The following is a 108,384-nucleotide window of genomic DNA, read 5'->3' as shown; positions in this document are numbered from 1 at the left end:
CCCTTGTCGTCTTTCTTCAGGTCCTTGACCCCGGTGTATCCCGCCTCTTCGATGCGTTCCCTGGCCTGCGCCTCGGTGAAGCTGTTGGCGCCTTCCACCGGCGCTGTGGGGTTCTTGCTATCCGGTGTCGCGACAGCCGGCGTGTCTCCGCCGGGATTGGCGGCCGGAGCCTGCTGGGCAAAGGCCGAAAGCGCACTGGCTCCAACAAATGCCGCAACGAGAATAATCGTTTTCATCTGGTTTTTCCTCCGCTTGGTATCCTTGCCCGTCTGTGGGGCCAATCGACTTTTCGTTCCGGGTTCCCTTCCATCCGACGGGAACCCGTTTGCAGATCGGTATCACCGGTCGTTCTTGTGACTTTGCTTGCCGCCCTTCACATGCTGCTCATGCGTGCCGCTCTGCTTGGTGTCATCCTTGGCGGAGGATTGGCGTGTGTCGTTGCCGTTCTTGCTGCCGCTGCTTTTCTGGTCCTGATGGGTACCGCCTTGATTTGTCACGACTCGTCTCCTCCATATGACGATTTCGAAAGGTCCGAAATTGGACGCCTCCCGAACCGCACGACATACGGAGAGTTCCGAAAAATAATTGCTGGCATATAAAAACGTGCGTTTTCGTGAGATGAAGCCTGGTCATACAGAAGAATATGACGACCACCGACGTCGACGTGCGGCAGCTAACCTCAACTATTGGAGAAGCGGTTAAACCCGCTCGCTGGACCCGGCTGCTAGGCGTTGCGCCCTGGATACGCAGTGGTTTTTAAAGCAGCAGCCAGATGCACGGTGTTACGCACAGACATGCTTATCATGGTTTCTCCACCGCTCCCGGCGTTTCATTGGCTTCCATTGCCGCGGAATCCTTATCTGGAAGTCCTGCACGAAAAATCATGAGGGAGGTGACAATGGTGGTGGCCGTATTGATGATTAGTTGCCAGACCTCCAAGACCCCAAACAGTAAATTTGGGGCTGAAGGCGATAAAATAACGCTGCCAACTCGACGATAAGCGAAATCTATAGATCAGAATTCAAAGACTCCGAACAAGAAGGCAAGGACGTCCAAACATGTTGAGCGACCGTTGCATTTGAGGCCTCGCAATATCTCTCTTGCACGGGCGCCTTTGTTTTGTGCATGGATCGGGATCCCGTGCTGGAAAAGGCATTAGCGCTTACACGATAGACCAAAACCCCTACCGGCTTCTGGGAGAATGAGGAGCAATCGGCGGGGCGACGAACACTGCGCAGCTTTAGTGTCACCCGTCCTCGGTCGCACGGCGCAACCTAGCTTCGGTTTGCCTTTTACGGTCAGTGTGCGAGCACGTCGACCAGACCACGCCCGGCCCCACTATCTTCATCAAGGAGTGGATTATAGATGGTGATCTCGATACCGACTGCCTTGCCACTCGCCAAGCAACCCGAAGCACGGTTCCCAGTTCACCCCACGACAACCCGCCCGGCATACGGAAATCCACTGCCGGCATGGGGCGTCGTCGAGGTAATCGGCATCAAGATGGATGAAAAATCGCAAGACCGAGGCTCAAGAATCGGTCGGGCTGCACCGTCGGTGGCCAGGCCCAACGTCGAGGGAGCTTAGACAATTGCATAAGGACGGGTTCGCATACGTGCCTCCGTTAGCGGCTATTTCGCGGAATAGGTCACGGCCTCGATCTTGTGACCATCCGGATCGCGGACGAACGCCGCATAATAATTGACATCGTAATCCGGCTGAGCCCCATCGTCGCTACCGCCATATTTTAATGCCGCAGCATAAAATCGATCGACCATCGAACGACCCTCGACAACAAAGGCTATATGAGTGCCATTGCCCACCGTTGCTGGTTTTCCGTCAATGGGAACCTGGACGCTGAAGTGAAACGTGCCGCTACACGTGGGCTGCGACCGCCGCTGTGTTGGAGATACAGCCTGGAAACGAAACCGACCGGCTGCGCTATTCAGGCGCACGACACAAAAGGGATACGACCATGGCAACACCCAGACGACCGTCCAATCCGAAAGACGCAGCCGAGGCGCTGTTCAAACCGGCAAAGAAGGTCGCAGCGCCGGCCGTTGAACGGCCTGCAATCCCTAACACCAAGGAGCTTGTATCATTGAAGAGCGACAGCGATGTCCTCGCACATTTTCAGGCGGACGGTCAGGGGTGGCAAGAGCGCATCAACGATACCTTGCGAGCCGCAATGAATGTGTCCAATTAAGCTCTCAACGGGATATTGTGCGACGACCCGGTAGTTGAATGCTTATGGGATCCGCCAGGTGATCAATGTTTGAAACTACGAAGTCCAGTCTTCCACTCGTAATCCGGGTACGCGATCAAATTCACGACGATTATTGGTAACCATAACCAATCCGCGCGAGCGTGCGTGCCCCGCAATCAACTGATCATATGGACCGATCGGAGTGCCACTGCGTGCCAGTTCGGCTCGCAATTGACCCGTATGGCTTGCTGCTAATTCATCGTACGGGAGCACCTCGAGGCGCGCAGCGAAACCCTCCACAACAGAAAGGTTCTTTTCTGGACTGGTTGACTTTTCCGCTCCGTAAATCAATTCCATTAGGCTGACCGAGCTGATGCAAAGCTGATCATGTGAGCGGTTGAACGCATCGCGCACTTGCTGAGGTCGATTCTTGATCGTAAAAATGCAGATGTTGGTATCCAGCATGTACTTTAGCACTAGAATGCCTCGCGCTCCTGCGGAGCAGCCTGGTCACGCTTAATCATAAAGTCGGATGTCACCTCCGCTCCTTCAAACCAACTGTCCCAGATCTCACCGGCTGGTGCGATGATGCGAGTGCGTCCTACCGCAACGATATCGACACGCTTTACGTCATCGGGCAGAGCGACCGCCTTCGGCAAACGTATTGCTTGGCTCCGATTGCTCTGGAATACTGCGCCCTGCTCCATCTACATGCCTCCGGATTGCATCAATAACTGCATAGCCTACATAGTTCTTCTCGTGGGATATGTCAATGGGATATACGCAACAAATCTGCTCAGGCACATGTGATCAGCGTTGCAACCAGTCGTCTTCGCCTTGAAAAGATCAGAACCGTCGATCTGAACCGCCCCGGGTTTACCGGAGGCTCCCTGTGTGGATGGACACGTATATCGTTGCATCGCTACCGACCAGACGTCTGCGGGGTCTTCAGTCACGTGCCAGGGCTTCGATCGGGTCCAGCTTTGCCGCACTGCGGGCGGGAAGGAAGCCGAAGACGATTCCGATCAGGGTCGAGCAGGCGAAGGCCACCATGATGGAGCCGGAAGAGAAGATCATTTTGAAGTCGGGGCTCAGCAAATTGAAAAGAGCGCTGATCCCGAGGGCGAGCATGACTCCCATGAAGCCGCCGACAAGGCAGACAAGAATTGCCTCGATCAGGAACTGGGAGAGGATATCGCTGCGGCGAGCGCCAACGGCCACACGAACGCCGATCTCCTTGGTACGTTCGGTCACGGACACCAGCATGATATTCATCACGCCGATGCCGCCGACAATCAGCGAGATCACGGCGACTGACGAAATCAGCAGCGTCAGGGTTTGCGTGGTGGTCTCGATCGTCTCGCGAATGGTTGCCGAGTTGGTGAGGAAGAAGTCTTTCGCACCATGCCGACGCTCGATAAGGCGCGAAACTGCGGCCTCGACATTGCCCGGGTCGACATCGTCTCTGATACGGACCGTTATGCCGTCGACGTTCGGACGACCCAGCATGCGACCCATCACGGTTGTGTAAGGCGCATAAACGGTCAATGTATCAATTGCGGGGCCGAAGGAGTTTTCCCGTTTCGTCACACCTACCACCCTCGCCGGCATTGTGCCCAGAAGGATGACCTGCCCCACTGGGTTCACCCGGTCTGGAAACAGGTCTCGCGCGGCGTTTGCATCGATCACCACATTCTGACTGTAGGTGGTAACATCCTGGGCGGTCGAACAGTTGTCCATGCGCCAAGGTGAGGCCCCGTACACGAAAGAAGTCCGCGCCGACCCCGGTAACTGTTGCGCTGACGGCCACAGCGGCGCGCTTGACAGTTACGCTCGTCGCGATGCTGGGTGTCACGCTGTCGACATAGGGCTGGTTCACCAGCGCTTCGGCATCGGCGGGAACCAGCGTCCGTATCTTGCCCGCTTCCAGATCGCCGAAGCCTTTACCGGCACGCACCTCGATCGTGTTGGTGCCGAGCGAACTGATACTGCTCAGGATTTGTTGCTGCGAACCGGCTCCCAGTGCCGAGATAGCCGCCACCGAGGCGATACCGATGATGATGCCGAGCATGGTTAGAAGCGAGCGCATCTTGTGCGCCCATATTGCCACGCCCGCCATACGAAAGGCCTCAGTCATCCGATCAATTGCGCCACGCCAGCCAGCCCCCGCATGTTCGCGGATTGGCCGGGCCGTCGCGGCTGATTTGGATATATTGCGCTCGTCGGAAATGATAACGCCGTCGCTGATCTCTACAACCCGATCCGCGTGTTCGGCGATCTTCTTGTCGTGAGTGACAAGGATGATGGTGTGCCCTTCGGCGTGAAGCTCGCGCAGGATCTTCATAACTTCGGCGCCACTGTGTGTATCCAGCGCTCCGGTCGGTTCGTCGGCCAGAATTATCTCGCCGCCATTCATCAGGGCGCGGGCGATCGACACCCGCTGCTGCTGGCCGCCCGAAAGCTTGCCCGGAATATTGCCCGTCCGCTCGGCCAGGCCCAGTCGGGTCAACATGGAGATTGCTCGCTTGTGCCGGTCGGATCGGCTGCGTCCGGCATAGATGGCTGGCACCTCGACGTTACTGGCCGCGCTGAGGTCGCCAAGCAGATGATAGCGCTGGAAGATGAAACCAAAACGCTCACGGCGTAGCGCCGCCAGTTCGTCCGCGGACATCTTCGACGTCTCGCGCCCTTCGATCCAGTAACTGCCGGCCGTCGGACGATCGAGGCAGCCAAGGATGTTCATCAGCGTCGACTTGCCGGAGCCCGAGGCGCCGATGATGGCCATCATCTCGCCGGCCTCTATGTCGAGGTCGACGTCTTTCAGCACCCGCACCATCTCGTCGCCTGCGGGGAAGGAGCGGGATACACCACGTACCCGGATCAGTGATTCCGTCATGGCGCGGCCTACCCCTTCGCCGCGGCCAGTTGAGCCTGGCCATCCGCGCGTTCGTCCGTGGATGCTCCCAGGACGATGGTCTCGCCTGCCCGAAGACCGCCAAGGATCTGGATGTCCGCGCCGTTATCGATACCTACCTGGACCTGCCGGATTTGGACCTCGCCCATCGCGTCCAGTATGCGCACACGCGCCGTATCACCGGCCCGGGGCGCCCCTTCCACCGCACTGAGAGGAACCAGCACGGCGCCGCTGACGCGGCTCAGAACGATGGACACCTGCGCCGTCATGGAGGGCCGCAGAACCCCGCCCTCATTCGCCACGTCGATCAGCCCGGTGTAGTAGACCGCGCCGTTGGTTGAGCCAATCCGGCTCGCGGCGGCGTTGCTCTCGTTGACGATGGAGGCTGGGGCCGGTTCCACCTGTCGCAACTCCCCATCGAAACGGCGCTTCGGATCGCCAAGAATGCTGAACCAGACCGGCAGGCCCCGCCGTACACGCACGACGTCAGCCTCGGAGATATCCGCGCGCACCGTCATTGTGTCCAATCGCGCGATCATGACGATGGTCGGCGCGGTCTGCAGGGCATTCACGGTTTGACCCTCGTCAGTGACGATCGCAACCACCGTGCCGGCGATTGGGGCAGTAATGCGCGTATAGTCCAACTCTATACCTGCAGACTCCAGCCCGACCTCCGCCTGGGCGACCTGAGCGTCCAGCGACTGGACCTCCGCCCGCGCGGTGTCTCGCATCGCCACCGCGGCATCATACTGGGCGCGCGGCGTGGAACCACCTGCCAGCAGGTCACGCTCACGCTCGAAATCCTTCTCGGCTTTCACCAGACCCGCTCTGCGCGCGGCGTGAACGGCGCGGATGTTCGCCAAAGCGGCCTCCCGTTCCCGCAAGGTGTTGCGCCGTGTCTGGGAATCGATCTCGGCCACCAATTGACCAGCCTCGACGATGTCACCGATCTTGACAGCCAGACGCTCAACGCGACCCGAGGCCTGGGCACCGACGCGCACCAGTTCGAGCGGTTCGAGAACTCCGGTCGCCAGTACCACCTCTTCAATGTCACCCGTTCGCGCCTGCGCGGTCACCAGTTCAAGCTTTGCCGGCGGACGCAGAAACAGGAGAAAGACGACCAGCAGACCCACAAGGGTCGCCGCCGCCAGGATCACACGCTTGCGGGTAATGTGTCGTGTCATTTAGTCGTGGTCCATGCTATTGCAATTTGCGGACTTTCTCTGTCACGAGAGTTACCCCAAAATTACGTGGAGCGGTCGTCGCGCCTGATCCGTTTGGCACGCACCGTAAAATCAACCGATCGGCAAAGAGTGATTGCAATGTGGATGGCGTGCCAGAGATTGCCCGCCAGACATCGAGCAATCGCGGCCGCGCTCAGCCAATATGGACGGATGAAGATGCCTTGACCTGATGGCGCAGGCGACGGACCTAGCGCTGCCGGAAAACGCGCTTCTCGCGCCAGCGCACGGCAAATGTGCTGCCCTTGCCTGGAGCGGACGAAAGCTCAACGTAGCCGCCGTGACGGGTCACGATCTCGTTGACCATGCTGAGCCCCAGGCCCGCACCTGAGCCGTGAGGGCTGACTCGATAGAAAGGCTCGAATATGCGCGATTGCTTATCGCCGGCAATTCCGCAGCCCTGATCGGCGACGGTCACGCTGCCGTCAGCCTCAATACTGACCGATATCTGTCCTCTTCCGCCTCCGTACTGGACTGCATTACGGACCAGATTGACGAATGCACGCTCCAGAGCTTCGGCATCACCGGGAACGAACAGGTTTTCCGCATCGCTGTCGAACGAAATCTCGTAGCCTTCGGCGATAGCTAGGGGAGCGAGGTCAGCGACGACCTTCGATACAACGCTGTTGAGATCGACAGGTGCATTCTGCTGGGGCTTCTGCCGGTACTTCTCGGTGTCGAGAAGTTGGTTCGCGATCGCTGTCAGTCGCTTGATGGCCGTCTGCAGGTGTGTCTTGTCCGCACCTGGTGAAAGCGTATCTATCCTCACCTGAAGGACAGCGATCGGCGTTCGAAGTTCGTGGGCCGCGTTGACGAAGAAGCGCTCCGTCGCCTCAAAGCCACTATCGAGACGACGCAGCGCCCTGTTGATGTCGCGCACCAGACGAAGCACCTCATTGGGCAGACCCCGCTCTTCCACCAGGGCACCACGTGTGTCGAGATCGATCCTGTCAAGACGCATCGTCAGATCGCTGAAGGATCGCAAAGCCAAGCGTGTGACAAACGGGACGCCAATGAGGGACATGGCGACGAGGATCAGCGCCGGCACGCCGATGGCAAGGTTCCCCAACAGCACGGTCACACCATATTGGGACATCGGAACACCGCCAGCAAAAATCGTGGCCTCACCGGCCTCTGTGTCGAGACGCTCCATGCGGGCGACACTCAACGGATCATTCAGATCACCATGCAGCTCGACACTTCTGAACGTCCGCAAGAATGGCATGTTGTCGGCAATTTTCCCGGGAGGCACGCCATGTGCCAGAACGATATCTTTGCCCAGGTCTGCCACGAACCAAAGGTTAGGCGAGTCTTCCATAATCTCTTTAAGTTCAGCCGTCGGCTTCAGACTTGCTCGGCCATTCGGCTCGAGACGGATTGAATCTGCGATTTCCTGAGACAGCCAGATGGACGTGATCGCCACATCGGGCTTGAGGCCGGAAAGGAGATAGAAAACCAGGCTGAGCGAGGCGATGACCGCACAGAGCTGAAGGACAATAAAACCAAAAGTGAAGCGCCAGCGAAGGGATGTGCTGGTCATCCTATTTCTGCTCATGAAGGTAGTAGCCTATGCCACGAATGTTCTTGATAACAATGTCGGCCTCCGCTTCGCCAAGTTTTCGGCGCAGACGAGACATATTGGATTCCAGTGAGTTCGACTGGATCTCATCGTCAAAGGAATAGACCTGCCCCTCAAGGGACGAGCGCAACACGGTACGACCACGGTTTCTCAGAAGCGTTTCAATGATCAGCAGTTCCCTGCGGGTGAGCGCAAGCCGGACCCCATTGACATGTACATCGCATGACACGCGATTGTAGGTAACGTTGCCGGCAGCCAGGAGGGACGATCCCGTCGTCGGAGCCCTCCTCAGCACAGCGCTCATTCTGGCAATCAGCTCAGGAATTTCGAACGGCTTGGACAAATAGTCATCGGCGCCGTCATTGAGGCCGGAAATTCGCTCGTCCGTCGACCTCAGAGCAGAGATGATGATCGATCGCGTATTTGAACCCGCGCGGCGCAGATCGGCGAGAAAGGTACTGCCATCACCATCCGGCAGCTGCCGGTCGATAAGGACAATATCGTAATCCGCCATAGCGATTGCTTCCCGCGCCGTTGCCAGATCTCCAACAGCGTCAAGCACGATGCCATGCTGCGAGAGGGCCGTCCTCAAGGCATCCGTCATTTCCGGATCATCTTCGATAAGCAGAAGTTTCATAGTGGCCTGATCGTGCAAGTCCCGGACAGCTGTCTCAGGAATTCTAACAGCAAATTATATGTGTGGTTCAGATAAACTCGACTGCCATGACCCTCTGGCCGCCAAGTCGATCGGCGGTCCAGATGTTCGGCAACGGGAAACCGAAATCTGCCCGGTATCCATCTAGCCTTTAGCCCCCCCGTCACCCAAGGCCAGTTTTTTATCGGCAGCGACCGTAGTTATCCCGATATCTGCAATCGTAGCTGCGCCGGTCCCGATATTCCCAGCGATCGCGGCGGTTCCTGTCATTGCGTTCACTGATGTTCCCAATGACAGCCCCTCCTGCGCCACCCGCAGCGGCTCCCACTGCAGCACCTTCCCACGTGCGGCTTGCCAGCCCGCCGATGATTGCGCCGCTGGCCGCACCAATCCCGGCCCCTTTTTCCGTCTGGCTGCACGCCGTCAGCGTCAAACAAACGAATATGCCTGAAATGATCTTTTTCATGTCTGTCCTTTCGATCCATCGCCGTTGCGACGTATGGCCACCGAAAATTACGTGGAAGTTACGCAGAAACGTCGGCATCGACACCGGTCGAAAGCGCAAATTCGTGTAGGATGCGCGTCCTCGCGATCAGCCATTCTCAGGTAGTTCCGCCCGCCTAATCGATAGGCTCCGACGTCTTCCTGTTCATCACTGCGTTCAGGATGGTGGGTCGAAATAACGAGAGCAGACCCTTGCCGACGTTCTCATTCGGGGATTGACGGCGGTTTAGGACGGCTTCCGCGCGGATTCGGCCTGAAATCCGCCATTCCGCTTCCCACCCCAAAACGGTTGAAGGTTCTGCTCTTGAAGAGAATCGAACCGCAGATCTGCGCCGTGATTATTCTAAGATATCAAAATAATTAATTTTAATGCGGATCGCTGCCTACGTCATAATTTATTGTTATGGAGCTTTTAAATACTGCGAATGGTTGTCGGTAAATTCATTCTGTGATTGGTGACGAAAAGCCGGGTTAGGCAATACTATAGGCATCGATAATCCGCATTTCTTCCCGCGCGACTTACTCTTAATGGCGAGCGCTGCCGTTGATCCCCTTAAATCTGTTAATCTCGCGCCATTGGTTCGGTGGCATGCCTTCCCATTCACGGAACGCCCGATAGAAAGACGTTGTGTCCTGATATCCGAGCAGGCATGCGACCTCCTCAATGTCGGTCTCCGGGTCGATTAAAAGATGACGACCAAGATCGCGGCGTGCATCGGATAAAAGGTCGCGGAAAGTCGATCCCTCCTCGGTGATCCGCCGCTGAAGGGTACGTTCGCTCAAGCCCAATTGCCTGGCAACATCGGATACACTCGGCTGCCCACTCGCTAAGCTGCGTTTCAGCACGAGTTTGACCTGCTCGGCGACCGAGCTTTGGGCTTCCAGTTCTCCGAGGGCGGCACTCAACGCAGGTGTCAGCATTTCTAACAGTTCGGGATTGTGGCCGGGAAACGACCTGTCGAGATCGTTGGAATCAAGAACCAGAAGATTGCGCGATACACCTGTCCGTATCGCGCAGCCAAAATACTCCGAATGTAATGAACTCACCGGCCCCGGCCGGGCCAGTTCCAGCCGACGCGGGATGATCGAACGCCCGCTAGCCCGTCGACCCAATTCCACCAATGTTGCGAAGGTAATATCCACCGAGATAGCGGGTTCAGCTTGAGTAGCAAATTGCCATTCGGCAGAGATGGCACAATCTCCGCCGCTCTCGACGATCTGCAGTTGTTCAGGGGTGCACAGCCTTTTGAAGCGGGCAAGGCGCGCCAGGCCATCACGATAGTCGCGCGCGTAGAAGGCTGCGAGGCTCGACGGCGGATGAACCGCCGTGTCGACAGCCTGCACCATTCGTATCCCGAGCGCCGGATCGCCGGACAGGTCCGCCATCGCCTGCATTAGCGAAAAATACTGTGCCGTGGTGACAAAGGCCTGCCCGCTGAGATGGAGTGTCGCTGGCAGACGCGCCTGACGCAACAGCGCAGCGGGCCGGATGCCGAACTGGTCGGCGGCCATCCAGAAGGCTTGCGGCACCTTGCATTTGTCGATCTGCGCCATCAACGACCTCCTAATAAGCTTTCTGGGCTTTCAAAGCCTTTGATATGCCCGTCGCCATACGCATCATACCGTCGAATGCGCGATCCGACAAAATACCGCGCATGAAGATCATCGGCTTGGCACCGAAACCAATTGCATAGCGTGTCTTCGGCTTCGTAGCAGTGACGGCTTTCGCAATTGTGTCGGCGATAATCTGCGGTGGTGATTGGCGTTTTACACTGGCGTCGCCGATCATGGACTCCGCCATAGCATTGGCCTGTACAGCGTAAGGACCTCGGCCAGACGTTTCACGCAGCTTGGTGGCGGCAATACCAGCCCATTCGGTCTTGATGCCACCGGGCTCGATCACGACAACATCAATGCCGAAAGGTTGGACTTCTATGCGCAGGCAGTCGCTGATCGCTTCGAGAGCGAATTTGGTGCCGTGATACCAGGCACCAAGCGGCGTGTGAATCTTGCCGCCCATCGACGTAATGTTGACGATCGTGCCGGAGCGTTTCGCCCGCATGTACGGCAACACGAGCTGGGTCAGCCGTACTGCTCCGAAGACGTTGACATCAAACTGCGCCCTCGCCTCCTCCATCGGCACATCTTCGACTGCTCCGTAGGAGCCGTAGCCGGCATTGTTGACGAGAACATCGATACGGCCAGTTTCACCGATGATGGCCTCGACCCCCGCCTGCATGGAGGCGTCGTCGGTCACGTCCATCGCCAGAATTTTGATTCCGGACTGAGCTAGGCGCTGCATACGGTCTACCCGGCGTGCGACGCCGTAGACCGTGTAACCTAAGTCCTTGAGCTTGCGGGCGGTGGATTCTCCGATGCCAGAGGACGCGCCTGTAACGAGTGCCACTTTGTTGGTCATGTGTCTGGCTCCATTCTGCAGACTAGGGGTTCTGCGGCTCTGTTGGAAGCCGCGCTTATGCGACAAACACTAGCCACACCAACGGTCTGCAGCATTGGCATTTTATGCCACATAATTTGCGCGTTACGCCAATCTACTTGCAGGGCCGACGGCGAGGAATCAGCGAACTGATGCCACGACTTTGCTCGGCGTTTTTGGAGATCGACGGCGCGTGATGCGGTAGACGGTCGCCGGCGGAATATTTAGGACTGTCTTCCCCACCACGCTTGCCCTGAGACCGAGCCGATCCAGGATGCGTTGCGGTACAGGGCAGCGGTGGCCGTAAGTGAACTGATAGAACGCGCCGTCAGCGCGCAGATGATCAAACGCGCCCGAGACGATGGACATGATCGCTCGAGGTGACATGCTGAGAAGCGGCAATCCGCTGACCACTGCTCCCACCGACTGCGGGCTGTCGTAGTCGATCCTTTTTAAACGGGCTGCATCCATCTCAAGCACTCGCGTCCCAGGAAACCTTGAATGCAGCAGGCTGGCGAACTCTGGCCCGTATTCGACGAGTGTGAGATCTCGCGGCGCAACGCCACGCGTCAGCAAACTTCTGGTGAAGACGCCAGTTCCGGGTCCAAGCTCAATCACTGGCCCGGTAAACGGACCGATGTCACGCGTCATAAGATGCGCAAGTGCGCGTCCAGATGGGGCTATTGCTGCCACCTGAAGAGGTTTTGCCGCCCACGACTTTAGAAAGGTCCATGTATCGTTGTGCAAATCTGTCTCCATAGAGTTGGAGGCTGGAGGGTGCAAAACTGCGCCCTATCGACCTTAAAGCGACGCGATCTGTTGAATGGATGCCTCGCCTTGGGCGGCATCAGACAGGTTCTGCCACGCTTCCCATTCCGCCAGGCGTGCTGCGTAAGCGGCCCGTGCGACGGGAAGGCCTTCCGTGCCGAGGAAGAACCGTAACGGGGGCCTGTCAGCGTCGACAATTGCCAGAATGGCCGTCGGCGTTGCCTGGGGATCGCCGAATGCCATTTTGGCACCGGCGGCAAAAATGCTCTGACGAAGTTCGGCATAGGCTTCGATCCCTGCCGACATTTTCAAAGAGGTCGCGCTGGCAAAATCGGTGGCATAGGCACCGGGCTCGATCAGCGTCACCTCGATGCCGAAGGGCTCGACCTCCTTGGCAAGAGCCTCATGCATCGCTTCCACCGCCCATTTCGACATGTTGTAGGCGCCCGTAATGGGACTGGCGACAATCCCTGCGACGCTGGAAACGCTAAGGATATGGCCACTTCCCTGTCCCCTCAGGTACGGAAGGGCGGCCTGGATGACGCGCAGCATCCCAAAAACATTGGTATCCAGCTCGGCACGCAGATCCTTCTCGTCGATCTCTTCGACTGCTCCGACCAGAGCATAGCCCGCATTGTTCAGGACGACGTCAAGCCTTCCAAAATGCCGATGAGCCTCGGCGATCGCGCGCTTCGGTCCATTCCTATCGGTAACGTCGAGTTCGAGCGGAAGCACGGCAGAACCGAAACGTTCTACCAGGTCTGATAGACTTCTTATGTTGCGGGCCGTGGCTGCGACCCTGTCGCCGCGTTCCAGTGCCGCTTCGGCCCAGATGCGACCAAAACCGCGTGATGCGCCTGTTATAAACCAGATTTTCTCTGCCATTTTTTGGCTCCTTGTTGCTTAGGGTGTGAACAAGGGTGCCAGCTGAGTGGTGCTGAGGCATTGGCCGAACGCGTCAAAGGTTTGGCATGCTACGCCAAAGCTATCGTTTCTACGTGGTTATCGAGTTAAGACGGTATGGGCTGCAAGCGGGTTTACACAGTAATCGTAAAACCAATTACGGCGATGATATTTAGACATGAGCTTAACGCGCCTGGCTTTATTATTCGACCCCCTTGAAGGGAATCGAACCAAAGTCCACCGCCTCCGATACACTAAGATGCTGTAACTTTAATGCTCAGCGTGGAAAGGTTCGTTCGCGACACAAAGGTTCCATCATCGCTTTACGGCAACACATTTCACCTCAGCGAGGAGTCCCTGGTGCGCGAGCTCAGAGACACCTATCCGGGTCCACGCATAGGTTCCCTTCGGAAACACCTCGTTTTTGACTGTCCGGAACACGTCCATGTGCCTGGACATTTCGACGTGATAGCTTGTCATTTCCACGATGTCATCGAACGTGCAATGAGCGGCTTCGAGGACAATCCGTAAATTGTCCCACATAGCTCTGAATTGCTCTGAAGGATCGCGAATAATCTTGAGATCCTTGGTTCGCCCGACTTGGCCGACGACGTAGATTGTGTCTCCGACTTTAACCGCGGGAGCATAGCCGGCTCGGCTGACGATCTCCTGCATCTCGTCGGGTATAATGATCTCTCGATCCATAGTGGTCCTCGCGATCTTTGCTGGTTGCTAGCGGCACTGATACAAGCGTCGCGAATTTTCAAGCGCTGCTGGATGAAAAGTACAAACGACCAGCGACGTCGGACAGTCCTTCACTTCGCCCGCCGGAGTGACATCTGTACATGGCGTCAGGCCAACTCAGCCGATGACGCTCCTCATCGTTGAGCCAGGGACGGCTGCGTTTTGCACGGCTCGCTCCCAGGCGCAGGTACATGTCTCGAAACAGCTGCGCCACGTCCCAGACGGGACGCAGCTAACAAGTTCATCGAGACAAGCGGCTTTTGCAGAATGCATGCCGCTACTTGGCAGCTTTGGCTGCTTCCTCGATAACCTTTGCGACTGCAGCCGCCTGAGAGATGTAGATAGCGTGGCTGCCCTCTACCTCTGTCACCGTTGAACCGGCACGCTTGTACATCCAGCGCTCCAAGTCGGGGTTTATCGTCATATCGTCCTTCGCTACAATAGCGTAACTGGGCTTCTCGTGCCACGCTGCGGCGGAAACCGTTGTATCGGTGGCGACGACGGCGACAGGCATTTGCGACCGGGCCATGAACTCGGCTTGATCCTTGGGCAGATCTGCCCCGAAATCCGCAGCGAACTTTGCCCGGTCGATAAGAAGGAACCCATCCTTCGACAGCTTAATATCCTTGGTGGGTGACGGCATAGACATAGACTGGAGCAATTGTGCCGTGCTTTCACCTTTTTCAGGTTGGAGCGCTGCGACATAAACAAGTGCCTTGACCTTGGGATCGTTACCTACTGCCGTGATGATCGTGCCCCCATAGCTGTGGCCGACGAGAACGACGTCCCCGTCCTGCTGATCAAGCACGCTCTTCGTGGCTGCAACGTCCTGATCCAGGCTTGTCAGGGGCTGCTGGACAATGCTGACATTATAGCCGTCCCGGGCCAGGATGTCATAGACGCCGCGCCAGCCCGAACCATCCACGAGCGCGCCATGGACAAGCACGATGTTGCGCGCGTCCGCTAAGGCTGGGGCTGTCAGGACAGCGGAAGACAAAAGCGCGGCAATGAGGCCAAGGGCCGCTTTACTGAAGTTCGACATGGTCGGTAGTTCCTTGAGTTTTGTGCGGGGAATTACGGAGGCTTTGAAAGCGCTGAAGGACATGTCTCTCCTCTATCCAAGGAGGGACGCACGTGATCGCTTGCGCTTACTGCTTGACGACAATTGGCGCCTTGATCGGCACGCGTTCATAGAGGTCGATAATGTCTTGGTTGAGCAGCCGCACACAGCCGGACGAAACGGCCTTGCCAATCGAGCGCAATTGCGGATTGCCGTGCAGACGATAGAGTGTGTCCCGGCCGCCGCAGAAGATGTAGAGCGCTCGCGCACCGAGCGGATTTTTCAGGCCCGGCTCCATGCCACCATTCTCGATCGAATACTTCGCCAGTTCCGGCTGACGCGCGACCATCTCGTTCGGCGGCTTCCAGCGGGGCCATTTCTGACGCCACTGAATGACGCCGTTGCCCTGCCAGGCAAAGCCCTCGCGGCCGATGCCAACACCATAGCGCATCGCGGTCCCACCCGGCTGGACGAGATAGAGGAAGCGGGAGGGGGTGTCGACGACGATGGTGCCGGGCGCCTCGCCAGTTGGGTCGAGGACCTGCTGGCGATAGTAGCGCAAATCAATCTGTTTGTAGGGAACCGCCGGGATCAGAAAGCCGCCATCCTCGATAGGGCCGTACATGACGGCCAATTCGGAATCTGTCGGTGCAGGTGCGATGTGGACAGGGCCGATCGGATCCCGGAGAGGCGTCGACTGTCGCCCCACCATCCGGCCCGCGCCAGCGGTGGAGGCGCACCCTGCCAGGGCCGAGGCCGCAGCGATCGCCGAAAGCGACAGGAGGCTGCGGCGGGATAACGAGGTATCAAAGCTCACGCTCAATCCTCGTCCTGCCACCTGCGCAGATCAGTCTGGTCATGATAGGCCATGCGATCAGGCGTAGTGATAAACTCAATCATCGTGCCCCACGGCGTGCGGCAATAGCAGACCTTGTTTCCAGGACCTTGTTCGGTTGCGTAGGGAATAGCGCGTGGCGCCGTAAGGGCTGTTCCGCCGGCTTTCTCAAAGCGCTCAACCGATGCGTCGATGTCGTGGGTATAGACACCAAAATGCGTAATGCCGAAGTCGCTCGGTGCAACCGGCTGCGCTTGTTTGGGGCCGTGCATTTCGAAGAGCTCAATATCTGGGCCGGTTCCGATCTTAACCATAGCCTGTGCACGGATCACCGTTCCAGGGAATGCGCCGGTGGCCCGTTCGAATTCGGGCCCCTGCCGTGGAGGATCCTGAGGTCCGAAGGACTGATAGATCACCTGGCCACCAAAAGCTTCCACAAGGAACGATTTTGCCGCTTCGATGTCGGGCACCGTGATGCCGATATGGTTGACGCCGCGAATTTGAGGTGCGGTCATTATAGTTTTCCTTTCTTGTTGAATCGATGAACGCGATCGGGCTCAATTTGCCCGGATCGCAGAGTTCACTTGGCCTTGAAGAAATCGATGAGAGCAGCGGCCACCTCATCCGGGCGCTCGTCAGCCACATAGTGACTGCAGCGGGCAATCGAGCCGCCCGTAACATCTGTGGCGAACTCCTCGAGCATCGCGACCATCTGCGCACCGAAGCGCTGCTCCCCGCCGAGACCTAAAACGGGTATCTCAAGCGATTGCTTTTTGTATTCCAGCGCGGCCGCATGATCGGCAGCGAGGGTGCGATACCATTCCAATCCGCCGCGCGTGCGGCCAGGAAGGGCCATGGCTTTCGCATAGATGTCGATGTCTTCAGGATTGAAGGTGCTGTGATCGTGGAACCGCTCTGCCATGAAGGCCGAGATATAGTCGTACTCACGGCCATAAATCAGGCGCTCCGGCAGATCCCGGTTAGCATGGAACGCGAAGTGCCAGATCTTTGCCGTCGTCGCCTCCCACTGGCTCCAGCCAGGAAGCGGAACATCGAGGACAGCAAGGTGAGTAACCGAATCTCGATAGATAGCGGCCTGCGGCAATGCGACCATTCCGCCAATGTCATGGCCACACACGGCATAGCGATTATGCCCAAGGGCGAGCATTACTTCGTGCGCATCGCGCGCCATCGTCGCCTTGTCATAGCCGTCAAGCGGGCAGTCGGAAAAACCCGCACCGCGCAGATCAATCGCCACCACGCTAAAATGTTCGGCCAGCAGCGGCATGACGTGGTGCCATTCCCACCAGGTTTCCGGCCAACCGTGAAGCAGAAGGATCGGCGGGCCGGAGCCCCCCGTGACGGCATTGATCTTGATGCCATTGACCGGCACCAGCTGCTGGGCAAACCCTTCCAATGTTGGGATCATAACTCTTTCCCGTCGATGTTGAGGTTAAAGAGTGCTAACGATCAGCTCAGGGCTGATCGAAATCGGTCGCGATCGAGATGTCGCGCCAGGTGTCGATATCACGGCGAAACGAAACCAACTTCCGCTCAGCGATCGAATGCGCGACCGGGCCGAGCGGCATATGAAGCGGAGCGTCATCCGCATCGACCGCCTTCAGGATCGCTGCAACCGCCTTGTCGGGATCGCCTGCCTGGTTGCCGTTATTGGTTTCGCGATAATGCCTGCGCGAACTTGCGGCGTATTCCGGCATCTCTTTGGCCGCCATCGTGATCGAACGTCCAAGGAAGTCGGTCCGAAATGGCCCAGGCTCGACGATCAGCACTCGGATGCCGAACGGTTTCAGCTCGCCGGAGAGTGCTTCGGAAACCCCTTCAACCGCAAACTTGGCTGCATTGTAATATGCTGCGCCGCTACTGCCCGCGATCCCTGCGCCAGAAGACATGTTGACGATCACTCCGCCCGAACGTCGCAGTGCAGGCAAGGCTGCCCTGGTGGTTTCGATAAGACCGAAAACGTTCACCTCGAACATCGGTCGATATTCTTCGGGCGTGCCCTCCTCGAGCGCCCCAAACAGTCCGTAGCCGGCATTGTTCACCAGCACGTCAAAACCCCCAAATGTCTCGACGGCCTTTGCGACCGCGGTATTGGCCGCCGCCGCATCTGTCACGTCGAGCGGCACGGTGATCATACGGCCGTCGAATGGCCGAGCCATTTCTTCGATCGAGTTGACGTTTCGGGCAGTAGCGACAACCTGATCGCCCCGCTGTGCTGCAGCGATCGCGAGCCGTTGTCCAAAGCCGCTCGAGCAGCCTGTGATGAACCAAGTCCTCATGACGTTTCTCCTCTTGTTTTCGAAATTTGACTTGAATCTATATGTTTAGATTTGTACTTGAAGTGACAGTTTTGTATTTTCAATGTTCATTTTTGTAAGGGCGTGCCCGTGGAATGGAGTGACGTAAAAATCTTCCTTGCGATTGCGCGATCCGGAACGCTCGGCGGCGCTGCACGTGCTCTTCATACAAGCCATCCCACCGTCGGCAGACGGCTGCGCGCCCTTGAGGAGGCGATCGGCCACACGCTCTTCCAGCGGACCGCGGACGGTCTCGTGCTGACCGAGGAGGGCCATGGGATCATCGCCCTGGCCGAGCAGATGGAAGAAGGCGCGCTTGCCATGGAGCGCCGGCTCGCCGGGCAGGAGCAAAATCTCAAAGGCAATCTGCGCATCTCATCAGCAGACTGGTTCGGGGCTTATGTCCTGCCTCCCATTTTGGCAGATTTCTCGAAAGCCTACCCCAATGTAGACGTTGAAATCCTGACCGGCACTCGCCTGTTCAACCTCGCCCAAAGGGAGGCCGACGTCGCCTTTCGCATCGTTCCGTTCGACACTGCAGATGTCATTCAACGGCGGCTCTTCAGGCTCGAATACGACGTCTACATCGCCGAGGAGTCGCCTGACCCTAAATATGGCGACGGGACAGGTTTCCGGCTGATCACCCACGATACTTCGACAGGGCAATTCCCCGACATAGCCTGGCTCGCCGAGAGTTTCCCGAACGCGAGACCCGTGCTGCGATCAAACAACCGAAACGTCCAGGCACGAATGTGCAAGCAGGGCGTTGGGATCGCCGTCCTGCCCCGCGTCGTGGGCAATCAGATCCCGGGTATCCGCAGACTGGAACTACCTAAGCCCCCGCCGGCGCGAGACATCTGGATGGGATATCACCGGGACCTGCGACGTCTTCAGCGTCTTCGGGCGTTTATCGCGACCGTCTCGGACCACCTCACAAAAACCGCTGCATGGTAAGCCGCCCAAAGAAGATCGATTTTCCACTCCGATCCACGGCTGCGGTAGCACAGGCGCGACAGACAACTTACTTCTTGGCCGCAATCTCCCTATGCCGCTCAACCACAGCACCCACGATCATTGTCATCAGCCGTTCGACAAAGTGCCCACTGAGGCCAACATCACTAGCGATGCTCATCAGTCGATCCAATTGGCGTCGCTCTCGCTCATTATCGATTGCCGGCAACGCCTGCTTAGCCTTCAAGTGGCCGACTTGCTCGGTACAGCGAAAGCGTTCGGCCAGGATATAGAGGAGAGCTGAATCCAGGTTGTCGATGGTACTCCGATAGGAAGCAAGTTGCCCTGCCGCATCATCTGTCATCATTTGAATATCTTCCAAGCGGTTTCATTGGCGCGAGGTAGCGCTTACGAGATGGGTTGCGTACTGCGACGCGACAGGGCGATCGACAGCCAAATTGCCGAAACCAGAAAGTAGAATGCCCCGACGCCAGCGTAGCCCGCAACCGTTGAGATAGAAGGTTCCTGCGGCATTTGCGCTTGAAAGATGAAGAGTGCACCGACCAAAGAGGATTGGCCACCGCTCAAAATCATCGCCCACTGCCCTCCACTCGTTCTCCAACGGCTCACGGCAGTTCCAAGCTGCAACAGCCCCGAAAAAATCGCCCATAGACCGAAAGCGCCGAGAACCCAGTTCATGTTCATTGTCAACGCCAGGATCACGGCTATCGTCATAACCGAGCTCGCTGCGACGTTGATCGCTTGGCTCCGGTTGGCGGCAAGACCACCGCTCCTTGTGGCATCGATAACGTTCGCGATTGCATCCCAAGCGGGATAGATGATCAGCAGTGCGGCAGCCACCGCAAAGGAATGCCGTCCGGCAGTCAACGCAGCCGCGACCCACAGCACTGAGAAGGCCGCCCTGGTAAAGTAGTACTGCTTGAGCCACTGGTCGTTGCCGCGCGGGGCACGGGAGGTCTGGTTGTGCGACATTGTTTTCTTCCACTTTCTGAACTGGTTGATTGATGGTTTGCGCTAGCGTCGTCAGATGAAGACGACATGCTTGCCGAAGAGGGTGTTCTCGTCCCATTCAGTAGAGCCGATCCGATGGCTTTCGCCGGAGAGTTTCCCGGCTGACATCTCGGAACTATCGAGGTCATGCGAGCCGCCTTGAGAGGAAACCTTTGCCCCGCCGCCGTGGGAACCCTTGATGCGCGCACTTTTCTCGAAGGCATCGCTGATCGCCTCTTGGTGCCTCGCCGCCCATCGGCCGTCAGGATCCGAGAGGATCGAACTGGTTTGGTTGATTTCGACCTGTCGTGAAGGTGCAATTGATGAAATCGGCATCACTTTCTGGACTTTGCGCCGGCTCATGGATTGTTTTCCTGTGGTTCGCCATTTGTTGGCCTTAGATGCCGGCGTACCATTCGTAGCCGCGATCTTCCCAATAGCCGCCGTTCCCGCCCCACAGGCCGGCGAAGCTGTCGACCAGTTCGATGCGCATGATGTACTTGGCCTGTTTGTACCCCAGTTGCCGCTCGACCCTGAGACGCAAGGGCGCGCCGTGACCGACGCTAAGGTCCTCGCCGTTCATCTCGTAGGCGAGGATGGTTTGCGGATGAACCGCGTCGATGAGATCGATGCTCTCGTAATAGCGGCCGCTTCCGTCGAGCGTCTTTTCGAGCTCGTCGGCACAATGCAGGACGACATATCGCGCCGTCGGCTTGACGCCGGTAAGGCGCAACAGATGGGCGAGCGGAACGCCTCTCCACTTGGCGATGGCGCTCCAGCCTTCGACGCAGTCATGGCGAGTGATCTGGGTGCGGGAAGGAAGCGCCTTCAGATCTATGAGCGAAATCTCTCGAGGCCGATCAACAAGACCGTCGATCTTCAGTCGCCAGTTTGCGAAGTGACCTTCCAACAGTTCCGCATATTCATCGCTGTCGGGAGCACTCGTTCCATTGACACGGAAGGAAGGGGAAATGTCCTTTTCGTCAAACTCGCGCGCCAGTGCATCGCGCCCCTGAAGCAGTCTTTGGGCTTTCATGGTCAGATGCTCAGCTGAGCGAAGGACTTTTGCGACGTCTGCGTTCTGGTCCAAGAGGTCGCAACCCGAGAGAGTAAGGGCGCTGGCCCCGAGCGTGCCGCCGATGAGAAAGCGGCGTCGGGTGAAAAGCTTGCTCATGATTTCTGGCCTTTCTCCTGGATCGCATAGCGTCCGGTGATCATCGAGCGGATGTTGTTCCAAGTCCCGGAAAGGACCACCATTGCCACGTGCACGATGACGAAGATGACAAGCGCCGACGCTGTGATGAAATGGATCGTGCGCGCGGACTGGCGTCCGCCGAAAATATCGACAAGGGACGGCAGAGCGGCATCGACGCCCGGCGACATTGTCAAACCTGTGAGCACCATCAGCGGCAGCAGAATGACAATGACCGCCAGATAGGTGAGCTTTTGAAGCGCGTTGTAGTGTTTGGCCTCCTCCCCTTCCGGAAAGCGGAGCCGAGCGTGGTCGAGGATTTCGCGGCCGAGGTGGCGCGGCGAGATCTCATGGGGTTTTGGCGCGAGGTCTTTGCGGAAATGTCCGCTCAGTACGCTGAAGCCGAGATAGACAATGCCGTTGATCACAAACAGCCAGGCGAAGAAGAAATGCCAGCGACGTCCGGCCGCAAGATCCTGGAATGAAGGGATGGTTGCCCAGGAGGGAAAAGCGCGTGAGACTTGTTCGCCGTCAGCCTGAGAAACGCCAAGCACGCCCGTCGTGGGGATCTCCAGCCCGGCAATACGAACGAAACCGCGCGGCTGACCACCGCCATCATCTGAGCCGATTGTCAGGATGGCGGGATCGCCGTTCGCGCCATAATGACCCCAATAAAGCTCCGGGTGGGCATTGAAGATCTGAAGCCCGCTCAAAAGAAGGAAGCCCAGGCAAAGCACGTTCAGCCAGTGCGCAAGCCGAGTCACAACGGAGTGGCGGCGGATAAAGATCGTCCGAGGGTATTGAACATTGTCATTGGAAGCGTCTGCGCTCATCTCAGCGTCTTTCATCTGTGCATTAGCGGCTGCACACCAAGCAGCGTCGATCTGTAGTCACGGGCCGAAGCAGTAAGGCGGCTGCTCCGGCCAGTGACGGCGTGTTCTTCACATGGGTGGAACCACGCCATTCTTGCCGACGACCACCTGATGGGCGATGGGGCCTGTTGCAGTCTTTTCGGCGGTGATGAAGACAACGGCGCCAGGAACGAGATCATCCTTGGTGGCCGCGGCGATGGTCACGACCGGTGTCCCATCCGGAATGGCGATCTTCTTTTCCTTGCCATGATAGGTCACGGTGACAGTCCGGCCATCGACGCCTTTAACGGCATCCGCGACCGTCGCATTGGTCATGCTGCTGTCGGGCTTCAGATCCCAACCGTAGCTCCCCTCGCCTGTGCCTTTCATTGCCGGCGGGAAAATGAGGACCTCAAGCGCACCATCGCCGCCGTCGGCCTTTGGCAATGATGCGATACCCACAAAATCGCCCGGCTTGATGTCGGTGACCTTTGCGTTGGCAACGCTGGCGACTTTCCAGTCGTTGGCAAGGGCCACGTCGACAGTCTCGCCTTCGCGGGTCTTCACCTTGAGCGTTGACGCCTGGTAGTCGACGATGCTGCCGCGGACATGGATCGGCGCGGCTTTCTTATCTTCGGCAGATGCGGGTGCTGAAAGGACAGTTACAGCAAGGATGCTGGTCAGCCCGAGGGCCAAGGCTGGGAAAGTATTTCTCATTTTTATCTTCCTACTAGTTGGTAGTTTCGATGGACGCGATTGACCCGAGTAGCCTTGCCACGCAGGATTAGTGAGAAACCGTCGGCGTGAGACGATTGAGGGCAGGTTCGAGTATCATTGAGAACACTTTTGGCTTCCCATTGGCTCTCGCCGAAAGCATTGCCCCGTAGACGGTTGCCAGAAATGTTTCGGCTTCAACATGCGGCGCACTGGTAAGGGTCAGTTCGCCCTGCTTGGAACCGCGCTCCATGACCGATGCCAGCCACGAGGAGATGAAGCGAAAAAAGTTCGTCACCTCGGTTGCGACTTCCGTGGGGAGGGATGGCAGTTCACTGGCAAGCATAGCACAGACACAGTAGGGTCTGCTGGCATCCTCAATGCATGCAGCCCAGTGGTTTGCATAAGCCTTGAGGATGTCCAGAGCATTCGGAACCTTCTGCTCAAGGACTGCCACGCTTGCCTGGCCATCCTCCCGATAACGCTTGACCAGCTCACGCACCAGATCGACCTTGCTGGGAAAATGATGATGAATGCTTGCTTTGCGGATACCGACAATCTTCGAGATATCGGCGTAGCTGAAGCCATTGTAGCCGCCGCTTATCAGAAGGTGTCGGGCGGACGCCAGAATGTCGTCCGAGGTGGTCGAAAGATTGCTCATGCAGCTTGTCTACCTTCTAGTAGGCAGATCGTCAACAGCAAATTTTCGGTTTGCGTCAGCCGTCCGTGGAGACAGTCACGCCCTTCCAAGCTTCGATTTCCTGGGTCAGGCGTTCGGTCCGCGCCGTTACATGTTTAAGCGCATCGCTGCCAAGGAGAAGTTGCGGCGGGGGATTGTCAGATTCGATGAGGGTCAGCACCGCGTCGGCGAGCTTTTGCGGATTTCCGAGCTGCTTGCCGCTCACTGCCTGACGCGCCTCGCGGATCGGATCAAACAGGGTATCATAGTCAGCAATAGAACGCTCTGTACGGACCATGGAACGGCCTGCCCAGTCCGTCCGAAACGAGCCGGGGCAAAGGGTTGTTACGTGCACACCGAACGGCGCCATTTCCGACCGCATGACCTCTGAAATACCCCGCAACGCGAACTTGCTGCCGCAGTAATAGGCGATGCCGGGCATGGTGATCATGCCGCCCATCGACGTGACGTTGACGATAAAGCCGCTTCGGCGCTCACGGAACCTTGGGAGAAACGCCTTGGCGACTGCAACGGCGCCAAACACGTTCACGTCGAACTGGCGGCGCATCTCCTCGATCGGCGATTCCTCAAGCACACCCTCGTGCCCATATCCGGCGTTGTTGATCAGCACATCGACTGGGCCATGCTCTTCCTCCGCTTGCTGCACCGCGACCGGAATACGATCAAAATCGGTGACGTCGCAAAGGACCGGGTGAAGCGCTGGGAGGTCCTTTGACAACACGTCACGTGATGATTCGGAGCGGATGGTCCCTATGACGGTGTGACCGGCTTCGATTGCGGCAGTGGCGATGGCCAGCCCAAAGCCCGAGTTAGCCCCTGTTATGAAAAACGTTTTGCTCGACATTTCTGAAACTCCTTGATTACCCGTCGATGTGACAGATAATCTGGAGACAACGCGGGTTCGATTGCGAATGCTCTTAGATTTTTGCCAATTCCTATGAACTGTAAAATGCCGCCCTCTACACATGACCAGTCTGCCGCCTTGGCCGGACAACTCGCTCCTCGTCTTGGCTACAACCAGACCGGGCTCGGTAATGTCCGTATCCTACGCACGGAAGCAGTGCTGAATGACATTCCGGTTCTTTATAAGCCGGGCGCCGTGTTCGTATTGCAGGGGAGTAAACACGGCATTCTGGACGGGGAAATCTACCTCTACGACCAGCACCACTATCTTGCCATTTCGGTGCCCGTTCCCTTTAGGATGACATCTACAGCCAGTGCACGGCGGCCACTGCTCGCGGTCTATTTAGAGTTCGATATGCAGATGGCGGCCGAGATCGCCACGCAGCTCGAAAAACTCCCCGGTCCTGCAAGCGTCAAGCCAAAAGGGCTCTTCTCGAGCAGGATGGACAGCAGTATCGAAGACGTCCTGCTGCGCTTGCTGACGGTGCTCGGCAGTCCGGTTGAAGTCGCCGTCCTTGGAGACTCCATCCTGCGTGAGCTGCATTACCGGGTCATGTCAGGCCCGCAAGGCGGCGCAGTGATCGCCGCCCTGCAGCGGAAAGGGACGTCGGGAAAACTGGTCGAGAGCCTGGCATGGCTGCGCAAAAACTACGGCTCTGAAATCACCGTCGCGGACCTTGCCAGAGCGGTGGGCATGAGCGTTCCTTCCTACCATGTCCATTTCAAAGAGCTGACAGGCTCAAGTCCGATGCAATACGTGAAGGCGATGCGGCTCCATGAAGCGAGACTGATGATCGCCCGCCAGACTGGAACAATTGCAGAGGTGGCGGCGTCAGTGGGCTATGTCAGCCCGGCGCAATTCAGCCGCGACTTCAGACGGCATTTCGGGCGTACCGCATCGGAAGAAGCGAAGTGGGTCCGGCATCACCTGGGCGAACAGGTTTGACCATTGCCCCTCATCGTTCTCACAATCGATCGACCGTCAGAACACAACACGTCATTGTAAAGCAGCTTGAAGAGCGGCTTTGCAATGAATGAGGGTCGTGTCGAAGACGGGAACGCCTACGTTATCCTGGTTTAACAGCATACCCACCTCGGTACAGCCGAGGATAAGACAGTCGCAGCCTTTGTCGACCAGACGCTGCGCAATCCGTTCATAGGTCAAGCGGCTCTCCTCGCGAACGATGTCGCGGCACAGCTCTTCATAGATAATACGATGGGTTTGAGCTCGATCATCAGCTTCAGGGATCGTTGGCGACAGCCCCTGAGCGATGAGGCGGTCGGTGTAGAAGGTCTGCTCCATGGTGAAGGCCGTTGCCATCAAACCCGGTCTCCGGAAACCGCGGTCGACGATAGCGGTTGCAGTTGCGTCCGCGATGTGCACAAACGGGATCGACACCCCGCCCACGATCGTGTCCGCCACCTTGTGCATGGTATTCGTCGCCAGGATGAGGAGGTCGGCACCTCCGCGCTGCAGCGCGATAGCATGTTCATTGAGGATGCGGCCCGCCGCTTCCCAATCGGAGGATGCCTGCAATTTTTCGATTTCGTCGAAGTCGACAGACCGTATGAGAAGCTCGGGAGAATGAAGTCCTCCCAGGCTCTCGCGGGTAAGCCTGCAGAGTTCTCGATAATAAATCTGGGTTGACGTCGCGGACATTCCGCCAAGTATGCCGATGGTCTTCAAATGTTTCTCCATGTTCATACGTTAGGTCCGTTACCGCTCAACGGGCGCTTGAGCAGAAACCAAGCCCCCCATATTTGCTACCTTGGTACGATTGCAACTCAGGAAAACCACCAACGGAGTGGAGAAATTCCTGGATGATGGCCGCCGCCCGCTTCGCCAAATTTACGCGCACAGTGCAGCGGAGGGAACTCCGCAGCCCATGCGCGCCCAAATTCCGCGTTATCACCTGCAGGACAGAGCGGCGAGGCCCCGCCTCGTATCAATGCTCAGGCACTGATGCCGCCGTCGACGAGAATGCCTGAGCCGGTGATGTACGCTGCACCGGGCCCCACGAGAAAGGCGACCGCCTCAGCGACTTCTCTGGTTTTACCATATCGAGCAATCGACAGGTTTGGCAGAATAGCGGCTGCAAGCGCGCCATCGGCAGGGTTCATGTCAGTATCAATCGGACCTGGTCGAACCAGATTGACGGTAATTTCCCGAGAGCCCAGCTCACGTGCGAGACCGCGCGTGAAGCTTTCCAGCGCAGACTTGGTCGCGGCATAGACCGCGATCCCCGCGAACGGCACAGCCAGACCCGCATTGCTGCCGGTACTGATGATGCGACCTCCGTTGGGGATGTATTTCAGCGCTGCCTGGGTGATCAGAAAGACGCCGCGAACATTGACGTTCAGCTGAAGATCAATCTCCTCAAGTGGCTGCGTGGAGAAATCACTTGCGAAAAGGACACCGGCATTATTGACCAGAATATCAAGGCCGCCGAGCTCAGCGACAGTTTGTTCGACGGTAGCCATCGCGGCTGCTGCGCTCGCGGCATCGGCATGGATGGCGATCGCATTTCGACCCATGGCGCGGATCTTGGCAACGAGAGCTTCCGCTTTCTCGACCGACTTCTCATAGGTGATCGCAACGTCGGCACCATCCTCGGCCAGTTTTAGCGCAATTGCCGCACCGATACCGCGTGCCGCACCGGTGACCAGCGCGCGCTTGCCGGAAAGAGGTAGTGTGGAGATGTTGTTCATGGAGAGTACCTCTGAATGTCTCTGTTTTGCTCGGGAGTTTCACGCCGTTTCCGCGCGATCGGCTGATGATGCGCTGCTATGGGGCCGCTCATCGACGCAACGGTCGGGGCGATGTCAGGCTGACGGAAAGCCATCCCGCGATGAGAAGACAAATGCCAATTGCAACGGCTGCAACGCTGTATGCTCGGCCAATGGATTGAACGTCTGTGGCTGACCCCAAGATCGAGAAGAACAACCCGCCAACGATTGTGGCTGCCAACGCACCGCCAATCTGAAATATCGAATTGACCAGACCAGAGGCCAATCCTGACTGCGTCCGGTCCACCCTTTGCACGATGCTCTTCACCAGGTTTGGAAGGGCGATCCCCTGCCCCGCTCCAATAAGAAAAAGCGCAGCAAAAAGGAATTGCGGAAGGCCATTCGAAATCAAGGCCGCCGTTCCAAACAACCCTGCAGCTTGCAGCACCATGCCGGCGCCGGCGGAAAATCTGCCGAAGACGCGGAGGATGCGCTCACTTGCAAAAGAACCAAGGACGAAGCCGACGGCCGCAGGAAGGATCGCCAGCCCGGCCTCGAAAGGCGTCAGACCAAGGCCACCCTGCTGATAGACCGAGAATATCAGCCAGAAGGCCGCAAGCGAGTAGAAGAACAATGCAGCCAGCAGCCCGCGCATTAGTCCACGGTTTTGCAGCAGGCTAGGTGCAAGAATCGGATCTCTCCCCGTCGACTCCAGGTGTTTCTCATGCCGCCAGAACAGGAGGAAAAACGGGAGGGACGTTGCAAGCATCAGGATTAGCCAGATCGGCCACCCCTGCTCCCGCCCCTCGATCAGCGGCGCAATCAGCGCAGATAGCGCAATCGCGATCAACAATGCTCCGCCAAGATCCAGTTTGCTTGGGCGCTCAGATCGGGTTTCCCGCAACATGATGAAGGCCGACGGCGCAGCGACCGCGATAACCGGCAAGTTGATGAGGAAGATGGCTCTCCATCCAAGTCCAAGGATATCAAGCGCAATCAACGCACCACCAAGAAACAGACCAACCATCGATGCCACCCCGAATGTCAGGGCATAAAAGCTGAGGGCTTTTGATTTTTCGTGGTCTGGGAAAATCGCATTGATGGAAGCCAAGGCTTGCGGTGCCATGATTGCCGCTGCAAACCCCTGAAGGATACGGCCGGCGACCAACGCGGCTGGAGACCAGGCAAACCCGCATAAGGCAGACGCGGCTGCAAACCCGACCATTCCAGCCAGAAAGACATTTCGTCGACCATAGAGATCTCCAAGCCTGCCCCCAGTGATCAGCATCACAGCATAGGTGGTGGCGTAACCGGAGATAATCAGCTGCATCGTTGACGCAGAGGCCCTGAAATCCTCCCGGATCGAGGGCAGCGCCACATTGACGATGAAGAAGTCGAGCGGTGGCAAAAAAGCGCCGGTCAAAAGGATGACCAGTGCCATCCATCGCCGTGGATCGAGTTCGTCATCGGGATTGCTGGTGTCTCTCATAAGTCTCTCCACATCGACCAAAAAATCGACCGACGGTTTGCAATGTTGATAATTTGGAACTGCTTGGTTCCCAATTTGGGTCAGCCAAGTGCCTTCAGTGCCAGTGCGACCATGGCCCTTGTCTCAGCGCGATCCGCTCCTGCCTTGGCGAGGACCCGCATGCCCTGAATCTGACACACGAGGAACCTGGCGAGCGTTCGTTCATCCAGCCCTGGATCGATTTCGCCCAAGGCCTGGGCCCTTATGATCGCCGCCGCATAAAGATCTTGCAACCGTCTGAACAGCCGGGAAATACGTGGTGCGACCTCTTTATCGTCTGGCAGCATTTCGACAGCTGCAAAGACGACAAAGCATCCACGCAGACCTTCCGTTCCCGATGATTGATCCACTTGTTGAGAAAAAGCGTCTCGAATTGCGGCTTTGGGCGACGGATTGGAATGCAGCGTTTCACCGACCGAGCGAACGGCGTCCTCTATGTAAGCGTCGAGGGCACGCAGATAGACGCCTCGCTTGTCGACCAAAGCCTTATAAAAGCTGCCTCTGGAAAGCTCCATACCCTCAAGCAGGTCGGGAAGTGATGCATCGTGATATCCACGATCCCAAAATACCTGCATTGCTTTTCGAACCGCTTCATCGAGTTCAAATTCTCGAGGGCGACCAACGGACGCGGATATTTGAGTGCGCTTGACCATGAAGTCAATATGGAACCATTCGGTTCATAATACAAGCGATATTTTTGGAATGTTGCGCCAAGCGTTCGGCACCCAAGTTAGTTATCGACGCCGATCAACAGGGTAATCCCGAGAGAATTTGGAGTGCACCCCATTTCACCGGACAAGTCGGCTAGATTGATTTAGCCCTGATGAACTGCCGAGGGGAAGCCATCTTGAGCGCGGAATGGGGATGGATTTCGTTGTAGTCCTCAATCCATCCGTCGATGAGCCGGAGCGCTGTTTGGGCGTCCGGTAGAGCTGATATCCGAATATAGTCCCGCTTCAACGTTTTGACGAAGGCTTCCGACATGCCGTTCGACTGCGGGCTGGCGACCGGCGTGAAGCAGGGCGTTAGATTGAGTGCTTGCGCAAACAGCCTCGTGTCCCGCGCCGTATAGGCTGAACCATTGTCAGACAGATGCTCGATAGCATTCGGGGCTCGGGTTGCATGGAAGCGTTTCTCGACCGCCTCCAGCATCATGTCGCGGACGTCCGAGCCGGATATTCCGGCATTGGCGAGCGCCGTCCAAGCGATGATCTCCCGGTCGAAGGCGTCGATGATGAAGGCGAGACGAATGACCTCGCCATTCCAGCAGGCGAACTCCAGGCCGTCCGAGCACCAGCGCAGGTTGGAGCGCATGACCATGACCTTGCCATCGTGGAGGCGGCCCTTGCGAACGGCTGTGTGCTTCTCCAGTAGCATGGCGTGGTTACCCATGATGCGATGGACCCGTTTGGCGTTGACGACAGGCTGATCGGCGGCTCGCCTTTCGCGATTGAGGAGCGCGGCGATCCGCCGATAGCCATAGGTTGGCCTTTGATCCACCAGCCTGCGGATGGCGGGCAGAAGCTCTGCATCCTCGGCCTTGTTGTATGGCCCACGCGGCTTTGATCTGCCTTTCAGCCGCTCGATGAGGTTGGAACGGGAGACGCCCAGCGTGTCTGCGACGGCCTTCATCGCGAACCGTCCTTCGGCAACAAGATCGGCCGCGATATCCGTTTTTTTGAGTCCGCTTTGGAAAGGGCTTCGCGGAGGATTTCGACCTCCATCGTCTTGCGACCGAGCATGCGCTCCAACTCCCGGACGCGATCCTCCAGTTTCTTCACTTCCGAATTTCCGACAACCGGCTCGTCAGAATCCACGGCTGCAGCACCTCCCTCGCTCAAGAGCCTGCGCCACCGATAAAGCAAATTGGGCGCGACGCCATGACGGCGAGCGGTCGAAGATACCGTCTCGCCGGGTTCGAAACTCTGCTCAATGATTGTCAGCTTTTGCTCGGTTGTCCACCGCCTGCGGCGAACATCACCCGTCAGCAATTCAACGTGTCGATAGTCGTTAGACATAAGCCTATACCCAAGCCTGTGCTTGAGCCTTTCTGCTTATGCCGACTGTCCGGTCGAAATGGGGGGCAGTTCAGTAATCCCGAGAGAATTCCCTGACCGCCATCAAAATCGGCATAAGCCCGTGGCCTGCTGAACTCAGCGAGTATTCGACTCGAGGAGGCTGCTCTTGAAAGTCGTGTCGGATTATGAGGCCGTCATTTTCCAGTTCCCTGAGATGTTGCGTTAGCATCTTCTGGGATATGCCAGGTATGTCTCTCATGAACTGCGATGCCCGCAATGATGGTTCGGCGAACAATCGGAAAAGGATCGGCAGTTTCCAACGTCCTGTGATCATCCGAAGCACCCTGCTCACATGAGAGACAGATCCGTCGGCTCCGAGGCATGTCGCCCTGTCCTCGACAGGCACTTTAAAGTGCGTAATTGCCTGTTTCATCAACGAACCTCATATCTGCAGGAGACGATAACACGGATGAAATATCATGGACTTACAACTCCAAAACAAGGTTGCACTGGTCACGGGAAGCAGTAAGGGGATTGGCGAGGGCGTGGCCAGAGGCCTCGCAAAGGAAGGGGCAACCGTTCTTGTCCACGGTCGCGACAGAATGAAAACAGAGGAGGTCGCGCATGACATCATATCCTCTGGAGGTCATGCTTTCGCGGTATTCGGCGATCTGACAGTGCCGGATCAGGTCGATCGTCTGGTTCGTGATTCAAAGGCTGCAGCAGGCTCGATCGACATCCTGGTCAACAATGCCGGCGGATCTGCCCCGGCGGAGGATTGGACCTCGACAAGCTCTGAAACGTGGGCCGCTGTCTATGACAGGAACGTGCTCGCATCTGTGAGGATCATCTCGCTCGTTCTGCCCGCAATGAAAGCGTCGCGGTGGGGTCGGATCATAAACATCTCAAGCCTGGCGGCCCTGATGCCACCTGCAAGTCGACCGGACTACTCTGCCGCCAAAGCAGCCATGATCGCGATGACGGCGTCGCTCGCAAAAGACGTTGCTGCATACGGCATCACCGCAAACACCGTTTCGCCTGGAACGGTGCATAGCATCAGTTTGGATACCGCATTCCGTAAGAAAGCCGTTGAGAGGGGGATGGCCATTGACGCCCCCTGGAATGACATAGAGAGAGAAATCCTGCCAATGTTTGCTCAGGTGCCCCTTGGAAGGGTCGGAACCCTTGAGGAGATTGCGGATGCGATTGCGTTCCTCTCGAGCCCCCGTGCCGGCTATATCACAGGAGCGAACCTCCGACTTGACGGAGGAATGTGGCCAGGGATGTAGCAGGACAACAGAGGGGCTGCGCCAAACCTGTGTGGGTTTCCCGCCTCAGTTCCAGTTTGCCATGACGAACCGGTGGATCTCCGCTTCGAGTTCCTGGTCTTCCGGTGTCCCACCCATGAAGCCACCATGGGGCATGGCTTCAAAGACGTGCAATTCTGTTTCCACGCCAGCTTTTCGCAAGGCTCGATGCATCCTCACCGTGTTCGATAGGAACAGGTCACGCGTGCCGGTCTGCAAAAATGTCGGCGGAAGGCCCGCCAAATCGCCGAAGAGCGGCGATAAATAGGGGTTGGAAAGATCAGCACCACCGGCGTAGAGCAGGTTGTTTGATCTGAGCGGGCGCGGCAGAACGAGATCAATCATCTGGTTTGTTTGGAAACTGTCGCCCGATTCGGTGAGGTCAACCTGTGGCGAGAGCAAGACTAATCTGCCGGGCATTGGCATGCCTTCATCTCTCGCCCGCAGCAGCATGGCGGTCGCCAGATTGCCGCCTGCCGATCGACCCAAGATGACCACCTCGTCGGGGGAATGACCAGTCAAGACATGGCGATACGTCGCCAGGCAGTCATCAAGAGCGGCCGGATATGGATGCTCAGGCGGCATCCGGTAATCGACGCCGTAGCATCGAACGACATGCTGGTTTGCCTGTCGACGCGCACTGACGCGGCAGGCCTCACCGCCTCCGAACACCAATGCGCCGCCATGCAGGTCGATCAGTGCGCCACGAGCATCAAATTGTCCGTGCGGCGTCGCGACATGGATCGTTGCTTGTTCGACTACAATTGTCTCGACTGTGGAGTGCAAACTCCCCGCAAGATCTTTTGCCGCGGCGGCGTAATGCGCATCTGCTGCGGCTTTTATATTCATCCAGCCGGAAAAGTCCTCCGGAGAGGGCATTTCATACTGCGCATTGATGGGACTGCCGTCCTTGTCGACCAGGCGCGACAGTGACGCTTGCGCTTCGACGCTAATGGACTGTGGGGGGTGAATTGTCCGTGAAGGGATGGCTGCGCTGCGTGTGAAATCGCTCATTTCTTGCTCTGTCATTGGTCGAATATCGACATGTCTGTGTTTCAGCATGGAATTTTGACGGTTCTGGCGGGGTGGGATGCGAACGAAACTTGGACCACCAGGAGGTAGTTCATGTATTCTTATTCCGACAGACCTCGATCCTAAACCGAAAAATGGCGTCCTAGCCCCTCAACCCCTACAACAATGTGGAGTAGCAATCGCCACCCGATCACGGCTAGAATATCCGTTCAGAAGAATCGATGGTGAGGCTATGAAAACGGATATCGGACATCTTCCGCAGACGAAGCAGCGCGAACTGGAAAGGGTCGTCCGGATCATCCACGAAGAGTTCGCCGGCATTGTGGAGCGCTCGAAGTCCGAAGCCAAGAAGGACGGGCGGATTTATAAAATCATCCTGTTCGGTTCTTACGCTCGCGGCACCTGGGTGGACGAGCCGCACACATCGAAAGGTTATCGATCGGATTTCGACATTCTCGTCATCGTCAGCAACAAGGAACTGGCTGACCCGAAATACTGGGACAAGGCGACCGACCGGCTGATGTGGGACAAGGAGATCGAAACACCCGTCGGCCTCATCATGCATGGCGCCCGCGAGATCAGCAATTTCTTGCATGACGGCCAGGCCTTCTTCGTCGATATCGCTCGCGAGGGTATTGTTCTCTACGAATTCGATGACAGGCCATTGGCTGAGCCAAAGCCGCTCAGCCCGGAAAATGCGCTCAGAGTGGCCGAAGAGCATTTTAGTATCCAGCTCAACAGCGCCAAATTCTTTCGTGAGCTCGCGCTATATTCGATCACCCGCAATCAAGCTAATCACGCCGCTTTCAACTTCCATCAGGCGGTCGAAACGGCCTACAACTGCTATCTCCTGACACTGACCAACTATTCGCCTGCGTCTCACAACCTCAAATTCCTGCGCGGGCTTTCGGAGGATCGGGATCGCCGCCTTGTCGACATATGGCCGAGGGACCATCAGCGGTTTACCGCATGGTACAACATTCTCAATGAGGCCTACGTCAAGGCACGCTATTCGAAGCGTTTCGAAATTTCCGAAGAGGCACTCGCCTGGCTTCAGGAGCGAACCGCAGAACTTCACGACCTTATCGAGGCGCTCTGCCGCGAGCACATAAACAGACTGCAGCAGGTAGCGAAGTCCTGACGGCGCTAATGCAACGGCTGACGAGATAGCACAACCGCCTGGTTTTGGCCGGTTTCGCTCTTGAAGGGATTAGAACTGACGACCCGTGTTTCGGTCACGCAACAAAGACGATTCGTCGGTCTTGCGCTCACATAATCTCGCCTCCGCCCAAACGTCATTCATTCAGACGATCCACCAAACGCTTCATCAGATCCATTCGTTCGTGAAAAATCGCTACGATGAGGGCGGGCGCATCCTCTCGAGGCAGACAAAAGACGTAGTGGTGCTGGCATCGTGCCATCCTTAACGCCGGATAAAGCGCGCTCATATCCTTGAACGAACCTCTGCCCTCGGCAAGGGATGCGATACCTTGCTCCAAACCATAGACGTATCGGCGTACCTGCGCAGCACCCCACTGAGTGCGTGTGTAGCGTATTACCGAACGTAGATCGTCTTCCGCCTCCGCAGTAAGAATATAGGCAGTCAAGCACGACCCTCGGAAATCTCCTCGTCAAGGATCTCACCTATGGTTTTAGTCGACAGTCTTCCGGCAAGCCCCTCATTGACGCGCATGTTCATCAAAGTCTTCAACTCCTCCCAGGCTCGCTCTGCGTCTGCGCCACCGGGGAAGAGGCGCTCAAGCGCATACTGCTTGATTGTCTTGCCTTGCAATGCTGCCAGCGCCTTCAGGCTTTGATGTTGTTGATCCGTTATGTCGATCGTCAATCGGCTCATCTAACGCACTCCTAAACTGAGAAAACCCACATTAACACATATGTAGTTTTGTAGCCACCACTGATGCTTGTCCGATGTCGCTTGGAGGGCTTTGCTATTTCGGAGACTCTGATCCGCCTACCTTCCTCCGCTCAAGCACAATCCCTACCGATCAATGGACGTGTGCGTATTAAGCACTTAAGCGGAATCGAACCTGCGACCTGCCAATCAGACATAATAGCTAACTGAATTATTGATTGATTTAACGTACGTGGATTGGTAGTGCGGCGTAATCGCCTGTCATGGAAATACTCAATGCGCGGCGGCGGTGGGACTATGAACAGCGCGGATCTGGAAGAGCGACCAGATCAACAGGTACGGGCGAGTAGCCCCACCCGCGTGCCCGCGACGTAAGCCGCGAGGGTCGCCTGCGTTGAAGCGGTCGCCACCAATATCGCGAGCGATCTCGGTAAAAGCGGGCATAACAAGATCAGTCCCGACGATGCCTAAGACAATCGCCCCCAGGTCTAGATCTGCTTCTCTCTTACCGCCGCAAGCGTTGCGACCTCACCCTTAAGTGCGAGGCAAGCTCTCGGCCAAGCGCCCTTGTCCGCGCCGAGCGCGGTCTGAAGCCAGGCGAGCGTAAGACGTCGGGTCGCTTCCAGCACGTCTGGTGCTTCAGTGTCTGTTTCCTTTGCGTCGAGAGCTGCAATGCCGCCAAGACCATGACCGACCCCGTGCATCATCAGCATTTCTTTAGCGCCCGGTGCATCGTGGAATGCATCTGCATGCCACTCAGGACCGCGGGTTGTAAAATGCGGATTGTCCATATCACCGCAAACGACGAGGCTGCGTGTCGAGAGCGTCGAGAAATCGACGTCGAAAAACGGAAAACGGGCAGCACTCTCAGGCGTCATGTCCTTGCCGCCGCGGCCCGGTGTCGTCAGGAGAACGCCGGCCGAGATTCTTGGATCGGAAAAATCCTCACCATCCACCTGCGCGCCGAGCAGGAGCCCAACGGTGTGGCCGCCAAAGGAATGACCGACCGCGCCGATGCGTGAATGATCCATCCGGCCAGCAACGGCTGGCGCCTCCCGTTCAATTTCGGTCAACTGGTCAAGGATCGCCTTCATCTCATTGACACGCTCGCGCCAGAAGAATGGCGTGCCGGATGAATTTGACGGCAGGCCACCGACGCGAGAACTCGCATGCGTCGGCTGGATCACCACGAACCCTCTCTCGGCCCAAAACTGGACAAGAGGAGCGTAACCGTCCTTTGACGGAATGTAGTTGGATGGGCCGTAGCCATGCGACAGCAGCACGATCGGAAGCTTGGCCCCCGTAGCGGGGGCGGTCAGACGCAGTTCCAATGGCTGGCGGCCGTGCATCGAAAGACGGATCGGCGTGTAGGCTACGGTGAGAGCGGCCTCAGGTGTCGGAATATGCATCGCGAGATTGATCAGATTATTCATGGGTCTGGACCTTCAAAGGTTGATTTGGGCGATGATGTTAGGCGAGCGAATGACCGGCTTCGCGATATGAGGTTTCCGCGTCCGCTCCGGCCGGGATCTTCATTGGCGCATCGCTCTCTGTCACAGACCTCCAGACAGCCTCTGCGACCTCATCCGGCGTCGTGACTTCAGTCCCGGATCTCAACTTCGTCAGGTAGTCTTGGACGAATGCTTGGTAAGGCTCGGGGATTTCCATGCCCATGCGCGAGACAGCATTCTTGCCGAAGCCGGTCGTCGGTGCAGAGCCAGGTAGGACGAGTTTAGCGCGGATGCCGAACAGCGCCGCCTCGAGCGCGAGGCTCTCCGTGAAGGCATTGAGCGCTGCCTTGCTGGCGCTGTAAACCGAAAGCGCGGGCAACGGCCTTATCGTGACGGCCGAGCTGACGTTAACGATGACGCCTGAGCGACGGGACCGCATCTGCGGAAGGACAGCTTTTGACATCGCCATCGCACCGAAGACGTTTGTCTCGAACAGTTCGCGAATATTCGACATCTCCGTGCCTTCAAGCACATTGAGCAGGCCGACCCCGGCATTGTTGACCAGAGCATCGATCGTGCCGGCGGTTTCGACCGCCTCAGCAATGCTGTCCGCGCTGGTGACATCCAGCAGCAGGATTTCGAGCCTGTCGTTCGAAGGAAGAAGGTCGCTTCGCGGCGTGCGCATGGTTGCGACGACGTCCCACCCGGTGTTCAAGAATTTTTGTGCGATGGCGAGGCCGAAACCGGACGAGCAACCAGTGATGAGGATCTTTGGCATGTTCCGTCTCCTGACATTTAACAAGGCTGAAGATGGACCTGATCAACCGGACCTGCTATATGCGCATGTCCGAGATTGTTTAGCGGAAGTCCGAATTGATGACCGATCCGGTTGCCGAAGTTGTTTCCTTGTTGAAGCCGAGCCCGTCGATATCAAAGCTGGTGACGGGCGGCGGTCGGTGGCTCGTTGAGCGTACGGAGGTCGGAAGCCCCTTCTACTGTGCCGTGGTCGAGGGCCGTTGCCTGATGACGATTGCCGGTCGTGAGCCAATGGTGCTCACTGAGGGTGACTTCGTCCTGGTCCCAAAGATCTTCTCATTCACGATGAGCAGCATGGAGCCGCCACCACGCGGCGCACTTCCCCAACGTCTGGAAACCAGCCCCGGTGTCTTTCGCCTGGGCGACCCGGAAGCGTCGGCGGAGATCAAGGCACTGGTCGGGCATTGCACTTTCGGCTCGGATGACAAAGCCCTTCTCGTATCTCTGCTGCCGGAAGTCATCCATGTTCATGGTGAAGAGCGACTGATCGCTCTCGTCCGAATGATCAACGAGGAGACGAGGGCTGATCGTGCCGCGCGCGAAATGGTCCTCCACCGATTGCTCGATGTGTTGTTAATCGACGCGTTACGATCGGCAGCAAGCGCCAAGGCGCCGCCGGGTCTCCTGCGTGGCATGGCCGATCCGCTGCTGGCGCCGACCTTGCGCCGGATACACGCAGATCCGGGTCGTAGCATGACGGTGGAGACGCTTGCTCAGGAGGCTGCCATGTCTCGCTCGACCTTCTTCGATCGTTTCCGCAAGGAAGTTGGTGTAGCACCGATGGAATACGCGACGGGATGGCGTATGGCACTGGCAAAGGAGTTCCTCCGCGAGGATATACCCATAGCGGACATTGCCGAGCGCGTCGGCTATGGATCGACCAGCGCTTTCAGCGTCGCCTTCAATCGGCATGTGGGAATGCCGCCCGGCGTCTATTCGCGGGCAGTTGGTGCGGCTTAACGCTTCCGAACCTTACCCGCCGATATAGGCGGCCAGCGGCCCTGTGGCGATTGGGCCGTCAACGATCAGAACGATCTACTCGCACGCCTCTTCGGACTTCAAAAGGTTAACAAAGCTTGAAGGCAGGCCCCGCTTTGGGGTCATGCTGACTCACTGAAAGTTTGCAACAGGCACGACACACCCCGAGCACTCGTGGCGACAACGGGCTGGGTGCGTCTTGCCGAGCACCCATAGATTTTTCTAATTTCCGGTCCGCTCGACCCGGACCAGTTGCGAGTTGGTTCCGGCCGGCCGACCTGTAGGAAACGACCTTTGTCGCTGCGGAAGACGGGGCTATCTCGAGCCCAGTCTTCCCATCGCTCAATCCGGGGGCAATCCTAGGAGTAGTTGACCGGGAGCCAGTCATAATTGGTGCTATCTGTACGCACGTGGCCGATTCCGGGGAACGCAATATGTGCGCCTGCCACAAGGTATTTGCCTTCCACAGCCTGCCTGAAGGCGACGTCGCGGGCAGCAACGGCGGCCTTCTGTTCGATATCGAATTCTATGGCGATGCCAGGCTCATCGAATTGCAGGATATCGCCATGGGTGATGTCGCCCCAGAAAACGATCTTCTGGCCTTCGCTTTCCAGCGTGATGGCGCTGTGACCCGGCGTATGTCCCGCATAAAGAATCGAGCCCAGACCCGGGACGGATGCTTGGTTATCTCCGAAGGTTTCAAATTTTCCAGCTCGCACGTAAGGCGTCACGCACTGGTCTGCCTCGCCAAAATGCTGCTTGACGATGCCGGTCGCCGCTTTGGCGTTTTCCGGGCTCAGCCAGAATTTCGCCTCCCGCTCATTGACCCGTAATGTGGCGTTAGGGAAAGTGCGTTTGCCTTCGCTCATCAACCCACCGGAATGATCGGTATGAATATGGGTGAGGATGACATCGTCAATGTCACCTACCTTGTATCCGGAAGCCTCGATGTTGGACACGAGCTTGCCGAGCGATGGGCCCAAATAGGTACCGGTGCCTGCGTCGATCAGCACCAGTCTTTCGCCGGTGTTGACCAGGAATGCGTTGACGGAAGTTGGTACGATTTCCGGCAGAAAAGCATCATTCAGAGCGTCCTGCGCGTGTTCTTCGCTAGTGTTGGTGTAGAGCTTGGCGAGCGGCAGGGCAACTGTGCCGTCCGACAGGGCTGTGACCTCTACGGAGCCGATCTTCAGCCGGTAGAAACCCGGTGCCTGAACAGCGGCATAAGGCGCCTTGGCGAAGACGATTGATGGCGCAACAAAGGGCGCTGCGACTAAGCCAGTCAGAGCGCTTTTGAGAATGGAACGACGAGATGGCATGGGTTTGCTCCTTACGTTGTGGTGCGGAACGGCTTGCAAGTTCCTGCCCATCAGCTAAGGATGCGCTAGTCAGCAATCAAATCGATACAAGTCATGCAGGTCATCGATCATTTCAATCTTCGTTCCTTCGACCTCAATCTTCTCGTCGCCTTCGATGCGATGATGGAAGAGATGAGTGTAACGCGTGCAGCACAACGATTGAAAATCCAGCAGCCCGCCATGAGTCATAACATAGCCACCCTGCGCACGCTGTTTCAGGATGAGCTGTTCATCCGTGTCGGGCAGGTGATGAAGCCGACGGCGCGGGCGCTCAATTTGTCTGGCCCGGTGCGGCAGGCTCTGCGACAGGCGCAAGCGGCGATGTTGATGACGGATGCCTTCGATCCGGCAACCGAGCGGCGTACATTCAGGCTGGGGCTGTCCAGCGAGGTGGAACTATTGTTGCTGCCTGACCTGACCGCTCGGTTGCGCGATATCGCGCCGGGCATTCGTATTCTGGCTCGTGGCGGCGATGCACTGGAGATCGAGGCGATGCTGGATTCAGGCGTCGTCGACCTGTCTGTGGGATGCAGCTATCTCCCGGATTCACGGCACCATTGCGAACCGCTTTATCAATCCAGCGTCTTGTGCTGTTTCAATCCGCAATTGCTAACGCTTACCAACCCGGTGAGCATGGATGCCTATTTGGCCGCACAACATGCGGTGATCTCGCAGACCGACAGCCTGCATGGCTGCGTCAAGGATGCCCTGGAGCATGCGGGTGTAGAGCTGGAAGTGGTGGCGGCGGCTCCCGATTTCATGTCGATATTGGCCACGGCGCGTTCGTCTGCGGTGATTGCCACCGTATCTTCGCGCATCGCGCTTCGTTATGGGCCGCTGTTGGGACTTGAGGTCAGCCCGGTGCCACTGGCACTTTCTTTTCCGCCCGTGGCGATGGTTTGGCCGCTTCATATGGAAAGCGATCTTGGCTGCGCATGGTTGCGGCAACAAATCCGTCAGGCGATGCTAAGAACAAATGGGAGCAACGCCGCGGATATTACGGCGTGACGGGCGTGGCGATCAGCATGTGTCTGAAATCCTAACGCCTTGAACAGACTCGAACCAAAAACCCGTTATTCATTTCAACGACTAGGGGATTTTTTACAACGTTTTCAATAAGATTTGTCGCACCCCTATTTCTGCGTTTGCCTCTCACCTCAGCGGATAGCGCAAGTACCAGGCAACGGCCTAAAAAATGAGCCATGCCTCGAAATGCCGCCCTTGAAGTCGTCCTTCGATTGGCGCGTCAATTTCTCGGCAATGGCATTCAGAATCATCGGTACGCCCCATAAATCGGGGACGCGAATTTCTCCGCTTTGGGTCAACAGACCGTTAAATACGAAAATTTGCGACAAGACCGTCGCCGATGCGCGGAAAACTGATCACGTCGAAGCAGAGACGCTGAAACTCGGGCTAAATGGGAGTAGTTACAAAAAATCGCACTCGTGCGCGAGAGATAATTAAGCGTCCTTTCGTATGCGGGCAGTAGCGTCGGAGGACAGGGAAAAATGTTAAGATTTATCAATAGATTTCGCGGCCGATTTTCAATCGGCGGCAAGAGGACAAAGTACAGTTTCGTCTCGTTCTGGAAGTGGTCGTATTACAACGTTGATACTCCACTGCTCAGAGGCGTGCTGATTGAATATCTCGTCATCAGCATTCTCCTCGAAAATGCAGCGCGTGTTGTGTTCAAAAGGGTCAGGGATCTGACGCACGACACCATTACACAGAAAGCCATCCGCAAGAGTCTCAGTCCCTTCTATTCATACCAGCCTCACGGGGACGTGTTTGATCTCCAACTTCATTGGGGTATCACCATCGAAATCAAAAGCACCGAGAACCTGGAAACGGGGAGGCTGCATAAAACCCACTGGTGGGGACCTATTAATCAAAGGGATAATGGCTCCAAACTCTTCCCGGCCCAATATTACATACTTGCGGAACTCGTCGCACCTGAGGGGTCCGAGACCGAACACCACCGAAAAAGAAAGCATGAGCTACCGGAAATCAGATGTTATGTATGTAGAGGCAGAGACCTTGAAGACGCTTCTGCGGAAAACGAATCGATCAGCTATTCGAGATGGGCAGAAATAGCAGGCAAATCTTGCAGCTTTTTTGAGCTGCCGGACGTGCTTGGAGTCCTTTGCGACGAAGATACGGACGCTCTCACTAATGACAAAGTAACGCTGGGTTGGAAAATTCCGAGGCCAAGCTCAAACCAAACACCACTACCACGCGGGACCGATCGAGTTTACGCACCAATTGCGCGCGAAGAGGGGACGGAGATCAAGCTTGCGTGGTGGGATATAACTGAAACGCCACAAGAACTAAATGCGATACCTACCCCTTGGCGCGATGGTGTTAAGCCAGACCTGCGAGACTGGGAGGCTGCCGGGTTCAAATATGAGCGAGCTCCTAAACTCGACGAGAGTGGAAATCGCATCAGTAACCGAAAGAAGACAAAAGACAGTTCGGCAACTTCGGAGACAAGTAAGGATTAATCCCGCGGACGTCGTAAAGTTAACGGTCGAGAAGCTGAAGTACGGCGGTCGTCTCGGGCACCGCTTATGCTCGCGCGATCTTCAACCACACGTTCATCCGACGGCATCACGCTGACCCTCCACCGGGTGGTCGAGGCTGTTGGTTGCCCGAAATCATTCGCTTCCGTCTGCCGCCTCCAACGGCGAACGGCCAGTGCCATCGTGCCTGTTCGCTCGGCCGCAAGCTGCAGCCGGCGCGAGCCGACCATAGGCAAGCGGACGAGCTCACCGACGACGGCGCCGAGCCCCCCGAAGGACAGACCCTCCTCCATATTGGCAAGCACGTCCTCTTCCTTGTCGGACTCAACAAAAATCACTCGATCGGCATGACGGCCAACCTGCGCCAGTGCCGGGAAAAACAGATCCGGCCGTGTCAGACACCAGACGATCGGCCCCTTCGTGCGTGCCGCGATGCCAGCCACGAAAAGAGCAGCGGCCGCACCATCGACAGTACCCGATCCCCCCTCCGGCAAACTCGTGAAGCGCACCGTGGGCCAGACCGCCGCCCGGCAGAGCGGCATCCATTTCGGGCACGCCAAAGGCCAGACACCCGGCTTTTTTCACCGTCGTGGTTTCGAGCGAGGCGATGCGCTCACGCAGATCAGCAATCACACCGTCTGACACCCTTGGGGCGCGGGCAGCAGTCATCGTTCACGGCTCCCTTCAAGGTCGTGTTGGCAGGCCGACATCATGTCGTGCAAATGTAGATGTTCTGTTTTTGTTCTTGCGCAAGAAAAGAGTCAAGCCAGCGAATTTGCTTGAAGACTATTCCGAACATTAGAAATTAGAGAATCTGCATGAGAATCAGTTGCGTAGCGACAACAAAGAAATTTTGACCCTTCTGGCGCTGCCCGGTGGATAGCGGGGACAATATGCAGATCGTCACAATGTCCTTAAGGTTTTTCTGTTGAACTAGGGGCATGACGAAGCCTCCGAGACCCAAACCGCTCCTTCGTGATACCGAAGCACCGCTCCGCTCAAAGCCTCGACGGAAGCGTAACCCGGCTCAGCCACAGCTGCTGTTCGACCCCATGCCGGAGCGTGTCGAGCCGACGCTGGCTCAGCTGAAGGCACATCCGCCGCAAGGGCCCGAATGGTCCTGGGAGGTGAAATGGGATGGATACCGTCTTGCTGTCCATATCGAACCGCAGGGCATAAGAATTCTGACCCGCGGCGGCCATGACTGGACACACCGGTTTCCTGCGATCGAACAGGCGGCACGCGCGCTCGGGCCAGCCACGATGATCATCGACGGAGAGGCCGTTGTCCTCGATGAAGAAGGGCGATCGGATTTCGGATTGCTGCAGCAGTCTCTCGGCGCATCGGGGAAAAGACCCGGCACGCGCGCCTCCGATGCCATCCTCTATGCGTTCGACCTGCTTTATCTCGATGGCCATGATTTGCGCGGCATCGAATATCGCTCCCGGCGGCATTTGCTGGAGGATACGGTAAAGGGTCAGGACGGCGCGATCCGGCTATCGGAAACCCTCGACGCCGATCCCAAGGTCCTGCTCGAGCACGCACGCCGGCTTGGGCTGGAAGGGATCGTCGGCAAGCACTGCGACCAGCCATATCGCTCCGGTCGGACGGGCGACTGGTTGAAGGTCAAATGCGTTGCGAGCGAGGCTTTTTTCATCGTCGGCTACGAGCCATCAAGCGCCTCGCCGACCGGCCTCGGTTCTCTGCTGCTGGCTGCGTACCGCGATGGCACGATTGTCGATGTTGGCAGCGTCGGGACAGGGTTTAAGGACGCTGAGGCCACAAAGCTCCGCAAGATGCTGGACAAGCTGCGCTGGAAGCAGAAGCAGCCGCCAGTGCCCCATGCCGAAAAAGCCGATATTGTCTTGGTCCATCCGACCCTTATTGCCGAGATCGAGTTTCGTGCCTGGACGGGCGACAACAAGCTGCGCCATGCGGCCTATAAAGGTTTGAGGGAACGTCAGGACAATGCCGACGTTTATCAGCTTGAGTAGCGGATTGCGCACGACGCGCCAGGTTATCCGCCATCTGGTCTAAACAGTGGGGATCGCGTGATATGTGCAATCTTTATCGCATGGAAGACAAGGATTGGGTCTCGCAGTGGGCGCAGGACGCCGAGCGCCTGATCAACCAGATGCCAGCCTATCAGATGAACCCCGACCAGATGGGGCCGATCGTTCGCAACACCGCAGACGGGAAGAAGCAACTGGTGCATGCGCGCTGAGGATTACCCTCACCGCGCTTTGCGCTTGAAAAGGCGGCAAAGACCAAGGCGGAAAAGCTCGCAGCAAAGGGCAAGCCCTTCGATGTTGAAGAACTGATCCGTTTGGAAGCCGACCGCGGTACGACCAATGTGCGCAAACTCAATTTTCCGCATTGGAAGCGATGGTTCGGTCCTGAGCACCGATGCATTGTGCCAGTCACCAGCTTTGCCGAACCGGATCCCGGAAGCAAGGAGGAAGGCGGGAATGTGCCGAACGCCTGGTTCGCACGCGATGAACAGAAATCGCTGATGTTCTTCGCTGGCATTCATGTGCCGCAATGGCAAAGCGTCAGAAAAGTCAGGGATGGCCTGACCACCGACGATCTCTACGGTTTTCTCACCACCGACCCGAACCAGGTGGTGAAACCGATCCACGAGAAAGCGATGCCGGTCCTGCTACTGACAAGTGAGGAAACCGATATCTGGATGAACGCACCTTGGGATGAGGCAAAGAACCTTGCCCGCCCTCTACCGGACGATGCGCTGATTATTTCGTCACGCGAACCCTATGGATCGTCGATCGTCTCAAAATCCGGCGATCCAGTTGAATCAGGTAGTCTGCTTTGAGCGGCCTTATAGGGGGCATCCCATACCAACAGCTGGTCAAGCTACGAGCTGCAGAACTGCTTCCTCGCTAGCTCGCACGAGCCAAACGCGGTCACCCTCGTTCGCCTTTCGCTCCACTATCACGTGATCGAGCCGCTCCCGTATTTCCTGGAGCCGCGGCGTCATCGGAGCTGCAGCACTCCCAACCTCCGAGGCGGCATTCTCGAACCTTCCTGCGAAGGCCAGTGAGATTGTCCTTAGGAGCACATGTATCGGTTCGCTGGATCCTTTCAAATACTCGGGGATGCCCTCGTATGTGTCGGATTGGAGTTCGCAACAGGCGAGCGACGCCTGAAACTGCTTCCTGAGCAGGTGGAAAGGAGCTCGTGCCTCTCCCTCGGAAAAGATGGCACGCGCTGAAGGCAGGTCTCCCTGCTTGAGGTACCACAGACCCCTCACATGGTAGGTCAGCCATTCGTTGCGGGTGCGCAGTCCCTTGTGGGCGAGAAGATCGTCCGCCTCCTCGAAGCGGCCCTGGGCGATCAACGCGCTGGCCTTGGCGGCCTTCGCGGATACATAACGAGGCTGGCGGACGAGAATGGCGTCGTATGCCTGAAGCGCCTCGTCGTACTTCCCGAGAAGTTTGAGAAGTCCCGCACGACCGTTCAGGGCCGGAAGACTATATGGGAAATCGTGAACGTTCTCGTCGTAGAGCTGGAGGGAGCGCGCGAATTGACCGGCCCGCTTGTGAGCGTTCGCTCGTCCATTACGGACACCGACATCCAGTCCGAAATTCTTCGCCGCGATCTCGTATGTCCTCAGCGCTTCGGCGTAGTCTCTCGCGTCGAGTTGTGTGTCGCCAGCTCCCGTGAAGGCCTGCGGCGCGTACGGAAATTTTTCCTGGGCCTCAAGATAGAGCTTCAAAGCCTCATGTAGATCACCACTCTTTCGGTGGAGGTCGGCAAGGCCGATGATCGCTTCTATCGACGTGGGGAATATTTTCACGGCGTGTTCGTACAGGCCTCTCGCGATTTCGAACTCGCCTGAGTGCTTGTAGATGTCGGCCTCTCCGCAAAAGCCTTTCGGATCGCCAGGCCAATTAATCTTGGCTGTTACGAAGGCCGTCTTGGCGTCTTCCAAGTGCCCGAGGTACTCCAAGGAGCGCGCGTAACCGGTCTGAAAATCGATTTCGTCGGGAAAGGCCGCCTTGGCCTCTGCAAAGGCGGCCATGGTCTCCTCGGGTTTCCACATGTCGCGGAGTGTGGCGCAGTACCCTATCCAGGCAGCGATCGCGTAGCCGCGGTCTTTCGCTTCAGCTCTGGCCTCGATGAATAGTTCAAGCGCTCGGTCAAGGTTGCCACTCTGCTTTGCGACCCTGGCCAGTCCGATCTTTCCGTAGACCCCCTCGCCGACGGCAGCCGCCGCCCGAAACTCTTCTTCGGCGTCGCTCAAGCGGTAGAGCAGAAGATAGGTGTCCCCTAGCAGAGCCCTCGCCCATCCGTCTTGAGGACTGACTTCCTTGGCGCGCTCCGCCCATTCGAGCTCAAGGTCGTGAAGCCCGCGGTGTCTGGCCTCAGTGGCGAGGTTGCACAACGACTTGACGGCGTATCTGCCCGATCTTGTCGCCTGTAGTTGCGATTGGATCAGTTGATCCGCAAAACGTCGCGCGACTTCCACCTCCCGGTTGTCAAGCCGCCCCAGGATGCCTTGGATCTGCGCGTTCACCGCTTGGAAGGCAACTGGCCCGTCGCCAAAACCCTCGTCTTCGAAGTCGCCCTCGTAGCCTTCCGTATCCAGCTCCAGATCATCAAGCTTTCGCATCTTTCGACCGACGCGCTCTTTCGTAAACGCACCGACCCATCTCGTGGAGATTGCGCGTGAGTCCGGGAGGTGGGCGAAGGCGCGTATGCATGCGAACGACACGTCGCTCGCCGATACTTCGCCGAGGCTGAGGTATGTCACGAGTTTGAAGATGCCTGCGTGAAGCGCTGACTTCTCGTACCCGCTTTTAATTTCGCTCGAGGCAAACTTCAGCCGATCGAACTCGCTGCGGACGGCCGAAATGGCATCTTGGTGTCTCAATAGGTCTGCATAAAGTTTATAGACCTTCGCCGCGCTCCCGAAAACATCTCTCGGTATTTCGGGGAAATCCGGATATGGCACCGCATACGTGAGATTGAGCACGTGGTCGGCGACCCCCTCCTGCTCGAGAAGGGTCTCCAATAACGTCGCGGCTTCAGTCGTATCTTCTAAGTCGTCGTTCATGAGAACGATCTGGAGCATGCGGGTCGCACGGTCGCAGTTGTACCCTCGAAGGAGAATATCGAAACAGTCAGTGTGACGCTTGACCTTCATGCGAACTATGTCGCAGGCGCCCTCGAGCAGTCGCGGGACAGCGGACAATGTCGAAGTGTGGAGTTCGTCAGGACTCTCGGCGTCCATGAACTGCACGAGTGATCCCTGAATGAAGACGGCTCGAGCGGCGCTACCCGAAACAAGGGCATCCATCATAGCTCAACAGCCTCCGCGCCGAGAGTGGCCAACATACTCTTCACTCTCTTCCAAATGAAGCGATCAGCTAGCGTCTTCGGCCTCTTGCCGACGACGGTCTCTACCGCACCTCGAGAAACACTACCATAGATGTGCACCTCGATAAAGTCACCATCGGCAGTCCCGCCCTCATCGGTTTGAAGTATTGCTGCATGGTCCAGAGTGGTCGTCTTCTTGTCTATTTTGTGATGAAGCTTGGCCTTTGCAAGATCAGTCTTAGTACCCCAAACAGCTCTATGTCCAGGTGGAAAAGGCTTGTTCATCAGCAACTTGTGTCTCTCGATGAACGTATGTGGATTTTCTTCGAACAAGGACGCCCTGTGCGAGATCATCTCGTCCTTGAGAATGATAGAGAAACCTCCGTAGCCGGACATCCCTTCCTGCGACAAAGTGAGGCATGCGAAAATAATGTCGTTATGGAAGTTTGGGTAGAGCGCAGCCTCGTATTGTGTGCGGACGCGGTCCCACTCGTTCTCCTGCGGATCGCGGGCTCCGGAGTGAACCTGATTTTGGTAGCTGGTGTAGTAATTGCGGTCGCTTTGCACGATGTCGTCAACGACACTGAGGCTTCGCGCGATGACTGCTTTCGCACTTTGCACGCTTTCCCCGAACAACGTTAATTGTTCCTCGCACTGTCTTGCACCAGTTGAGGCCGCCGCATCTTGAAGACGCGACTGCAGTGCTTCGACCTCCTCCGCGGACGATGCCAATCGGACATTGGGGAAGCCGCAGTCACGCCCACACGTGGGACATTCTCGCCGATTGGATGGAACGATCGATTTGCACTCGCAAACGATATCTGGCACTGCGGATCCTTCGACTTTTACTCAACGCAAAGTTTATTAGAATAATGATGTTGCCTCCGCAAGTTCGACTTGGACCAAGGACCAGCTCAAGGACCTGCCTGAACACCACTGTTAGATTTTCAACTGAATTGAAATCAAGAGCCCGGCGTCTATCCGCAGCCGCATCTGAGCGCAGCGCCGGCAAATCCGTATCGATGTTGGTGCGAGCATGCGGACAATGTGGAAATAGGTGAAGTGGACAGTTTAACTAAACACAACCATCACAAGCCCCTGATTGATGCGCCAGGAGTTGAATAAATCTGCCTTTACAGGCTAACTGCTTGGGACGCGGTCGATCGTCAATAATGGGGACGAAATTGTATTTACAAGTGAATGAGCAGCTCATCTCCGAATTCGAATACTTGCTGGATCGGGAAAGCCAACCTGGACGACAAAAAGAACAGGAAGTGCAGGACTTTTTAGAGTCACACACTGAGATGCTGCCCACGCCCGGCCTATTGAATCATGGTCTTTCCATGGGTTCGATTATCTCAAAATTTCCTCTCAGCAAGGCTTTAACGACAGATTACGTCTACCTGACCAAAAGTTCAGGAAGCTGGATTATTCATTTGGTCGAGCTTGAACAGCCAGGGAAGACAATTTTCAATGCTGACATGGACACTCCTACTTATTCCGCTTCGTTTAATGCTGCGGTTGCACAAATCAATAGCTGGAAGCGTCACATCGATGACTACAAGCATCAGATTCTAAATGACCTATCATCACTCATGATGCCGACGGGAATGCGGGATAATCCGGTATCCTTTTGCTATCATCTGATCATCGGCCGCTCGAAGAACAAAAATGCCAGCGTGGATCGGAAAAAGCAGTTTGAGCAGACTCGGCGCGAATTGGATATCAACATCTTTACCTACGACTCAGTAATACAGCTTTATCGAACCGAACGGCGTTACCCAAAGAGCGTTATGTCTGCCTCAAAGAAGAGGTTTCTCTTCAAGTCTCTGGTCTCAAAGCCACAAGGGATCTTTTGTTATCTGGGTCCCGACATCATCAGTCTTAACGTCGATCAGGAGCTAGCTCTCAGCGAGCAGGGATACCAAATCGACAGGTGGAAAAGCGGCGAGCTTTTGGTTGTAAACGACAAATGGTCCCTTCAGTCAGATGAAGGCAAAATACCTTTTGGCTTAACGCGCTCTGAACGGAATGAAAGGTCAAACGCTGACTAGATAATCTCCCGCATTTCGAAGTGGGAGCCACATCTCGCAATATCCAATCGGCCTCTAAATGCGACTATCACGCGAGACACCGGAACTGCGCAAATTCAAAGCAGCGTGACAAGCGGTTTCGCCATAAAGCCGAGGCACTTCGACTATTCGCTACTATTACAGTTGACCTCATCTGATAGTATCCGCTTTGCGAACGAGCTCTCGATAATGTTGTGGCCAATTTGTCTTTCTGATTGAGATATTAAATCTAATACACTACTTTTCCGATAGTTGTGAAAACACAGTTACTCGGATCTCGTAGAGACGCTGGGGGCCATACTTTCAGGGTTATTATGCCGGCTATTTTTGTTCATGTTTCTGACATTCACTTCGGCCAAGAGCGCGATGAACGGATCCACATTCACTCGGACGTCAAAGCACAACTGATCGCCGACGCTTCTGAAGTGGTGGGCAGCTTGTCAGGCGGCACGGCGCACGGAATTCTTGTAACCGGTGATATCGCCTTCAGCGGCGTGAAAGAACAATATGATTCCGCCGGTGCGTGGCTAGATAGTCTAGCTGACAGCATAGGTTGCCCAATCCACAGCATCCAGATGATACCTGGAAACCATGATGTTGATCGGAAAAAGTCATCGCTCAGCGCTGATCATCTACTCGACCTCATTCGAAAAGGAGGCGTCTCCGAATACGAGCGCGTAATGCAAAATGACATCGATCGTGTAGCGCTCTTTGCACGTTTTGAGGATTTCGGCCGGTTTTGCGAAGGCTACGATTGTCCACTAGATGTGACTGGGCGCGCATCATCTAACCTTCGCGTCGAACTAGCGCCCGGACGAACGCTCCGCTTCATCCGGATGAATTCATCGCTGCTATGTACTGGTGATGAAACCGATGAGGAGCCGGAGCTGATGGTCGGTCATCGTCAGTTTATCATACAACCAACTAAGGGTGAGGAGACAGTGGTCCTTCTCCATCATCCGCTGAATTGGTACAAAGATAGCGACGAAGCAGATACCTATCTGAGAAGCCGGGCGCGGGTATTGATCACGGGTCACGAACATGATCCGAAAGTAAAAATTGAGACTGTAGAAGAGGAGAGCGATATCCTTCTACTCGCGGCTGGCGCAACAGTCCCCTTTAAGTCCGATGCCACTTACACATTCACTTATAATGTTCTCGAATTTGACTGGGACTCGGAATGCGATGCTCTTGTCGTTACAATCCACCCTCGTGCATGGAATCCGAAAAACACACGGTTTGAAGCGGATGAAAAGCGACTCGGGGGGAAAGATCCACGCTTTACTTTGGGCTCGCCCAATTTTCGTAAACAGGTTGTGATGGCCGTTCCGTTTAACGGTGAAAACAATACAAGCGAGGCCCTAGTGTCGGAGGAGGAGCCGATCATCGCGATCGTCGCTGCGCAGGATTCGGAAAGGGAGTTGCCAGTGCCGCCCGAAATCGAAGGATATCGACTTCTTCTTCTGCACTTCTTTCGCGATCTTAGCGAGGTCGAGCGCCTGAAAGTGCTTGTTGAGCTCGGTGCATTTGAAAATGATTCAGAGGCGCGTGTAACACAGGCCATCGAAAGGCAGCTGTTCGATTGGTTGGCTCGCGAAGGGCGAATTGCGGACATCGAAAAATCTATCGATAAACTCAGAGAGAGTAAGAGGGACAACACCTGATGAGCGACATCGCAACACATATGCGGATCACCGGCCTGCAGGTGACCAATGAGGATGTCGATTCCCGCACTGGCGCTGTTAATGCCTTAAAGACTTTGTGGGGGAAAATTACGACCACCGAAACAATAATTGGTAAGGCAGCCGACATCGCTGCGGCGATTGGAGGTAATGGCGCGCCTAGCGACGGCCTAGGAGCGGAGGTCCAGACCGCGATCCAAAAACGAGCATCCGCTTTTCTGTTTGCTGAACGTCCCCTTGATGTTGGCATTGTTGCCGCACATGCTGCAATCGGGATAATAGGCGCTGAACCCGGCTCTGGAGGGTGGACGACTGCAGACGTTTGGTCAGCTGCGCTCTGGTCCGTCTTGAGTTTTCAGAGTCCTTTGGAAGATCCTAAAAGAGAAGCTCTCCGTATCCATATTCTTGAGGCCGCGCACCGAAGAAGCGTCGCTGGTGCAGAAGCTGCTCGTCAGCGCATCGCTGTCGATGATTTCAAGAAGGTCGAAATTGTCGCTGGAGAAGAGGACAAATTTGCGCCGGCGCTAGAAAAGGCGACCACAGCAACAATCGATGCATTGCGCAGAAATGCTGCCCTCGACCGGGAAGAACTCGACTTTCTTTGGTGGTCCTTAAGAGGACGAAGCCAACTGCTTAAAAAATCTTATTCGCAGTTAGATTGTGCCACTGGTGCGTTGGCTGTGGGTATCGAAGCCGCGTCACAATTGCGCCGGTTGCCCTGCGAGGTGCATCATGAACTCGTCTTGGCAAAAATTCCTGAAAATCCAACCCTCAACCTTTGTGATCTAATCAACGCGACCGGCGAAGATCGTCACCGCCTAGGCGGGGCTTTCGTCGATGGATTAGTAGCTCGTCATCCTTCGACCTTTCCGGTTCTCAATGCGCTCGCGACGGGGAGTACCAATGCTGACGGAGCCAGTATTTCACGGTCGGCGGAAGAGTGGGCCGGACGGGCGCTTCTTGAGGCTGGCTTCGAGAAGATTCTCAGAAATGGGCCGGCTAAACTATGACCAACGCCTGTCAGTATGAGGGCTGCACAGTCGGCGAGACAGGTCGCTGCGCGCTGGAGAAAGACCCCGATATCTGTCCCAATCGCATCGGGAGCCAACCGGCGCAATCGGAGACCGACGCGTCCTCCATGGTGGTCGATTCCAGCATAGGAGCGCCCGTTCTGGCTCGACCGGAAGAGATGCCATCATTCCCGCCCAGCACAACGCTTGGCCTGGAGGCGGTCGAGCGCATGATGGCGGCGAAGTATGTCACCATCGTCGGCATCCTGGGGGACCCCGAAGCCGGCAAAACTGCCTGTCTGGCGAGTATCTACTTGCTGTTGTCCCATGCGCTTTTAGATGGATGGGCTTTTGCCGACAGTCAAAGTCTCATGGCGTTTGAAGAGATTTCGAGAGGTGCGCGCCGCTGGAACGAGGGTTATCCGCCAGAGCAAATGACGGTGCACACGGAAATGGCGGATGAGCGCCAGCCCGGCTTCCTCCATCTTCGTCTGCGAAGAGAAACGGATGGAAAATGCTTTGACCTGGCGTTGCCGGACTTGCCGGGCGAGTGGACCAAGACGCTCATTCGGTCATCACGATCCGATCGCCTCGAATTCACGCGCTCCGCAGACGTCATCTGGCTCGTTGCGGATGGCAGGATCCTTTCCGACCGGGAGCAACGCCAGGGTGCTATAACGCGACTTGGCCAGTTGGCGGGACGACTGCGCTCGCTAATGAATGGCCTCTCCCCAAAGTTACTGCTGGTCATTACCCATCGTGATGTGGTTCAGGTCTCAGACGCTACAATTGATCGGGTTCGATCCGAATTTGCGAAACACCAATTGGAGGCCGAAATCATCCCAATCGCACCCTTTTCGGATGACAACATAGTCAAGCCAGGATTAGGGCTCAGCAACTTGATTTCATCCACATTGGAACGGGTCACCGTGCAACCTGCATTCTGGCCGACCTCAACGCCGGCACCAAGCGCAAGATCGTTTTTAAGTTTTAGGAGGGGCATATGAGCGACAGATCAATCATATTGCTCGGCGGCCCCGATTCAGGAAAGACAAATTATGTAGGGAGACTTTGGCACGCGCTCGACGCCAAGAAATGCCGCCTGATTGCAGCGGAACAACCCGAAGAAATAGGATTCGTTCTCGATACGGCGGAACACCTGTTCCAGGGGCGGTTTGCTCCGCGCAGCGAACATGCCGATGACAGGCGCGATTTCGAAGTCGTAGTGTGTTCGCCAAATGGAAGCGGCAGGGCCGCGATCGTCATTCCCGATATCTCAGGCGAGCTGTGGCAAAATGCTGTTGCCAATTCCGAGATCGCCTCCGACTGGATGGATGAACTGATCCACGGGCATGGAGCGTTGCTCTTTGTGCGTGTCGGTTCCGATCTAGATGTCCGACCGCTGGATTGGGTGACGTCCAAGAATCTTCTCGCGAAGGTTGGAGATGGCGAGGATCGTGGTAAGCTGCCCACTCAGGTTATGCTCTGCGAGCTCGTCCGATATCTTGAATTGACGATGGCAAACAGGACGAGCACCGAAAGACCGCGGCTATCGATTATCGTTGCGGCTTGGGACCGGGTCGATCTTGCAACATCTGAACAGGGACCCCTCGCTTATCTTGCCCGGGAGTATCCCCTGCTCGCTGGACGCTTGGCTGATACCGCTAAGCTGGACGTCCAAGTATTCGGCTTGAGTGTGGTAGGCGGCGATCTTGCGGTTGATCCAGAATTCCGTGATCGTTTTCTTGAAGAGGGATTGGACGATCACGGATGGGTTGCGGTCTACGACGACAGCACCAATTCTTGGCGGAAGGATGTGGATCTTACACTTCCTATAGCATGGGCCATTGGTGCGTAGCCGATGGCAATGACAATCACCAGCCAACTTCATGGATATCAGCACGGCCATCAGTTGCTTAGCTCAACTGCGAAAATATCGAAGGGAGATCAGGCGGTCATCGACAGGATATCGGACGTGGCAGGTCCTCTGAGACCGGGCGAAACATTCGGCCCTTATCTGACGGCCTATCCACTGCCAAGCGGTGATTTTTTTGTTCTAGCGCGTACCTGGCAGGACCTATCGGTCCCGCGTGCTGGATGCGTTCGCACCCTCAGCTTGCTTGTGCCGGTGGACGACTGGTCTAACGCGCCCGCACTGGATGTCTATCTTGACATTCTTGATCCGAGCGAAATGCCGACCGTGGCTCTCACCAGTACGCTACCCCGCACGGTAAAAACTGCGCTGCCGCCTGTCCCCAGCTTTGCCGCCAACGAGTTGCTGGAAGCAATATTCCTCGAAGAAACCAAACCGGTCGCCATGTTCGACGCACCGGAACCGGAGTTGATCGCCATTCGGCTGCTGACGGCCCTATGGCCTTCCATGCGAAGGCGGTTCGCTGTTTCGACGTTTGCCTTGTCCCCGCGAAAAATTGAGGGACGCAGTTTCGATCTTGTCTTTGCTCCAAAGGATGCCCGGTCGCGTTTCGCAAGCTGGGATGGGCGCCGCATTGATGCAAGGACAGGACCGTCCACTCGGCATCGATGGACTCGCTCCATCGCCGACCGAGTCTTTCACCAGCCGAAGCCGCAACTTTTGAGCCATGAAGAAATTCGACTCGTGGGCTCCCACGAGAGCGGCAGTTACTCGGCACTGCGTATTGCTCTCATGTGGGAGGAACTGAAGAGCAACCTCGAGCGCTCACCTTCGGCCGCCCTTGGACTTTTGGATATCGCCAACTCCAGAACAAGTGCTGATCCTGAGATCGTCGCTTCCCTGCAACCAGCAATCCTCGAAGCTGCGCATCGCGCTGTCACGACCCTCTCATCGTCTGAAGCTTGGGAACTCATAGGCGCTCTCGCAAAAAAAATCCATGGATCTGCATTCGCGTCGGCTCTGCCGTCGATCGGAGACGCAGCAGGTGATCTTACCGCGAAGTCGCCTTCCGAAGCGATTGCACTCATCGAGCAACCAGACCCACAAGGCGCGATTGCCACGATATTGCCACAGATCGTCAACGGCCTTAGTGCGGGGTTTGGAAGCGAAGCAGCAAAAGCCCTCGTTCATGCAGCCCCGACCGTACTGCCACGTCTCCTGCGAAGCGGTGGACCCCTCGCCGAAACAATAGCCAGCAACTCGGCCCTTATCGAATACATAGCCGACATCTTGCCTCAGCTTCCGGCTGAAGACTTTGAGACGATGAGGGAGGTCATGATGCCCTTTCTGGTTCGGGATTTCCACCGATCCGCATTCGAGCCCCTGGCGGCTTCCCTTGATGGCAACGACTTGCTGGCTGAGGTCAGCCACCTTGCCGAGGTCAACAGCTTTGCAGCACCGAGTTTCATCCCGATACTCGCCGACCGCGCCCGCGAAACCGGAACAACCCGAGAATTGCGTGGCACGCTATTGAATATCAAAGCGTCGCCCGGTCGCGATTCTTTATTAGCTGCTACCTTGGACCCAAGAAAGGAAGACATCGCATGGCTGCTCGCGCAAACCACAATCGCGTCCCAATTTAAGGAGAGCCAGCTTTTAGCACTGTTGCGGCAGGCGCAAACTAAACAGTTCGCCTCCATTTTTAGTGACGACCAACTGGCAGAAGTGGTTCTCTCTAGTGTTCCCGATAGCGCTCAAGACCTGCTTCTGCGAGTAACGACCGACGTTAGCATTCCCCTCCGAGCACATCTCGCTGTTGTTTCCCGGCTTCTTCCAATCATCTCGATAGCTGATCGAGACCAGCTTGTGTGGAGCACAATTGAGCGCTGCCTGCGCGAGCATTTTGCCGATGAAGAAGCACCAATGATCAGTTCCTTTATAAACCTAATGGGAAACCAGTTGGACGTGAAGCGCTTGGTTGGGCTTGGGTTGGGCCGGGATCTCGAACCAGCGCTGATCAGCAGAAATCTTTTGGCTTTTGAAGGAACTTCAAATGAAGCACGGAATCGAATTCTTTATTCTATCGATAACCTCGCCTCAGCGCTCGCAGAACACTACACCCTCGAGTTAGACCAAGCAGCAGGGACCGCATGTGCTCAGATGTTCGCGGATGCGCAGGTGTTGGACCCGCGTGCGAAGTTGCGCGCATCTGGACGTCTTCTTCCGACTTTGCTTAGATCAGGACATTCACCCGTATCTCGAATCATTGCGAACACATTCCCCCAAGTATACCGCGAACTTGCCAAAGAGGATGATATTCCCGATTTTCTGCGATTTATCCCATTCTTTGATTGGGACAGGTGCAAATCGGCGAGAAGAGAACTAGTTGACGCTTTTCTCCGATCACGTGTTTGGACACCTAGTGATCTAGCGATAACAGCCTTCTATGCGGGCGACCTGCCGCGGTTTCTGAGACGAATTGCGAAGGCTTATGGGGGTGAGGGCTATATCCGAAAAATTGTTGATGGTATTGAGCAAAATCCCGCGGGCGCGCAAGGGGCGATACTCCGAGCAGTAACAGACTTGTACGATGATTGGCCTGCCAAATACGATTGGCGGGATTGAAGCCAATTCAACAATTTGACGTTTTACGCGCTTCCAGGACGAAAACAATCCCGAGTATATTTGTTCATCCGTCGATCCCTGCATCTGGAGTTGTAGTTGTACACCGCTTGGCACGATATACACAGCCCAGTTTAATTACGCGTGGGGATGTTTTCTAAAGAACAATCACCGCGGTCAAGGCTTTCGGCCACGGTCGGCCGACGCCGTCTACCGTCCGCATACGGGTCCACCATCTTCTGCGCTTGCTCCACTACCTGCTCAATCGTGTATGGCACCGCCCGACCGAGCAAAAATGTAGTAACCAGCTTGTCAAGAAGCTCCTGCTTTGGTTTGAACTGTTCTTTAATCAACCTGCGAAACGGTGCAACATCGCTATCACACACCAATATTCCCAGTTTTCGTGCTTCATCTAGCATCTCGTTCACGCGCCTTTGAACATTCTCGCCCATACAAGCTGCCCGGATGTAGCCCGCAAGTGTCCTAAATAAAATTTCCTCGCAGTGAAGAAGCTGAAGCTTATCCTGGAGCACTGCTTTGAAGGCACCAACCAGTTAGATGTCGCACGATGTGAAAGCTAAAGCACGCTAGCGACACAACGCAAAGGTTATTACCAGTCGCAACGTTGATTGCGCGGAGCCTTTCGGTAATCTTATCCCACAAGCAGTCTTCCTTGGATGCGACGATGTGTATGCCGTGCTCGATCGTGCCATGCGTATCAAAGTGGATAATGGGGGCCAGGCCTGCAGCCAAGGCAGCGTCGGCTACAGCATCTAGGTAAGCCATAAGGTGATCCGCGCCTTGTGGCTCGAACCTTTGAAAAATGACCTCCTTCGAGGCCAAGTAAGGCTCCAGATCGTCAAGGATACGTCTCGTAACGCCCTGCTCGTTTTCATGGAGCGAGGTAATCCACAGAACCGCATTTACATTCGCGTGCGATAAAATAGCTGGTGTCTTAGTCATGCGCTCGACAGCCTCCGCTTTACTGTTTTATCTCGTGAATCCGATGCCTGCAATCGGCACGGCCACGCTGACTCGCATTCAGGGTACATCCATTCACAGGCAACGGTATGGCTCCGCTACAGTCCGTCCGGCAGACCAACATCGCAACTGCCGTTCATGTGGACTTATCGTAAGCTCACCCTGATCCAGCTCAAACTATACCCCATGCCCGAAACCTCCCCCTCCCGGTCATCTCGCGCAGGCCAAGCTCCAAAACGATCCGCCGCGCCGCCTGCGGCGTGACGTCGAGCGTTTTCGCCACCATCGCAGCTGACACCAATGGCTTCGCCATCACCAGCTCGACCAGCTCCGGCAGCTTTGATGACGTCCGCCGCCCCACCAGTCTTCGGTCCATCATCGTTTTCGTCAGCGCCAGCCGGTCATGCTCCTTCAAACCGATCTCGGCGGCCGCCAAGAACCCTTGGGCGATGGCGAGCAACCGGGTTTCGCGATCGCGATGGCGGCGCCGATCTACGGAGATGGTTTTCAGGCCGAGATTGATGGCGGCGAGATGGGCGCCGGTGGTGATGCCGGCCTGGCGCAGGATGGACGCGACCAGCAGGCGGCCGAGCCAAGGCGCGTGCTGCAGCACCGAAAGCTCGTTCCAGGCATCGAGGGCAACGATCGCCTGCAGCACTACCGGCAGGTGTTCGGTCTGGCGCAGCACAGCGCGCCATTCGTCGAGTCGCGCATCCTCGTCCCAGTCGAGATCATAGACGAGCGGATCGGCCGGAGCCCGGCCGGCCTTTTTGGCCCGTTCGATCGCAGCGTCAGAGCGCGCGAGCAGCGCATCGATGGCGGCATAGTCGACGCCGGGTAAATTCTCCGCGTCCTCACCATCGTCCCCCTCCCCTTCCGGATCGATGGCGACCGCTGGCCGAACGACGCTGGCCGGCTCCATCGCCTCCGCGCCAACCGGAGTGATGTCCGACGTCTGTCGCAAAGTTCGGATACCCTCAGCGGACAAAGCCCATTCGGGTGACTGCCCTGCGATGCGCCGGCGGGTGCGCAACACGTCGCGAGCGATGGTGAGTTCGTGGGTGGGCGTGCGGATATCGCGGGTCGCGTCGTGGAGCACGAGGTCCTCCAGGTGTACGAGCTCGCCGTCGATCCACAGCGAGGCGCAGGCGTCGGCGAAATTTTGACGCTCAAGGAAGCCCGCGCCGACCGGGGATCGGGCAATGCGCTCGTCGAGACGCGTCAAGGCGACACCGGCGTCGAAAGCCGGTCGCATCAGGGCACTCATGCTGATTTTTGAAAAATCGTAAGCCATTGAAATCATGGTAAATGATTTCTTATAGGAACTCTATATAAAAATTAGAGTTCCTCACATGGTATGACTGTGGGTTGGCCCTCTAACCATCGATAAGTACCCCTTATCGATGGTAGTTGATTTCGCGGCGCAAATCGAGGAAAATCGGGGCAAATCACGGTGCCAGCGGCCGCCGAAACCCGCGATTCTGGAGCCTATCGTGCCTAAACCTAAGACATCACACACGTCTGTCGAGCGGCGCGCCGAGGAGCTCGATACCATCGCGTCCGTGTTGCCGCTCGAACGCCGCGACGAGCTTGCCGAGCTGTTGACCGATGATGACATCGAAACGCTGCGGCATCTCGTCAATCAGGGCATGGGCGACAATACGCTAAGGGCCCTGACGTCTGATCTTGCCTACCTGGAGGCCTGGGGTCTCGCTGCCACCGGACAATCCCTGCCCTGGCCGGCGCCCGAGGCGTTGCTGCTCAAATTCGTGGCCCATCATCTGTGGGATCCGGAAAAGCGCGCAAGTGAGCCCAACCACGGCATGCCCGATGATGTCGACAAAAATCTAAGGCGTCAGGGTTTCCTGAAATCCGTTGGCCCGCACGCGCCTGACACGGTGCGGCGCCGGCTGGCCAGCTGGTCGACATTGAGTAAGTGGCGCGGCCTAACGGGTGAATTCGCCTCCCCTGCCCTTAAGTCAGCAATTCGTCTGGCCGTGCGCGCCGTTCCGCGAACCCGTGCGCGCAAGAGCGCAAAGGCCGTCACTGGCGACGTTCTGGCGAAGCTGCTGGCGACGTGCGAGTCAGACAGCCTGCGCGATCTACGCGACAAAGCAATCCTGATGGTCGCCTTTGCTTCCGGCGGCCGTCGACGCAGCGAGATCGCCAGGCTACGCGTCGAGCAGCTGACAGTCGAGCCACCGATCGAAGTGAACGACGGTCCTCCCCTCCCCTCACTTGCCATCCATCTTGGTCGAACCAAAACGACGACAGGCGAGCAGGACGATGTCGTCTATCTCACAGGCCGACCTGTCGAGGCGCTGAACGCCTGGCTGGCGGCCGCAAAGATCGAAAAGGGCAGCGTGTTTCGGGGAATTGGGCGGTGGGGCACCGTTTCGCGGCGTGCGCTCGATCCGCAGTCGGTCAATGCGATCCTGAAGCAGCGGGCACAGATGGCCGGGCTAGACAGTGGGGAGTTTTCGGCGCACGGGTTACGATCGGGATATTTGACGGAGGCCGCCAATCGCGGAATTCCTCTTCTCGAGGCGATGGAGCAGTCCAGACACCGGTCGATGCAGCAGGCTTCCAGCTATTATAACAACGCTACACGGCGAAGCGGGCGTGCGGCATGTATTCTGTAATGGCGCTCATGCGTAGCATCAGACGCCCCGGCTTGTGGGAACTGGTTGCACAGTCAATCGGTCTCCCTGACGACCTAGGCAGGGTCGGAAAGCCCGCTTCTCTGACGTTCTCCACAGGCTGGCATGCCCCCCTCTGCCTAAGTCGATGATCGATACGTGCAGAAGCAAGGCAGGCTTCACCAGAGACGATCAAAGAGAGAGCGCCCAGTCGGCGCCTCAGACGATTACCCGCAAAGGAAAACCGAGCGTGGTTGTTGTTTCTGCAGAAGAGTAGCTGAAGAAAATTACTCGCAGGGGATCGCCTGCGGAATTTCTGTCGGCATCGCCCCTATACGGCGCCGACTTGGATACTGAGAGACAACACGACGCGCCCCGTGGCCTGTCCTTGTGAGACTTCTACTCGATACGAATGTTCTGTCGAAAGTTACAAAGCCTCGCCCTGATGAAGGGTGTCTGAAGTGCCTTCAAGGGCTGCACGTGGATCGAACCTTAATCAGCATCGTCTCTATTGCTGAAATTCGCCGCGGTGTCGCGCTGATGGATAGCGGCTGGCGCCTTGGACGAACGGCTCACGCATGATCTGCCTCAACGCTTAAGAAAACAGGATTATTCCGGTGGCAGGTCATGTTGCCTTCGCCTAGGGCGATCTGATGACGCTTGCCAATCGAAATGGTCGCGGGCTCGCCTCGATGGATGGCTTGATTGGTGCTACAGCCGTCACTCGCCCATTGACCCTTGCGACGCGCAACATCACGGATTTAGAAGGCTTCGGAATAAAAATCAGTGATCAGTGGGTGGACTGATCTGGCGTTGCTTTTCGATTGAAAGGGCTGGACTGAATGCTCTCCTACAAAATGCTCAGGAATAAAGCCGTAATCTTCTTATTGCTGACCACACGCCCCTTATCTGGCTGCATGAAGTCATCCATCAGGTGAATGAACACTCGCCGATTGTGAAAGACAAGCAAAGATCGTTCCTTGGGCTGGCCCACGATGGGCGCAGAGCATATGAGCGGCAGCGTCAAATTATTCAACCACCTAACATTTTTAAAGAAATCGGCGTCCGATATGGCGTTCGGATCCTCTGGCCTGTCCTTTGGCTGCAGCATAGGCTGTTGAGGCGATCTCTCGCGTTTCTCGGCGATCAAGCTAAGAGCCAAGCTATCACTTATGCGTTGGAGGCCATCATCGACGACGCATTGCGCGAGAATTTTGGCGCGCAGGCAGGTACATTATCGATCTCCGACAGCACCTTAGTCCAGCACAGCCTGCAGTTTTTGAGATGACCGACCGCCCAAGGGGATATTTGTTCATGGACAAAAGGCCGACATTGCGCTGCTCATTTCGAGTTTCGATCAGATCTGTGACCGCTTCTACCCAATTCCATTTAAGAACAGCGAAAAGAACCTGCTATCTTCAGGAAAATTTGCAGTCTGGAAAAAATCAGGAGCGGGATCCGACAAACGGTCTCTACCCTCGTGACCGCCCTCCTCTGCCGACAGGCAGAAATCTCTCTGCTGTCCCTCCAGATAAGCAGGCTTTCTGAAGTTCTCCCCCATTCCAATTTTAGTAGGTATTTCCGCTGCAGATGCCCCGCTACCAAGGGGAATATTGCGAAAGCAAATAATGGGCGCAGCGAGGATTCGATCGTTCTGGTGGTTCTGGTAGTCAAATTCCTCACTTGCCATGTGCTTGGGATATTCTGATGAGCTCCCTTGGCTGGCCAATAAGTCTTTCAAACGGCACAGATCGTCGAAGCGCGGCGTCCTTTTTCGGTCCCTCGGCAATCCGATCGATACGTTCGCTAAACAAGTCTGTTTTTTCGACCGTTCTTTTGCGCCGTCGCGTAGTTGGCGCCAAAGCTGATTGTTGAGCGTATGCAAGTCGCTTTCATGGCGGCAAAAGCCGCATCAACCTGAGAAAAATGCAGCCTTTTCAAGAGAAGCGCCAGGAGCCAATCAACGCGGTGTCGACGGCTCCGGAAAAGGCTAGACTTCGTCGGACGTTTTCCTCGGCTAAACCCCGGTGCCCGGCCTTTAACAATTTTGCCCGGGTCAAAACTGGTTTAATACCATGCTAGGCTCGCTCCCTGGGGCCGGGACGGGTGACAAAGGCTTTCCTGCGCCCTGAACCGCAAAGCCGGCTCGAAGCCGCAGCCAGAAGGGCTGACCCGACAAGAGGCGACTTTTTGTCCGCTGATATCTGTGAACGGGCAGAATTTATCCGTACGGTACAAGCAGCGTAGGCGTGAGCGCATCATCAATGGTTTTGCGACAGTTGACGTCCCAGGCCCAATCGGAAAACCTTGTCAGCTGACAAGGTTTTGGAGACGCGGCTCTGGCTACGGATCAGCTCATCTCTTGAGGAAGCCCAGATACCAGATCATCAGTTGTCGCGACCGCTAAAGTTCGCCCAGCTACCAGCGTCAGCGGTTTACGACGCTCGCTATCGAAAACCTTGTCAGCTGACAAGGTTTGCAGTCCTGCATCAACTTCAAAGGTCAACAGTCATACCGACACCGGGGCAGGGGGCAGGGGGCAGGGGGCAGGGGGCAGGGGGCAGGTTGATCTCATGCAAAACCGTCACCGCAACCCCGACGACCTACACCAAGCGACAATATCCACTTGAGCAGGGTAGGGACGTGGACAACCGGCATTCCTAATGCATTTACATCCGAGCCCGTAAGCTGCTGCAACAGACGGATTGGACTATGCTGTAACAGAATGTGCACTTCAGTGTGAGGATAACTTCTGCTGCTCGATCCCTCGACCCAAGGCCACCAACAGCGCGCGTGGGGGCGGAAACTATGAAATCTGATCGCCGAGGCAAACTCGACATGAGTACGGCGAGGGGGCGAACAGGCTGCGACAACCATATTCTTCAGGCCACAAACCTGGTTCCGTTGTTCATTTAATTTCCCACCCAATGGCCGCTTAGTTCGATTGCCCAAACCCTGAACCAAAACAAATACTGGTGATCTGTCGTGGCGATCGTACGGCGAGCCACACGGCCCTGTGGCTCGCTAAAGAAACTTTCGTGCCGCACAGCCCCATTAACGGCGCCCCTGAGCGGGGCAGGGGGAGCCCGACAAAGGCTTCTTTAAAACTGTTCAGCTACCCGCTGAAGAATTTTCCGGGACTTCATATTGAGCGTTGTCAGATGAACCAGCGGATCGATGTCGCCAACCAATGGCACCTCTACCGATATCGTGGCATGGCCAGCAACTTTGTTTAGCAATTGGCTCAACCCCAATATGCCATCACCTGGCGCCAACCGTCCTGCCCGGGCCTCGGTCATCATGTTTTCTGGACGCTTGGGTGCCGGCCCCACTACGTCACAGAGTTGCACGTGCCGTACGATATCAGTTTTGATCTCGTCAATGTTTCCGCCATTTCGAAAAAAGTGAATGGCATCGACCAAGACACCTGCATTGTCTTGGCGGGACGCCGTTACCAGCGCAGCAGCCTTGCTATAGGTGTTGATAGTGCGCCAACCCATATTCTCAACGTCGACAGCCAGCCCATATCGCTCAGCAAGCTGGCAGAACTCCATCAAATTGCCGATTAGCCGTTGCAAGTCGCCATCGTCGCCGCATGCAGACAGGCGCTTGGCTCCAGATATCGGCGGCGGCGGCAACGATGTGTTCGACGAGGGCAGCGTTGAAATCCGGGCCGATAATGAAAAACTCGATATCAAAAACGTTGATGCCTTCGCTGTCGAGTAAAGTTCGAAACTCCATTGCATCCCTGCTTCCTTGCGGCAGCTCGTAGTAGGGTGCCCCAGGGAAAGCGGGATGCAGCCGAAGTCCTACGGAATTGAAGCCTGCGACTGCAGCATGCCTGACGAACTGCTGGGGCGGAAGCTGGATCGCAGAGAAATGGGCGATGCCGACGGGTGGCTCTTTCACCGCATCGGTCATCGCACAACTCCGGTACGAGCCAAATGATCAAGCAGGTTAGCGCCGGTGCGATGGATGTGCTGACGAAGCTTGTCAGTCGCGTAATCGCTGTCTCTCGCCACAGCGCCCTGAGCGATTTCACTATGCTCCTGGCTGACATTTCGATCGCCTGAAGTCTGGGTCAGGAATTTTCTGCGATATCGATCATTTAGATTGAGTAGGGTCCTGCAGAAATGCAGGAGAAGCGGCTTTCCGCAGCCCGAAATAAGGGTTAGATGGAAGTCGCGATGCGCCATCTCCCAATATTCGAGAGTTTCCGGCTTGTTCGCATCGCGGTCGGCACGGTTGAGCTTGTGAAGCGCGCGCATGACATTGCTTTCCCACTCCGCGTCACCGAGCCTAATCGACTCTTTCAACGCGAAAACCTCCAACTCCTCGCGAAGACTCGTGATCTCTTCCAGATTTCCCAGTGATACTGGCGCGACCCGGTAGCCGCGATTGTCTTCAAACTCTACCAGCCCGTCGGAAATCAAGCGCGCAAGCCCTTCGCGCAAGGGGCTGAGGCTCACATTGAATGACTGTCGCGCCTTGTCGAGATTGATCTTGCTGCCAGCCTCCAGCCCTCCGGAAATAATTGCTTCGCGCAGCCGGAATGCCAGTTGGCTTCCAATCGTATTCTTGCCGTCATCGGCAAAGTCACCATTTCCAGCTTGCTCGCTGGGTGCGTCGGGTGAGGCACTCATAAAACCTCCCACGCGAATGTCGCGCTTGGTTGATGGGTGATATTATAAACGATTATTCTTGTCAACGAATTTGGAGTTCTGCACCATAGTATGACAGGACAATTGAGCATATCGAGAGAGAAAAGCATCGATATCAGCTATTTATCTCACAATTTTGGAATTTCACAAAATCCTGACGCTGGAGGCGTTGATGAGCGCTTGACAGATAATCGATTATTTACGTATCACTCGAGCGTTGGGAGGTAACGATGGTGATTAAATCTGAAAGGGACTTAACGCCCGCCGTGATTGCGGCCATGGGCCAGACCTCTGATCCAAGGATGCGGGACATCCTGATGGCTCTGGTGAAACATCTCCATGCTTTCGTTCGCGAAGTGCGGCTGACCGAGGTGGAATTCCGTGAAGCGACTGCTGTTCTCAACGAGATCGGCCAAATGCAAACCGACAGTCATAACGAATTTGTCCTCATGTCCGGCTCACTTGGCGTTTCGTCCCTTGTCTGCCTGCTCAATAACGGTGACAAGGGGCAAACAGAGACTTCACAGTCGCTTCTTGGACCATTTTGGCGCCTGAATTCTCCGAGAGTTGAAAACGGCGGCACGATCATCCGGTCCTACACGCCTGGTACCCCGCTTTTCGTCCATGCTCGTGTAATCGATCGCGAAGGCAATCCGATATCAGGTGCCGAAGTCGACGTCTGGCACGCATCCCCTGTCGGTCTTTATGAGAACCAGGATCCGGATCAGGCGGAGATGAACTTGCGCGGCAAATTCACGACGGACGGGGAGGGACGTTTCTGGTTCCAGACAGTCAAGATGGTTGGTTATCCCATCCCCGTCGATGGAGTCGTCGGACGCATGCTCAAGGTTCAGGGCCGTCATCCTTATCGACCGGCACATTTGCACGCGCTGATCTTCAAGCGGGGCTACAAGACGCTGATTTCGCAGGTTTTCGATCCGAGCGATCCGAATATCGAATCCGACGTTCAGTTTGGCGTGACTGCGGCACTCACCGGCGATTTCATTCGCCGCGACGAACCGCATCCAATCAACCGAGACATTCAGGCGCCGTGGTTCTCGCTCGACTACACTTATGTCATGGAAGCAGGCGAGGCTCTTTTGCCGCGCCCGCCAATCAAATAACGTTATTTGGAGCCGGATAATGATTACCGAGGAACAACGCCTGTCAGCAGCCAGGGCCATCCTGGAGGCCGAAACCACGCGCACTCCCATTGTCCAACCCAGCAAAACTTATCCCGAGCTCGAAATTGAGGATGCGTATCGCATTCAGGCGCTTTGGGCCGAGTTGCGTGTGTCGCGCGGCGCGCGGATTGTCGGTCACAAAATAGGTCTGACGTCTCGCGCCATGCAAATGGCATCCAAGATGACCGAGCCGGATTATGGGGTGATCCTGGATGATGCGCTCTACAATGATGGCGCGCAGATTAATGCGGATTTGTTCATCAAGCCGCGCCTGGAAGTCGAGTTGGCGTTCGTAATGGGTGAAGACCTGGAAGGTGCGGGCACCCGTATCTATGACGTCATGCGCGCGACGGAGTTCATTCTGCCTGCGCTCGAGATCATCGATTACAGAACCGAAGTTCCGCGTGCGATTACCGACACAATCGCCGACAATGCAGCCTTCGGAGCAATCGTCGTGGGTGGGCGGGTGATCCGCCCGTTTGATATCGACATACGCTGGGTCGGAGCAACTCTGTCGAAAAACGGCATTATCGAAGAGTCCGGGGTTTCAGCCGCGATCATGGGTCATCCGGCCGCCGGCGTTGCATGGCTGGTCAACAAACTTCATGCCGTCGGCGGCGGCTTGAAAAAAGGTCAGATCGTCCTTGCGGGCTCATTTACGAGACCGGTCGACATCATGAAGGGCGATGTCATTCAGGCTGATTATGGGCCAGTTGGCTCAATCGGCGTCTCTTTCACGTGAGGTTGAGATGGATCTTCCAGTCAATAAATTTAAAGCAAAACTGCAGGCCGGGCAAAGCCAGATAGGACTTTGGTGCGGGCTTCCAGGGAGCTACGCTGCCGAAATCGTGGCGCCAGCCGGGTTCGATTGGCTGTTGTTTGATACCGAACATTCCCCCAGCGACGTGCTGACCGTGCTGCCACAATTGCAGGCGATCGCCGCTTACGATGTCGCCCCGGTGGTGCGCCCAGCTGTCAACGATCCAGTGCTGATCAAGCGATTCCTGGATATTGGTGTACAATCTCTTCTAATCCCCTTTGTTCAAAATGCAGACGAAGCGAAAGCCGCGGTGGAAGCAACCCGCTATCCACCGAAAGGAATTCGAGGCGTTTCGGCCCTTACGCGTGCCACACGTTTCGGCAGGGTAAAGAATTATGCCCAGCAGGCGGAGGGGGAGATTTGCGTTCTCGTTCAAGTCGAAACGCGGGAAGCTATTACTCATATCGAGGCCATGGCATCGGTCGAAGGGGTGGACGGGATATTTATCGGCCCGGCGGATCTCGCAGCCAGTTTCGGCTATCCGGGACAACCAGGCCACCCGGAAGTGGTCGAGGCGATTGAAAATACGATCGCATTACTCAAACGGCTCGGAAAGCCGGCAGGAATACTCACGCCTGACGAGAAATTCGCGGCACGTTGCATGGAATTGGGAACGCTGTTCACTGCCGTCGGTGTCGATGTCGCATTGCTGGCGCGCGGATCAGAAGCACTGGCGGCCAGGTTCTCGAAACAGTTGTAGACATGCGAGCTTCCGGGCACGTCGTCACCGAACTTGCGCCTATGGGCGTGAACCGATTGGCATGTGAGAGCGATGCGGCCATCCGATCCAAACGCGTGCCAACTCGCATTCGAGGCCGAGACCGGTCCGACCGTATCGGTGTCAACAGTCTTTCCAACCGGCCTGATAGCCAGCATGCACCTGCGCGCGGCGGCGTGTCGCTCCTGATTAATGAGCCCTGTATCACGTTAGCAGCCGGCACAAAGCAGGCGAGGCTGCGTCAAAAAGACCATGCCTGTCGATCTTGTAATTGAGTTGTTAAAGGAGCATTTCGGGTGTGTCTATGCAAAAGCATAGACAATTCCAAGCAACAGACTGGAAGTACTCGAAATGGCTGACCTGGAATGGGTGGACTTTTTCCCAATAGTTTTCTTGCCGTTCAAAATTATCGTACTGGGCATTGGCATGTACTACGCCATCAAGTGGCATCACGATCAGGCCAAGAAAGATAACGAGGCCAAAGGAAACTGAGCGCCGACAGGTGTCAACTTGCTTCAATCCACATTGGTTTGGAAGCAGAATGGACCTTCTTCAAACCCGCCTCGACGAAACGTAGGGGGCGATTTGCGTAGCAGGAGATCGAGCACAGACCTCGCCTCACGCACCTGGCCCAATAGATTATCCGCAAGCCCTTATCCATGCATTTATTTGACCAGCCCCGCCCGTAACAAGGTGGGGCTGAACTAATTTCTCTCGACCGGGCATCTCTGACGGTAAAGTCGAGGCACAGTTTGAGAAACGTAGCGGGTAAGCGCGGCTTAAAGCAGTGGCACGCGAGTCGTGAAGCTTACTTGCTCAGCGTTTGCGCGATAAGATCGAGACGCCATCTTCGCACTTATTGAATCGCATAATCCGTCAGCTTCCATCATGGCCGACGAACGGATCGTTTTTGCAGCTCTTCGCTTGAGCGCCCGTTAACAAAATATGTTTAGGGCAAGTGGTTAGCTGTTGATCGCTGCCTCTTGAATGGAGAGCTGCAGATTGTGGTGCTGAGCGATAGACGGGCTTGCAATAGCTCATTTATGGCAATAATTATGAGTTATAGAGAGAGATTCTATAACTCATGGAATGGAACTGGCAAAACACTGATTGGCCAAACTTCAGGTGCGACACCGCAAGCCTGGTACCGCTGGAGCAGAAATTCCTGCAATCAGCCGGAGAGGTTATCGGTGCTGTCCGGCATTTCAACGAGGACGACAGCAACCAACTTCGCATTGAGTTGCTGAGCGACGAAGCGGTCAAGACCTCAGAGATTGAGGGGGAATTTCTGGACCGCGTGAGTGTCCAGTCGTCACTCCGCCGACAGTTCGGGCTAAACACTGATGATAGAAAGATCCGCCCCCAAGAGCGGGGGATCGCCGAGATGATGGCAGATGTCTATCGAAGTTGGCATGGGCCGCTGCGTCATGAGGGACTGTTCCACTGGCATTCAATGCTGATGGCGGGAAACCAATATATTGAAACGGTTGGGGCTTACCGCACGCATGAAGACGCCATGCAGATCGTGTCAGGTCGATTGGACAAGCCCACCATCCACTTCGAGGCTCCCCCGTCGCGCCGGGTTGCCGCTGAGATGGAGACCTTCATCACATGGTTCAATCAATCAGGGCCAGATGGCCAATGCTCGCTTCAAGCTTTGACGCGTGCCGCAGTAGGCCATCTTTACTTTGAAAGCATACATCCGTTTGAGGATGGCAACGGCCGAATTGGACGCGCGCTCGCCGAGAAATCCCTGGCGCAAAACATAGGGCAGCCAAGCCTCATTTCACTCGCCTTCACAATCGAGAAACACCGGAAGGCCTATTACTCAGAGCTTGAGCGGCATCAGCGCACGCTCGATATCACCGACTGGGTCATTTTCTTTTCAGAAACTATCCTGGATGCTCAACGGGCGACGCTTGAGCGCATAGACTTCTTCATTCAGAAAGCAAAGTTCTATGATCGTTTTCGGGGCCAGCTAAACGATCGGCAGGAAAAAGTAGTCGCGCGCATCTTCAAGGAAGGCACGGCAGGCTTCAAGGGGGGGCTAAGTGCCGAAAACTACATTTCGATCACAGACACCTCCCGCGCTACAGCAACACGCGACCTTCAGCAGCTCGTGGAGATTGGCGCACTGACGCGTACGGGTGAACGTAGGCATACCCGGTACTCGCTGTCATTGCAGAAATAAATTGCCGCTAGTCCAGTGAACTCAACCAAAGTCATTATCTAGGTAACCGATTGTTCGATTCCGCTCTCATCAGGTTTTTCGGAAGGACGCCGGCCGGTAATATCCTTCTCACCGGAGATGCGCGGGGCGATCACATTCTCAACGGCCTCGAACAGAGCGGTGCTGTCGCGACAGGTGCCGCCCACCACCTTCGCCTTCTCAAGGTCTAGCACCACGGCAGCGATAGAAACGTCACGAAAAACTACTTCGAACGCCTGCCTGCTGACATCTATCTGCTCTCGGCGAACGGCAAACATGGGAATCCGGACCAAGAGGTCCTGGCGGTGATCGTTGATGTCGCAAAGGCTGATCAACGCGAACCGCTCATAGTGGTCACTAACGAGGCGCCTTCGCTCGAATGGCTACGCCAGAATCGCTCTCCTTCGCAATTCGGTTATGAATTGGTCGTTCGAAAGCCAGCCAACCACGCTGTCGTGATCGATCTACTGCAGGTAACGTAGCCTGACGTGCCGCCTTAGAAATGGTCAGGGGCGACTGCCAGATATCGGTCATGGCTCATAATCGGACTCAGATGCAGAGATTAGCAAGCGTAATCTCCGCATCGCTACCGCACACTCACATTGACCGATAACGCGAGTTACATTTGATGTTTCGTTCCCGTGCCTAGAAATTTTGTGGCGATGAGAAAATAAAAACAAAGGCGTCCTTGGTTCCTATCCTTTCAAGAGCTAAATCTAGCAATTGTTTTAGATTGCGTTCCCTCGGACAGGATTGATGATTTCGATCCCGTGAAAATCTCGTTCATTATCGGTGACAACAACGCAGCTATTGGATTGGGCGATGGCAGCCACAATCATGTCCAGCGCACTACGCGGGCGGCCGGTTGCCCTTCCTTGCGCCATCAGCTCTCCCCAAACGAGGGCTGCCTTCTCGTCAAACGAAAGGATGCGACCTGCGAAGAGTGACAGCGGCCCCTCCTTGCCTTCAAACCAAGTTTCGAGATCGGTTCGCTTTTTACCCGCCGGCTTCTCGAGTATCCCTCGGTGTATCTCGGCGATAGTGAGCGACGCGATGAACAAATCATCGTCAAATTGTTCAGCCATCCATGTCAACAATGACGCTGAAGGCTCTGGTTTCGTGATATTGCTGAGAATGTTGGTGTCGAGCAAATAGCGCATTACAAATCGATCTCGCGACCTTCTTCGCGTGAACGGGGTGTGTCGAGATCTGCTCCAACCAAGGGTGATCGGCGAAGTGCCGCGAGAATCCCTCCCTTTTTCGGCGGCTCTCCAGCGAGAGCATCGCTTACAAAGGCTCGTAGATTGGCTGCTTCCGGGCCATCTTCGGCCAATCGGCGCGCAAGTGATCTAATCAGGCTGCGATCACTATCGCGCCCGAGCACCTCAAAACGAGCGAGACCGCGGTCGCCCAGGCGGCTTCTATAATTCTGAATTGCGCGTGTCTGAGAGCTAGCCATCTGATCCTCCAGATATTTCCAGTAATATAGCTGGATATCGAGGTTTCGACAAGTCGTCAGGAGGAATGATATTGGCGCAGCTAGAGAGCTAGTTTGATTAGAATATTGGGGTCGTCAGTTCGTATCACCTCAAGAGCATAAAACCCATTCAAATGGGGCTGACATCAGATTCATCAGGAAAGACCGTACCAGGCGCCGCGGCCAGCACCGTGCAGGACGAGGTGCCCTTGATCCACGAGTGCCTTGAGATGATCCTTGATGGTGTGACGGCTTGCATCGGTGAACCGTGCAGCCTCCGCGACCGTAATCCGCCCGTGCTCGCGCGCCAACTCGAGCAATGTGACGGATAACTCCGGCATGTCGGCGAGGATGATACGCTCGCGCTCCATTTTCTTCTCTAGCCGGGTCTTCTGCCGATGCAGGGCTCTCAGGAAGAACTCGATCCAGGGATTCCAGTCGGGGTCGGTGTTGCGGATCGTTCCCTGCGTGCGCCGAAGCGAGATGTAATAGCTCTCCTTGCTTTGCTCGATGATGCTTTCGAGCGAGCTGTAGGGGACGTAAGCGTAGCCGGCTCGCAGTAGCAACAAGGTGGTCAGAATACGCGATAGGCGGCCATTGCCATCCTGGAATGGATGGATTTCGAGGAAAACGACAACGAAGATCGCAACGACCAAAAGTGGATGGAGCCGCTTTTCTCGCCCTTGCTCATCCAGCCAGGCGATCAGCTCTTCCATTCGACGCGGCGTATCGAACGGCGATGCCGTTTCGAAAACGATGCCGAGGCTCTCGCCCTGCCCGTTAAACGCTTCCACGTTGTTGGAGAGGGTTTTGTAGGCGCCGCGATGCCGCTCGTCCTTTGTCGAATGCGCAAGAAGGTCGCGGTGGAGCTGACGGATATGATTCTCGTTGAACGAAATAGCTTCGTAAGCACTGAAGATGGTTTCCATCACCTCCGCATAGCCGGCAACCTCTTGCTCGTCGCGTGTCGTAAACGACCCCAGGCGAATGTTTGCCAGTAGCTTTTCCACCTCCCGGTCGGTGAGGCGTGCCCCTTCGATACGTGTGGAGGAGCCGACGCTTTCGATTGTGGCAACTCGCCGGAGGCTGGATAGCCGCTCAGGCGCGATCCGACCGATCGCACGCCAAGCACCTTTGAATTCATCGATTTCGGCGATCAGCGACAGGATTTCGGGCGTGATCCGGACGGTCGCCGTGTTTAGAAATTCCATTTGCCCATCCATTCTCATCCGATACCTGAGGCGCTGTCATTCTCTATTTATCCATCCATTTCCATCCAATTTCTACAAGAGAGTTTGTCAGGTCTATGAGGTGATGGTGAGCTAGGTGATTGGCCAGTTTTCACTCGAGCGAATCCAGCCTTTTTAAGGCGAGACGAGCAACCAACACAATCAAGGGTCTCATCGACTCGCCTATACACCCCTTACGTCTGCAGGGAGGAGGGGAGAGCAGTTTCATGCGCGCGGCCTGATCACAGGATCATCGGTTATGTTCGTGCCCGATATGCACATCGATACGTTGAAGATGAATAGATGGAATTTTCAGTAGGCCCCCGTAGAGCGCCCACAAGACCAGCCTGCCCGAATCTATCGGTCAGGCTGGTCTCGTGGCCCGGAGGTCATAGCACGCTGACGTTCTCAGCCTTCGATTTTCCGGTCTTGCGGTCCTGGCCGACTTCGAAGCTGACTTTATCGCCTTCTCTGAGCGAGCCGCCTTGCTGCAAAGCGGACACGTGAACGAACACGTCCGTTCCGCCATTCTCCGGCGTGATGAAACCAAATCCCTTGTCATCGTTGAAAAATTTAACAGTACCGGTGGGCATGACAGTTCCTCTCCAATTCCCGCAGCCATTTGACTATGCAATAGGCTTTTTATAGCGCGATTGCTTGATCAACAACCGCCAACAGGGCAATAGCGGCATCGAGGCTTATTTTTAGAGGAGATGGGTTATTTGGTCGTGTTGACCGCTGCCTCGAGCTCTTCAATACTTTTCATCATCGCTTCGAAGCTAGGCGGCGTTGCAAAGATCATCGCCGACATCCTTTCGTAGTCGACGGCGATTTCTTGCGCATGTCTGGTGTCGGTACGAGGCGATATGTTCCTGGCACGGCCCGATCATATCGGTGGTCGGGAGATCGGAACATCAGTTCCTTATGCTGTCGGCACGCCTCAGCGAGTTCACGCATCGAAGCCGTTGCCAGTCCGTAGTCCTGGTGTGTCCAAATCTGGTGGACGTCGTAATAGTGGCGTGAATATCGATTGAGGTCCGGGATCCTTCTCTCCGGGTCTACTTCTGCGCTGCGCTTTTCGGTCGTTTCCGTCATCGCGTGCAGAATGAGAACCTTTTCCCAAAACGTCCTCTCCGGCCTGACGGTCGTGACGTAGGGAACAGTGAAATCGCTTTCTCCCATCTCCGTGGCGACATAGGCCAGAATCGTCCGCGCCTCTGCCGGGAGTGGGTCTGGACGCGCTCCGCCTTCAATACGAACTGATGGCTCAACATAGCCCGCGCTTGTATCGAAAACGCTTTTGTATCCGACCACGAGAACGTCGAGGGCATCTTTCTTCCGGTAGGCATCGTAACCGAATTTGAGAGAGAGATGCCCGGCTTGTCCGATCTCGGCCTCGACCGCAGCAATCTCTTGGCCAAGACTTTCCTTGAGGGGCCGGAGATATACTGACGCGCGGCCTCGTCGACTTCTTCCGCCAGCGCCTTTTGCTGCTTGGTCACCGAGGAGAGAGCGGCGATTTCACTCTCAGTCGGTACTTTGAGATCGGTTTTGTAAATGCCGATATCGATATCCTCGGAGAAGCGATTGATCAGGCCGTAGGCTTTGCTGAGGCTGGTTCCACCCTTGAAGTAGAGGCCGATCGGGTCGCCGGTGCGCCCATTAAACAGGAAGTCGAGGACCCAGCAGACGTAGAGATCCTTTTCGATATTCTCAGCGCGCGTCTGCAGCTCGGAAGCCACTGTTTCAAACAACGCCCGGCGCTCATCGGCGCTACTGCGAAGCACATTAATGAAGCCCTGACGCATTTCCTTCCTCTGTGACGCGAGTGTCGCGCGTTATTGTATCCACTACGGGATACATCCAGGCAGGGAGTGCGCGAATGTTATCGCGCATATCCTCGACGATTAATCGCTTTTGCGAGCTTTGCGCGAGATGACGGACCACGCCGTCGATGATGGTTTCGAAATTAGATCGTTCATCTCGAAACCAGGTCAGGGCCTGGACGATTCGCATCGCAGGTCGCCCCGCCCAAAAGGCCGTTTTTGCCGCTATTCTCTTGAAATCGAGCCGGTAGATTACCGGCTTCGTTGCGTTCGGATCGCCGGAGTTGGCTTCGATCTCTATCGTGCGGGGGTAGGTATCCGCATAGATCGTCGAACGGGCGGGGACAGCTGTCGTCAAGCCAAGGTCGTTAGCGGCTGTCATGCCGTCAACCAGGACCCGCAACTTGTCACGCCGCGCAATCGCGTCGACGAACGCGGCCCGGGGTGGGAATACCATTTTCCCAGTCAGCTGGCTGATGCCTGGCTTGTCGTAGAAGCCTCGATATGGGCGCCGGATATCTCCGCGGGTAGTGAGCCTCTGCAGCGCTTTTTCGACCGCATTGGGCGTTCCGATATCGAGGAAGTCGTCACGCGACCATACGCCTCCGGGGGACGCGGCAGCTATGCGATCGTGAATGCGCTTAAGAGTGTCTGATGTGGGATCCGGCATGGTTGTCCTACTTTCTAACCGAAGATTATATACAAACTTTGGTCACTAGCAAAGAGCGCTGTTTTACTGACCAATTTTTATATCGAAATATTGGTCAGTAGCCTAAGTACAAAAGTCGGCGTAGTGGGAGAGACGACGAACCGTTCGCTCAGTCTTAATGACGAAAATTTGCTGCATTCAAGAAGGCAGCGCAGGAGAGGGCCGGGCAATCGCAGAGCCGTCAACATTGGTCACGACGCGTTGTGATTAACAGCATTGGGTTTGGTGTATCCCTATTGCTGATCCCCTTCTTCTTGATAGTTGTGCCTATACTCGGATTTTCGTACTTCCCCGAAATTCTACTGTTCCTGAAGTCGGTGAACAGCGAAATTAGCAGCGAGCTGGGTGCCTCACCGAATGCAGCTCAGGTTACGATGGCTGCAGTGAATCGACTTCTCTTGATTGGCGCGCCGGTCGCACTTTATTTCTGGTTGGTGCGCATTCTCGTTCGATACAATTCAATGGCACTCGCTTTGAGGGAGCCTCGCGTATTTAGCGACGACCGAATTTATTTGAAATGAGTTCTTTTTTAGTTTTTGACGCGGAACCTTTTTCGTCGAAATCGAGTTTAGGGTCGTCGATCTAAGCGAAAATGAAAGAGTTCTGTAATTGAACGTACTTCGGGCAGGCAATCTTTCGTCGTGGATCATCCGCTTGGCGGAGTTTTCATCCTATTGACCCTCATGCAACCAATAGCCGACTTCGCTGCAATTGTCCGGGGAATGCCGCAGCCCTACCTCATCCTGGACCAGGACTTGAGGATTGTGGGTGCAAGCGACAGCTATCTCCGCCTTACGGATCGTACACGCGATGACATCGTCGGGCGACATATCCTCGAGGCTTTTCCCGAAAATCCCGACGCCGTTGGCACAGTAGAGCAGGGTCCTTTGGAAGTCTCGTTGCGACATGTCTTGGCCACGGGCAAGTCGCACGAGATGGCTGTCATCCAGTACGACATTCCTCGACCAGAGGGCGGTTTTGTGCAGAAGTTCTGGACTCCCGTCCATACCCCTGTTGCCGGGGACGATGGAGCCATCGAATACATCATTCAAAACCCGATGGATGTGACGGAAAGTGTCGTCAAGTCTCGCGAAGCCGATGCTCGGTTGCGTATTGCCCATCATGCCGCAGACCTCGCATCCTGGGAATATGAGCCTGAGACAGATATCTGGCGGCGGAGCCATTCTGTCGATGAGTTGTTTGGGTTTGAACCGGGTACCGGGGGGCCCGTCGCCGCGCCGTATTTTGCAAAGATGCATCCCGACGATCTTCCGAGAGTCAGAGCAATCGTTGAGAGTGCGATCGGCAGTCCTGATTTGACGGTGCTGAATTTTGACTACAGGATCGTTTTGCCAACGGGCAACATCCGCTACGTCGCCTCGCGAGGAGAGGTTTTGAGAACGTCCAGCGGCACGGTCCGGATGATGGGTGTGTTGATGGACGTAACCGCGGATCGTGCTCGGGAGGCGAAGCTTTCCAATTCAGTCCAAGCCCAAGAAGAACTTTTGCAGCAGAAGGATACCCTGCTGGCGGAAGTGAACCATCGCGTTAAAAACAGTCTCCAGCTTGTCGTCAGTACGCTTCGACTGCAGGCCCGCCGACTAGAAAATCCAGACGTGATCGAAGCCTTCGAGCAGGCCATCGGCCGGGTCAGGGCGATCATCTCAGTCCACGAGGGGCTATACCGGACAGACAATTCCCTATCGGTGGATATGGCAGACCACCTTACCAGGCTGTGCCTTGATCTGACTAGCTCCGCTACAAGTCGTCAACTCGAAGTCGATGTCGATTCGATTGCGCTGGCGACCGAACGCGCAATACCGGTATCTGTCATCGTGAACGAACTCATCGCCGAGCGATCACGTCGAACCGAGGACATCCCGTCTCCCGTTCATCTATCGCTGAAGCAGCTTTCCTCGGGTTTTATCGCGCTGACGGTCCACGATCAGCACGCTTCTCCGACAGATGCTCCAGCGAGCCAACTGTCATCGAAGCTCATTGCGAACATGACAGCGCAGATCGAAGGTGAGTTTCACGAAGAGATAAGCGATGATGGTCTTCGAGCAACCGTGACTTTTCCAGGGAAAGGCACCTGATGCCTCTACGGGTGATGATCGTTGAAGACGAAATGCTGCTGGCACTCGACCTGGAAGACATGCTTCTTGATGCGGGCTACACGGTCGTCGGGCAGGCGTCCGACATGCCGCAAGCCATTGCGCTCGCCGAGAAGGTAAGCGGTGGGGTAGACGTCGCCATCATGGACGTCAATCTCGCTCGCGGAACAAACGGTGTCGAAACCGCCGCAGCTCTTCGCCAGCGCTGGAACATTCCATCCCTGTTCGTCAGCGGAAACCTTGATGAGCGCACGCGCGCCGAGGCACAACAGTGGCATCCCATCGGTTTCGTCGGAAAGCCCTATTCGGAACGCGAGGTTCTCTCTTCACTGATGCAGGTCGCCATTTGAACCTGCATGCTTTATATTTGCGGCAAGGGCATCATTACGGCTATTAAAGTCCCTATATGAGATCGTGCCCGTAACTCCGCGGCAGTGCCGGAAAGGCGATGGTCGATGGATCAAAGCACAAGACATTCTACACCCTTGTCTTCGCTCTCTAAAGCTGTTGCGAAAATAGCGCGCGCACGGAGTGTGGATGAGGCAGTCGACACAATCCGAACCAGCGCACGTTCCCTCATCGGATGTGAAGGCATGGCGGTAATCCTTAGGGAAGGCGACCTCTGCCGCTACGTGGAGGAGGATGGGATCGGTCCGCTCTGGAAAGGTCACACATTTCCAGCGGTCGCTTGCGTCAGCGGGTGGTCGATGATCAACAGGAAGACGGCAGTCATTCCCGATATCTCGACTGACGACCGGATACCGCAGGAACTCTATGCGAACACGTTCGTGCGGGCGCTAGCAATGGCGCCTGTTGGTGCAGAGCAGCCGATAGCTGCGATTGGCGCATATTGGTCGCAGCCATATTCTCCTGCAGAGTGGGAGATCGGAGTACTTGAGGCGCTTGCGGAAGCTACAGCGGCCGCTTTCGAAAATGCCGAGTTCATCGCGGCTCTCACCAGACCGCGCATTAAGCCTGCAATTCCGCATCTTCTGGTGCAGCAGAGCGACTTTTCTGAAGACATCAGCCGGGTCTCGGGGATAGCTGCGGTTCCGAGGATCCTCGACGTCGTGCTGCAAATGACGGGGATGGGATTTGCAGCGGTTGCACGCGTAACCGAAACCCGCTGGATCGCGTGCCAGGTCCTTGACCCGGTCGGGTTCGGTCTAAAACCGGGCGACGAGTTGCCGATCGAAAGCACCCTTTGCAATGAGATCAGAGGGCACCGCCAGACCATCGCTTTTGATGACGCCGCCGAAGATCCTATGTATCGCGACCATCACACACCTCGTATTTACGGCCTCAGGGGATATATATCCGAACCCATCATACTCTCGAATGGCATGTTTTGGGGAACCCTTTGTGCGATCGACCCAAACCCCGCGAAGGTGAAAAACCCGCAGGTTCTCGAAACGTTCAAGCTGTTTGCAGAACTCATTGCCCATCATCTGGACACTGAGGAACGGTTGAGAGCGACAGCGGCATCGCTGGAGAGCGAGCGTGAAATCGCCGAACTGCGCGAACAGTTTATCGCTGTTCTCGGACATGATTTGCGTAATCCGATCGCTGCCTTGAACGCAGGTACCAGCCGGCTCATGAAGGAGGGATGGACCGAACGCAGTTCAGTCATTCTAAAACTCATGAAAACGAGCATATCTCGTATGTCGGGACTTGTTGACAACGTCATGGATCTGGCAAGAGTGCGGATGGGTGGGGGTCTCTCGCTGACGCTGTCAGAGGGCGATATGAGCGACACGCTTCAGCACGTGGTTGATGAGCTGCGCGTGGCTCATCCTAACCGCGAGATAAACGCGTCTTTCGCGTTTCCTAACGCCATCACGGTTGATCATCCGCGAATAGCCCAAATGGTATCAAATCTGCTGTCGAACGCTGTCGTGCACGGCTGTGAAATGATGCCAGTGAAGATCACGGGCGAGGATGAAGGTGGCGTCCTGAGGATTTGCGTCGTGAACGGCGGCTCCGCAATCCCGCCAGGCCAGATCGACAGTATGTTTCTTCCGTTCAGGCGTGGTGAAGGTCGGTCGGGTGCACAGGGCCTGGGTCTCGGGCTGTTTATCGCGTCTCAGATTGCCCATGCACATAGCGGGCAGATTGAGGTGAGATCGGACGAAGTTGAAACCCGTTTTATGTTTCAAGCAAAGAGTCAAAGCTAGGTGTATGAATAACTCCTAGTCGGATTTTTGGAGCGAGGCAGGTTCGTATCCTTTCAAGAGCTTCACTGGATCCTTTGAGCCTTGGGTCACATTTTGAAACATGACTATCTCTCGCCGACACGTAGCCAACTCACAATCATCACTCCCAGGATTTTGCGCCCCAGATCACCGCACGAGCGCCGTCTGGCTCGTCATAAGCGGCTTTCGCCATGCGTGGATCTTGGGCGCGGCCTGCTTCTCTGCGTTCAGCTATTGCAGTAATGTGCATGGTGTACCAGGCCGTGACCGCTCCTTCCGGAGGACTTGAGAATTTTGGGAAGCCTGGTTCTGGCGGCAACTTTATCCTCTGGACTTTGAACCATCTCGCGAAAGCGTCTCCAATTATCTATTTCGTGCCAGTTTGATGAATTTTCTGACCGTAGCATTTGCCGCCCCTTGAACTCTGTCAGGATGCAACCGGCACAACGACCCGCCCGCGCACAGCCCCGTCGAGAAACTTGGGCGCCGTCTCGATGACGTCGGAAAAACGCACCGCTGTGATCATCTTCTCGAGCTTGCCCATGTCGAGGTCCGAGGAGAGCCGTGTCCACGCTTCGAGACGATCGGGCTTCGGACACATCACGCTGTCGACCCCCGCCAAAGTCACGCCGCGCAGGATGAATGGAGCGACAGAGGCGGGCAAATCCATGCCCGCCGCCAGACCGCAGGCCGCCACAACGCCGCGATAGCTCATCATCGAAAGCATGTTTGCGAGCACGGTGCTTCCTGCAACGTCGATCCCGCCGGCCCACCGTTCCTTGCCAAACGGCCTTAGCTTTCCGGTCAGCTCGGCGCTGTCGATCACGGAGGACGCACCAAGCTCGCGCAGGTAGTTCGTTTCAGAGGCGCGGCCGGTCACGGCTGCCACGGCATAGCCTTTTGCCGCCAGCAGCGCGGTGGCAACACTGCCGACACCTCCAGCGGCGCCGCTGACTATAATCTCGCCTTTGTCGGGCGTGATCCCATGCCTCTCCAAAGCCAGCATGCAAAGCATCGCCGTGTAGCCAGCAGTGCCGATCGCAGCAGCTTGCCGCAAGTCGAGGCCATCAGGCAATGGCACCAGCCAGTCTCCTTTGACGCGAGCACGCTCGGCCAATCCGCCCCAATGGGTTTCGCCAACGCCCCAGCCATTGAGGATGACCTGGTCCCCGGCCTTGAAGTCCGGATGGGTGCTCTCCGCGACCGTGCCGGTGAAATCTATGCCCGGTACCATGGGGAAGCGCCGAACCACAGGCGCCTTGCCAGTGATCGCCAGCGCATCCTTGTAATTGAGAGTCGAGTAGGAGACGTCTACCAGCACCTCGCCTTCAGGCAGGTGCGCTTCATCGACTTGGGTTAGCGATACGGTCTGATTATCGTCGACATTCTCAATCAGGATGGCTTTCAAAGCGGGTTCCTTTCAAGGTTGAAGAGATCGGCTTTCGATCAGACCAAAAAAAGTCATGGCGTAGTGGCGGAGGGGGGCTCCGGACGCAGTTCAAGCTTGGCGCGAAGCACTGCGCCTTCCCAGCCGATCCAGAAGGTCTCGGCAAGGATATCCGCGTCCTGCTCGGGATCGATCATGCCCTCCGCTTGCGCTTGACGCAGCACATGCGCCGTGCGTGCCTGCCATCCCTCCAGAGTTCTGGTGAGCGCGGCGCGAAAATCGTCTGGCAACGCCCCCATCTCTTGTCCCAGATTGCCAACGAGGCAGCCGCGTCTAAAGCCATGGCGAGCCATGCCTTCCTCTGCCCTTGTCGTAAAGTCTCGCAGCCGATCGAGGGGTGCCCTTGCTTCCTGGAGAAGGGTTTGGTCGAGCAGCTCGACAAAATAGTCGTTATATGCGGCAACGAGCGCGAGGCCGAAATCGGCCTTGCTGTTGAAATGATGATAGAAACAGCCCTTCGGCACGCCGGCGGCCTTGAGGATTTCGTCGATGCCGACCGCGGAATAGCCCTTCTCGGTGAGGTGCTCGAGCCCGGCTCTTATGAGGTTTTGCCGGCTTGTCGATTCCTCCGGTGCCAGGCGCGGGCGACCGCGCTTGGGCTTTTGACTCTGGGCGAGTGAAGGGTTTTGCTGAGGCATGGCTTTTAATAGACCGGTGGGTCTATTAAATCAAGGAGGGACTTTTTAGACCGCGAAGTCGGTTTACTGAACCCACACTCGTTTGATTGCGTCAAATGCAGCGACGATTGACGGATCGCTCATACGCGCTTCCAGGCAGAGGAAACTTAAGGTCGTCGAGAGCTTCACATTATCAGCGATGACCAGTCCATGAGACTGCTGTTCATAAAGGGCAATCGATTCCCGACAAAGGCTCAGCCCTATACCTGTGCGCGTCATGGCAATCATTGACGCTTCCTGATCCACCTGGGCGACAATCTGTTGGCGAACGCCAAGATTGGTGAACAGGCGGGCCAGCATCCGGTTATGGACTGATGCGGGTGGGGTGCCGATCCATGGGAGGGAGGCAAGCTGTAACCAATCGGCTCCTCGCACAAAGCTTGCGAGCGATGGCGGAGCGACGACGCAATAGGTCAATTGCGCAAGTGCGCGAGAGTGGAAAAGCGACGCTGTACTCCCTCCAGTAACATCGGTCGGCGGGTCATAGTCCCTTGGATCACCAAGATAAAAACCGGCGTCGAGTTCGTTTCGCTTCAGCCTCTCCGGCACATCGCCGCTCATGCCATGACGCAGCGTTGTCTCGATACCTGGCCCGTTTTCGATAAGTGCTTTCAGAAACGCCCCTAATCGTGTGAACTCCGGATCGATGATCGTACCGATCCGCAATTTTCCCCGGACGCCGGTCGATAAACGTCCGGCTGTCTGGCCGAAGTCCGCCAGCGCCGCCAGCACTTGCTCGGCCTTTGCCGCCAACAGTGAACCTTCCTGTGTCAACTCCAAACCTGTCGACGTCCGCCGGAACAGGGTTAGCCCGGTGTCAGCGGCCAAGCGTTTCAACTGAAGCGTCACCGCAGGCTGCGTGACGTGCAGGTGCTCGGCGGCGCGGGTGACGTTCCCTTCTCGCCCCACGGTAACAAACGCTCGCAATGTTCTCAGATCGATACCTTCCAGCATATTAATTTCACTTATAATGCTTGGTTGAATTTGTCATTGGATTTCACGAGCGAATGTTGGCTATGGCTGCATATAAAGCAGGGAGGAAGCATGGCATGCCACTGCAAAGTGTCCAGTCTTATAATTGTGTGGTGTTCCATCGCGATTGGAGGGTAACCCAATGAGGAATGGTGGTTCCGGCAATTTCCACGTTTTTGACTACATTATTGTTGGTGGTGGCTCCGCAGGCTGCCTGCTCGCCAATCGCCTCAGTCGTGACCCGTCAAAACATGTTCTGTTGCTGGAAGCCGGCCGCAAGGACGACTACCCATGGATACATATCCCGGTCGGGTATCTTTATTGTATCGGCAACCCACGCACAGACTGGCTTTACAAAACCGAACCGGACGCCGGACTGAACGGTCGTTCGCTACGCTATCCTCGCGGTAAGACGCTTGGTGGCTGCTCGTCGATCAACGGCATGATCTATATGCGTGGTCAGGCACGCGATTTTGACGGGTGGGCAACGGCAACCGGCGACGATGCCTGGTCTTGGCAAAATTGCCTGCCCGATTTCAAGGCGCACGAGGACCACTACCGGCTGGACCATGGCGCAGACCCGAAGACTGGTGGCAACAGCAGATTTTCCGACATGCATGGCCATGGCGGCGAATGGCGCATCGAGAAGCAGCGGCTGAAATGGGATATCCTCGAATCCTTTGCAGAAGCCGCGGTGGAAGCGGGCATTCCGCGTTCGGACGATTTCAACAGTGGCGACAATGAAGGCGTCGGCTATTTCGAGGTGAACCAGCGCTCGGGCTGGCGCTGGAACACGTCCAAGGCTTTCCTGCGCCCAGCGAAAAACCGCGCAAACCTGACGATCTGGACGCAATCTCATGTCGAGCGTTTGATCCTTGCGAACGAGGCATCTGGTCGCAAGCGGTGCATCGGTGTTATTGTTGAGCGTCAAGGGCAGCGCGCGGAGGTTGGGGCGCGGGGAGAAGTCATTCTGTCGGCCGGCGCCATCGGCTCACCACAAATCCTGCAATTATCTGGCATCGGTCCAGCGGGATTGCTGAAGCGTTTCGGTATCGAGGTCAAACACGACCTGCCAGGTGTCGGAGAAAATCTTCAGGACCATCTGCAGATCCGTGCCGTCTTTAAGGTCGGTAATACGAAAACGCTGAATACGCTCGCAAACAGCGTCTTTGGTAAAGCGATGATAGGGCTCGAATATGCGTTGAAACGCAGTGGTCCGATGAGCATGTCGCCCTCGCAGCTGGGCGCCTTCACCCGTTCGGACGAACGCCAGGCCCACGCCAATCTGGAGTATCACGTCCAGCCGCTCAGCCTCGACGCCTTCGGCGAACCGTTGCACACTGTCCCCGCTTTCACAGCCAGCGTTTGCAACCTCAATCCATCGAGCGTGGGCAGCGTTCGTATTCGCTCCAATAACGCGTCGGACGCGCCGGCGATTGCGCCGAACTATCTCAGCACGGACGAAGACCGCAGGATTGCTGCCGAAAGTCTGCGGCAAGTGCGCAAAATCGTGTCGCAGCCAGCATTGGCGAAATATAGGCCGGAGGAGTGGAAACCGGGCCCGCAGTTCCAAAGCGATGAGGAGCTGGCGCGGCTTGCGGGCGATATTGCCAATACCATCTTCCATCCGGTTGGTACGACGAAGATGGGCGGGGATGACGATCCTATGGCGGTTGTCGATAGTCGCCTCAAGGTTCGCGGAATCGCGGGACTGCGGGTCGTCGATGCGGGCATCATGCCGAAGATCACCAGTGGTAACACCAATGCGCCGACGCTGATGATCGCCGAAAAGGCAGCCGGCTGGATTGTTGCTGACGCACACGCATAGAAAACTATTGGGGGAGGTTACAGGATGACATCAATAGCACGTTCAACGCTTCCGCTTTCCGGCGTTCGAGTGGTTGATTTTGGGCAGTATATTGCTGGCCCGGCCGTGGCCATGATCCTTGGCGATCTCGGCGCGACCGTCGTGCATATCGATCCCCCCAGCGGGCCGCTCTGGGACAATCCCGCCAACGCCATCCTCAACCGCAACAAGCTGATCGTCGCACTCGACCTCAAAACGGAGAAGTGTTTGTTTGAGGCGAAAGCGCTGGTGGCCGAGGCTGATATTGTGATCGAGAACTTCCGCCCTGGTGTGCTTGCCCGGCTCGGGATCGATTTTTCGACTTTGCGTAAATCGCGGCCTGAGCTGATCACCCTGTCTATCCCAGGTTTCGCCTCCGACGATGAACTCCGCCGGGACTGGCGAGCCTTCGAGACAGTGATAGCAGCCTCGTCGGGCGTCTTTACGGATATGGGCTTAAACCGCGTTCTTATGGGTATCAACCCGTCTTTCTCGCCGCTTCCACTCTCTTCCGCATATGGTACGATGCTTGCGGCCTCCGCGACGGTGTTGGCGCTTCAGGCGCGTGAGCGCACCGGCCACGGCGATCATATTGAGGTGCCGCTGGCAAGCGCCGTCATGGAGGGCCTGTCCTACAATTCCATTCTGATTGACGACTATCCGTTGCGTTATAAAACCCAGCGTGAGCGGGAAATCGAGCGTCGGCGCGGCGAGGACCTGCAAATGGACATGTCTTTTGACGACCTCCAGGAGTTTCTCGATCCCTTCTATCGCAGCTATAGGTGCGCCGACGGGCGGATGTTCTACGTGGTCTGCCCCAGCCACAAGAACCATGCCAAACGCTGCCTGCAAGCGCTTGGCATTTACGACGAGCTCGTTGCTGAAGGACTGCGCGAGGAGGAAGACACCTATCTTCCAGTTTCGCAGTGGTCTTCGGACGTTTCGCTCGGTGTCTATCCGCTCCCAAAATTCTGGGCTGACAAAATCGCGGCTCGCATGAAGGATGTTTTCCTGACCAAAACGGCTTCCGAATGGGAACGTGTCTTCGGAGAAGGGCTGTTTCCGGGTGCGCCGCAACGCTGGCTGAAGGAATGGATCGCCGACGATCATGCCAAGGCTGCCGGCCTCATGATCGAAGTGGACGATCCGATCTTCGGCCGCATGACCCAGCCTGGGCCTATGGCCTGGCTACAGGAGAGCGCCGAATCTATGTTAACGCCAAGCCCGAGACGTTGGGGAACGGCCAAGGAGGCGCTAGCACTGCTCGCCGGCATGGAGCGCCCTTCCTTGCCGGTTGTAGCGAATGAGGCCCCCGGCGGCTGGCTGGACGGCGTCAAGGTTCTCGATCTGTGCAATGTGATCGCGGGTCCGCATTCGGTCGCCTATCTTGCCCGCTTCGGTGCGGAGGTCATCAAGATCGATCCGGCCAAGCCGCTCTATGACTGCTGGAACACCGTGATCTTCGGCATGTCCCACATGCGCGGCAAACAGTCCGTGCTGCTGAACATAGGTTCGCCCGATGGCCGCATCGTGTTCGAAGAACTGGTGCGCTCAGTCGATGTCGTTGTCTGGAACGCCACCGACCGTCAGGTCAAGGCGATGGGGCTCGATGCCGAAAGCCTGAAAGCGCTCAACCCCCAAGCGATCTTCTGCCAGCTCGATTGCTTCGGCGGCGTGCGCACCGGTCCGCGTACCGACTATCTCGGCTATGACGACCTCGTGCAGTCGGCAACCGGCATCATGTTACGTTTCGGCGGCTCCATGGACACGCCGGAGGAACACGCCCATGTCGGTACCATTGACGTCATGTGCGGTTTCGGCGCTGCGCTCGGCATTGCAGCGGCTTTGTATCAAAAATCCAGAACCGGGGTCATCGGCCGTCCGCGGACCTCGCTGTCAGCGCTTACCGGTCTCGCCCAGATACCCTTCTGCTATGACTATGCCAACCGAGGTCCCTTCGATGAGCCTTCCGGTCGCGAGACCAAGGGATATAACGCCCTGTCGCAGCTCTACGAAACGGCGTCGGGGGATCATATTCTCCTCTGTGCTTCGGAAGTTGATTTGCCACGCTTCGGCAGGGCGGAGGGGCTTGAGGCAATTGTCGAGATGGCCGCATCCGATCGCGAGGCCTATCTGGCGAAAGCCTTCATGACGGCACCTGCTGAAACCTGGCAACAGCGCCTGCAGAAAGCCGATATCGGCGTATCTCTGTGCGAGAACATCGAAGAGATCCGCAGCCGCAGCGCCCGCATTGCCGACGGCACGCCGGGGATCGACCGGGGTAGTTATTCATTCTCGGTTTTTCCAGACCATCCGAGCGGGCACACCGTCACTCAGCTCGACCCCTTCGCCATCCGTCCGGCAGTCGGCAAGGTGACGGCTATAACGCCAGCGGAGAAGTACGGCACCTCCACGCGTGCCGTTCTCCGCGACCTGAACTACACCGATAATGAGATCGATCGGTTGATTGCATCCGGCACGATCAGCGAGAGTTGGAGCGCAGAGTATCTGCCGAGTTAGCAGGACACGGCAGCTTCGTGTTCTGAGGAGGATACCGAAGCCGCTCACGGCCCGTCCAAGTACGCGATGGCATTAACGGGTTAGATATTCAACATGGCACCTTGGGAGGAAGTGCCATGAAAGAACTTTTTGCCTCGACATGACTTATACAGCGCAGGTGCGTTTAGCGCAGGCCGCCATGGCTCAGCGTGACACTTCCGTTTCCGAGTTGTGCAAGGAACTGGGGATCGAGCGTGTCACCCTTTACCGATATGTCGGCCCAAAAGGTGAACTCAGAGATTATGGCCGGCGGGTTCTGGGGCAGGCGTGACGCCTCTGATTTCCCGCGCACGGGCCAATTCGGCCGCGCGCAATTTATCCAGTTCCCGAGGCGAAATCTTCATCCGCTGCGCTTCGGTTAAAGCCCAGACATGCCCGAATGGATCGAAAAAGCTTGCCACTCGCTTACGTTCGTCACTGATCTCGAGGTGATTTCGGACCGTTCCTCCTGCAGCAATTGCCTGCTGCAGTGTCTTTTCGGCATCTGCGACCGTGAGCGAAAAAATCGAATTCACCGCGCCATTTGCCTTGGGGAAGAAAGGGCCTCCTCGATGCGGCTCCGCCTCGCGCCTCGGATTGGCGCCCGAGACCGTGATTTTGATCCCGCCTAAGTCGAGATCTATTGCATAGAGAATATTGCTATCTTCATGTGTTCGCACATGGGAGGCGTTAAACGCCGACATATAAAACGCGGCAGCTTCTCGCTGGCGACCATGTTCAACGAAAACAATGACGGCAAGTTGTTTTTCGTGTTCGCAGGCGGCACTCAGAACTTGCCAATTTGCAAAACCAAATTGGCGAGCGACGATTTCAAGGCATGCGCTGTGTGAAAGCTGCAGATTGTGCTCCTCCAGCAACTTGCGAAGAGCCTTGGCCATAGATTTCGAGTCTGAAAAGGAAAGCATAGTTTGATCCTCAAAGGGCGCGCCGTTGTCAGTGCTTGCATTGCTGACGGTCGCCCATAAGGGTCAAACCAGGATTATCCGTGCCTTCGCCATTCCAGAGGAGCAAGCGGCTGGCCGCACGGTGCCAAGCTTCAAACTATTGGCGGAAAATGATTCGCGCAATGTCGAGCCCGCAAAAGTGGTCCTCGGCTTAGCGTAGGATTTCGCCCCCTCCCGCAAACGACCCCCAATAGTCGCGTTATTTGACCGTCACAGTCACGAACTACGCTTCCAAACGGAAGTCCACCGCAAGTTAGGCACCCAACGTCCGCCGCATCAGCTCCGTGAACAACGTCCGGTAGCTGATGTCAGTCTCTCTCGGCCTTTTAACCTGGCTGCAATCCAACAAGAGTTCAGCTGTCGTTGGGTCGTAAACAATGAGGCGGAAGGAACTGATATGGAAGGCCGGAAAATGAAGGGAAAGCCCCCAAACCTGGATATGGATTCCTCAAATGCTCCAGTCTCCAGATGGAAACACCGGCGCAACGGGAACCCTCATCCATTACGTCAACGTCACCCCGTTGCCTTCACCGAATGACCGGCCGCCCGCAATAGCGCCATCAGTACCGGCCCCAGCGAAAACTCACCTCGCTTGGCCCGATTGGTTAGGTCTCTGAGATACCCGCCGGCCGAATTGATGTGGCCGCCCCGCTCGAGAATGCAGGCGATCGTCACTGCCGCGTTCTCCGGACCCATCACCTCACAGGCCTCCTGATATGCGGACGGGCTCACCCCGAGCATCGATCTGACCACAACGGCGGCCGTCATGAGTTCTCGCCAGTTTCTGATCTGGCCTTCAGGACCGTAGTTTAAAATCTCGGGGCAGGCGCGCAAGACGAGACCAATCGGAAAAGCCTTAATCGGCACATGTTCGACCTGCTTATTCTGGCTCGGCTTCGCCTCCTGCTCTTCTTCAGAGCTAGGTTCAGGTTCATTAAGGTGTTTGGTATTTGAATTCTGTATGTGACGCTCATTTTGAGCATCATTGGTGGTCATTTCTGAAGAAAAATCGTCGGAATTCAACTGGTTGATGATGTTCTGCCGCAAATTATCCATCTCGATGCCCAAATCTCTCAGTTCGTCGAGCGTCGGGGTTCGAGGAATTCGCCTGACAGCGGCCAGATATTGTTCTTCCAGCTCGTCCCAATCGCCTGCAGCTCCCTCTTCGACGGCCGCCGTAATCAGCTTGCGGATATCCCGCCGGCAGATCGTTAGGTTCTCCTTTGCCCTGCGGAACGCGATCCGATCGGCAGCCACCTGCTGGGCAAGGCATGCCAGTTCCTCGGCGCGCATCAGAAGCGGCGATATGTCAAAACCGAAGGCGTGCTCGATCGAGCCTTCACCATCCTTTCGGGCGTAGCGTTTGCCGTTTGCACTATCCTTGCGGATGATCAGCCCTGCATCGACAAGCAGGGCAAGATGACGCCGCAGGGTAGCGCCCGCAATGCCATGCGCACGAATTGACAGCTGGATGTTCGACGGGAAAACGATAAGCTGTGCGTCCTGGCGCAGCTCATTTTCAGGATAGAAACTCAGAAGCGCATCGAGCACTGCAAGGCTGCGATCCTGCAGGCCAAGCACCTCTCGCGCCTCCGATGCGTCGCGGAAGACTTTCCATTTGTCTGCCGACTTGCCTTCCTTGATCCTGGTCGTGGCAATCTGCTGCTTCACAAGCGCAAGCGTTACCGACCGCCGCCCAAACGGCGTCGTCACTTGTCCACCTTCCATGTCCCTCGCCTCTTCAAAAAGGCAAAAGATTCACGCTCACCAAAACGGTGCCAAAGACTCTTGACTAGGATTCATGGAAATGCGATTCTCTAGCTCTCACACGACGAGAAGGGCTTCCATGACGGCAACGTTTCGGGGGCCTTTTTCTTTTGCGCGTTTTCCTTACTTAAAATGGTTCCGAAGTCTGTTTCTCGGCTTCAGTTCAAATCTTTGATCTTTCACGCGTGAACCGCTCAGCCAGTGATGGCAGCTGCGCCTCGATGAAACGCAGGAATTCTGCTCCGGCCGGTGTATCCGCAGAAATACGGATATCCTTGTTCGTGCGCGAAAAGCTGCCAAGTGGTTCGCCTGCGGCGCCGGCAATCATCTTGCCGGCCTTCGACGGTGCGGCAGGTTTCAGGGCGTTAAAGGCGGCCAGAAACTTTTGATCGGATCCAAGCCGTCTTTGCGTAGCGGCCGAAAGCACGCTGCGCAGTTCAGCGTGCAGGTCAGGCTGTTCGGAGAAAGCCTTTGCAAACTCCACCCACCTTGGACGACCGACCTTGGCTGCCCGACCAATTGTCTCGACGATATCGAGCGGAAGGGCGCGATAAACCGCTCGCATTCGTGCAAGCTCGGGATCGTCGATAGACAATGCCGCCTTGATATCACGAGGCTTCACATCGGCATCATCCATACGGCGGGCAAACAGGGTGCGCTCGATCCAGGTCAGATCCTGGCGATCGGCATTTTCAATACCCTGCGCAATGACAAGCTCGACATCGGAAATCTCGACTTCGATCGCCTTGACCGGAATTCCAAGATCGCGGGCTGCCTGAAGCCGGCGATGGCCGTAGATCACCTGATAGCGATCGGGCGATGCTGGTGACTTGCGGACTTGGATCGGGACCTTTTGCCCCTCGGACTTTATCGAGTTCCTGAAAGACTCGAAATCCGACGCATCGTCATCTGGAAGACGATCGGGAAAGGGAGAGGGATCGACCTTTGACGGGTCGAGCTCTCTGATCGCACCACCGCCGGATTCAACAAGCGCCTTGAGGCGGTCGCGTTCCGATTTAATGTCGTCGATCGCCCTGTGCGCCGCACCGATCACGCCGGCACCGACACGTGCAGTTGGTGCAGGTTGCTGCGGGGAGGCAGGAGCATCGGTCGCCAGCCGGTTTTCAAGTTCCGCCGACAGCAGGCCAAAATTTGCAACGATGGATTTACGCGATGACTTGTTGGTCATGTGCGTCCCCAGCTGGTGTTGATGAGTTTCACGACCGCTTCGTTGACGGCATCAACCGCCTCGCGTGCGCGTTTATGCGTGTCACGGCCGATCTGGCCCATTTCGAGTTCGTAAATCGAGCGCTTTGCAAGTCCTGCTGCCTCGACAGCGGTGCTTTCAATCAGCGTCGGAAGAAGCACATCCGTTCCGAAGAGATGGCGCATCAGCGCAACGACCTGAGACTGTGGTGCGTCGTTGGGATCATGGCGGGTAATGAGATAGCGGATGAAATCCTGATCAAGCTGCGCTCCGCTCTCATTGAGCACGCTTATCAGATCTCCCATCATCAGGAGAAACTGGCTCATGGATGCGACATCGAGCATCGCCGGGTGTACAGTGATAATCATGCTGGTCGCAGCATAAATCGCACTTAGCGTCAGAAACCCGAGAGACGGCGGAGTATCGAGAATGACGACGTCGTAGTCCTGATCAACCTCGGCAAGAGCGAGCTTCAACCGTTCGAAGAAGATCGCTCCCGAGCCCGATTTCTGCGCCAGAACCCGCGGCGTTTCATGCTCATATTCCATCACTTCGAGGTTGCCGGGTATCAGATCAATCCCGTCGAAATAGGTCTTGCGGATGATATCGCGGATTGGCCGGCGCTCGGCGTCGTCGTAGCGAAGAGCAGCGTAGATCGTTTCGTTGGCACCAACGTCAAACTCAGGTTGCGCGCCGAACAGTGCAGAAAGTGATGCCTGCGGATCGAGATCAAGAGCAAGGACGCGGTAGCCCTGCAGGGCGAGATAATGCGCAAGATGGACGCAGGTCGTGGTCTTGGCACTGCCGCCCTTAAAGTTGGCGATCGCAACGACCTGGAGATGCTCGCCCTCGCGTCGGCGAGGAGAAAATCTCAGCGCTTCAGAAGGCTTCTGGGCGGCAAAGAGCTCGCGCAATTCATTGATCTGAGCAAGCGTATAGACACGATGGTTATTTTCCAGCCGGCCAGGGATCGGTCCACGGCCTTCGCTCGACATGAGTTTCAGCGTAGAATCGGGTATTGAGGTCAGCTTGGAGACTTCGTTGGTGAGGAACGGTCGCAGGCTTTTCTCCGACTTCGGAGGATACATGCGGGTGCGAAGGTCCTGCAACTGCTGAGACAGAAGACCCGCATGGCGCATGATCTTGGCGCCCGCGTCTTCCTTCTGACCGCTCGTCATTTCTGCGTGTTTTGCTATCGCCATATTTTCCTCTTGGCGGGCATTCGCCGGTTTGCCGACCATCGTCCGCCAAAGGTACAACATGATTCTGTTTCGCCGTCCAGTTATTTACGGTTAACCGGATCTTGACGTCCATGGTTGGCAGGGGAATAGACGCGCCCATTTTATAAATTATAATCAGATACTTATAGAATATTTCGGGCATCCTGACCCTGCGGGGCAACTGCATTTTTGCTCGGCAATCAAGGTCATCAGCGTTGGTCGAAACGAGATTTTCAATGCAAAAAATCTACCCCATGGCGAATCGAACGACATTCGATCTCAAGAGGCAACCACTCGGCCATACTAAAAGGGGCCGGCTGCGAGCCGATCTATCGGATTCTGTCTGACCGACGACCAGCGCCGTTTTTACGTTAGCGATAATAGTGACAGCGGATCGATCGGCGAGGGGCCGTCACAAAACGACGGAGGGATCAAAGCAGCTTTTCAACACCGTCTACCGAGTCAAAGTGCTTCCCGCATGGAGGCACGTTCAACGATTTCGGTTTTCAGAACGACCTTGCGGACCGTCTGACCTTTGCCATTTAGCCGGTCGACCAGCAACCTGGCCGCCGTCGCACCGAGATCGTAGACGGGTTGGCGCACGACGGTCACGGGAGGCGTTGTTACAGACGTCCAATCCGCATCATGGAACGATACCAGCGACAGGTCATCCGGGATGCTAAGCCCCAGTTGACGGTGAACCTTGAACACCTCCAGGCCGATTATACTGTCCGATGCAATGATTGCCGTCGGACGCTGCGCCGACTGGAGCATTTCGGTAACGATGCGATGCGTCTCTTGCTGCGTGACGGCACCGACCTGTACCCAGCTTTCCATGTTGGTCAGACCAGCCTCACAGCACGCACCAAGATACCCTTCGATGCGTCGCCTGACCGAACCGGTACTGATGTCGTCTGCACTGCGGAACCGATGATCCGGCGTGTCGCAGGCGGTTAAATAGGCGATGCGGCGGTGGCCGAGCGCAATCAGCCGGCGTGTAATATTCTCGGCGGCATGCCGGTCGTCGGCAATAACGGTGTCGACATCGAGCGTGTCGCTTCCACGATCGAGCAACGCGAGCGGCAGCCCCGAGCGAATAACCTCATGCAGATGCTCGACATCGTTTTCCTTGGCCGGCGAGACGATGAGACCGTCGACACGCTTGGCAAGCAGAGTGCGGATGGCCGCTCTTTCCGCAACGACGTCTTCACCCGAGTTAATGAGGATGACGGTGAAGCCTGCCTGCCGGGCAATATCCGTGATGCCTCGCACGGCAAGGCTAAAAAAGGGGTTTTCAATATCTCCCACCACGACTCCGATGGTGCCTGAACGACCTGTCGTCATGCTGCGAGCAAGCTCATTGGGGCGATAATCGAGGGACTGAGCCGCTGCCAGGACCGCCTCTCTCACCCGGTCGCTGACGGTTCCGTAGCCACCCAGTACGCGTGCAGCCGTTGCCTTTGAGACGCCGGCTTGGCGTGCGACGTCAGCGACTGTCACGGAAGGAGTTTTAGGTGGGATCTTGTCCATAAGCGGTAGCCTTACAAGAGAACTTGACGACTGGCAAATGCGAAGATAACAATTGCCAGTATCCAAAGAGACCGGTCTCTTTCTAATTGAGACCGGTCTCAAACATAAAAAGACTTCCGACATGCGAACTGCGTGGGCCGGGTAGGTGACATCATACGCCGACCGGGTGGGACCCGTGCGCCTTGAATTTATCGCAGACAACGACACCAGAGGAGAAGAAAACAATGCAATTTACCCAAGCCTTAACATCCGCCTTCGCAAAAATTCGCTCGACCACGGCCGCGATCACACTCAGTGTCCTTGCAGGCGCGGCGACGCCCGCACTTGCCGACAATCCGCTTGGCCTCATCGATCCCGCCACCATCAGTGTCGGCACGATGGGCGATGCCAAGCCTTATGCCTTCACCACCGCCGACGGCAACTTTACCGGTTTCGACATAGAGTTGTTCCTCAACGTAGCCGAACGTCTTGGGTTCAAGAAGGAACAGGTGGTGTTCACCGGCCAGGAATTCTCGGCCCTGATGCCCTCTGTCGCCAACGGCCGCTTCGATGTTGCGGCCGCTGCGATCGGCACGACTGCCAAGCGCAAGGAGACCATTGATTTCTCTGATGGTTATCTTGCAGGTTTCTTGAGCGTCCTCACTTCGGAGCCAGGCATCACCGATGCAGCGGGTCTCAAAGGCAAGCGTCTCGGTGTGGTGCAGGGTACACTTCAGGAAATCTATGCCGAGAAGAATTTTGCCGGCACCGATCTCGTGAAGTTCCCGGATAACAATTCTGCCGTTTCCGCACTCAACAACGGGACGGTCGATGCACATTTCCTCGATTTCGAGGCTGCAAAGGACTATTCCGCCCGTTATCCGGCGCTAAAAGTCGCAGTCAACATTCCGAGCTTCGACGCGCCCGCCGGCTTCGTCATCCGCAAGGGTAACGATGCATTGCGCGAGGCGCTTAACAAGGGCCTGAAAGAGGCCATGCAGGACGGCACCTGGAAAAAGCTGCACGAAAAATGGTTCCCCGGCACGCCGATGCCGCAGGCATATCTTCCCAAGCAGTGATGCCACCTTCCGGTCCGGCCTTTACCGGTCGGACCGGCCTTTCTTTCAAGGGATATCCTGATGAACTGGCTTGAAAACCTGCGCCGTAGCTTCCTCGACTGGAATGCCATGGCCGAAGTGCTGCCGACCATGATCACCGTTGGTCTCAAGAATACGCTGATCCTGGCTGCGACCTCGACTGTGCTTGGCGTGGCCATCGGCATGATGCTCGCGATCATGGGCATTTCCCGCTCGCCCTGGCTGCGCATTCCCGCTCGTCTTTATACCGATATTTTCCGTGGCCTGCCGGCCATCGTCACAATTCTCCTCATTGGCCAGGGTTTTGCCCGCATTGGCCGCGAGCTCTTCGGTCCATCGCCTTATCCGCTCGGTATTCTGGCACTCAGCCTGATTGCCGGTGCCTATATCGGCGAGATTTTCCGCTCTGGTATCCAGAGCGTCGACCGTGGGCAGATGGAGGCCTGCCGGGCATTGTCGATGAGCTATGGCCAGGGCATGCGCCTTATCGTCGTGCCGCAAGGCGTGCGCCGCGTTCTGCCGGCCCTCGTCAACCAGTTCATCGGCAACGTCAAGGATTCGAGCCTGGTCTATTTCCTCGGGCTTCTGGCCTCAGAGCGTGAGATCTTTCGCGTGGGACAGGACCAAGCGGTGGTGACCGGCAATCTTTCACCGCTCCTGCTGGCAGGCGTATTTTATCTCGTCGTTACCGTGCCGCTTACCCATGTCGTCAATGCGATCGACAATCGTCTGCGGGTTGGCAAGCAGCGCCCCTCCGTCATCACCAGCGGAATGGAGGAAGTCAGTGAACTCGACAGTGCAGCTCGCGCGACTGGCGTCTCGTTCAAGGGCGGCAGCCTTGATGTGCGCCGTCTCGGTATGGCCTATGGCGATCTTGATGTGCTGAGGGGTGTCGATCTTTTAGTCAAGCCAGGCAGCGTCACCTGCATCATCGGCCCGTCCGGATCCGGAAAATCGACTTTGCTGCGTGGGCTCAACCGTCTGGTCGAGCCGAAGAGCGGCGATATTCTTATCGATGGCGAAAGCATTCTCGCAATGAAGCCGGAAACGCTGCGCCGCCGGGTCGGCATGGTATTCCAGCATTTTAACCTCTTTCCCGACCACACGGCGCTGGAAAACGTCATGCTGTCGCTTACGAAGATCAAGGGCCTGCCCGCAGCCGAGGCCGAGCGCATCGCCAAGGCAAGGCTTGCCGATGTCGGCCTTGCGAGCCGCCAGCACCACCGTCCGGGCGGTCTTTCCGGCGGGCAGCAGCAGCGCGTTGCCATTGCCCGTGCGCTTGCCATGGAACCGGAGGTTATCCTCTTCGACGAGGTGACGAGTGCGCTCGATCCGGAATTGGTCAAGGGCGTGCTCAACCTCATGGCTGAGCTCGGCACGCGTGGCATGACCATGGTCGTCGTCACGCATGAAATGGGATTTGCCCGCCGGGTGGCCGATCAGGTCGTCTTTATGGACGAGGGGCGCGTCGTTGAAGCCGGCACGCCAGAGGCAATATTCGACAACCCGCAAAGCCCGCGTCTCCAGCGCTTCCTAGCGGAAGTGCTCTGAGCGCCGGGAGGAGAAACCAATGACACAAACGATACGATGGGGTGTGCTCGGTTGCGCAGGCATTGCTGCCAAGGCGGTCATTCCCGCCATCCAGTCCAGCCGCCTGGGGCGCGTTGCGGCAATCGCCTCGCGCGATGCCGCGAAGGCGAAGGAGATGGCGGCCCGCTTCGGCATCGCCAAGTCCTACGGCAGCTACGAGGAACTGCTTGCCGATCCGGAAATAGACGCAATCTACAACCCTTTGCCCAATCATCTGCACGTGCCACTGACGATAAAGGCACTGGCGCAGGGCAAACCCGTACTCTGCGAGAAACCGATCGCGCTTGATGCCGAGCAGGCGAGGGAACTGGCAGCGGCACAAAAGGCGGCGGGCCTGCCGGTCGCGGAAGCCTTCATGGTGCGCCACCATCCGCAATGGAAAAAGGCGCGCGCGTTGATTGCCGAGGGGCGCCTCGGCGAGGTGAGGGCCATCCAGACGATCTTTTCCTATTATCTCGACGACCCCGGGAATGTACGCAACCAGGCTGATATTGGCGGCGGCGGTCTGTTCGACGTTGGTTGTTACGCCATCAACACGGCGCGGTTCCTGTTCGACGCGGAACCGGTACGGGCGATCGCCCTCATGGAGCGCGATCCCGTCTTCGGCACGGACCGGCTGACGAGCGGGCTGCTGGCGTTTCCAGAGGGAAGGCAGCTTGCCTTCACCTGTTCCACACAACTCTGCCTCACGCAGAAGGTCACGGCGCTTGGAACGCGCGGGCGTCTGGAAATCCCCATTCCCTTCAATGCACCGGCTGATGAGCCGACCATGCTTGTCTTTGATGATGGTCGCGATCTTGCCGGCGGCGGCCGCGAGGAGATCGCGATCGGGCCTGTCGACCAGTATCGCGAACAGGCCGATGCATTCGCTGAGGCTGTCATCTCCGGCGGACCACTCGAGACGGGGCTTGGCGACGCAATCGCGAATATGACGGCGATTGACGCGCTGTTCCGCTCCGCAGCCAGCGGTCGCTGGGAGATCCCCGATGCCTTACCCCCATCCGTATGACAATTGATTGAAAGCCAATTCCATGACCGACAACACCATCTCTTCGGCCGTCATCATCGGCGCCGGTATCTTCGGCGTTTCCACTGGCGTACAGCTTGCGCGGCGCGGCATTAAGGTGACGATCCTCAATGACGGGCCGCCGGCCAATGGTGCCTCCGGCCGCTCGCTGTCCTGGCTGAACTCAGCACGCATGCGCTCTGAGCCCTATCATCGGCTGCGCATGGCCGGCATCGACCGGTATCGCACACTCGCGGCGCAGAATCACGGCGCAGAATGGCTTCGCTTTGATGGCGGGTTGACCTGGGACGCGGATGACGAGCGCAATGAGATCGACGCGGCCTATCGCCACGAAGTTTCGCTTGCCTATGATGCGCAGCGCCTTTCCGCAGCCGAAGTCGCCCGCGTTGTGCCCGGTGTCGACGCCGTCGCAATCACTCCACAGGGTGCAATCTTCAATCCCGGCGAAGGCTGGGTCGATTTGCCGACGCTGATTGGTGTGCTGCTTGAGGAGTTTTTCGCACTCGGTGGCGTTCTGGTAAAGGACCAGGGTGCTGCACGGGTGGTGATCGAGGGTGGTCGTGTCGTTGGCGCGCAAACTGCAAATGCTGTTCTCCATCGGGCGGATGCCGTCGTGCTTGCCACCGGTCCTGCCGTCCCGAAGATGGCTGCGGAAAGCGGACAGACCATTGCCGACGGGACACCGATCGCCCTTCTCGTGCAGACGAGGCCGCTCGCCCATCCCCTGCGCGCTGTTCTCAATACACCGCGCGTCGCCGTTCGCCCGGCGCCGGACAGCACATTCTCCCTGGATGCCGACTGGGCGGCCGATGAGGGTGTGACAGTGCGCGCAGACGGCAGCTATGATATCGACGATAGCGTTGTTTCAGAGCTTTTGGTTGAGGCTGCGCGGGTGATGGAAGGCAATCCGAAACTCGAGGTGGCTTCCATCGGCGTTGGTGGCAAACCGATCCCCGGCGATGGCGAGCCGGTGATTGGAGCCATCAAGAGTATTTCCGGTTACTACGTGGCCTTCAGCCACAGCGGTGCTACACTCGGCCTCATCGTGGGCGAGCTGCTCGCGTTCGAGGTTGCGACAGGCACCGAACATCCCATGCTCGCAACCTTCCGACCGGGCCGCTTCTCCCTGAATTGAGCAATGTCAGGCAGATATCGCCAAAATGAGCCGGCCGCAGCGGCCGGTTTTTCTACGATACTGAGACTGAGACGTCCGTTCCGATGCCTGACATCTGGATGCCGTTCTTGTCGACTCGAACATCAAAGGCAAAAAAGAGGATGACCTCGTGTCTGAGGCCGCCGCATGCTATTGGTAGCGCAATAAAAAACGGGCCAAATTAACTATGGATTTGCCAATTCCCAGCGCAACAAATCTCAGCCTGTTCGTCAGCGCTACACTGGTGCTGCTTCTCGTGCCGGGACCGGCAGTTCTCTACATCTTCGCGCGCTCGGTCGAGCAGGTCGCTCTGCGGGGCTCGTTTCAATCCTTGGCATCCATACGGCCACGCTTGTACATGTCGCCGCCGCTGTAGGATTGTCGGCGCTCCTGGCATCATCCGCGCTCGCCTTCAGCGTCGTAAAGTATGCCGGCGCGGCCTATCTGATCTGGCTTGGCCTCAAAAAGCTTTTTGGCCGCTAGGATATTCCCGGCGTCGAGGGCGATTTACCCACACGGAGCCGCATGCGCCTCTTTCGTGAGGGCTTTATCGTTAATCTCCTCAATCCGAAGACCGCACTATTCTTTCTGGCTTTCTTGCCGCAGTTCGTTGAGGTCAATCGTGGCCATGTGGCTATGCAGATCGCTTTTCTCGGGCTTGTTTACACAGCGATTGGCGTTCTACGGACAGCTCTTACGCACTTGCCGCCGGCACGGCCGGCAAGTGGCTGAAGCGCAGTCCCGCGTACCTAAAGGCTGAACGCTGGGTCAGTGGTTTCGTGTATATCGGTCTTGGCTTGACGGCCGCTTTTGCTGGCAATCAAAAGAAATAGACCATCCTGCGAGTCCATGTCGAACTGCGACCGTCAGTGCACTTCACGCTATCTGTGGCGCGCTTAGGTATATTTCCGTTCATGGCAATTTGGACCTCGTCGTGGGAACAAGTTTTGCGACTTTCAGGAGGTTTTGCTACGGCTGCGGATGGAATCTATCATACGCTCCGTTGGGCCTTCTAATCGAAGGCGATCAAGTCACAGGATGAGTTTGAGTTAGGCAAATAGAATCTCTGCTTTTTTCTGTGACGCCTCAACGTCACATAGGATTCAGTTTGACGATACCGCGTGCCATTGCGCGAGCACCCTCGAGGATGCAGCTTCGTAACTTGCGTGCCGAGGCGTTCAGACGGCATGGTCGCAAGAAATCGCCCCAATACTTTGCGGACAACCCGCCATCCAATTTCAACGTGGGGGACCCAGAGGACGCTCTCTGCAGACCGACACGAGGCCAACATAGCCTAGAAACTAGCGTTACTCCCACACTCGATGACCTATCATGCGAACGCACGCAAATCGAATGCCAGTACAAAGCGGTCGAGACCACGATCGCTCTCCGCTCTCGAAATTGGTCCAACTGATCAATCCTGACTTCAGGATGGGAAATCATGCTAGCAAAATCGGACTCATCGGTATCAGGTCAGGGTCGCAGACTGGATCGCTGTGTCGTGATGCGCCTTCATGTAGCTTCACATCCGTAGCCGGGCTACGAGGTCGGTCAAACCGGTAATTGCATCAACAACCTATCTTGCGACGCCAAATATTAGTAGCACGCACCTGCGTGTGCAATTGGAATAAACATTAAATTTAGTCGCAGGTTTGCATCACTATTGCGCCCCCCAAAGCAGATGATCAGGTAACAGCAGCATAGAGAACTGGTTGAACAATCGCCCCTGGATCATGCCTTAAGCGATATACATGGTTATTATTCACTTGACCTGATTAACCAATCGTTAACCATGTTTGCCTAGTTCTGTCTCCAAAGCCGGTTTTATATCGGTAAATCAAAGCCATGGTCTCGTTCCTCGTACTGGCAGGTTGCTCATTCTTCCCGTCAGAAGGTGGAACGTTAAATGCGATTTAGTTGGCTTCCAGCGTTTGTTTGCGTCATCGCCGCGGGTATATTGACAACTGGCTGTGCAAATCGCTCCAGCGCCAACATCCGACAAGCGGGCCCCGGGAATCCTGAAGCTTCCGGCAAAGACATGCACCTTGGTAACGCGGATCTTCCGGGCGTGATCGGGACGAAATCGGACCCCGTCAGGTCGGCGACACGCGAACGAACCGAACACAAGGGCCCCTTGTCAATCGAAACTGCTGTGAGAAAGGCAGTCGATTGGCATCCCGCTGTCACGGAAACCATAGGTCGGCTTCGTCAGCAGACCGAGTCGGTCAATGAAGCTCGTGCCGGTTATCTTCCCAATATGAGTTGGGGACTCGACTCTTCCTATAGCACCAATAGATCGGATCGCTACAGTCCAGATTTGAACTTCAATGTCTCGCAGATGCTTTATGATTTCGGTAAAGTGGACAACCGGGTCAAAATCGCCACTGCGGGAATTGCGGGCCGGAAGTCGCAGGTTATGATGGCTGTGGACGATCTGGCGCGCGAAACGGCGTATTCAGTGATCGAAATACAGCGCAATCGCTCATTGGGAAGTGTTGCGCGTGACCAGATAAAGGATGTGAAAGCGATCTTGGACCTGGTGAAGTCGCGCACCGACAAGGGCGCAAGCACGCGTTCAGATCTGCTGCAAGCCGAAGCGCGTGTTCAGGCCGCCGAAGCCACATTGTTGGAGATCGAGGGGCAATTATCGCGCTGGGAAGCGATCCTCGCGAATTTAAGCGGTATTGACGGTCCCGTCGATGTATCGGACACACTGCCGGCATGGCTGTCTAAGTCCTGCAGTTCCACAAATCCGGACTGGTCGCGCGTGCCGGCAGTCATGCAGGCAGCGGCAGATCGCGAAGCGGCGACCGCGCAGATTGCTCTTGCGAAGGCCGAAGGGTTGCCGACACTGTCGCTCGACGCTGGAATTGGTGTCGACGTGACGGAACTCAGCTCATTTGATCCCGACTACAGTGTCGGGCTAAAGGTTACGGGCAGCCTCTACAATGGCGGTGCGACGAGCGCTAGACGCAACATGGCCGTCCAGGCGCTTGGAGCATCACAGGCTGCAGAAGCGCGCGCGTTGGTTGATATCTTGAGGAACCTGACGGAAGCCAGTAGTCAGATTTCAAGTAAAGAAAGTCTGCGCCGCTCGCTCTCGACGCGTCAGTCAACGATGCGACAGACGCGTGATCTCTATCGAACACAATATGTTGAACTCGGGACGCGAACACTGCTTGATCTGCTCAACGCCGATCAGGAACTCCATGCCGCCAGGTTCGATATCAGCAACATCAAGTATGACCTGCACAGGTTGAACATCGACTGCACGTTCAATAGTGGACGAATGCGGGAAGCCTTCTCGCTGGAAGGCCAAACCGTCCAGGGCATTTCCCTTTAGCGGACGGTAGCAACGGCCGGCCCTTAAGCGACATATATTTGATTTTAATCAATTTTTTAAACGCAAAGTTTCTCTCCTGGTTCGCGCCTAGGCTTGATTAAACAGTATCACGGGGAAGGTCGGATCGCCGCAAGATACGACCATAACGGGTGTCGACCAAAAATAGAATTGGTCTCACACGTGATTGCCGACCGATGATAATGCAAGCCGTCCCGAAGAGAAATCGACCATGACTTCGCACTGTCGCCACCCTCATATATAAGAGGGGAAAACATATATTAGATCTCGGAATTACCGTTACAAAAGAATTTCCTAATGCTCTTCCCGGTTGTTTTTTTCTTGCAGAGTCCATTTTTTATGCAATTATGAGGGTGGGAGAGGCGATCGGAAGACTATTTCCGACGTTTAGATAAACCGATCCGTTGATTTTGGGGCTGCTTGCTTCTCAGCGGTCGTCGCTTGCGAAAATCCAGTTTCTTACATGTTGCCTGATGTCACGGGCGGCAGGAATTTCTGTCGCCGATGTTACCGCGTTGCAGGAGGACAGTTTCATGGTTGCGATCGTTACCGACAAGGCCGCCGGTGGTTCTCAGACCGTGTCGCTCGATAAACTTGATATCGAAAAACCGAGCATCGTGCGGATTCGCGCGGATAAAAATGAGGTCTCCGACTTCGTGCGCGACGGTGACGATCTCCTTCTTCGGATGCGTTCCGGCGAGACCATCCGCATCGGACACTTTTTCCGCGAGATGGATGGTGAGCACAGCGAGCTGGTGCTGGAGGATGAAAATGGCAACCTCTGGCTGGGTGAGCATAGCGACGGCTTGGCTGACTTTCGTTTTTCACAAATAGAGGGCGTAGATCAACTGGTTGGCGCCGCTACAAGTGACGGCTCCGTCCTCGGTCTTGTCGCTCTGGGCCTGCTGGCTGGCGGGGGAGCCCTCGCTCTTGGAGGATCGTCCAGCGATGACGATGACGGTGATGCTGACGCTGACGCCGACGCAGATGCGGACGCTGACGCGGATGCTGATGCCGACGCCGATGCGGATGCTGACGCGGATGCCGATGCGGATGCAGATGCTGATGCCGACGCTGACGCCGATGCCGATGCCGATGCGGATGCCGACGCTGATGCGGATGCTGACGCCGACGCTGATGCCGATGCCGACGCTGACGCAGATGCCGACGCGGATGCGGATGCCGATGCAGATGCCGACGCCGATGCCGATGCCGACGCTGACGCAGATGCCGACGCGGATGCGGATGCCGATGCAGATGCCGACGCCGATGCGGATGCCGACGCTGATGCCGATGCCGACGCTGACGCAGATGCCGACGCGGATGCGGATGCCGATGCAGATGCCGACGCTGATGCCGATGCCGACGCTGACGCCGATGCCGACGCGGATGCGGATGCCGATGCAGATGCCGACGCTGATGCCGATGCCGACGCTGACGCAGATGCCGACGCGGATGCGGATGCCGATGCAGATGCCGACGCCGACGCGGATGCCGATGCGGATGCTGACGCCGACGCTGACGCCGATGCCGATGCCGATGCAGATGCGGATGCCGATGCAGATGCCGACGCGGATGCCGATGCAGATGCAGATGCGGATGCGGATGCCGATGCAGATGCCGACGCCGACGCGGATGCCGACGCGGACGCCGATGCGGATGCTGATGCCGACGCGGATGCGGATGCCGACGCGGACGCCGATGCGGATGCTGATGCCGACGCGGACGCCGATGCGGATGCTGATGCTGATGCCGATGCCGACGCGGATGCAGATGCCGATGCGGATGCTGACGCCGACGCTGACGCCGATGCGGATGCTGATGCCGATGCGGATGCCGACGCTGACGCCGATGCAGATGCGGATGCCGATGCAGATGCCGACGCCGACGCGGATGCCGACGCGGACGCCGATGCGGATGCTGATGCCGACGCGGATGCGGATGCGGATGCGGATGCGGATGCGGATGCCGACGCGGACGCCGATGCTGATGCCGACGCGGACGCCGATGCGGATGCTGATGCTGATGCCGATGCCGACGCGGATGCAGATGCGGACGCCGACGCGGACGCAGATGCCGATGCGGACGCCGACGCGGATGCGGATGCGGATGCGGATGCCGACGCGGATGCGGATGCGGATGCGGATGCCGACGCTGACGCCGATGCGGATGCCGATGCGGACGCCGATGCGGATGCCGATGCGGATGCTGATGCCGATGCGGATGCCGACGCCGACGCGGATGCGGATGCTGATGCCGACGCGGATGCGGATGCTGATGCTGATGCCGACGCGGATGCGGATGCTGATGCTGATGCCGACGCGGATGCCGATGCGGACGCCGATGCGGATGCCGATGCGGATGCGGATGCCGATGCGGATGCCGACGCCGACGCGGATGCGGATGCTGATGCCGACGCGGATGCGGATGCTGATGCTGATGCCGACGCGGATGCCGATGCTGATGCTGATGCCGACGCGGATGCCGATGCGGACGCCGATGCGGATGCCGACGCGGACGCAGATGCCGATGCGGACGCCGATGCGGATGCAGATGCCGACGCGGATGCGGATGCGGATGCGGATGCGGACGCGGATGCCGATGCGGATGCGGATGCCGACGCCGACGCGGATGCGGATGCTGATGCCGACGCGGATGCGGATGCGGATGCGGATGCTGATGCCGACGCGGATGCGGATGCGGATGCGGATGCTGATGCCGACGCGGATGCCGACGCGGATGCGGATGCCGATGCGGATGCCGACGCGGATGCCGATGCGGATGCGGATGCTGACGCAGATCTCGAGCCCACGGACGACGTGGCCTCAGCTGAAGTGAATCTCTTGCCGACAGTGACGGAAAATGTTCCGCTTGGAAGCGACACCTACCTCGCTGTCGTCAGCCTTGCAGGTCTCGATCTTCAGCTATTTGCAGATACAGTCGAATTTGACGTGGAGACCGGTCACAAACAGGATCTCAATTTCGATTTCAGTGGAATACTCGGGGCTGGCGTTCTCGGCGACTATAGTCTTGTCGTGCAAAAGTGGGACGCCGCAACGCAGCAATGGACAAGCATTGACGGTGGAGGACCTGCCACGATCCTATCACTGTCACTTTTTGGCGGAACAAGCGGCACCGTACCGGGACTTGATCCGGGAGAGTACCGCGCATTCATGGGATTTACGGGCCTGCTCGGCGTAGGAGTTGGTGGCACATTAACCCTTGATGGCACCGACTATAATTTTACTGAAGTTGGAGGTTATGAAGCTGTCGAGGTGAGCGGCAACGTCATCGATAATGATGACGTACCGGCCGGAACAACAGTTCAAAGCGTCGACAGCCAGACTGTTGATCAGGATGGGACTACTGTACAAGGCGATTTCGGCGAGCTTCTGATCCTAGCCGATGGCACCTATACCTACACGCCGTTCGCGAATGGAGCGGGAATCGGCAAGGTCGACAGGTTCGAATACACGGTAGTGGATGCAGACGGCAATATTGGCACTGCCACCCTTTATGTCCAGATTGGCAGCGACAATGTGACTATGACCTGGAGTGACACCGACCCGAGCCTTCCAGCGACGTTCGAATTTGCCGCGACGGGCGATAGCGCAAACGCTTCGGTCGTTTGGGACAATGTCACGGACGACAATTTCTATACCACCACCGGTTCCACATTGCTCTCAGGGGGCCTGGGGCAGACGAGCACCTATATCAGCAGCAGCTTCGTCATTACTGATAGTATGGAGGTCTCTGGCAGCATTAGCGTTTCCGTCTTGCTTGCTGCGCTGTCGAATGGGGCGCTCCATCTCGAACGAGAAACGACACCAGGCAGCTGGCAGCAGGTGGCAACCGATTCCTTCAATATCATTGTTGGAGGTCTCGGCACCGTGGCATCGATCGACCTCTCTGAACTTGATCTGGCTGCCGGCACGTACCGTGTCCGCTCCACTTTGAGTGGCACGTTGGTAAACGTCTCGGCGACCATAACGACTGATATCGATGTGACATATACGGACCAATATGAAGTCGGGACTGCGACCGGTGATAGCGGCAACCTGCTTGCCAATGACGATCTGGGCTCCACTTTCACGAAGTTCCAAATATTTGACGGAACGAGCTTCGTTGATGTGACGGATGCCAGAACGATCGATGGCGAATATGGTACACTGACCATCAATGCGGATGGCAGCTACAGCTACGCGCTGAACCCGGATCTCGCGCATTTCAATACGCCGCAAACCGACACGTTTGAATATCAGCTGATCCATCCTTCAGGAGTGGCTGAGCAATCCTCGCTGGTCGTGACCGTGGATCCCTCCGGCGCGGGCGTGCCGGATCAGGCCATGATGTTCGTAGCCGAAGACATATCCGGTCTTGATACCATCGACGTTACGGCAAGCGACGACCCGCCCGCATCAAATTCGGACAATGACGACCGGCTCTCTCAACTGATTGAGGACGATACGGAGGAACTGACGGTACCGCTCGATGATCTGGCTGCCCTCAGCGAACCTGAGGACGGTGACGCCGATCTGAGTTCAACAGAAGAGCGGACGGATATATTCGAGATGCCCGAGCCGGTGGAACTGCCTGTCGATCCATTCGGGCACCTGGTGGCCCAGGATGAACTGAACCCCACGCAGTCGACTGTAGTCTGAACGATCCAAGGCCGGCATGGGGGCATCAATGCCCTCATGTCGTCACAAAGGAATATCCATGCCCCTTTCCGACATGACGACGGAACAATGGCCTGATCCTAATGCTGCCCGCACTGATTTTGCGAGCTGGAGCGAGGCCCTCCAATATGTGGCACGTCATTATGGTGTGCCGTTCTCGCCCGGCGGGGCACAACAACTCGCCGAAGGACTTCAGGCGATCGAGACATATGATTGGCTTGCGCGCCTGGCAAGCAAAATGGGCCTGCAGATAAAACAGGCAGCCCCGACACCGCGCCTACTCAGCAGCTGGCGATTACCGGTTATCGTAAAGCTCTCGGACGGTGCCGTGGGCGTCGTAACGGGTCTTTCTGCGAGGAAGGACGCGTCCATCGTGCTGAGCGGAGAAGGCAGCGTTGCAACGGTCTTGCCGCTAGACGTTCTGCTGTCGCAGACCGAATTCATCATCCTGGCGCGGCCGCAACGCGGAACCGTCGATGAGCGGGTCGACGGTTACATTGCCCCTTACCGGGAACATTGGTTCCGTTCGATCGCATTTCGCGACTTCGGCTCCTATGGTCATGTCATGCTGGCATCACTTGTTGCCAACATTCTGGCGCTGGCCGGCGTGATGTTCTCAATGCAGGTTTATGACCGGGTGGTGCCGGCCAAGTCCTTCAACACGCTTTATGTCTTGTTCATCGGTGTGCTGATGGCCGTGTTCTTCGACTTTATCATGCGCCGTCTGCGCACCCGCATCATCGACATCATCGGCAAGCGCACAGACATGCGAATCTCCGATCTGGTTTTCGGCCATGCGCTCCGGGTAAAGAACCAGGAACGGCCCACCTCAACTGGCACATTCATTGCCCAGTTGCGCGACCTGGAGCAGGTGCGCGAACTTTTGACCTCCACCACAGTGTCAGCAATTGCCGACCTTCCATTCTTCATCCTGTTCCTCTTCATCTTCTGGCTGATTGGCGGACCGATTGTGATCATCCCGGTTGCGGCACTGTTGCTTCTAATCTTGCCGGGCCTGTTGGCACAGCGCAGGCTGCGTGCTGCCGCCAGTGAGGCAATGCGGGAATCCTCACTGCGCAATGCCATGCTCGTCGAAGCCGTTCAGGGCATAGAGGACATCAAGACACTACAGGCTGAGGATCACTTTCAGCAGCGCTGGAACCATTACAATGCCGTGTCTGCTGACGGACAGCTTCGCCTGCGCGCCATTACCAATGGTCTTGCCGCGTGGAGCCATACAGTGCAAACTGGAACATTCGCCGCCGTGGTCTTCGTCGGCGCGCCGATTGTCATGGAAGGCAACATGACCACGGGCTCCCTCGTTGCCTGCTCCATTTTAGGCTCCCGCATGATGGCGCCCATGGCGCAACTGACACAAATCCTCGGTCGATTTCAGCAGGCTAAAGTCGGGTTGAAGAGCATCGATGCCATTCTGCGCATGCCTTCGGATCATCCCGACAACGAGACACGAGTAAGTGTCTCCACCCTGCGTGGCGCCTACAGGATCAAGGGTGCTGCTTTTCACTACGGTAAGGGTACAGGCCGGCCGGCGCTTGCCATCGGTGACCTGACAATTGCCGCTGGTGAAAAAGTTGCCGTTCTGGGCAAAAACGGCGCGGGCAAATCGACCCTTCTCCTTGCTATGGCGGGCATGGTTGACCCGGCAGCCGGTGAATTGCTGATCGATGACCTTGCACTTTCACAGATCGACCCTTCCGATCTCCGTCGCAATGTAGGGCTGTTGACGCAGGATATGCGCCTGTTTCACGGCACGATCCGTGAAAACGTCACCCTAGGCGCATTGCACGCACCCGAACCATTGCTTCTTGAGGCACTTTCGATGACGGGAGCGGATGATTTCGTGCGAAAGTTCCCGCGTGG

General features: G+C 56.6%; 96 protein-coding genes and 12 pseudogenes (1 of these 108 cut by a window edge). 40 read left to right on the top strand and 68 right to left on the bottom strand.

What is annotated here, in order from left to right:
• From QE432_RS26585 to QE432_RS26685, 5 genes and pseudogenes are all read right to left on the bottom strand, one after another.
• Positions 1–236, bottom strand: a 236-nt coding sequence (locus tag QE432_RS26585; RefSeq protein WP_306627476.1) for a PepSY domain-containing protein, incomplete at its 3' end; no start/stop codon positions are given.
• 102 nt (positions 237–338) lie between these two features.
• Positions 339–497 carry a hypothetical protein gene (locus QE432_RS26580; protein ID WP_306627474.1) on the bottom strand — a complete coding sequence of 53 codons (159 nt, stop codon included), beginning with the start codon at positions 495–497 and terminating at the stop codon, positions 339–341.
• Positions 498–801: 304 nt separating this feature from the next.
• Entirely contained in the window at positions 802–939 is a 138-nt protein-coding gene (locus tag QE432_RS26575) for a low affinity iron permease family protein (protein ID WP_306627472.1), read from the bottom strand.
• A 359-nt stretch (positions 940–1,298) separates the two neighbouring features.
• Positions 1,299–1,515 (bottom strand): annotated as a pseudogene (locus QE432_RS26570) (arginase family protein); the annotation flags it as partial.
• A 116-nt stretch (positions 1,516–1,631) separates the two neighbouring features.
• Complete coding sequence (locus QE432_RS26685; protein WP_082546275.1) at positions 1,632–1,823, bottom strand: VOC family protein; 192 nt, start codon at positions 1,821–1,823, stop codon at positions 1,632–1,634.
• 152 nt (positions 1,824–1,975) lie between these two features.
• On the opposite strand from QE432_RS26685, the gene QE432_RS26560 reads away from it, so the two are divergent.
• Positions 1,976–2,206 (top strand): BrnA antitoxin family protein, encoded by a 231-nt coding sequence (locus tag QE432_RS26560; protein ID WP_112154533.1) that lies wholly within the window; start codon positions 1,976–1,978, stop codon positions 2,204–2,206.
• 75 nt (positions 2,207–2,281) lie between these two features.
• On the opposite strand, the gene vapC is transcribed toward QE432_RS26560, so the two are convergent.
• The 17 genes and pseudogenes from vapC to QE432_RS26475 form a co-directional block, all read right to left on the bottom strand.
• The gene (gene vapC / locus QE432_RS26555) at positions 2,282–2,683 is read right to left on the bottom strand and encodes a type II toxin-antitoxin system tRNA(fMet)-specific endonuclease VapC (protein WP_112154532.1); all 402 of its coding nucleotides are present in this window, start codon (positions 2,681–2,683) and stop codon (positions 2,282–2,284) included.
• Entirely contained in the window at positions 2,683–2,913 is a 231-nt protein-coding gene (gene vapB, locus QE432_RS26550; RefSeq protein WP_112154531.1) for a type II toxin-antitoxin system VapB family antitoxin, read from the bottom strand. Before vapB ends, vapC begins: the two co-directional genes overlap by 1 nt.
• 241 nt (positions 2,914–3,154) lie before the next feature.
• Positions 3,155–5,102, bottom strand: a pseudogene (locus QE432_RS26545) (MacB family efflux pump subunit).
• Between the two features lie 8 nt (positions 5,103–5,110).
• Positions 5,111–6,304 (bottom strand): efflux RND transporter periplasmic adaptor subunit, encoded by a 1,194-nt coding sequence (locus QE432_RS26540; RefSeq protein ID WP_112154529.1) that lies wholly within the window; start codon positions 6,302–6,304, stop codon positions 5,111–5,113.
• A gap of 247 nt (positions 6,305–6,551) precedes the next feature.
• Entirely contained in the window at positions 6,552–7,901 is a 1,350-nt protein-coding gene (locus QE432_RS26535; protein ID WP_113049378.1) for a sensor histidine kinase, read from the bottom strand.
• Between the two features lies 1 nt (position 7,902).
• Positions 7,903–8,577, bottom strand: a complete 675-nt coding sequence (locus QE432_RS26530; protein WP_112154527.1) for a response regulator — start codon at positions 8,575–8,577, stop codon at positions 7,903–7,905.
• A gap of 199 nt (positions 8,578–8,776) precedes the next feature.
• Entirely contained in the window at positions 8,777–9,061 is a 285-nt protein-coding gene (locus QE432_RS26525) for a YMGG-like glycine zipper-containing protein (protein WP_112154526.1), read from the bottom strand.
• 563 nt (positions 9,062–9,624) lie between these two features.
• Positions 9,625–10,653 (bottom strand): AraC family transcriptional regulator, encoded by a 1,029-nt coding sequence (locus tag QE432_RS26520; RefSeq protein ID WP_112154525.1) that lies wholly within the window; start codon positions 10,651–10,653, stop codon positions 9,625–9,627.
• A gap of 10 nt (positions 10,654–10,663) precedes the next feature.
• A complete protein-coding gene (locus tag QE432_RS26515) occupies positions 10,664–11,518 on the bottom strand; it encodes an oxidoreductase (RefSeq protein WP_112154524.1) in 855 nt (284 codons plus the stop codon).
• A 159-nt stretch (positions 11,519–11,677) separates the two neighbouring features.
• Entirely contained in the window at positions 11,678–12,295 is a 618-nt protein-coding gene (locus QE432_RS26510) for a class I SAM-dependent methyltransferase (RefSeq protein ID WP_112154523.1), read from the bottom strand.
• A gap of 42 nt (positions 12,296–12,337) precedes the next feature.
• On the bottom strand, positions 12,338–13,189 hold the full coding sequence (locus QE432_RS26505) for an SDR family NAD(P)-dependent oxidoreductase (protein WP_112154522.1): 852 nt from the start codon (positions 13,187–13,189) through the stop codon (positions 12,338–12,340).
• Positions 13,190–13,522: 333 nt separating this feature from the next.
• On the bottom strand, positions 13,523–13,912 hold the full coding sequence (locus QE432_RS26500; RefSeq protein WP_112154521.1) for a RidA family protein: 390 nt from the start codon (positions 13,910–13,912) through the stop codon (positions 13,523–13,525).
• A gap of 316 nt (positions 13,913–14,228) precedes the next feature.
• Positions 14,229–14,993: an alpha/beta fold hydrolase gene (locus QE432_RS26495; protein ID WP_112154588.1), complete on the bottom strand. Its 765-nt coding sequence runs from the start codon at positions 14,991–14,993 to the stop codon at positions 14,229–14,231.
• A gap of 106 nt (positions 14,994–15,099) precedes the next feature.
• Positions 15,100–15,834: a L,D-transpeptidase gene (locus QE432_RS26490; protein WP_373465236.1), complete on the bottom strand. Its 735-nt coding sequence runs from the start codon at positions 15,832–15,834 to the stop codon at positions 15,100–15,102.
• Positions 15,831–16,361, bottom strand: a complete 531-nt coding sequence (locus QE432_RS26485; RefSeq protein ID WP_112154519.1) for a VOC family protein — start codon at positions 16,359–16,361, stop codon at positions 15,831–15,833. Before QE432_RS26485 ends, QE432_RS26490 begins: the two co-directional genes overlap by 4 nt.
• A gap of 65 nt (positions 16,362–16,426) precedes the next feature.
• Positions 16,427–17,275, bottom strand: coding sequence for an alpha/beta fold hydrolase (locus tag QE432_RS26480; protein WP_113049380.1), 849 nt, complete (start codon positions 17,273–17,275; stop codon positions 16,427–16,429).
• A gap of 46 nt (positions 17,276–17,321) precedes the next feature.
• Complete coding sequence (locus QE432_RS26475) at positions 17,322–18,146, bottom strand: oxidoreductase (protein WP_306627465.1); 825 nt, start codon at positions 18,144–18,146, stop codon at positions 17,322–17,324.
• Between the two features lie 108 nt (positions 18,147–18,254).
• On the opposite strand from QE432_RS26475, the gene QE432_RS26470 reads away from it, so the two are divergent.
• A complete protein-coding gene (locus QE432_RS26470; RefSeq protein ID WP_112154516.1) occupies positions 18,255–19,118 on the top strand; it encodes a LysR family transcriptional regulator in 864 nt (287 codons plus the stop codon).
• Between the two features lie 67 nt (positions 19,119–19,185).
• Here QE432_RS26470 and QE432_RS26465 read toward each other — a convergent pair whose 3' ends face one another.
• The 8 genes from QE432_RS26465 to QE432_RS26430 form a co-directional block, all read right to left on the bottom strand.
• Complete coding sequence (locus QE432_RS26465) at positions 19,186–19,497, bottom strand: chorismate mutase (RefSeq protein ID WP_373465235.1); 312 nt, start codon at positions 19,495–19,497, stop codon at positions 19,186–19,188.
• A gap of 26 nt (positions 19,498–19,523) precedes the next feature.
• Positions 19,524–20,108 (bottom strand): DUF308 domain-containing protein, encoded by a 585-nt coding sequence (locus tag QE432_RS26460; RefSeq protein ID WP_115064264.1) that lies wholly within the window; start codon positions 20,106–20,108, stop codon positions 19,524–19,526.
• A gap of 51 nt (positions 20,109–20,159) precedes the next feature.
• Positions 20,160–20,489 (bottom strand): hypothetical protein, encoded by a 330-nt coding sequence (locus QE432_RS26455; protein WP_115064263.1) that lies wholly within the window; start codon positions 20,487–20,489, stop codon positions 20,160–20,162.
• A gap of 34 nt (positions 20,490–20,523) precedes the next feature.
• The gene (locus QE432_RS26450; RefSeq protein ID WP_115064261.1) at positions 20,524–21,300 is read right to left on the bottom strand and encodes a molybdopterin-binding protein; all 777 of its coding nucleotides are present in this window, start codon (positions 21,298–21,300) and stop codon (positions 20,524–20,526) included.
• Positions 21,297–22,151 carry a cytochrome b/b6 domain-containing protein gene (locus QE432_RS26445; protein WP_306627462.1) on the bottom strand — a complete coding sequence of 285 codons (855 nt, stop codon included), beginning with the start codon at positions 22,149–22,151 and terminating at the stop codon, positions 21,297–21,299. Before QE432_RS26445 ends, QE432_RS26450 begins: the two co-directional genes overlap by 4 nt.
• 108 nt (positions 22,152–22,259) lie before the next feature.
• Complete coding sequence (locus QE432_RS26440; RefSeq protein ID WP_306627460.1) at positions 22,260–22,886, bottom strand: hypothetical protein; 627 nt, start codon at positions 22,884–22,886, stop codon at positions 22,260–22,262.
• A 67-nt stretch (positions 22,887–22,953) separates the two neighbouring features.
• On the bottom strand, positions 22,954–23,544 hold the full coding sequence (locus QE432_RS26435; RefSeq protein ID WP_306627458.1) for a TetR/AcrR family transcriptional regulator: 591 nt from the start codon (positions 23,542–23,544) through the stop codon (positions 22,954–22,956).
• Positions 23,545–23,599: 55 nt separating this feature from the next.
• On the bottom strand, positions 23,600–24,427 hold the full coding sequence (locus QE432_RS26430) for an oxidoreductase (protein WP_306627456.1): 828 nt from the start codon (positions 24,425–24,427) through the stop codon (positions 23,600–23,602).
• Positions 24,428–24,520: 93 nt separating this feature from the next.
• Here QE432_RS26430 and QE432_RS26425 point away from each other — a divergent pair, with 93 nt between their 5' ends.
• Complete coding sequence (locus QE432_RS26425; protein ID WP_115064253.1) at positions 24,521–25,432, top strand: AraC family transcriptional regulator; 912 nt, start codon at positions 24,521–24,523, stop codon at positions 25,430–25,432.
• A gap of 51 nt (positions 25,433–25,483) precedes the next feature.
• Here the strand turns inward: QE432_RS26425 and QE432_RS26420 are convergent, their stop codons facing one another.
• The 6 genes from QE432_RS26420 to QE432_RS26395 form a co-directional block, all read right to left on the bottom strand.
• Positions 25,484–26,173, bottom strand: a complete 690-nt coding sequence (locus tag QE432_RS26420; protein ID WP_115064266.1) for an aspartate/glutamate racemase family protein — start codon at positions 26,171–26,173, stop codon at positions 25,484–25,486.
• A 266-nt stretch (positions 26,174–26,439) separates the two neighbouring features.
• Positions 26,440–27,195: an SDR family oxidoreductase gene (locus QE432_RS26415; RefSeq protein WP_306627454.1), complete on the bottom strand. Its 756-nt coding sequence runs from the start codon at positions 27,193–27,195 to the stop codon at positions 26,440–26,442.
• A gap of 88 nt (positions 27,196–27,283) precedes the next feature.
• A complete protein-coding gene (locus QE432_RS26410; protein ID WP_306627452.1) occupies positions 27,284–28,702 on the bottom strand; it encodes an MFS transporter in 1,419 nt (472 codons plus the stop codon).
• Between the two features lie 80 nt (positions 28,703–28,782).
• Complete coding sequence (locus QE432_RS26405) at positions 28,783–29,394, bottom strand: TetR/AcrR family transcriptional regulator (RefSeq protein WP_441296763.1); 612 nt, start codon at positions 29,392–29,394, stop codon at positions 28,783–28,785.
• A 151-nt stretch (positions 29,395–29,545) separates the two neighbouring features.
• A protein-coding gene (locus QE432_RS26400; protein ID WP_112354636.1) for an IS3-like element IS426 family transposase occupies positions 29,546–30,759 on the bottom strand; the annotation gives its coding sequence in 2 pieces (ribosomal slippage) (positions 29,546–30,423 and positions 30,423–30,759; 1,215 coding nt in all).
• A 70-nt stretch (positions 30,760–30,829) separates the two neighbouring features.
• Entirely contained in the window at positions 30,830–31,192 is a 363-nt protein-coding gene (locus QE432_RS26395) for a winged helix-turn-helix transcriptional regulator (RefSeq protein ID WP_306627450.1), read from the bottom strand.
• Positions 31,193–31,238: 46 nt separating this feature from the next.
• Here QE432_RS26395 and QE432_RS26390 point away from each other — a divergent pair, with 46 nt between their 5' ends.
• Positions 31,239–32,048, top strand: a complete 810-nt coding sequence (locus tag QE432_RS26390; protein WP_306627448.1) for an SDR family NAD(P)-dependent oxidoreductase — start codon at positions 31,239–31,241, stop codon at positions 32,046–32,048.
• Positions 32,049–32,093: 45 nt separating this feature from the next.
• Here QE432_RS26390 and QE432_RS26385 read toward each other — a convergent pair whose 3' ends face one another.
• A complete protein-coding gene (locus QE432_RS26385; RefSeq protein WP_115062116.1) occupies positions 32,094–33,080 on the bottom strand; it encodes an alpha/beta hydrolase in 987 nt (328 codons plus the stop codon).
• Positions 33,081–33,330: 250 nt separating this feature from the next.
• Between QE432_RS26385 and QE432_RS26380 the strand changes: the two genes are divergently transcribed.
• Positions 33,331–34,239, top strand: coding sequence for a nucleotidyltransferase and HEPN domain-containing protein (locus QE432_RS26380; RefSeq protein WP_115062112.1), 909 nt, complete (start codon positions 33,331–33,333; stop codon positions 34,237–34,239).
• 154 nt (positions 34,240–34,393) lie between these two features.
• Here QE432_RS26380 and QE432_RS26375 read toward each other — a convergent pair whose 3' ends face one another.
• From QE432_RS26375 to QE432_RS26360, 4 genes are all read right to left on the bottom strand, one after another.
• Positions 34,394–34,705, bottom strand: a complete 312-nt coding sequence (locus QE432_RS26375) for a type II toxin-antitoxin system RelE/ParE family toxin (RefSeq protein ID WP_019565582.1) — start codon at positions 34,703–34,705, stop codon at positions 34,394–34,396.
• Positions 34,702–34,953 carry an antitoxin gene (locus QE432_RS26370; RefSeq protein ID WP_115062110.1) on the bottom strand — a complete coding sequence of 84 codons (252 nt, stop codon included), beginning with the start codon at positions 34,951–34,953 and terminating at the stop codon, positions 34,702–34,704. The genes QE432_RS26375 and QE432_RS26370 overlap by 4 nt, the downstream gene beginning before the upstream one ends.
• 506 nt (positions 34,954–35,459) lie before the next feature.
• On the bottom strand, positions 35,460–36,404 hold the full coding sequence (locus tag QE432_RS26365; protein WP_065689093.1) for an alpha/beta hydrolase family protein: 945 nt from the start codon (positions 36,402–36,404) through the stop codon (positions 35,460–35,462).
• 37 nt (positions 36,405–36,441) lie between these two features.
• Positions 36,442–37,200, bottom strand: a complete 759-nt coding sequence (locus QE432_RS26360) for an SDR family oxidoreductase (RefSeq protein ID WP_065689092.1) — start codon at positions 37,198–37,200, stop codon at positions 36,442–36,444.
• 98 nt (positions 37,201–37,298) lie between these two features.
• On the opposite strand from QE432_RS26360, the gene QE432_RS26355 reads away from it, so the two are divergent.
• A complete protein-coding gene (locus QE432_RS26355) occupies positions 37,299–38,198 on the top strand; it encodes an AraC family transcriptional regulator (RefSeq protein WP_065689091.1) in 900 nt (299 codons plus the stop codon).
• A 45-nt stretch (positions 38,199–38,243) separates the two neighbouring features.
• A pseudogene (locus tag QE432_RS26350) lies at positions 38,244–38,318 on the top strand (IS6 family transposase); the annotation flags it as partial.
• Positions 38,319–38,575: 257 nt separating this feature from the next.
• On the opposite strand, the gene QE432_RS26345 reads toward QE432_RS26350, so the two are convergent.
• Positions 38,576–39,535 (bottom strand): MBL fold metallo-hydrolase, encoded by a 960-nt coding sequence (locus QE432_RS26345; RefSeq protein ID WP_115062108.1) that lies wholly within the window; start codon positions 39,533–39,535, stop codon positions 38,576–38,578.
• A 93-nt stretch (positions 39,536–39,628) separates the two neighbouring features.
• On the opposite strand from QE432_RS26345, the gene QE432_RS26340 reads away from it, so the two are divergent.
• Positions 39,629–40,582, top strand: a complete 954-nt coding sequence (locus tag QE432_RS26340; protein WP_065689089.1) for a LysR family transcriptional regulator — start codon at positions 39,629–39,631, stop codon at positions 40,580–40,582.
• A gap of 183 nt (positions 40,583–40,765) precedes the next feature.
• On the opposite strand, the pseudogene QE432_RS26335 reads toward QE432_RS26340, so the two are convergent.
• Positions 40,766–40,851: pseudogene (locus QE432_RS26335) on the bottom strand (IS6 family transposase); the annotation flags it as partial.
• A 231-nt stretch (positions 40,852–41,082) separates the two neighbouring features.
• On the opposite strand from QE432_RS26335, the gene QE432_RS26330 reads away from it, so the two are divergent.
• On the top strand, positions 41,083–42,075 hold the full coding sequence (locus tag QE432_RS26330) for a hypothetical protein (RefSeq protein ID WP_115062106.1): 993 nt from the start codon (positions 41,083–41,085) through the stop codon (positions 42,073–42,075).
• A 92-nt stretch (positions 42,076–42,167) separates the two neighbouring features.
• Here the strand turns inward: QE432_RS26330 and QE432_RS26325 are convergent.
• Positions 42,168–42,762 (bottom strand): annotated as a pseudogene (locus QE432_RS26325) (ImuA family protein); the annotation flags it as partial.
• Positions 42,763–43,034: 272 nt separating this feature from the next.
• Between QE432_RS26325 and ligD the strand changes: the two are divergent.
• Both ligD and QE432_RS26315 read left to right on the top strand, forming a co-directional pair.
• Entirely contained in the window at positions 43,035–44,087 is a 1,053-nt protein-coding gene (ligD, locus tag QE432_RS26320) for a non-homologous end-joining DNA ligase (protein WP_115062104.1), read from the top strand.
• Positions 44,088–44,149: 62 nt separating this feature from the next.
• Positions 44,150–44,923, top strand: a pseudogene (locus QE432_RS26315) (SOS response-associated peptidase family protein).
• Positions 44,924–44,959: 36 nt separating this feature from the next.
• Here the strand turns inward: QE432_RS26315 and QE432_RS26310 are convergent.
• Together QE432_RS26310 and QE432_RS26305 are read right to left on the bottom strand one after the other, a co-directional pair.
• The gene (locus QE432_RS26310; protein WP_115062102.1) at positions 44,960–47,413 is read right to left on the bottom strand and encodes a tetratricopeptide repeat protein; all 2,454 of its coding nucleotides are present in this window, start codon (positions 47,411–47,413) and stop codon (positions 44,960–44,962) included.
• Positions 47,410–48,162, bottom strand: a complete 753-nt coding sequence (locus QE432_RS26305) for a hypothetical protein (RefSeq protein ID WP_162803562.1) — start codon at positions 48,160–48,162, stop codon at positions 47,410–47,412. The genes QE432_RS26310 and QE432_RS26305 overlap by 4 nt, the downstream gene beginning before the upstream one ends.
• A gap of 452 nt (positions 48,163–48,614) precedes the next feature.
• Between QE432_RS26305 and QE432_RS26300 the strand changes: the two genes are divergently transcribed.
• From QE432_RS26300 to QE432_RS26275, 6 genes are all read left to right on the top strand, one after another.
• Complete coding sequence (locus QE432_RS26300) at positions 48,615–49,484, top strand: Shedu anti-phage system protein SduA domain-containing protein (protein WP_162803561.1); 870 nt, start codon at positions 48,615–48,617, stop codon at positions 49,482–49,484.
• 332 nt (positions 49,485–49,816) lie between these two features.
• Positions 49,817–51,166: a metallophosphoesterase gene (locus QE432_RS26295; protein ID WP_115062096.1), complete on the top strand. Its 1,350-nt coding sequence runs from the start codon at positions 49,817–49,819 to the stop codon at positions 51,164–51,166.
• Positions 51,166–52,194 carry a GTPase-associated system all-helical protein GASH gene (locus QE432_RS26290; protein WP_115062094.1) on the top strand — a complete coding sequence of 343 codons (1,029 nt, stop codon included), beginning with the start codon at positions 51,166–51,168 and terminating at the stop codon, positions 52,192–52,194. The genes QE432_RS26295 and QE432_RS26290 overlap by 1 nt, the downstream gene beginning before the upstream one ends.
• A 128-nt stretch (positions 52,195–52,322) precedes the next feature.
• Positions 52,323–53,201: a TRAFAC clade GTPase domain-containing protein gene (locus QE432_RS26285; protein ID WP_306627442.1), complete on the top strand. Its 879-nt coding sequence runs from the start codon at positions 52,323–52,325 to the stop codon at positions 53,199–53,201.
• Positions 53,198–54,052: a hypothetical protein gene (locus tag QE432_RS26280; RefSeq protein WP_115062090.1), complete on the top strand. Its 855-nt coding sequence runs from the start codon at positions 53,198–53,200 to the stop codon at positions 54,050–54,052. The genes QE432_RS26285 and QE432_RS26280 overlap by 4 nt, the downstream gene beginning before the upstream one ends.
• Before the next feature lie 3 nt (positions 54,053–54,055).
• Positions 54,056–56,692 carry a GAP1-N1 domain-containing protein gene (locus tag QE432_RS26275; RefSeq protein WP_162803560.1) on the top strand — a complete coding sequence of 879 codons (2,637 nt, stop codon included), beginning with the start codon at positions 54,056–54,058 and terminating at the stop codon, positions 56,690–56,692.
• Between the two features lie 131 nt (positions 56,693–56,823).
• On the opposite strand, the gene QE432_RS26270 is transcribed toward QE432_RS26275, so the two are convergent.
• From QE432_RS26270 to QE432_RS26260, 3 genes are all read right to left on the bottom strand, one after another.
• Positions 56,824–57,141: a hypothetical protein gene (locus QE432_RS26270; RefSeq protein WP_306627440.1), complete on the bottom strand. Its 318-nt coding sequence runs from the start codon at positions 57,139–57,141 to the stop codon at positions 56,824–56,826.
• Between the two features lie 67 nt (positions 57,142–57,208).
• A complete protein-coding gene (locus QE432_RS26265; protein ID WP_306627438.1) occupies positions 57,209–57,652 on the bottom strand; it encodes a hypothetical protein in 444 nt (147 codons plus the stop codon).
• A gap of 190 nt (positions 57,653–57,842) precedes the next feature.
• Complete coding sequence (locus QE432_RS26260; RefSeq protein WP_162803559.1) at positions 57,843–58,973, bottom strand: RHE_PE00001 family protein; 1,131 nt, start codon at positions 58,971–58,973, stop codon at positions 57,843–57,845.
• 190 nt (positions 58,974–59,163) lie between these two features.
• Here QE432_RS26260 and QE432_RS26255 point away from each other — a divergent pair, with 190 nt between their 5' ends.
• From QE432_RS26255 to QE432_RS26240, 4 genes and pseudogenes are all read left to right on the top strand, one after another.
• Positions 59,164–60,312, top strand: a complete 1,149-nt coding sequence (locus QE432_RS26255) for a site-specific integrase (RefSeq protein ID WP_162696551.1) — start codon at positions 59,164–59,166, stop codon at positions 60,310–60,312.
• Positions 60,313–60,457: 145 nt separating this feature from the next.
• Positions 60,458–60,703: pseudogene (locus tag QE432_RS26250) on the top strand (type II toxin-antitoxin system prevent-host-death family antitoxin).
• Positions 60,700–61,115 (top strand): annotated as a pseudogene (locus tag QE432_RS26245) (PIN domain-containing protein). The pseudogenes QE432_RS26250 and QE432_RS26245 overlap by 4 nt, the downstream one beginning before the upstream one ends.
• 128 nt (positions 61,116–61,243) lie before the next feature.
• Positions 61,244–61,597 carry a hypothetical protein gene (locus QE432_RS26240; protein WP_306627435.1) on the top strand — a complete coding sequence of 118 codons (354 nt, stop codon included), beginning with the start codon at positions 61,244–61,246 and terminating at the stop codon, positions 61,595–61,597.
• A gap of 87 nt (positions 61,598–61,684) precedes the next feature.
• Here the strand turns inward: QE432_RS26240 and QE432_RS26235 are convergent, their stop codons facing one another.
• The 4 genes and pseudogenes from QE432_RS26235 to QE432_RS26220 form a co-directional block, all read right to left on the bottom strand.
• A complete protein-coding gene (locus QE432_RS26235) occupies positions 61,685–62,194 on the bottom strand; it encodes a hypothetical protein (protein ID WP_306627433.1) in 510 nt (169 codons plus the stop codon).
• Positions 62,195–62,659: 465 nt separating this feature from the next.
• On the bottom strand, positions 62,660–62,815 hold the full coding sequence (locus tag QE432_RS26230; RefSeq protein ID WP_162716333.1) for a hypothetical protein: 156 nt from the start codon (positions 62,813–62,815) through the stop codon (positions 62,660–62,662).
• A gap of 595 nt (positions 62,816–63,410) precedes the next feature.
• Positions 63,411–64,230, bottom strand: a pseudogene (locus tag QE432_RS26225) (sugar phosphate isomerase/epimerase family protein).
• Positions 64,227–64,952, bottom strand: a complete 726-nt coding sequence (locus QE432_RS26220; RefSeq protein WP_112391927.1) for a GntR family transcriptional regulator — start codon at positions 64,950–64,952, stop codon at positions 64,227–64,229. The pseudogene QE432_RS26225 and the gene QE432_RS26220 overlap by 4 nt, the downstream one beginning before the upstream one ends.
• Before the next feature lie 248 nt (positions 64,953–65,200).
• On the opposite strand from QE432_RS26220, the gene QE432_RS26215 reads away from it, so the two are divergent.
• From QE432_RS26215 to QE432_RS26195, 5 genes are all read left to right on the top strand, one after another.
• Positions 65,201–66,094, top strand: coding sequence for an intradiol ring-cleavage dioxygenase (locus QE432_RS26215; RefSeq protein WP_306627431.1), 894 nt, complete (start codon positions 65,201–65,203; stop codon positions 66,092–66,094).
• Between the two features lie 19 nt (positions 66,095–66,113).
• Positions 66,114–66,896, top strand: coding sequence for a 2-oxo-hept-4-ene-1,7-dioate hydratase (gene hpaH / locus QE432_RS26210; RefSeq protein WP_065658968.1), 783 nt, complete (start codon positions 66,114–66,116; stop codon positions 66,894–66,896).
• A gap of 7 nt (positions 66,897–66,903) precedes the next feature.
• On the top strand, positions 66,904–67,674 hold the full coding sequence (gene hpaI / locus QE432_RS26205; RefSeq protein ID WP_065704155.1) for a 4-hydroxy-2-oxoheptanedioate aldolase: 771 nt from the start codon (positions 66,904–66,906) through the stop codon (positions 67,672–67,674).
• Positions 67,675–68,043: 369 nt separating this feature from the next.
• Entirely contained in the window at positions 68,044–68,184 is a 141-nt protein-coding gene (locus QE432_RS26200; protein ID WP_003518781.1) for a hypothetical protein, read from the top strand.
• A gap of 592 nt (positions 68,185–68,776) precedes the next feature.
• Entirely contained in the window at positions 68,777–69,883 is a 1,107-nt protein-coding gene (locus tag QE432_RS26195) for a Fic family protein (RefSeq protein ID WP_112291733.1), read from the top strand.
• Between the two features lie 38 nt (positions 69,884–69,921).
• Here the strand turns inward: QE432_RS26195 and QE432_RS26190 are convergent, their stop codons facing one another.
• The 7 genes and pseudogenes from QE432_RS26190 to QE432_RS26160 form a co-directional block, all read right to left on the bottom strand.
• Positions 69,922–70,236 carry a hypothetical protein gene (locus QE432_RS26190; RefSeq protein ID WP_035200717.1) on the bottom strand — a complete coding sequence of 105 codons (315 nt, stop codon included), beginning with the start codon at positions 70,234–70,236 and terminating at the stop codon, positions 69,922–69,924.
• Positions 70,237–70,629: 393 nt separating this feature from the next.
• Positions 70,630–71,061, bottom strand: a complete 432-nt coding sequence (locus QE432_RS26185) for a type II toxin-antitoxin system VapC family toxin (RefSeq protein WP_112154669.1) — start codon at positions 71,059–71,061, stop codon at positions 70,630–70,632.
• Entirely contained in the window at positions 71,061–71,360 is a 300-nt protein-coding gene (locus QE432_RS26180; RefSeq protein WP_081308809.1) for a hypothetical protein, read from the bottom strand. The genes QE432_RS26185 and QE432_RS26180 overlap by 1 nt, the downstream gene beginning before the upstream one ends.
• Before the next feature lie 173 nt (positions 71,361–71,533).
• Entirely contained in the window at positions 71,534–72,589 is a 1,056-nt protein-coding gene (locus tag QE432_RS26175) for a Fic family protein (protein WP_306627428.1), read from the bottom strand.
• A gap of 407 nt (positions 72,590–72,996) precedes the next feature.
• Complete coding sequence (locus tag QE432_RS26170; protein ID WP_065658963.1) at positions 72,997–73,200, bottom strand: cold-shock protein; 204 nt, start codon at positions 73,198–73,200, stop codon at positions 72,997–72,999.
• Positions 73,201–73,325: 125 nt separating this feature from the next.
• Positions 73,326–74,415: pseudogene (locus QE432_RS26165) on the bottom strand (nucleotidyl transferase AbiEii/AbiGii toxin family protein).
• Positions 74,396–75,103 carry a DUF6088 family protein gene (locus QE432_RS26160; protein WP_112391930.1) on the bottom strand — a complete coding sequence of 236 codons (708 nt, stop codon included), beginning with the start codon at positions 75,101–75,103 and terminating at the stop codon, positions 74,396–74,398. Before QE432_RS26160 ends, QE432_RS26165 begins: the two are co-directional and overlap by 20 nt.
• 680 nt (positions 75,104–75,783) lie before the next feature.
• Between QE432_RS26160 and QE432_RS26155 the strand changes: the two genes are divergently transcribed.
• From QE432_RS26155 to QE432_RS26145, 3 genes are all read left to right on the top strand, one after another.
• Complete coding sequence (locus QE432_RS26155) at positions 75,784–77,238, top strand: sensor histidine kinase (RefSeq protein WP_112391932.1); 1,455 nt, start codon at positions 75,784–75,786, stop codon at positions 77,236–77,238.
• Positions 77,238–77,606: a response regulator gene (locus QE432_RS26150; RefSeq protein ID WP_065658958.1), complete on the top strand. Its 369-nt coding sequence runs from the start codon at positions 77,238–77,240 to the stop codon at positions 77,604–77,606. The genes QE432_RS26155 and QE432_RS26150 overlap by 1 nt, the downstream gene beginning before the upstream one ends.
• 105 nt (positions 77,607–77,711) lie before the next feature.
• On the top strand, positions 77,712–79,430 hold the full coding sequence (locus tag QE432_RS26145; protein WP_112391933.1) for a sensor histidine kinase: 1,719 nt from the start codon (positions 77,712–77,714) through the stop codon (positions 79,428–79,430).
• A gap of 445 nt (positions 79,431–79,875) precedes the next feature.
• On the opposite strand, the gene acuI is transcribed toward QE432_RS26145, so the two are convergent.
• The 3 genes from acuI to QE432_RS26130 form a co-directional block, all read right to left on the bottom strand.
• Complete coding sequence (acuI, locus tag QE432_RS26140; protein WP_112391934.1) at positions 79,876–80,856, bottom strand: acrylyl-CoA reductase (NADPH); 981 nt, start codon at positions 80,854–80,856, stop codon at positions 79,876–79,878.
• 53 nt (positions 80,857–80,909) lie between these two features.
• Positions 80,910–81,533: an acrylate utilization transcriptional regulator AcuR gene (gene acuR / locus QE432_RS26135; protein WP_306627422.1), complete on the bottom strand. Its 624-nt coding sequence runs from the start codon at positions 81,531–81,533 to the stop codon at positions 80,910–80,912.
• A 63-nt stretch (positions 81,534–81,596) separates the two neighbouring features.
• Positions 81,597–82,526: a LysR family transcriptional regulator gene (locus tag QE432_RS26130; RefSeq protein ID WP_112391937.1), complete on the bottom strand. Its 930-nt coding sequence runs from the start codon at positions 82,524–82,526 to the stop codon at positions 81,597–81,599.
• Between the two features lie 160 nt (positions 82,527–82,686).
• Here QE432_RS26130 and QE432_RS26125 point away from each other — a divergent pair, with 160 nt between their 5' ends.
• The 3 genes and pseudogenes from QE432_RS26125 to QE432_RS26115 form a co-directional block, all read left to right on the top strand.
• A complete protein-coding gene (locus QE432_RS26125) occupies positions 82,687–84,372 on the top strand; it encodes a GMC family oxidoreductase (protein WP_112391938.1) in 1,686 nt (561 codons plus the stop codon).
• 24 nt (positions 84,373–84,396) lie between these two features.
• Complete coding sequence (locus tag QE432_RS26120) at positions 84,397–86,910, top strand: CoA transferase (RefSeq protein WP_306627420.1); 2,514 nt, start codon at positions 84,397–84,399, stop codon at positions 86,908–86,910.
• Between the two features lie 151 nt (positions 86,911–87,061).
• A pseudogene (locus tag QE432_RS26115) lies at positions 87,062–87,220 on the top strand (recombinase family protein); the annotation flags it as partial.
• Here the strand turns inward: QE432_RS26115 and QE432_RS26110 are convergent.
• The 5 genes from QE432_RS26110 to QE432_RS26090 form a co-directional block, all read right to left on the bottom strand.
• The gene (locus QE432_RS26110; RefSeq protein ID WP_080802252.1) at positions 87,183–87,854 is read right to left on the bottom strand and encodes a glyoxalase superfamily protein; all 672 of its coding nucleotides are present in this window, start codon (positions 87,852–87,854) and stop codon (positions 87,183–87,185) included. The pseudogene QE432_RS26115 and the gene QE432_RS26110 overlap by 38 nt on opposite strands.
• 552 nt (positions 87,855–88,406) lie before the next feature.
• Positions 88,407–89,621: a plasmid replication protein RepC gene (gene repC, locus QE432_RS26105; RefSeq protein WP_306627417.1), complete on the bottom strand. Its 1,215-nt coding sequence runs from the start codon at positions 89,619–89,621 to the stop codon at positions 88,407–88,409.
• Between the two features lie 202 nt (positions 89,622–89,823).
• Complete coding sequence (gene repB / locus QE432_RS26100; protein WP_112682935.1) at positions 89,824–90,849, bottom strand: plasmid partitioning protein RepB; 1,026 nt, start codon at positions 90,847–90,849, stop codon at positions 89,824–89,826.
• Positions 90,846–92,129: a plasmid partitioning protein RepA gene (repA, locus tag QE432_RS26095; protein WP_003518687.1), complete on the bottom strand. Its 1,284-nt coding sequence runs from the start codon at positions 92,127–92,129 to the stop codon at positions 90,846–90,848. The genes repB and repA overlap by 4 nt, the downstream gene beginning before the upstream one ends.
• A gap of 420 nt (positions 92,130–92,549) precedes the next feature.
• Positions 92,550–93,617: a LacI family DNA-binding transcriptional regulator gene (locus QE432_RS26090; RefSeq protein WP_111803220.1), complete on the bottom strand. Its 1,068-nt coding sequence runs from the start codon at positions 93,615–93,617 to the stop codon at positions 92,550–92,552.
• A 224-nt stretch (positions 93,618–93,841) separates the two neighbouring features.
• Here QE432_RS26090 and QE432_RS26085 point away from each other — a divergent pair, with 224 nt between their 5' ends.
• The 8 genes and pseudogenes from QE432_RS26085 to QE432_RS26050 form a co-directional block, all read left to right on the top strand.
• Positions 93,842–94,675: an ABC transporter substrate-binding protein gene (locus QE432_RS26085; protein ID WP_065658948.1), complete on the top strand. Its 834-nt coding sequence runs from the start codon at positions 93,842–93,844 to the stop codon at positions 94,673–94,675.
• A gap of 60 nt (positions 94,676–94,735) precedes the next feature.
• Entirely contained in the window at positions 94,736–96,244 is a 1,509-nt protein-coding gene (locus QE432_RS26080) for an amino acid ABC transporter permease/ATP-binding protein (RefSeq protein WP_111800503.1), read from the top strand.
• A gap of 19 nt (positions 96,245–96,263) precedes the next feature.
• Positions 96,264–97,292, top strand: coding sequence for a Gfo/Idh/MocA family protein (locus QE432_RS26075; protein WP_112392086.1), 1,029 nt, complete (start codon positions 96,264–96,266; stop codon positions 97,290–97,292).
• 22 nt (positions 97,293–97,314) lie between these two features.
• On the top strand, positions 97,315–98,445 hold the full coding sequence (locus QE432_RS26070; protein ID WP_112392085.1) for an NAD(P)/FAD-dependent oxidoreductase: 1,131 nt from the start codon (positions 97,315–97,317) through the stop codon (positions 98,443–98,445).
• 205 nt (positions 98,446–98,650) lie between these two features.
• Positions 98,651–99,296 (top strand): annotated as a pseudogene (locus QE432_RS26065) (LysE family translocator).
• Positions 99,297–100,597: 1,301 nt separating this feature from the next.
• Positions 100,598–101,806 carry a TolC family outer membrane protein gene (locus QE432_RS26060; RefSeq protein WP_236759207.1) on the top strand — a complete coding sequence of 403 codons (1,209 nt, stop codon included), beginning with the start codon at positions 100,598–100,600 and terminating at the stop codon, positions 101,804–101,806.
• Between the two features lie 551 nt (positions 101,807–102,357).
• On the top strand, positions 102,358–106,485 hold the full coding sequence (locus QE432_RS26055) for a BapA/Bap/LapF family large adhesin (RefSeq protein ID WP_306627412.1): 4,128 nt from the start codon (positions 102,358–102,360) through the stop codon (positions 106,483–106,485).
• Between the two features lie 58 nt (positions 106,486–106,543).
• Positions 106,544–108,384 carry the 5' portion of a type I secretion system permease/ATPase gene (locus QE432_RS26050; RefSeq protein WP_306627411.1) on the top strand. It continues 412 nt past the right edge of the window, so 1,841 of the gene's 2,253 nt are visible here — the first part of the coding sequence; it begins with the start codon at positions 106,544–106,546; its stop codon lies off the right edge, out of view.

It is taken from the genome of Agrobacterium sp. SORGH_AS_0745, assembly GCF_030818995.1.
GTDB lineage: Bacteria > Pseudomonadota > Alphaproteobacteria > Rhizobiales > Rhizobiaceae > Agrobacterium > Agrobacterium tumefaciens.
Note: the sequence above shows the minus strand (reverse complement) of the source record. Positions and strands in the feature narration are given on the sequence as shown.

Excerpts from the sequence above, each read along its gene's own strand:
- QE432_RS26500 (WP_112154521.1), bottom strand. The coding sequence starts at position 13,912 with ATGGATCGAGAGATCATTATACCCGACGAGATGCAGGAGATCGTCAGC.
- QE432_RS26480 (WP_113049380.1), bottom strand. The coding sequence starts at position 17,275 with ATGATCCCAACATTGGAAGGGTTTGCCCAGCAGCTGGTGCCGGTCAAT.
- QE432_RS26280 (WP_115062090.1), top strand. The coding sequence starts at position 53,198 with ATGAGCGACAGATCAATCATATTGCTCGGCGGCCCCGATTCAGGAAAG.
- QE432_RS26395 (WP_306627450.1), bottom strand. The coding sequence starts at position 31,192 with ATGAAACAGGCAATTACGCACTTTAAAGTGCCTGTCGAGGACAGGGCG.
- QE432_RS26130 (WP_112391937.1), bottom strand. The coding sequence starts at position 82,526 with ATGCTGGAAGGTATCGATCTGAGAACATTGCGAGCGTTTGTTACCGTG.
- QE432_RS26520 (WP_112154525.1), bottom strand. The coding sequence starts at position 10,653 with ATGGCGCAGATCGACAAATGCAAGGTGCCGCAAGCCTTCTGGATGGCC.
- QE432_RS26330 (WP_115062106.1), top strand. The coding sequence starts at position 41,083 with ATGTTAAGATTTATCAATAGATTTCGCGGCCGATTTTCAATCGGCGGC.
- QE432_RS26290 (WP_115062094.1), top strand. The coding sequence starts at position 51,166 with ATGAGCGACATCGCAACACATATGCGGATCACCGGCCTGCAGGTGACC.
- QE432_RS26535 (WP_113049378.1), bottom strand. The coding sequence starts at position 7,901 with ATGACCAGCACATCCCTTCGCTGGCGCTTCACTTTTGGTTTTATTGTC.
- QE432_RS26525 (WP_112154526.1), bottom strand. The coding sequence starts at position 9,061 with ATGAAAAAGATCATTTCAGGCATATTCGTTTGTTTGACGCTGACGGCG.
- QE432_RS26440 (WP_306627460.1), bottom strand. The coding sequence starts at position 22,886 with ATGAGAAATACTTTCCCAGCCTTGGCCCTCGGGCTGACCAGCATCCTT.
- QE432_RS26055 (WP_306627412.1), top strand. The coding sequence starts at position 102,358 with ATGGTTGCGATCGTTACCGACAAGGCCGCCGGTGGTTCTCAGACCGTG.
- QE432_RS26295 (WP_115062096.1), top strand. The coding sequence starts at position 49,817 with ATGCCGGCTATTTTTGTTCATGTTTCTGACATTCACTTCGGCCAAGAG.
- QE432_RS26445 (WP_306627462.1), bottom strand. The coding sequence starts at position 22,151 with ATGAGCGCAGACGCTTCCAATGACAATGTTCAATACCCTCGGACGATC.
- QE432_RS26495 (WP_112154588.1), bottom strand. The coding sequence starts at position 14,993 with ATGTCGAACTTCAGTAAAGCGGCCCTTGGCCTCATTGCCGCGCTTTTG.
- QE432_RS26475 (WP_306627465.1), bottom strand. The coding sequence starts at position 18,146 with ATGAGGACTTGGTTCATCACAGGCTGCTCGAGCGGCTTTGGACAACGG.
- QE432_RS26170 (WP_065658963.1), bottom strand. The coding sequence starts at position 73,200 with ATGCCCACCGGTACTGTTAAATTTTTCAACGATGACAAGGGATTTGGT.
- QE432_RS26455 (WP_115064263.1), bottom strand. The coding sequence starts at position 20,489 with ATGAGCCGGCGCAAAGTCCAGAAAGTGATGCCGATTTCATCAATTGCA.
- QE432_RS26405 (WP_441296763.1), bottom strand. The coding sequence starts at position 29,394 with ATGGTCAAGCGCACTCAAATATCCGCGTCCGTTGGTCGCCCTCGAGAA.
- QE432_RS26435 (WP_306627458.1), bottom strand. The coding sequence starts at position 23,544 with ATGAGCAATCTTTCGACCACCTCGGACGACATTCTGGCGTCCGCCCGA.
- QE432_RS26380 (WP_115062112.1), top strand. The coding sequence starts at position 33,331 with ATGAAAACGGATATCGGACATCTTCCGCAGACGAAGCAGCGCGAACTG.
- QE432_RS26390 (WP_306627448.1), top strand. The coding sequence starts at position 31,239 with ATGGACTTACAACTCCAAAACAAGGTTGCACTGGTCACGGGAAGCAGT.
- QE432_RS26180 (WP_081308809.1), bottom strand. The coding sequence starts at position 71,360 with ATGGCTAGCTCTCAGACACGCGCAATTCAGAATTATAGAAGCCGCCTG.
- repC (WP_306627417.1), bottom strand. The coding sequence starts at position 89,621 with ATGGAAGGTGGACAAGTGACGACGCCGTTTGGGCGGCGGTCGGTAACG.
- QE432_RS26125 (WP_112391938.1), top strand. The coding sequence starts at position 82,687 with ATGAGGAATGGTGGTTCCGGCAATTTCCACGTTTTTGACTACATTATT.
- QE432_RS26485 (WP_112154519.1), bottom strand. The coding sequence starts at position 16,361 with ATGACCGCACCTCAAATTCGCGGCGTCAACCATATCGGCATCACGGTG.
- QE432_RS26340 (WP_065689089.1), top strand. The coding sequence starts at position 39,629 with ATGCAGGTCATCGATCATTTCAATCTTCGTTCCTTCGACCTCAATCTT.
- QE432_RS26345 (WP_115062108.1), bottom strand. The coding sequence starts at position 39,535 with ATGCCATCTCGTCGTTCCATTCTCAAAAGCGCTCTGACTGGCTTAGTC.
- QE432_RS26530 (WP_112154527.1), bottom strand. The coding sequence starts at position 8,577 with ATGAAACTTCTGCTTATCGAAGATGATCCGGAAATGACGGATGCCTTG.
- QE432_RS26365 (WP_065689093.1), bottom strand. The coding sequence starts at position 36,404 with ATGAATAATCTGATCAATCTCGCGATGCATATTCCGACACCTGAGGCC.
- repA (WP_003518687.1), bottom strand. The coding sequence starts at position 92,129 with ATGTTGTACCTTTGGCGGACGATGGTCGGCAAACCGGCGAATGCCCGC.
- QE432_RS26075 (WP_112392086.1), top strand. The coding sequence starts at position 96,264 with ATGACACAAACGATACGATGGGGTGTGCTCGGTTGCGCAGGCATTGCT.
- QE432_RS26505 (WP_112154522.1), bottom strand. The coding sequence starts at position 13,189 with ATGGCAGAGAAAATCTGGTTTATAACAGGCGCATCACGCGGTTTTGGT.
- QE432_RS26150 (WP_065658958.1), top strand. The coding sequence starts at position 77,238 with ATGCCTCTACGGGTGATGATCGTTGAAGACGAAATGCTGCTGGCACTC.
- QE432_RS26270 (WP_306627440.1), bottom strand. The coding sequence starts at position 57,141 with ATGGGCGAGAATGTTCAAAGGCGCGTGAACGAGATGCTAGATGAAGCA.
- repB (WP_112682935.1), bottom strand. The coding sequence starts at position 90,849 with ATGACCAACAAGTCATCGCGTAAATCCATCGTTGCAAATTTTGGCCTG.
- QE432_RS26510 (WP_112154523.1), bottom strand. The coding sequence starts at position 12,295 with ATGGAGACAGATTTGCACAACGATACATGGACCTTTCTAAAGTCGTGG.
- hpaH (WP_065658968.1), top strand. The coding sequence starts at position 66,114 with ATGATTACCGAGGAACAACGCCTGTCAGCAGCCAGGGCCATCCTGGAG.
- QE432_RS26370 (WP_115062110.1), bottom strand. The coding sequence starts at position 34,953 with ATGAGCCGATTGACGATCGACATAACGGATCAACAACATCAAAGCCTG.
- ligD (WP_115062104.1), top strand. The coding sequence starts at position 43,035 with ATGACGAAGCCTCCGAGACCCAAACCGCTCCTTCGTGATACCGAAGCA.
- QE432_RS26200 (WP_003518781.1), top strand. The coding sequence starts at position 68,044 with ATGGCTGACCTGGAATGGGTGGACTTTTTCCCAATAGTTTTCTTGCCG.
- QE432_RS26265 (WP_306627438.1), bottom strand. The coding sequence starts at position 57,652 with ATGACTAAGACACCAGCTATTTTATCGCACGCGAATGTAAATGCGGTT.
- QE432_RS26415 (WP_306627454.1), bottom strand. The coding sequence starts at position 27,195 with ATGAACAACATCTCCACACTACCTCTTTCCGGCAAGCGCGCGCTGGTC.
- QE432_RS26425 (WP_115064253.1), top strand. The coding sequence starts at position 24,521 with ATGAACTGTAAAATGCCGCCCTCTACACATGACCAGTCTGCCGCCTTG.
- QE432_RS26160 (WP_112391930.1), bottom strand. The coding sequence starts at position 75,103 with ATGCCGGATCCCACATCAGACACTCTTAAGCGCATTCACGATCGCATA.
- QE432_RS26120 (WP_306627420.1), top strand. The coding sequence starts at position 84,397 with ATGACATCAATAGCACGTTCAACGCTTCCGCTTTCCGGCGTTCGAGTG.
- vapB (WP_112154531.1), bottom strand. The coding sequence starts at position 2,913 with ATGGAGCAGGGCGCAGTATTCCAGAGCAATCGGAGCCAAGCAATACGT.
- QE432_RS26070 (WP_112392085.1), top strand. The coding sequence starts at position 97,315 with ATGACCGACAACACCATCTCTTCGGCCGTCATCATCGGCGCCGGTATC.
- QE432_RS26145 (WP_112391933.1), top strand. The coding sequence starts at position 77,712 with ATGGATCAAAGCACAAGACATTCTACACCCTTGTCTTCGCTCTCTAAA.
- QE432_RS26220 (WP_112391927.1), bottom strand. The coding sequence starts at position 64,952 with ATGAGTGCCTCACCCGACGCACCCAGCGAGCAAGCTGGAAATGGTGAC.
- QE432_RS26540 (WP_112154529.1), bottom strand. The coding sequence starts at position 6,304 with ATGACACGACACATTACCCGCAAGCGTGTGATCCTGGCGGCGGCGACC.
- QE432_RS26215 (WP_306627431.1), top strand. The coding sequence starts at position 65,201 with ATGGTGATTAAATCTGAAAGGGACTTAACGCCCGCCGTGATTGCGGCC.
- QE432_RS26185 (WP_112154669.1), bottom strand. The coding sequence starts at position 71,061 with ATGCGCTATTTGCTCGACACCAACATTCTCAGCAATATCACGAAACCA.
- QE432_RS26360 (WP_065689092.1), bottom strand. The coding sequence starts at position 37,200 with ATGCCAAAGATCCTCATCACTGGTTGCTCGTCCGGTTTCGGCCTCGCC.
- QE432_RS26175 (WP_306627428.1), bottom strand. The coding sequence starts at position 72,589 with ATGGAATTTCTAAACACGGCGACCGTCCGGATCACGCCCGAAATCCTG.
- QE432_RS26460 (WP_115064264.1), bottom strand. The coding sequence starts at position 20,108 with ATGTCGCACAACCAGACCTCCCGTGCCCCGCGCGGCAACGACCAGTGG.
- QE432_RS26285 (WP_306627442.1), top strand. The coding sequence starts at position 52,323 with ATGGTGGTCGATTCCAGCATAGGAGCGCCCGTTCTGGCTCGACCGGAA.
- QE432_RS26355 (WP_065689091.1), top strand. The coding sequence starts at position 37,299 with ATGACCGATCCGGTTGCCGAAGTTGTTTCCTTGTTGAAGCCGAGCCCG.
- QE432_RS26410 (WP_306627452.1), bottom strand. The coding sequence starts at position 28,702 with ATGAGAGACACCAGCAATCCCGATGACGAACTCGATCCACGGCGATGG.
- acuR (WP_306627422.1), bottom strand. The coding sequence starts at position 81,533 with ATGCCTCAGCAAAACCCTTCACTCGCCCAGAGTCAAAAGCCCAAGCGC.
- QE432_RS26085 (WP_065658948.1), top strand. The coding sequence starts at position 93,842 with ATGCAATTTACCCAAGCCTTAACATCCGCCTTCGCAAAAATTCGCTCG.
- QE432_RS26385 (WP_115062116.1), bottom strand. The coding sequence starts at position 33,080 with ATGAGCGATTTCACACGCAGCGCAGCCATCCCTTCACGGACAATTCAC.
- hpaI (WP_065704155.1), top strand. The coding sequence starts at position 66,904 with ATGGATCTTCCAGTCAATAAATTTAAAGCAAAACTGCAGGCCGGGCAA.
- QE432_RS26430 (WP_306627456.1), bottom strand. The coding sequence starts at position 24,427 with ATGTCGAGCAAAACGTTTTTCATAACAGGGGCTAACTCGGGCTTTGGG.
- QE432_RS26275 (WP_162803560.1), top strand. The coding sequence starts at position 54,056 with ATGGCAATGACAATCACCAGCCAACTTCATGGATATCAGCACGGCCAT.
- QE432_RS26195 (WP_112291733.1), top strand. The coding sequence starts at position 68,777 with ATGGAATGGAACTGGCAAAACACTGATTGGCCAAACTTCAGGTGCGAC.
- QE432_RS26080 (WP_111800503.1), top strand. The coding sequence starts at position 94,736 with ATGAACTGGCTTGAAAACCTGCGCCGTAGCTTCCTCGACTGGAATGCC.
- QE432_RS26260 (WP_162803559.1), bottom strand. The coding sequence starts at position 58,973 with ATGATTTCAATGGCTTACGATTTTTCAAAAATCAGCATGAGTGCCCTG.
- QE432_RS26310 (WP_115062102.1), bottom strand. The coding sequence starts at position 47,413 with ATGATGGATGCCCTTGTTTCGGGTAGCGCCGCTCGAGCCGTCTTCATT.
- QE432_RS26450 (WP_115064261.1), bottom strand. The coding sequence starts at position 21,300 with ATGAGCAAGCTTTTCACCCGACGCCGCTTTCTCATCGGCGGCACGCTC.
- QE432_RS26515 (WP_112154524.1), bottom strand. The coding sequence starts at position 11,518 with ATGACCAACAAAGTGGCACTCGTTACAGGCGCGTCCTCTGGCATCGGA.
- QE432_RS26090 (WP_111803220.1), bottom strand. The coding sequence starts at position 93,617 with ATGGACAAGATCCCACCTAAAACTCCTTCCGTGACAGTCGCTGACGTC.
- QE432_RS26110 (WP_080802252.1), bottom strand. The coding sequence starts at position 87,854 with ATGCTTTCCTTTTCAGACTCGAAATCTATGGCCAAGGCTCTTCGCAAG.
- QE432_RS26560 (WP_112154533.1), top strand. The coding sequence starts at position 1,976 with ATGGCAACACCCAGACGACCGTCCAATCCGAAAGACGCAGCCGAGGCG.